This is a genomic window from Rhizobium sp. NFR07, from assembly GCF_900111905.1.
In the GTDB taxonomy this organism is placed as follows: Bacteria; Pseudomonadota; Alphaproteobacteria; order Rhizobiales; family Rhizobiaceae; genus Neorhizobium.
Window position 1 is genome coordinate 164244 of sequence record NZ_FOKM01000003.1, and the last position, 112822, is coordinate 277065.

At 61.9% G+C, this 112822-nt stretch carries 111 protein-coding genes, 2 tRNA genes and 2 pseudogenes (2 of these 115 only partly in view); 57 read left to right on the forward strand and 58 right to left on the reverse strand.

From position 1 onward, the window contains the following. The 5 genes from BM216_RS07720 to BM216_RS07740 form a co-directional block, all read right to left on the reverse strand. A protein-coding gene (locus BM216_RS07720; protein WP_092997478.1) for an NAD(P)H-quinone oxidoreductase crosses the window boundary here: on the reverse strand, positions 1 to 496 show its 5' end (the start). It extends 518 nt beyond the left edge of the window; 496 of the gene's 1014 nt are visible here — the first part of the coding sequence; its start codon is at positions 494 to 496; its stop codon lies off the left edge, out of view. Positions 497 to 573: 77 nt separating this feature from the next. Further along, the gene (locus BM216_RS07725) at positions 574 to 2379 is read right to left on the reverse strand and encodes a GGDEF domain-containing protein (protein ID WP_092997481.1); all 1806 of its coding nucleotides are present in this window, start codon (positions 2377 to 2379) and stop codon (positions 574 to 576) included. 170 nt (positions 2380 to 2549) lie between these two features. Then, positions 2550 to 3101 (reverse strand): HdeD family acid-resistance protein, encoded by a 552-nt coding sequence (locus tag BM216_RS07730; RefSeq protein WP_092997484.1) that lies wholly within the window; start codon positions 3099 to 3101, stop codon positions 2550 to 2552. Positions 3102 to 3239: 138 nt separating this feature from the next. After that, positions 3240 to 3548, reverse strand: a complete 309-nt coding sequence (locus tag BM216_RS07735) for a HigA family addiction module antitoxin (RefSeq protein WP_092997487.1) — start codon at positions 3546 to 3548, stop codon at positions 3240 to 3242. Positions 3549 to 3555: 7 nt separating this feature from the next. Continuing rightward, entirely contained in the window at positions 3556 to 3852 is a 297-nt protein-coding gene (locus BM216_RS07740) for a type II toxin-antitoxin system RelE/ParE family toxin (protein WP_092997490.1), read from the reverse strand. 157 nt (positions 3853 to 4009) lie between these two features. On the opposite strand from BM216_RS07740, the gene betC reads away from it, so the two are divergent. The 3 genes from betC (at position 4010) to betA (ending at position 8921) form a co-directional block, all read left to right on the forward strand. Then, complete coding sequence (gene betC / locus BM216_RS07745; protein WP_092997493.1) at positions 4010 to 5527, forward strand: choline-sulfatase; 1518 nt, start codon at positions 4010 to 4012, stop codon at positions 5525 to 5527. Positions 5528 to 5552: 25 nt separating this feature from the next. After that, positions 5553 to 7016 carry a betaine-aldehyde dehydrogenase gene (gene betB / locus BM216_RS07750; RefSeq protein WP_092997496.1) on the forward strand — a complete coding sequence of 488 codons (1464 nt, stop codon included), beginning with the start codon at positions 5553 to 5555 and terminating at the stop codon, positions 7014 to 7016. A 252-nt stretch (positions 7017 to 7268) separates the two neighbouring features. Beyond that, entirely contained in the window at positions 7269 to 8921 is a 1653-nt protein-coding gene (gene betA, locus BM216_RS07755; protein WP_092997499.1) for a choline dehydrogenase, read from the forward strand. On the opposite strand, the gene BM216_RS07760 is transcribed toward betA, so the two are convergent. The 4 genes from BM216_RS07760 to BM216_RS07775 all read right to left on the reverse strand — a co-directional run bounded on the left by BM216_RS07760 (position 8922) and on the right by BM216_RS07775 (position 10450). Continuing rightward, complete coding sequence (locus BM216_RS07760) at positions 8922 to 9221, reverse strand: type II toxin-antitoxin system RelE/ParE family toxin (protein ID WP_092997502.1); 300 nt, start codon at positions 9219 to 9221, stop codon at positions 8922 to 8924. Next, positions 9218 to 9502, reverse strand: a complete 285-nt coding sequence (locus tag BM216_RS07765; RefSeq protein WP_092997504.1) for a YlcI/YnfO family protein — start codon at positions 9500 to 9502, stop codon at positions 9218 to 9220. Before BM216_RS07765 ends, BM216_RS07760 begins: the two co-directional genes overlap by 4 nt. A 62-nt stretch (positions 9503 to 9564) precedes the next feature. After that, complete coding sequence (locus BM216_RS07770) at positions 9565 to 10035, reverse strand: DUF6644 family protein (RefSeq protein ID WP_092998462.1); 471 nt, start codon at positions 10033 to 10035, stop codon at positions 9565 to 9567. Positions 10036 to 10057: 22 nt separating this feature from the next. Further along, positions 10058 to 10450 (reverse strand): DUF6152 family protein, encoded by a 393-nt coding sequence (locus BM216_RS07775; RefSeq protein ID WP_177230734.1) that lies wholly within the window; start codon positions 10448 to 10450, stop codon positions 10058 to 10060. Positions 10451 to 10722: 272 nt separating this feature from the next. Here BM216_RS07775 and BM216_RS07780 point away from each other — a divergent pair, with 272 nt between their 5' ends. After that, positions 10723 to 12063 carry a chloride channel protein gene (locus tag BM216_RS07780; protein ID WP_092997507.1) on the forward strand — a complete coding sequence of 447 codons (1341 nt, stop codon included), beginning with the start codon at positions 10723 to 10725 and terminating at the stop codon, positions 12061 to 12063. A gap of 14 nt (positions 12064 to 12077) precedes the next feature. Here the strand turns inward: BM216_RS07780 and BM216_RS07785 are convergent, their stop codons facing one another. The 8 genes from BM216_RS07785 to BM216_RS07820 form a co-directional block, all read right to left on the reverse strand. Further along, positions 12078 to 13013, reverse strand: coding sequence for an alpha/beta hydrolase (locus tag BM216_RS07785; protein ID WP_092998466.1), 936 nt, complete (start codon positions 13011 to 13013; stop codon positions 12078 to 12080). Positions 13014 to 13130: 117 nt separating this feature from the next. Continuing rightward, positions 13131 to 14168, reverse strand: a complete 1038-nt coding sequence (locus BM216_RS07790) for a sulfate/molybdate ABC transporter ATP-binding protein (protein WP_092997510.1) — start codon at positions 14166 to 14168, stop codon at positions 13131 to 13133. Between the two features lie 15 nt (positions 14169 to 14183). Further along, the gene (cysW, locus tag BM216_RS07795; RefSeq protein WP_092997513.1) at positions 14184 to 15044 is read right to left on the reverse strand and encodes a sulfate ABC transporter permease subunit CysW; all 861 of its coding nucleotides are present in this window, start codon (positions 15042 to 15044) and stop codon (positions 14184 to 14186) included. Further along, entirely contained in the window at positions 15037 to 15894 is an 858-nt protein-coding gene (gene cysT, locus BM216_RS07800; protein ID WP_092997516.1) for a sulfate ABC transporter permease subunit CysT, read from the reverse strand. Before cysT ends, cysW begins: the two co-directional genes overlap by 8 nt. A 12-nt stretch (positions 15895 to 15906) precedes the next feature. Next, positions 15907 to 16929, reverse strand: coding sequence for a sulfate ABC transporter substrate-binding protein (locus tag BM216_RS07805; protein ID WP_092997519.1), 1023 nt, complete (start codon positions 16927 to 16929; stop codon positions 15907 to 15909). A gap of 184 nt (positions 16930 to 17113) precedes the next feature. Next, positions 17114 to 17650, reverse strand: a complete 537-nt coding sequence (locus tag BM216_RS07810; RefSeq protein ID WP_244530117.1) for a GNAT family N-acetyltransferase — start codon at positions 17648 to 17650, stop codon at positions 17114 to 17116. 99 nt (positions 17651 to 17749) lie between these two features. Further along, entirely contained in the window at positions 17750 to 18397 is a 648-nt protein-coding gene (locus tag BM216_RS07815) for a DUF938 domain-containing protein (protein WP_092997522.1), read from the reverse strand. A gap of 149 nt (positions 18398 to 18546) precedes the next feature. Then, complete coding sequence (locus BM216_RS07820) at positions 18547 to 19005, reverse strand: RrF2 family transcriptional regulator (RefSeq protein WP_092997525.1); 459 nt, start codon at positions 19003 to 19005, stop codon at positions 18547 to 18549. A gap of 363 nt (positions 19006 to 19368) precedes the next feature. Between BM216_RS07820 and BM216_RS07825 the strand changes: the two genes are divergently transcribed. The 3 genes from BM216_RS07825 to cysN are packed head-to-tail and all read left to right on the forward strand — an operon-like array spanning position 19369 to position 22695. After that, a complete protein-coding gene (locus tag BM216_RS07825; protein WP_092997528.1) occupies positions 19369 to 20166 on the forward strand; it encodes a phosphoadenylyl-sulfate reductase in 798 nt (265 codons plus the stop codon). A gap of 50 nt (positions 20167 to 20216) precedes the next feature. After that, positions 20217 to 21170, forward strand: coding sequence for a sulfate adenylyltransferase subunit CysD (gene cysD / locus BM216_RS07830; RefSeq protein WP_092997531.1), 954 nt, complete (start codon positions 20217 to 20219; stop codon positions 21168 to 21170). Between the two features lies 1 nt (position 21171). Then, positions 21172 to 22695: a sulfate adenylyltransferase subunit CysN gene (cysN, locus tag BM216_RS07835; RefSeq protein WP_092997534.1), complete on the forward strand. Its 1524-nt coding sequence runs from the start codon at positions 21172 to 21174 to the stop codon at positions 22693 to 22695. Between the two features lie 72 nt (positions 22696 to 22767). Here cysN and BM216_RS07840 read toward each other — a convergent pair whose 3' ends face one another. Further along, on the reverse strand, positions 22768 to 23763 hold the full coding sequence (locus BM216_RS07840) for a KpsF/GutQ family sugar-phosphate isomerase (protein WP_092997537.1): 996 nt from the start codon (positions 23761 to 23763) through the stop codon (positions 22768 to 22770). A gap of 222 nt (positions 23764 to 23985) precedes the next feature. On the opposite strand from BM216_RS07840, the gene BM216_RS07845 reads away from it, so the two are divergent. Then, positions 23986 to 24756 carry an ABC transporter permease gene (locus BM216_RS07845; protein WP_244530118.1) on the forward strand — a complete coding sequence of 257 codons (771 nt, stop codon included), beginning with the start codon at positions 23986 to 23988 and terminating at the stop codon, positions 24754 to 24756. A 130-nt stretch (positions 24757 to 24886) separates the two neighbouring features. Here BM216_RS07845 and BM216_RS07850 read toward each other — a convergent pair. Next, positions 24887 to 24963 (reverse strand) — tRNA-Pro (locus BM216_RS07850). Between the two features lie 234 nt (positions 24964 to 25197). Between BM216_RS07850 and BM216_RS07855 the strand changes: the two genes are divergently transcribed. The 4 genes from BM216_RS07855 (at position 25198) to BM216_RS07870 (ending at position 28493) form a co-directional block, all read left to right on the forward strand. Continuing rightward, a complete protein-coding gene (locus BM216_RS07855; RefSeq protein ID WP_092997543.1) occupies positions 25198 to 25554 on the forward strand; it encodes a hypothetical protein in 357 nt (118 codons plus the stop codon). A gap of 178 nt (positions 25555 to 25732) precedes the next feature. Further along, positions 25733 to 26503 (forward strand): ABC transporter permease, encoded by a 771-nt coding sequence (locus tag BM216_RS07860; RefSeq protein ID WP_092997546.1) that lies wholly within the window; start codon positions 25733 to 25735, stop codon positions 26501 to 26503. Next, positions 26500 to 27162, forward strand: coding sequence for an ABC transporter ATP-binding protein (locus BM216_RS07865; protein ID WP_092997549.1), 663 nt, complete (start codon positions 26500 to 26502; stop codon positions 27160 to 27162). The genes BM216_RS07860 and BM216_RS07865 overlap by 4 nt, the downstream gene beginning before the upstream one ends. A 62-nt stretch (positions 27163 to 27224) precedes the next feature. Beyond that, on the forward strand, positions 27225 to 28493 hold the full coding sequence (locus BM216_RS07870; RefSeq protein WP_143102751.1) for a KpsE/RkpR family capsule polysaccharide export protein: 1269 nt from the start codon (positions 27225 to 27227) through the stop codon (positions 28491 to 28493). Between the two features lie 177 nt (positions 28494 to 28670). On the opposite strand, the gene BM216_RS07875 is transcribed toward BM216_RS07870, so the two are convergent. Continuing rightward, positions 28671 to 28745 (reverse strand) — tRNA-Gln (locus BM216_RS07875). Positions 28746 to 29049: 304 nt separating this feature from the next. On the opposite strand from BM216_RS07875, the gene BM216_RS07880 reads away from it, so the two are divergent. Continuing rightward, entirely contained in the window at positions 29050 to 29961 is a 912-nt protein-coding gene (locus BM216_RS07880) for an MBL fold metallo-hydrolase (RefSeq protein WP_092997555.1), read from the forward strand. Between the two features lie 5 nt (positions 29962 to 29966). Here the strand turns inward: BM216_RS07880 and BM216_RS07885 are convergent, their stop codons facing one another. Continuing rightward, positions 29967 to 30860 (reverse strand): DUF1499 domain-containing protein, encoded by an 894-nt coding sequence (locus BM216_RS07885; RefSeq protein ID WP_092997558.1) that lies wholly within the window; start codon positions 30858 to 30860, stop codon positions 29967 to 29969. 252 nt (positions 30861 to 31112) lie between these two features. On the opposite strand from BM216_RS07885, the gene BM216_RS07890 reads away from it, so the two are divergent. Next, a complete protein-coding gene (locus BM216_RS07890) occupies positions 31113 to 31379 on the forward strand; it encodes a hypothetical protein (protein ID WP_092997561.1) in 267 nt (88 codons plus the stop codon). A 73-nt stretch (positions 31380 to 31452) separates the two neighbouring features. Here the strand turns inward: BM216_RS07890 and ppdK are convergent, their stop codons facing one another. From ppdK to BM216_RS07910, 4 genes are all read right to left on the reverse strand, one after another. Beyond that, positions 31453 to 34125 (reverse strand): pyruvate, phosphate dikinase, encoded by a 2673-nt coding sequence (gene ppdK, locus BM216_RS07895; RefSeq protein WP_092998470.1) that lies wholly within the window; start codon positions 34123 to 34125, stop codon positions 31453 to 31455. A 361-nt stretch (positions 34126 to 34486) separates the two neighbouring features. Then, positions 34487 to 37948 carry a chromosome segregation protein SMC gene (gene smc, locus BM216_RS07900; protein WP_092997564.1) on the reverse strand — a complete coding sequence of 1154 codons (3462 nt, stop codon included), beginning with the start codon at positions 37946 to 37948 and terminating at the stop codon, positions 34487 to 34489. Positions 37949 to 37984: 36 nt separating this feature from the next. Then, positions 37985 to 38686, reverse strand: a complete 702-nt coding sequence (locus BM216_RS07905; RefSeq protein ID WP_092997567.1) for a DsbA family protein — start codon at positions 38684 to 38686, stop codon at positions 37985 to 37987. Between the two features lie 325 nt (positions 38687 to 39011). Beyond that, positions 39012 to 39533 (reverse strand): DUF721 domain-containing protein, encoded by a 522-nt coding sequence (locus tag BM216_RS07910; protein ID WP_092998472.1) that lies wholly within the window; start codon positions 39531 to 39533, stop codon positions 39012 to 39014. A 93-nt stretch (positions 39534 to 39626) separates the two neighbouring features. On the opposite strand from BM216_RS07910, the gene mutY reads away from it, so the two are divergent. Next, a complete protein-coding gene (gene mutY / locus BM216_RS07915; RefSeq protein WP_092997570.1) occupies positions 39627 to 40718 on the forward strand; it encodes an A/G-specific adenine glycosylase in 1092 nt (363 codons plus the stop codon). A gap of 14 nt (positions 40719 to 40732) precedes the next feature. Further along, entirely contained in the window at positions 40733 to 41347 is a 615-nt protein-coding gene (locus BM216_RS07920; protein WP_092997573.1) for an HAD family hydrolase, read from the forward strand. Between the two features lie 12 nt (positions 41348 to 41359). On the opposite strand, the gene BM216_RS07925 is transcribed toward BM216_RS07920, so the two are convergent. Continuing rightward, positions 41360 to 42127 carry a LexA family transcriptional regulator gene (locus BM216_RS07925; RefSeq protein ID WP_092997576.1) on the reverse strand — a complete coding sequence of 256 codons (768 nt, stop codon included), beginning with the start codon at positions 42125 to 42127 and terminating at the stop codon, positions 41360 to 41362. Between the two features lie 241 nt (positions 42128 to 42368). Here BM216_RS07925 and BM216_RS07930 point away from each other — a divergent pair, with 241 nt between their 5' ends. Both BM216_RS07930 and BM216_RS07935 read left to right on the forward strand, forming a co-directional pair. Continuing rightward, entirely contained in the window at positions 42369 to 42665 is a 297-nt protein-coding gene (locus BM216_RS07930) for a hypothetical protein (protein WP_092997579.1), read from the forward strand. 26 nt (positions 42666 to 42691) lie between these two features. Further along, positions 42692 to 42913, forward strand: coding sequence for a hypothetical protein (locus BM216_RS07935; RefSeq protein WP_143102752.1), 222 nt, complete (start codon positions 42692 to 42694; stop codon positions 42911 to 42913). 150 nt (positions 42914 to 43063) lie between these two features. Here the strand turns inward: BM216_RS07935 and BM216_RS07940 are convergent, their stop codons facing one another. From BM216_RS07940 to BM216_RS07950, 3 genes are all read right to left on the reverse strand, one after another. Then, positions 43064 to 44194, reverse strand: a complete 1131-nt coding sequence (locus BM216_RS07940) for a site-specific DNA-methyltransferase (protein WP_092997585.1) — start codon at positions 44192 to 44194, stop codon at positions 43064 to 43066. A 143-nt stretch (positions 44195 to 44337) separates the two neighbouring features. Beyond that, the gene (locus tag BM216_RS07945) at positions 44338 to 45369 is read right to left on the reverse strand and encodes a DUF1214 domain-containing protein (protein ID WP_092997588.1); all 1032 of its coding nucleotides are present in this window, start codon (positions 45367 to 45369) and stop codon (positions 44338 to 44340) included. Between the two features lie 10 nt (positions 45370 to 45379). Continuing rightward, the gene (locus BM216_RS07950) at positions 45380 to 46786 is read right to left on the reverse strand and encodes a DUF1214 domain-containing protein (RefSeq protein ID WP_092997591.1); all 1407 of its coding nucleotides are present in this window, start codon (positions 46784 to 46786) and stop codon (positions 45380 to 45382) included. A gap of 245 nt (positions 46787 to 47031) precedes the next feature. Between BM216_RS07950 and BM216_RS07955 the strand changes: the two genes are divergently transcribed. The 3 genes from BM216_RS07955 to BM216_RS07965 all read left to right on the forward strand — a co-directional run bounded on the left by BM216_RS07955 (position 47032) and on the right by BM216_RS07965 (position 49915). After that, positions 47032 to 48075 carry a DUF1963 domain-containing protein gene (locus BM216_RS07955; protein ID WP_177230735.1) on the forward strand — a complete coding sequence of 348 codons (1044 nt, stop codon included), beginning with the start codon at positions 47032 to 47034 and terminating at the stop codon, positions 48073 to 48075. A gap of 68 nt (positions 48076 to 48143) precedes the next feature. Beyond that, positions 48144 to 49052, forward strand: coding sequence for a LysR family transcriptional regulator (locus BM216_RS07960; RefSeq protein ID WP_092997597.1), 909 nt, complete (start codon positions 48144 to 48146; stop codon positions 49050 to 49052). Between the two features lie 113 nt (positions 49053 to 49165). Then, complete coding sequence (locus BM216_RS07965; RefSeq protein ID WP_092997600.1) at positions 49166 to 49915, forward strand: SDR family oxidoreductase; 750 nt, start codon at positions 49166 to 49168, stop codon at positions 49913 to 49915. An 89-nt stretch (positions 49916 to 50004) separates the two neighbouring features. On the opposite strand, the gene BM216_RS07970 is transcribed toward BM216_RS07965, so the two are convergent. Beyond that, positions 50005 to 50340: an EthD domain-containing protein gene (locus BM216_RS07970; protein ID WP_092997603.1), complete on the reverse strand. Its 336-nt coding sequence runs from the start codon at positions 50338 to 50340 to the stop codon at positions 50005 to 50007. A 109-nt stretch (positions 50341 to 50449) separates the two neighbouring features. Between BM216_RS07970 and BM216_RS07975 the strand changes: the two genes are divergently transcribed. Continuing rightward, positions 50450 to 51361, forward strand: coding sequence for an AraC family transcriptional regulator (locus BM216_RS07975; RefSeq protein WP_244530119.1), 912 nt, complete (start codon positions 50450 to 50452; stop codon positions 51359 to 51361). Between the two features lie 109 nt (positions 51362 to 51470). Then, positions 51471 to 53111, forward strand: coding sequence for a Na+/H+ antiporter (locus BM216_RS07980; protein ID WP_092997606.1), 1641 nt, complete (start codon positions 51471 to 51473; stop codon positions 53109 to 53111). A 6-nt stretch (positions 53112 to 53117) separates the two neighbouring features. Here the strand turns inward: BM216_RS07980 and BM216_RS07985 are convergent, their stop codons facing one another. Next, the gene (locus BM216_RS07985) at positions 53118 to 53465 is read right to left on the reverse strand and encodes an antibiotic biosynthesis monooxygenase family protein (protein ID WP_092997609.1); all 348 of its coding nucleotides are present in this window, start codon (positions 53463 to 53465) and stop codon (positions 53118 to 53120) included. Beyond that, positions 53462 to 53815 carry an NIPSNAP family protein gene (locus BM216_RS07990; protein ID WP_092997612.1) on the reverse strand — a complete coding sequence of 118 codons (354 nt, stop codon included), beginning with the start codon at positions 53813 to 53815 and terminating at the stop codon, positions 53462 to 53464. Before BM216_RS07990 ends, BM216_RS07985 begins: the two co-directional genes overlap by 4 nt. A gap of 104 nt (positions 53816 to 53919) precedes the next feature. Here BM216_RS07990 and BM216_RS07995 point away from each other — a divergent pair, with 104 nt between their 5' ends. After that, positions 53920 to 54612 carry an ArsR/SmtB family transcription factor gene (locus tag BM216_RS07995; RefSeq protein WP_092997615.1) on the forward strand — a complete coding sequence of 231 codons (693 nt, stop codon included), beginning with the start codon at positions 53920 to 53922 and terminating at the stop codon, positions 54610 to 54612. 100 nt (positions 54613 to 54712) lie between these two features. Beyond that, on the forward strand, positions 54713 to 55402 hold the full coding sequence (locus BM216_RS08000) for an HAD family hydrolase (protein ID WP_092997617.1): 690 nt from the start codon (positions 54713 to 54715) through the stop codon (positions 55400 to 55402). Between the two features lie 66 nt (positions 55403 to 55468). Here BM216_RS08000 and BM216_RS08005 read toward each other — a convergent pair whose 3' ends face one another. Together BM216_RS08005 and BM216_RS08010 are read right to left on the reverse strand one after the other, a co-directional pair. Continuing rightward, positions 55469 to 56533 carry a hypothetical protein gene (locus BM216_RS08005; protein WP_092997620.1) on the reverse strand — a complete coding sequence of 355 codons (1065 nt, stop codon included), beginning with the start codon at positions 56531 to 56533 and terminating at the stop codon, positions 55469 to 55471. Between the two features lie 34 nt (positions 56534 to 56567). After that, the gene (locus BM216_RS08010; protein ID WP_177230736.1) at positions 56568 to 57092 is read right to left on the reverse strand and encodes a PilZ domain-containing protein; all 525 of its coding nucleotides are present in this window, start codon (positions 57090 to 57092) and stop codon (positions 56568 to 56570) included. A gap of 164 nt (positions 57093 to 57256) precedes the next feature. On the opposite strand from BM216_RS08010, the gene thrC reads away from it, so the two are divergent. From thrC to BM216_RS08030, 4 genes and pseudogenes are all read left to right on the forward strand, one after another. Then, positions 57257 to 58651: a threonine synthase gene (thrC, locus tag BM216_RS08015; RefSeq protein WP_092997626.1), complete on the forward strand. Its 1395-nt coding sequence runs from the start codon at positions 57257 to 57259 to the stop codon at positions 58649 to 58651. Positions 58652 to 58675: 24 nt separating this feature from the next. Next, entirely contained in the window at positions 58676 to 59971 is a 1296-nt protein-coding gene (locus BM216_RS08020; protein ID WP_092997629.1) for a M16 family metallopeptidase, read from the forward strand. Positions 59972 to 60001: 30 nt separating this feature from the next. Beyond that, positions 60002 to 60613, forward strand: a complete 612-nt coding sequence (locus tag BM216_RS08025; protein WP_092997632.1) for a GNAT family N-acetyltransferase — start codon at positions 60002 to 60004, stop codon at positions 60611 to 60613. An 80-nt stretch (positions 60614 to 60693) separates the two neighbouring features. Beyond that, positions 60694 to 63516 (forward strand): annotated as a pseudogene (locus BM216_RS08030) (EAL domain-containing protein); the annotation flags it as partial. Positions 63517 to 63673: 157 nt separating this feature from the next. Here the strand turns inward: BM216_RS08030 and BM216_RS08035 are convergent. The 3 genes from BM216_RS08035 to BM216_RS08045 all read right to left on the reverse strand — a co-directional run bounded on the left by BM216_RS08035 (position 63674) and on the right by BM216_RS08045 (position 65722). Further along, positions 63674 to 64735: a zinc-binding metallopeptidase family protein gene (locus BM216_RS08035; protein ID WP_092997638.1), complete on the reverse strand. Its 1062-nt coding sequence runs from the start codon at positions 64733 to 64735 to the stop codon at positions 63674 to 63676. A gap of 98 nt (positions 64736 to 64833) precedes the next feature. Next, positions 64834 to 65025 carry a CsbD family protein gene (locus BM216_RS08040; RefSeq protein ID WP_092997641.1) on the reverse strand — a complete coding sequence of 64 codons (192 nt, stop codon included), beginning with the start codon at positions 65023 to 65025 and terminating at the stop codon, positions 64834 to 64836. 91 nt (positions 65026 to 65116) lie between these two features. After that, positions 65117 to 65722: a YqgE/AlgH family protein gene (locus tag BM216_RS08045; RefSeq protein WP_092997645.1), complete on the reverse strand. Its 606-nt coding sequence runs from the start codon at positions 65720 to 65722 to the stop codon at positions 65117 to 65119. Between the two features lie 167 nt (positions 65723 to 65889). On the opposite strand from BM216_RS08045, the gene BM216_RS08050 reads away from it, so the two are divergent. Next, positions 65890 to 66738, forward strand: coding sequence for a protein-disulfide reductase DsbD domain-containing protein (locus BM216_RS08050; protein WP_092997648.1), 849 nt, complete (start codon positions 65890 to 65892; stop codon positions 66736 to 66738). Positions 66739 to 66813: 75 nt separating this feature from the next. After that, on the forward strand, positions 66814 to 67299 hold the full coding sequence (locus BM216_RS08055) for a peroxiredoxin (protein WP_092997651.1): 486 nt from the start codon (positions 66814 to 66816) through the stop codon (positions 67297 to 67299). Positions 67300 to 67363: 64 nt separating this feature from the next. Here BM216_RS08055 and BM216_RS08060 read toward each other — a convergent pair whose 3' ends face one another. After that, positions 67364 to 67672 carry a Dabb family protein gene (locus BM216_RS08060; RefSeq protein ID WP_092997654.1) on the reverse strand — a complete coding sequence of 103 codons (309 nt, stop codon included), beginning with the start codon at positions 67670 to 67672 and terminating at the stop codon, positions 67364 to 67366. A 219-nt stretch (positions 67673 to 67891) separates the two neighbouring features. On the opposite strand from BM216_RS08060, the gene BM216_RS08065 reads away from it, so the two are divergent. Further along, a complete protein-coding gene (locus BM216_RS08065) occupies positions 67892 to 68968 on the forward strand; it encodes an NAD(P)-dependent alcohol dehydrogenase (protein WP_092997657.1) in 1077 nt (358 codons plus the stop codon). Between the two features lie 74 nt (positions 68969 to 69042). Here the strand turns inward: BM216_RS08065 and rnhA are convergent, their stop codons facing one another. The 11 genes from rnhA to coxB all read right to left on the reverse strand — a co-directional run bounded on the left by rnhA (position 69043) and on the right by coxB (position 78416). Beyond that, a complete protein-coding gene (gene rnhA / locus BM216_RS08070) occupies positions 69043 to 69510 on the reverse strand; it encodes a ribonuclease HI (RefSeq protein WP_092997660.1) in 468 nt (155 codons plus the stop codon). Then, on the reverse strand, positions 69507 to 70487 hold the full coding sequence (locus BM216_RS08075) for a homoserine kinase (RefSeq protein ID WP_092997663.1): 981 nt from the start codon (positions 70485 to 70487) through the stop codon (positions 69507 to 69509). The genes rnhA and BM216_RS08075 overlap by 4 nt, the downstream gene beginning before the upstream one ends. Positions 70488 to 70565: 78 nt before the next feature. Then, entirely contained in the window at positions 70566 to 71591 is a 1026-nt protein-coding gene (ispH, locus tag BM216_RS08080; RefSeq protein ID WP_092997666.1) for a 4-hydroxy-3-methylbut-2-enyl diphosphate reductase, read from the reverse strand. Positions 71592 to 71669: 78 nt separating this feature from the next. Next, the gene (locus BM216_RS08085) at positions 71670 to 72437 is read right to left on the reverse strand and encodes an SURF1 family protein (protein ID WP_092997669.1); all 768 of its coding nucleotides are present in this window, start codon (positions 72435 to 72437) and stop codon (positions 71670 to 71672) included. Next, on the reverse strand, positions 72434 to 72928 hold the full coding sequence (locus BM216_RS08090; RefSeq protein WP_092997672.1) for a L,D-transpeptidase family protein: 495 nt from the start codon (positions 72926 to 72928) through the stop codon (positions 72434 to 72436). The genes BM216_RS08085 and BM216_RS08090 overlap by 4 nt, the downstream gene beginning before the upstream one ends. 105 nt (positions 72929 to 73033) lie before the next feature. Beyond that, positions 73034 to 73912: a cytochrome c oxidase subunit 3 gene (locus BM216_RS08095; RefSeq protein WP_092997675.1), complete on the reverse strand. Its 879-nt coding sequence runs from the start codon at positions 73910 to 73912 to the stop codon at positions 73034 to 73036. A 59-nt stretch (positions 73913 to 73971) separates the two neighbouring features. Next, entirely contained in the window at positions 73972 to 74592 is a 621-nt protein-coding gene (locus BM216_RS08100) for a cytochrome c oxidase assembly protein (protein WP_092997678.1), read from the reverse strand. Positions 74593 to 74633: 41 nt separating this feature from the next. Continuing rightward, complete coding sequence (locus BM216_RS34000) at positions 74634 to 74774, reverse strand: hypothetical protein (RefSeq protein ID WP_162939422.1); 141 nt, start codon at positions 74772 to 74774, stop codon at positions 74634 to 74636. Then, on the reverse strand, positions 74771 to 75727 hold the full coding sequence (cyoE, locus tag BM216_RS08110; RefSeq protein WP_092997681.1) for a heme o synthase: 957 nt from the start codon (positions 75725 to 75727) through the stop codon (positions 74771 to 74773). The genes BM216_RS34000 and cyoE overlap by 4 nt, the downstream gene beginning before the upstream one ends. A 58-nt stretch (positions 75728 to 75785) precedes the next feature. Further along, positions 75786 to 77486 (reverse strand): cytochrome c oxidase subunit I, encoded by a 1701-nt coding sequence (gene ctaD / locus BM216_RS08115; RefSeq protein WP_092997684.1) that lies wholly within the window; start codon positions 77484 to 77486, stop codon positions 75786 to 75788. 15 nt (positions 77487 to 77501) lie between these two features. Further along, on the reverse strand, positions 77502 to 78416 hold the full coding sequence (gene coxB, locus BM216_RS08120; protein WP_092997688.1) for a cytochrome c oxidase subunit II: 915 nt from the start codon (positions 78414 to 78416) through the stop codon (positions 77502 to 77504). A 382-nt stretch (positions 78417 to 78798) separates the two neighbouring features. Between coxB and BM216_RS08125 the strand changes: the two genes are divergently transcribed. The 7 genes from BM216_RS08125 to BM216_RS08155 all read left to right on the forward strand — a co-directional run bounded on the left by BM216_RS08125 (position 78799) and on the right by BM216_RS08155 (position 84522). Beyond that, entirely contained in the window at positions 78799 to 79431 is a 633-nt protein-coding gene (locus BM216_RS08125) for an invasion associated locus B family protein (protein WP_244530120.1), read from the forward strand. A 28-nt stretch (positions 79432 to 79459) separates the two neighbouring features. After that, positions 79460 to 79975: a YcxB family protein gene (locus tag BM216_RS08130; RefSeq protein WP_092997691.1), complete on the forward strand. Its 516-nt coding sequence runs from the start codon at positions 79460 to 79462 to the stop codon at positions 79973 to 79975. A gap of 98 nt (positions 79976 to 80073) precedes the next feature. Then, positions 80074 to 81489 (forward strand): metalloprotease TldD, encoded by a 1416-nt coding sequence (gene tldD / locus BM216_RS08135; RefSeq protein ID WP_092997694.1) that lies wholly within the window; start codon positions 80074 to 80076, stop codon positions 81487 to 81489. A 7-nt stretch (positions 81490 to 81496) separates the two neighbouring features. After that, positions 81497 to 81991 carry a GNAT family N-acetyltransferase gene (locus BM216_RS08140; protein WP_092997697.1) on the forward strand — a complete coding sequence of 165 codons (495 nt, stop codon included), beginning with the start codon at positions 81497 to 81499 and terminating at the stop codon, positions 81989 to 81991. A gap of 3 nt (positions 81992 to 81994) precedes the next feature. Continuing rightward, on the forward strand, positions 81995 to 82420 hold the full coding sequence (locus tag BM216_RS08145; RefSeq protein ID WP_092997700.1) for a bleomycin resistance protein: 426 nt from the start codon (positions 81995 to 81997) through the stop codon (positions 82418 to 82420). 185 nt (positions 82421 to 82605) lie between these two features. Further along, a complete protein-coding gene (locus BM216_RS08150) occupies positions 82606 to 83397 on the forward strand; it encodes a sulfite exporter TauE/SafE family protein (protein ID WP_092997702.1) in 792 nt (263 codons plus the stop codon). Between the two features lie 72 nt (positions 83398 to 83469). Further along, entirely contained in the window at positions 83470 to 84522 is a 1053-nt protein-coding gene (locus BM216_RS08155) for a polysaccharide deacetylase family protein (protein ID WP_092997705.1), read from the forward strand. Positions 84523 to 84527: 5 nt separating this feature from the next. Here BM216_RS08155 and pdxH read toward each other — a convergent pair whose 3' ends face one another. Next, complete coding sequence (gene pdxH / locus BM216_RS08160) at positions 84528 to 85148, reverse strand: pyridoxamine 5'-phosphate oxidase (RefSeq protein ID WP_092997708.1); 621 nt, start codon at positions 85146 to 85148, stop codon at positions 84528 to 84530. Between the two features lie 64 nt (positions 85149 to 85212). On the opposite strand from pdxH, the gene BM216_RS08165 reads away from it, so the two are divergent. The 4 genes from BM216_RS08165 (at position 85213) to BM216_RS08180 (ending at position 88750) form a co-directional block, all read left to right on the forward strand. Then, positions 85213 to 85668, forward strand: coding sequence for an RT0821/Lpp0805 family surface protein (locus BM216_RS08165; RefSeq protein ID WP_244530121.1), 456 nt, complete (start codon positions 85213 to 85215; stop codon positions 85666 to 85668). Between the two features lie 301 nt (positions 85669 to 85969). Further along, positions 85970 to 87082: a DnaJ C-terminal domain-containing protein gene (locus tag BM216_RS08170; protein WP_092998480.1), complete on the forward strand. Its 1113-nt coding sequence runs from the start codon at positions 85970 to 85972 to the stop codon at positions 87080 to 87082. Between the two features lie 246 nt (positions 87083 to 87328). Further along, positions 87329 to 88147, forward strand: a complete 819-nt coding sequence (fabI, locus tag BM216_RS08175; RefSeq protein WP_092997714.1) for an enoyl-ACP reductase FabI — start codon at positions 87329 to 87331, stop codon at positions 88145 to 88147. Between the two features lie 15 nt (positions 88148 to 88162). After that, positions 88163 to 88750: a histidine phosphatase family protein gene (locus BM216_RS08180; RefSeq protein ID WP_092997717.1), complete on the forward strand. Its 588-nt coding sequence runs from the start codon at positions 88163 to 88165 to the stop codon at positions 88748 to 88750. A 6-nt stretch (positions 88751 to 88756) separates the two neighbouring features. On the opposite strand, the gene BM216_RS08185 is transcribed toward BM216_RS08180, so the two are convergent. Further along, positions 88757 to 89020, reverse strand: a complete 264-nt coding sequence (locus BM216_RS08185; RefSeq protein ID WP_092997720.1) for a DUF1344 domain-containing protein — start codon at positions 89018 to 89020, stop codon at positions 88757 to 88759. A 447-nt stretch (positions 89021 to 89467) separates the two neighbouring features. Then, positions 89468 to 90529: an NAD(P)H-dependent flavin oxidoreductase gene (locus tag BM216_RS08190; RefSeq protein WP_092997723.1), complete on the reverse strand. Its 1062-nt coding sequence runs from the start codon at positions 90527 to 90529 to the stop codon at positions 89468 to 89470. Positions 90530 to 90785: 256 nt separating this feature from the next. Here BM216_RS08190 and aroC point away from each other — a divergent pair, with 256 nt between their 5' ends. The 7 genes and pseudogenes from aroC to glgB all read left to right on the forward strand — a co-directional run bounded on the left by aroC (position 90786) and on the right by glgB (position 103036). After that, on the forward strand, positions 90786 to 91883 hold the full coding sequence (aroC, locus tag BM216_RS08195) for a chorismate synthase (RefSeq protein WP_092997726.1): 1098 nt from the start codon (positions 90786 to 90788) through the stop codon (positions 91881 to 91883). Between the two features lie 11 nt (positions 91884 to 91894). Beyond that, positions 91895 to 92995: a 3,4-dihydroxy-2-butanone-4-phosphate synthase gene (ribB, locus tag BM216_RS08200; RefSeq protein WP_092998482.1), complete on the forward strand. Its 1101-nt coding sequence runs from the start codon at positions 91895 to 91897 to the stop codon at positions 92993 to 92995. A gap of 226 nt (positions 92996 to 93221) precedes the next feature. Next, positions 93222 to 93506: a DUF3175 domain-containing protein gene (locus tag BM216_RS08205; RefSeq protein WP_092998484.1), complete on the forward strand. Its 285-nt coding sequence runs from the start codon at positions 93222 to 93224 to the stop codon at positions 93504 to 93506. 61 nt (positions 93507 to 93567) lie between these two features. Beyond that, positions 93568 to 94086, forward strand: a pseudogene (locus BM216_RS08210) (cupin). Positions 94087 to 94250: 164 nt separating this feature from the next. Then, positions 94251 to 97505 carry a maltotransferase domain-containing protein gene (locus tag BM216_RS08215; RefSeq protein ID WP_092997729.1) on the forward strand — a complete coding sequence of 1085 codons (3255 nt, stop codon included), beginning with the start codon at positions 94251 to 94253 and terminating at the stop codon, positions 97503 to 97505. Between the two features lie 24 nt (positions 97506 to 97529). After that, positions 97530 to 100832: a maltose alpha-D-glucosyltransferase gene (treS, locus tag BM216_RS08220; protein ID WP_092998486.1), complete on the forward strand. Its 3303-nt coding sequence runs from the start codon at positions 97530 to 97532 to the stop codon at positions 100830 to 100832. Continuing rightward, a complete protein-coding gene (gene glgB, locus BM216_RS08225) occupies positions 100829 to 103036 on the forward strand; it encodes a 1,4-alpha-glucan branching protein GlgB (protein WP_092997732.1) in 2208 nt (735 codons plus the stop codon). The genes treS and glgB overlap by 4 nt, the downstream gene beginning before the upstream one ends. Here glgB and BM216_RS08230 read toward each other — a convergent pair whose 3' ends face one another. Further along, complete coding sequence (locus BM216_RS08230; RefSeq protein ID WP_092997735.1) at positions 103037 to 104230, reverse strand: winged helix-turn-helix domain-containing protein; 1194 nt, start codon at positions 104228 to 104230, stop codon at positions 103037 to 103039. Between the two features lie 109 nt (positions 104231 to 104339). Here BM216_RS08230 and BM216_RS08235 point away from each other — a divergent pair, with 109 nt between their 5' ends. The 3 genes from BM216_RS08235 to BM216_RS08245 are packed head-to-tail and all read left to right on the forward strand — an operon-like array spanning position 104340 to position 106225. Further along, a complete protein-coding gene (locus tag BM216_RS08235) occupies positions 104340 to 105026 on the forward strand; it encodes an energy-coupling factor ABC transporter ATP-binding protein (protein WP_092997738.1) in 687 nt (228 codons plus the stop codon). Further along, the gene (locus BM216_RS08240; protein WP_092997741.1) at positions 105026 to 105631 is read left to right on the forward strand and encodes an energy-coupling factor transporter transmembrane component T family protein; all 606 of its coding nucleotides are present in this window, start codon (positions 105026 to 105028) and stop codon (positions 105629 to 105631) included. Before BM216_RS08235 ends, BM216_RS08240 begins: the two co-directional genes overlap by 1 nt. A gap of 30 nt (positions 105632 to 105661) precedes the next feature. After that, positions 105662 to 106225 (forward strand): biotin transporter BioY, encoded by a 564-nt coding sequence (locus tag BM216_RS08245; protein WP_092997744.1) that lies wholly within the window; start codon positions 105662 to 105664, stop codon positions 106223 to 106225. A 10-nt stretch (positions 106226 to 106235) separates the two neighbouring features. Here the strand turns inward: BM216_RS08245 and BM216_RS08250 are convergent, their stop codons facing one another. Beyond that, complete coding sequence (locus tag BM216_RS08250) at positions 106236 to 106634, reverse strand: acyl-CoA thioesterase (protein WP_177230737.1); 399 nt, start codon at positions 106632 to 106634, stop codon at positions 106236 to 106238. A 141-nt stretch (positions 106635 to 106775) separates the two neighbouring features. Here BM216_RS08250 and BM216_RS08255 point away from each other — a divergent pair, with 141 nt between their 5' ends. The 3 genes from BM216_RS08255 to BM216_RS08265 all read left to right on the forward strand — a co-directional run bounded on the left by BM216_RS08255 (position 106776) and on the right by BM216_RS08265 (position 109252). Further along, positions 106776 to 107708, forward strand: a complete 933-nt coding sequence (locus BM216_RS08255) for a histone deacetylase family protein (RefSeq protein ID WP_092997752.1) — start codon at positions 106776 to 106778, stop codon at positions 107706 to 107708. A 5-nt stretch (positions 107709 to 107713) separates the two neighbouring features. Continuing rightward, positions 107714 to 107980, forward strand: a complete 267-nt coding sequence (locus BM216_RS08260; protein WP_092998488.1) for an exodeoxyribonuclease VII small subunit — start codon at positions 107714 to 107716, stop codon at positions 107978 to 107980. A gap of 204 nt (positions 107981 to 108184) precedes the next feature. Next, positions 108185 to 109252 (forward strand): hypothetical protein, encoded by a 1068-nt coding sequence (locus tag BM216_RS08265; protein WP_143102754.1) that lies wholly within the window; start codon positions 108185 to 108187, stop codon positions 109250 to 109252. A gap of 15 nt (positions 109253 to 109267) precedes the next feature. Here the strand turns inward: BM216_RS08265 and BM216_RS08270 are convergent, their stop codons facing one another. Then, positions 109268 to 109618 (reverse strand): HVO_A0114 family putative DNA-binding protein, encoded by a 351-nt coding sequence (locus tag BM216_RS08270; protein WP_092997758.1) that lies wholly within the window; start codon positions 109616 to 109618, stop codon positions 109268 to 109270. Then, positions 109615 to 109905: a toxin-antitoxin system TumE family protein gene (locus BM216_RS08275; protein WP_177230738.1), complete on the reverse strand. Its 291-nt coding sequence runs from the start codon at positions 109903 to 109905 to the stop codon at positions 109615 to 109617. Before BM216_RS08275 ends, BM216_RS08270 begins: the two co-directional genes overlap by 4 nt. A 289-nt stretch (positions 109906 to 110194) precedes the next feature. On the opposite strand from BM216_RS08275, the gene dxs reads away from it, so the two are divergent. Further along, a complete protein-coding gene (gene dxs, locus BM216_RS08280) occupies positions 110195 to 112114 on the forward strand; it encodes a 1-deoxy-D-xylulose-5-phosphate synthase (RefSeq protein ID WP_092998490.1) in 1920 nt (639 codons plus the stop codon). Between the two features lie 12 nt (positions 112115 to 112126). Here the strand turns inward: dxs and BM216_RS08285 are convergent, their stop codons facing one another. Both BM216_RS08285 and BM216_RS08290 read right to left on the reverse strand, forming a co-directional pair. Continuing rightward, positions 112127 to 112711, reverse strand: a complete 585-nt coding sequence (locus BM216_RS08285; RefSeq protein ID WP_092997764.1) for a YceI family protein — start codon at positions 112709 to 112711, stop codon at positions 112127 to 112129. A gap of 1 nt (position 112712) precedes the next feature. Next, positions 112713 to 112822, reverse strand: the 3' end of a protein-coding gene (locus tag BM216_RS08290; RefSeq protein WP_092997767.1) for a cytochrome b. It continues 475 nt past the right edge of the window; 110 of the gene's 585 nt are visible here — the last part of the coding sequence; its start codon lies beyond the right edge, outside the window; its stop codon occupies positions 112713 to 112715.

Here is a 112822-nt window from a genome sequence, read left to right on the forward strand (position 1 = left end):
TCGTGCCGATGCCGCTCGAACCGCCGTGGATCAGGACGCTCTCGCCATCCGTCAGGCCGGCCATCTGGAAGAGATTGGCCCATACGGTGAAGAAAGTTTCCGGCAGGGCCGCGGCCTTGACCGCATCGTATCCCTTGGGCCAGGGCAGCGCCTGACCGACCGGAATTACGCAATATTCCGCATAACCGCCGCCATTCGCAAGCCCGCAAACCTTTTCGCCGATGGCAAACTCGGACACGCCTTCGCCGAGCGCCACGACCTCTCCGGCGATCTCAAGCCCGAGGATCGGGCTCGCGTCCTTCGGAGGCGGATAGCTGCCCTGGCGCTGGGCGACATCCGGTCTGTTGACGCCCGATGCCTCGACCTTCACCAGAATCTCGCCCGCGCGCGCCTGCGGCAACGGGCCCTTTGCGAGCTTCATCACCTCGGGTGCGCCGAAGGATGGCAGGTCGACATATCGCATCTCGGCGGGAAGCGACGCGGGGGAAAGAGGCATGGGGAACTCCTGTCAGCGTGAAGCCACTGACTTAGGTCAGACCGCTTATTTTAGAAAGGCGGTGTTCAGCCACAAGGTCATTTTGTCTCGCCGAAGACGGAGAAGACAAGCCCGCCTTCACTTTCCTTGGCGCTCGCCTTTACCGCGGCGATCTCGACGCTGATCCGCCCGATATCGTCCAGCAGCAGGTCCTTGGGAAGCTCGAGGACGCCGATGGAACAGCGCAGCAGCGGGAAGTCCCGTTCACGGCCGGAACGGTCGTGGCCGCGGATCTTGCCGGCGGCCCGCTCTTCCTCGGAATAGAGTTCGATCGCGTCGTCGTGGAAATCGCCGAGCAGGCGCCCGAGAATTTCCTCCATCTCTTCCCGTTTCCAATCCCTGATGCCGATGAAGAAATCATCGCCGCCGATATGGCCGAGGAAATGTTCCTCGGAGAAGAAATAACGCTTCATCAGTGCAGCAAAGAGCGAGATGGCATGGTCGCCCTTCTGGAAGCCGTAATGGTCGTTGAAGGGTTTGAAGTTGTCGAAGTCGCAATAGCAGAAGAAGCGGGACTGGTCGTCGTCGCGGCCGGCTTCCTGCATGAAGTCGCGCACGGCGCGGTTGCCCGGCAGGCTGGTCAGCGGGTTCTGGTCCTGGGCGATCTTCAGCTGCTTTTCGTTGACAACCTTGATGAGCGACGCGGCGGAGACGACGCCGGCATAACGCATGTTTTCCGTCAGGATGACGCAGGCGCTGTTTTCCATATTGGCGAATAGGCTCATCAGCTCTTCCGCCTCGGCATCCAGACCGATGATCGGCGCGCGCTCGACGAAATGGGCGATCGAGCGCTCATAGACCTTGTTCTTCAACAGGTCGCGGCCGAAGGGCTGATAGATGAATTCCTTCAGGTGATATTCGTTGATCACGCCGCGCGGCTCGCCATTGGCATTCAGCACCGGGAAGAAGGCCTGGCGCGGGTTGCGGCGGAAGAGTTCGAAGACGGAGTCGATGGCGTCATTCTCGAACACCGTCGGCAGCTTCTCGATCTGCTTGCGGATGAGGATCTCGTCGAGCGACTGGCTGGAGCGACGCGTCCGGCCGATATCGGCGAGGTGGTGGAAGGAATGCTGCAGTTCCGAGGTGAAGGTCGTTGGCCGGGCGACGAAATAGCCCTGGACCAGGTCGACGCCATATTCGCGACAGGCGAGGAAATCCGCTTCGGTCTCGATACCCTCGGCGATCACGCGGATGCCGAGAACATGGGCGATGTTGACGATGCTCTTGACCAGATGGCGCTTGCGTGGGCTCGCCTCGATATTGGAGACGAAATGCCGGTCGATCTTGAGATAGTCAACCGGATAGTCGCAGAGCAGCTTCATCTCGCCATGGCCGACGCCGAAATCGTCGATGGCGAGCTTGAAGCCCGCCTTGCGCATTTCCATCACCAGATCGGCGAATTCCGGCACGCTGGTATTGTCGAAGCGCTCGGAGAATTCGAAACAGACGGAAGACGGCGCGATATGGGCGGCACGCAGATGGTGCAGCACCCGCTCCAGGAACTCATGGCCCTGCGGGATCAGCCGGACGTCGAGATTGAGAAACAGCGTGGCGGAGGAATAATCCGGCAGGGTCGCGAACTTGGCGAGCGCGCGGCCCGACATCATCTGCTCGAGTGCCAGAAGCTGACCGGCGTTTTCAGCCTCGTCCAGCAGCTCCGGGGGGGATGAAAAGCCGATCCGCTCATGGCCGCGCAGCAGGGATTCATACCCGAAGACGGTTCCCGTCGCGACCTCGACGATGGGCTGGAAGGCATTTTCCAGCACCAGCTTGCCAAGCGTGACCAGCTGATCGCCTGCATAACGCCGGACCACGTCCGGTTCGAGAACGGCAGCAGACGACATCCGCAATACTCCAAGGCATAGGGTGGCGGAAAGCCCCCATAAAGATGTGGGGAAACTCACCCACAACCCGTCAACAATCCGTTGCTCGTCTATGAAGATCGCATGAAGGTTTTATGACGGTCACCCGTCTTATGTTTAATATGAAATGAATTAGCCTTGGCCCATCAATATCACGCCTGACGGGCAGCGAGTGCCAGCGCCACCATTGCCCAGCCCTGGATCATCAGGTCCACCGCCAGGAAGGCGCCGAGCACGAGCAGGCTGTTGACCGGCCATCCGAGGGCGATGATCAGGCCTGCGAGAGCCGTGATGACGCCGCCGGCAATGATCCAGCCAGATCCACGATGCGGACGCATGCGCACACCAACCCAGATGCGGAAAATGCCTGCCACCATGAGCGCTATCGCCATAAGGAGCGTCAGGACGACCGCGGTCAAAGCCGGGTTCCAAAACGCGAGAAAACCCGCGACCGTATAAAGGATGCCGCTCAGCACCCAGGTCAGCGTATGCTCCCAGCCTTTGACCTGGAAGGCGTGGACGAGATAGGCGATGCCACCAATCAGCATCAGCATGCCGATGTAGAAGACCGAGGCGACGGTGGCGGCGAACAGATTGGCGAAGGCTATGAAACCGAAGGCGATCAGCAGAATGCCGAGCGCGAGAAACCAGCCCCATTTATCCCGCAGCGCCGAAACCGGGGGCGTATCCAGACCGAGAACCATGACACTTCCTCCTAGAGCATGAACCAGAGAAGACGAACGAGACTATCCCACCCAAGTGCAGGGGGCTTGGACGCTTCGAATATCGCGGATCGGATTTGGCGCGACCTTGACCGGCGTCAATGGCGCCTCAATAACCACCTAGGCCGCATCATTGATCGGGCGCGCCCTCTCGATCCGTTCCAACTCCTTGGGATCATGCATTGCGGCCCAGAGATCTGAGCGGCGCTGGATGTTAAGCCAGAAGTCGGGGCTGTTTCCGAACACCCGCGCCAGAATGAGCGCTGTCGGCACGGTTACCGTCCGGCGGTCGTTGCAGAGCTCGTTGACATGCTTGCGGGGCACGCCCATCGCCTCGGCGAGAGCCGCCTGCGTCAAGGCCATCGGCTCCATGAATTCCTCGACCAATATCTCACCAATACCCGCCGGCCTGCGCTTCGTCATCAACATGCTGCACCTATCTGTAGCTGTGGTCGTCGAGATAAATATCCCTCGCCTCACCCTTTGAGCCATCCCAAAGAAAAATCAGGCGCCACTGCCTGTTCACGCGGATCGAGCAAAATCCATCAAGCGATCCACGCAGCTTTTCCAGATGATTGCTCGGCGGGACAAGCAAGTCCTGATCGGTCATCGCGTCGTCGATCATCTGAAGCTTACGGAAAAGCCGGTCCTCTATATCGGCCGGTATATTCCTGTGCCGGACGTCCCGCACGAAGAAGTCATGAAGCCATTGATCCCGGAAGCCGACAATCATGAAATCTCCACTGATGCCCCAATGTACCACCTAGTGTTACGTCGAGCAAGCGCGCGCTTTTGGAACAGCGCTGTTCGCAATCACCGCTTGATCCAGAGCGCGATCAAAAATAACTCGATAGAACGCCAATCATGCCATCAGAGAGTCGATCGCGATCATGTCCCGCCCGAATATCCTCATCATCATGGTCGACCAGTTGAACGGCACGCTGTTTCCGGACGGTCCGGCAGACTGGCTGCATGCGCCGAATCTGAAGGCGCTGGCGGCGCGCTCTGCGCGATTCCGCAATAACTACACGTCCTCGCCGCTTTGCGCGCCGGCCCGCGCCTCGTTCATGGCCGGGCAATTGCCGAGCCGCACGCAGGTCTACGACAATGCCGCCGAATATGTCTCTTCGATCCCGACCTATGCGCATCACCTGCGCCGCGCCGGTTATTACACGGCGCTTTCCGGCAAGATGCATTTCGTCGGGCCGGACCAGATGCACGGGTTCGAGGAGCGGCTGACGACCGATATCTATCCGGCAGATTTCGGCTGGACGCCGGATTATCGCAAGCCGGGCGAACGGATCGACTGGTGGTATCACAACATGGGTTCGGTGACCGGCGCGGGCGTTGCCGAGATTTCCAACCAGATGGAATATGACGACGAAGTCGCCTTCCTCGCCAACCAGAAGCTCTATCATCTGTCACGCGAAAACGATGACGCCGACCGTCGCCCCTGGGCGCTGACCGTGTCCTTCACCCATCCGCACGACCCTTACGTGGCGCGGAAGAAATTCTGGGATCTCTATAACGACTGCGAACACCTGATGCCGGAGGTCGGCATGCTGGATGAACAGGACCCGCATTCAAAACGCATTCTCGGCTCCTGCGACTATGCGAGTTTCGCGATCAACGACGAGCATATCCGCCGGGCGCGCCAGGGCTATTTCGCCAATATCTCCTATATCGACGAGAAGGTCGGCGAGCTGGTCGACACCCTCACCCGCACAAGGATGCTGGACAGCACCGTCATCCTGTTCTGCTCCGACCACGGCGATATGCTGGGCGAGCGCGGCCTGTGGTTCAAGATGAACTTCTTCGAAGGTTCGGCGCGCGTGCCGCTGATGATCGCCGGCCCCGGCGTCTCCCCCGCCCTGCATGAGGCGCCGGTCTCCAATCTCGATGTCACGCCGACGCTCTGCGATCTCGCCGGCATCTCGATGGCCGAAATCGCGCCCTGGACGGATGGCGAGAGCCTGAAGCCGGTGATCGACGGCGCCGAGCGCACCTCTCCCGTTTTGATGGAATATGCGGCGGAGGCCTCCTATGCGCCGCTCGTCGGCATCCGCATCGGCAAATGGAAATACATCCACTGCATGCTCGACCCGGACCAGCTGTTCGACCTGGAGGCCGACCCGCAGGAGCTGACGAACCTTGCCGGCGATCCGGACTTCGCCGACGTGGTGGCGATGTTCCGCAAACAGCGCGAGGAGCGCTGGGACATGAGCGCCTTTGACGCTGCCGTGCGCGAAAGCCAGGCGCGGCGCTGGGTCGTTTACGAAGCACTTCGAAACGGCGCTTACTACCCGTGGGACCACCAGCCCTTGCAACGCGCCTCAGAGCGCTACATGCGCAACCACATGAACCTCGACAATCTTGAAGAATCCAAGCGCTACCCTCGGGGCGAATGACGCGCGGGGAATGCGGAGAATGAGAATGAAAGCACAGCCGAAAGCCAGCCACTTTATCGACGGCGAATATGTGGAAGACACCGCAGGCACCGTTATCGAGAGTCTTTACCCCGCCACCGGCGAGGTGATCGCAAGGCTGCATGCGGCAACGCCTGCGATCGTCGAACAGGCAATCGCAGCGGCGAAACGCGCCCAGCCGGAATGGGCGGCGATGAGCCCGACGGCCCGCGGCCGCATCCTGAAACGCGCCGCCGAGATCATGCGCGAGCGCAACCGCGCTCTTTCCGAACTTGAGACGCTCGATACGGGCAAGCCGATCCAGGAAACGATCGTTGCCGACCCGACCTCGGGGGCCGACAGTTTCGAATTTTTCGGCGGCGTGATCGCGGCCGGCATGAACGGGCAGTATATCCCGCTCGGCGGCGATTTCGCCTATACGAAGCGGGTGCCGCTCGGCGTCTGCGTCGGCATCGGCGCCTGGAACTATCCGCAGCAGATCGCCTGCTGGAAGGGCGCTCCGGCGCTCGCCGCCGGCAATGCCATGGTGTTCAAGCCATCGGAAAACACGCCGCTCGGCGCCTTGAAGATCGCCGAGATCCTGATCGAGGCCGGGTTGCCCAAGGGCCTGTTCAACGTCATCCAGGGCGACCGGGCGACGGGGCCGCTTCTCGTCAACCATCCCGATGTCGCCAAGGTGTCGCTCACCGGCTCGGTGCCGACCGGCCGCAAGGTGGCGGCGGCGGCGGCCGGCAGCCTCAAGCATGTGACGATGGAGCTCGGCGGGAAATCGCCGCTGATCGTGTTCGACGATGCCGATATCGACTCGGCCATCGGCGGGGCCATGCTCGGCAATTTCTATTCCACTGGCCAGGTCTGCTCCAACGGTACGCGCGTCTTCGTGCAGAGGAAGGTCAAGGATCAGTTCCTGTCGCGCCTTAAACAGCGGACGGAAAAGATCGTCATCGGCGAACCGATGAACGAAGCAACCCAGATGGGGCCGCTGATCTCCTTCGACCAGCGCCAGAAGGTGATGAGTTATATCGACAAGGGCAAGACCGAGGGTGCAATGCTTCTGACCGGCGGCGGCATCCCGAACGATGTCACCGGCGAAGGTTATTACATCCAGCCGACCGTGTTTGCCGACGTGACCGACGAGATGACCATTGCGCGCGAGGAAATCTTCGGGCCTGTCATGTGCGTGCTCGATTTCGACGACGAGGACGAGGTGATCGCGCGGGCCAATGCCACCGAGTTCGGCCTGTCAGCCGGCGTCTTCACCGCCGATCTTTCGCGCGGGCACCGGGTGGTGGACCAGCTCGAGGCCGGGACGCTGTGGATCAACACCTACAATCTCTGCCCGGTAGAAATTCCCTTCGGCGGATCGAAGCAGTCAGGCTTCGGGCGGGAGAATTCGCTGGCCGCGCTGGAGCATTATTCGGAGCTGAAGACGGTCTATGTCGGCATGGGCAAGGTCGAGGCGCCGTATTGATGATGTCTCAGGCCACGGAGCAAGCTCGCCCCCCTCTGGCCTGCCGGCCATCTCCCCCACAGGTGGGGAGAATAGCTGGGCGCACCCACTCGACCCAGCCGCGAACCTTTACCGACAGATCATCCTTGACCAACATTGATGGGCACGAAGATCGCGCCGCCTGTGATCTCCCCCCTTGTGGGGGAGATGGCCGGCAGGCCAGAGGGGGGCCGACGCGGGATGCCTCCAATAAAACGCTTGGAGCCATTTGACATGCAGCAGGCAGATTTCGTCATCATCGGTTCCGGTTCGGCGGGTTCGGCCATGGCCTATCGCCTGTCGGAAGACGGCAAGCATTCGGTGATCGTCATCGAGGCCGGCGGATCGGACTATGGACCGTTCATCCAGATGCCGGGTGCGCTCGCATGGCCGATGAGCATGAAACGCTACAACTGGGGTTATCTTTCCGAACCGGAGCCGAACCTCGACAATCGCCGCATCACCGCACCGCGCGGCAAGGTTCTGGGCGGCTCGTCCTCGATCAACGGCCTCGTCTATGTGCGCGGCCATGCCGAGGACTACGCCCGCTGGGAGGATCTGGGGGCCACCGGCTGGTCCTATGCGGATGTGCTGCCCTATTTCAAGCGGATGGAAACGTCGCATGGCGGTGAAGCCGGCTGGCGCGGCACCGAGGGGCCGCTGCACGTGCAGCGCGGGCCTGTGACCAATCCACTGTTTCACGCCTTCATCCAGGCCGGCAGCCAGGCCGGCTTCGAGACGACCGAGGATTACAACGGCTCGAAGCAGGAAGGCTTCGGGTTAATGGAGCAGACGATCTATCAGGGCCGCCGCTGGTCCGCGGCCAACGCCTATCTGAGGCCCGCGATGAAGCGGCCGAATGTCGAAATCGTCCATGCCTTCGCCGAGAGGGTCGTCATCGAGAACGGCCGCGCCACGGGCGTCGAGATCGTTCGGCGCGGCGTGCCCGAAGTGATCAAGGCGAACCGCGAGGTGATCGTCGCGGCATCCTCCTTCAATTCGCCGAAGCTTTTGATGCTGTCGGGCATCGGCCCGGCGGATCATCTGAAATCGATGGGCATAGAGGTGAAGGCGGACCGGCCGGGCGTCGGCGCCAATCTTCAGGATCACCTGGAATTTTATTTCCAGCAGGTCTCGACCAAGCCTGTCTCGCTTTATTCCTGGCTGCCCTGGTTCTGGCAGGGTGTCGCCGGCGCGCAGTGGATGATGTGGAAGGGTGGGCTCGGCGCCTCCAACCAGTTCGAAGCCTGTGCCTTCCTGCGTTCCGAGGCAGGATTGAAGCAGCCGGACATCCAGTATCACTTCCTGCCGGTCGCAATTTCCTATGACGGAAAGGCGGCCGCCAAGAGCCACGGGTTCCAGGCGCATGTCGGCTACAACCTTTCAAAATCCCGCGGAAACGTGACCCTGCGTTCGGCGGATCCGAAGGACGAGCCGGTGATCCGCTTTAACTACATGAGCCATGAGGAAGACTGGATCAAATTCCGCCATTGCGTCCGGCTGACCCGAGAAATCTTTTCGCAGAAGGCCTTTGACGATTATCGCGGGCCGGAAATCCAGCCGGGCGAGAGCGTGCAGAGCGACGAAGAAATCGATGCCTTTCTGCGCCAACATCTGGAAAGCGCCTATCATCCCTGCGGCACCTGCCGCATGGGCCGAACCGATGATCCATTGGCGGTGGTCGATCCGGAATGCCGGGTGATCGGGGTCGAGGGCCTGCGGGTGGCGGATTCATCGATTTTCCCGCACGTGACCTACGGTAACCTCAACGGCCCGTCGATCATGACCGGCGAGAAGGCGGCGGATCATATTCTCGGCAGAACGCCGCTGCCGCGCAGCAACCAGGAGCCCTGGGTCAATCCGCGGGCGGCAGTGAGCGATCGGTAATCAGTAGTAGTCGTCTTCGCGCTGGTGGCGGATGGCGAGGATGGTGACCGTATGGTCGCTATTTATATCGTATAGGATGACGTAACCGGATGATCCGAAAGGGATTAGGAGTTCTCGCGCGAGAGCATCATCTTCGATTGCCTTTCGGCCCACGAATGGGAAATCCTCAAGAACGCGCATGGTTTTGAAAACGGCTTCGTAACAACGTTCCGCCAAGTCGATATCGAGTTCAGCGAGGTAGCTGTAATACCTCTCGAAATCGTCAAAGAATTGCCTGGAGTAGCGAAGCGTTCGCGTCATTTCTCTTTCGCAGCCCGCGCCTCAGCAAGCTTTCTTCGCATCATATCCAGCACGTCCTCCGAAGAGTAATAAAAGCCCGTGCGCTCTATCTCTTCCCGCGCGGCCAAACCGCGGGCGATAAACTCGGCTTGTGATTTTCTGATATGGACCTGTCGGCGCAGCGAGTCCTCGACGAGGCCAGAGAGCGTCTCGCCTTCCTTGAGCACGCTTTCGGCTGCAGCGCGCAGTTCCGGCTCGACGCGCAGCGAGGGGATTGTCGCGGTCTTGGCGGCAGTTTTCATGACGACACCTCATGCGTTGCAATTGCGATGCATGATGCGCTTGTCGACGGATATTGGCAAGGCTAGATAAAGCCGATCCAGCGTCCCGCCACGACCGCCGCAATCCAGATCACAATCGACAAGGCAGCGGATATACGCAGCCCCGATGTGGTCGAAGCGCCGGCCAGAACGGCCTTCCATCCCGCGCTTCGATGCACGGCGACGGCATTGGCGAGCCCCAATGCGATCAAGCCGAGTTTCCAGAGGAAGGCGGGGTTCGTCGCATATTCCGTCGGGCGGACGGAGAAGAGACAGAGGCCGGTGATGATGGCGAGGCTGAGCCCGATCCCGGCAAGGCGGGACAGATAGGGCGCGATGACAGGCAACGGGATCGGCCTGGCCATACCGAGCAGCCGCAAATCCAGCGCCAGAATGGCACCGAACAACATGCCGAGGCTAAGGATATGGGCCGCGTTGACCAGCAGGTATGCGGTCGATGACGTGATGAGGAAACGCGCCACCGGGGTGGCGGCCAGTGGCTCCAACCATCCCATGAACAAATCCATCACCGGCGTCTCAGTTCGTCTTTATCCTTTCCGGATACATGTCGAAATTTTTGCCCGCGACAGTGATGCGGACGGCCTTCATCAGTTTCTCGTTCTCGTCCTGCGACCTGTTGCCGAGCACGGTGATCGCATCGCCCACCTTGGCCGAACCTTCGGCGAAGCCGGAGCGCTCGGTCTGGCGCGGGTTGCCGAGATCGATCTGCCAGACCGTGCCTTCGGACATGACGGTCAGCGATGGATGCGGCGGCGCGAACGAGATGGACTGGATCGTGCCCTCCAGCGTGGTCTGCTCGCCTTCCGTCCAGGCCCAGCCGTGATGGGCGATTGCGGCGCCGGCGATCGCGGCGGACAGGGCAATGGCTGTGAAAACAGTAGCAATCGGGCGCGTTGTCATAAATGTCATGGCTGCTCTCCTTTTCGCGTCTATCGACATGAAGTGGGACAGTGTGGCCGCGTGGCGAGTGGCCTCACCGGTTGTTGAAGGGCGGTTATCGCAGACGACCAATCATTCCGCGTTCATTATCGTCCCCCGACCTCCTTCCCGACCACGGTGAGTCCCATCGAGGCGGGCCGGCAGTTCCGGATTTCCGCCATCCTGACCTTGCAAGCCCCGGCACAGACGCTTAAGCAAACCCGCATACGCGATCCTCCGACCAACTGCCGTTCACGTCCCCCATGTCCTCCGCCTTCCGCCGTTCCAAGATGTTCCGCCGTTCCCGCGTCATGCGCGGCTCCTGGTCGGTGTGGAAACCGCGGATCGTGTTCTGGATCGGGGCGCTGATGATCGGCGTCGTCAGCGTCGGTTTTGCCTGGGCGGCAGATGCGGCCCACGGGCTGTTCACGGCGATGACGGCGGCTGGGCCGTATAACTTCCTCATTCCGCTTCTCCTGACACCGGCAGGCTTCGCGCTCTGTGCCTGGCTTGCCATCACCGCTTTTCCCAATGCGCAGGGCAGCGGCATTCCGCAGGCGATCGCGGCACGGCATCTGCGGCATGAGGATGACCGCAAGCTGCTGCTGTCACTGAAGATTGCGGCCGGAAAGATCGTGCTGACCGTCATCGGGCTGTTCTGCGGCGCTTCGATCGGCCGCGAGGGACCGACGGTGCAGGTGGGCGCCTCGATCATGCTGGCAGCCGCCCGGTTCGGCGGCATGGCGCAGGCGCGCGGGCTAATCCTCGCAGGGTCCGCCGCCGGCATTGCCGCCGCCTTCAACACGCCGCTTGCCGGCATCGTGTTTGCCATCGAAGAGATGAGCCGCACCTACGAGGCGCGCGCCAACGGACTGGTGCTGACCGCCGTCATCCTGTCCGGTCTCGCGGCGCTTGGGCTCGTCGGCAGCTATACCTATTTCGGCGAAACTTCGGTCATGGCGACAAGTCGGCTCGACTGGCTGATGGTCGCGCTTTGCGGTGTCGGCGGCGGTGCGCTCGGTGCAGGGTTCAGCGCCTGTGCCATCCGCCTTTCGCGCCGGATCCGCCGCTGGGCGCAGCCAAACGCGATGAGACGGATGACAGCACTTGCGACGGGCTGCGGACTGTTTGTTGCGGTGGTCGGCATCATCTCCGGCGGCGAGACCTTCGGCACCGGCTACGAACAGGCCCGCGCCATGCTGGAGGGCGATGCCGCTTCGCCGTTGTTCTTCATCGAAAAATTCGCAAGCACGCTCGCCTCGATGGTCTCGGGCATTCCGGGCGGCATCTTCGCGCCGTCGCTCTCGGTCGGCGTTGGGATGGGCGCCACGATCGGTTCGCTTGTCGGCGCCAGCGTCGCCCTGTCCGCTCTGCTCGGCATGGCAGGTTATTTCGCCGGCGTCGTTCAGGCGCCCATGACGGCCTTCGTCATCATCATCGAAATGACCGGCAATCATGAAGCCGTCATCCCGGTCATGGCGGCCTCGATGCTGGGCTATATCACGTCGCGCATGCTGTCGCCGGAACCGCTCTACCACGCCTTGTCGCGGCCGTTCATCGCTGCTGGATTGCGCGCAAGGCGAGCGGAGAGCCGACCGGGCTGAGCGATACCATCGGCTCAGTCCCTTGCGACATCCTCGTTCTTGTCCCACTGGCCGTCGATAAAGCGCAGCGCGTCGATGATGGTCAGCTTCCAGACCGACCAGACGTGATCGCCATCCGTGATGCGCAGCTCGGAGGGACGGCCGCCGGCCTGCAGGGTTTCGTGCAAGGCAACCGCGCCCCGCCAGAGGAAGAAACCGTCGTCATCGCCGCAGGTGATGAAGGTCGCCGGCAGGTCCGTCTGTTCGGCGATATGCTGGGCCACCAGCGTGAAGATGTTCTTTTCGTTGAACAGCCGGGCATCGAAGGGCGTGCCGAAGGCGCCGGAGAAATGGTCACCTGTCGAGGGCAGCACGACGCCGCTCGTCACCGTCGCGCGGTCGACACGGTGGAAGAAGGCGCTGTCCTCGATCAGCTTCAGGTCGGCCGGGGTCTTGTCGAGATCGGAGGCCGGGACATTCTGCCAGATGGCGCCGGACATGCTTGCCACCGCGCCATAGAGATCCCCATAGGCATAGGCGAGATGCAGGGCGCCGAAGCCGCCCATGGACAGGCCAGCAATCGCCCTGCCCTCGCGATCCTTGCGAACGGTCATGGTGTTCTCGATCTCGTGGCGCAGATCGGCGGTAATGGCGGTTTCGTAATCGCCGGGGCCGTCGACCGCGGCGGAATCCACGTACCAGCTGTTTGTCACGCCGGGCATGACGACGACGAGCGGACGGATGGTCTTTTCCGCGATCAGCCTGTCCAGCGTCGCCTGGATATCTCCAAGGTCACGCCAGCTGTTCTGGTTGCCATCGTGGCCGTGCAGGAGATAGAGCACCGGCCAGCCGCCCTGAGGCGCCTCGCCATCAGGTTTATAGACGTTGACGGGGAATTCGGCGCCCAGCGCGCCGCTGCGAAAACTCGCATCGGAGATCGTGCCGGCATCAGCCGACGTCGCCAAGCCCATGATGGCGACAACAGGCAAGGCGAGTTTTGAAAGCAGCGACATATCCAGCCCCATCCTTCGGACAGGGCTGGAACGTCGTTTCGAATGCGCCGGTTCCCACGTCGATGCGAGCGTGCGCTACTTGGTAAAGATTTTCCAGCGGGTAGGACGGAAGCGGGCTTCCGAACCGAGCTCGATCGGCGCGTGCAAGGGCACCTCGATTTCGACGTGATAGGGGTCGTGGCCATTGTTGGCGATGTCGATCTCGGCGATGCGGGTGCCGGCGAGACGGCGGGATGCCGTGACCTTGCCAAACAGCGCGTCCCTCTCTTCCGTCAGCACCACGTCTTCCGGGCGGAAGAACAGGTCGCCCGCCGTGTCCGCCTGACCCGATACGCCGATCGGTTCACCCTGAAACAGGACGGTGCCGTCCTTCACCTCGACTGGAAGATGCGAGGATTCGCCGATGAAGGAGAAGACGAAGGGTGATTGCGGGCGGTCATAAACATCGTCGGCAGACCCGACCTGCTCGATCTTGCCCTGGCTCATGACCACGACACGGTCGGCAAGTTCCAGCGCCTCTTCCTGGTCGTGGGTGACGAAGACGGTCGTGTGGCCGGTGCGATCATGGAACTCGCGCAGCCAGCGGCGCAGTTCCTTCCTCACCTTCGCATCGAGCGCGCCAAACGGCTCGTCGAGCAACAGGATGCGCGGCTCGATCGCCATGGCGCGGGCGAGCGCGACGCGCTGGCGCTGGCCGCCGGAGAGCTGGTTCGGATAGCGGTTTTCCAGCCCCGAGAGCTGCACCATGTCGAGCAAGTCGGAGACGCGTTTCCTGATCTCGGCCTTCGCCGGACGGCTGGCGGAGGGACGGACCTTGAGGCCGAAGCCGATATTCTCGGCCACTGTCATGTGGCGGAACAGGGCGTAATGCTGGAACACGAAGCCGACATTGCGCTCCTGCACCGAGTGATGCGAAGCGTCCTCCTCGCCGAAGAAGATCTGGCCGGCGGTCGGGAAATCCAGCCCGGCGATGAGGCGCAGCAGCGTCGTCTTGCCGGAGCCGGAGGGGCCGAGCAGCGCGATCAGTTCGCCCGACGCGATGTCGAGCGAGACATCGTTCAGCGCGGCGAAGCGGTCGAATTCCTTGCGGATGGTGTTGATGCGAACTTCCATGCGGGCTTTTGCCTTTTAATGTCTGCCGCCGGCTGCGCCGGCACCGAACCGAAGTTCGAGAAAGGTTTTCAATGCGAGCGTGACGAGGGCGAGCAGTGCCAGAAGCGAGGCCACCGCAAAGGCCGCAACCATGTTGTACTCATTATAGAGTATCTCGACATGAAGCGGCATGGTGTTGGTAAGCCCCCGGATGCGGCCTGAGACGACCGAGACGGCGCCGAACTCGCCCATGGCGCGGGCGTTACAGAGCAGCACACCATAGAGCAGGCCCCACTTTATATTGGGCAGCGTCACGTACCAGAAGGTCTGCCAGCCGGATGCGCCGAGCGACAGCGCTGCCTCCTCGTCGCCCGTGCCCTGGTCCTGCATCAGCGGGATAAGCTCGCGCGCGACAAAGGGGAAGGTCACGAAGACGGTGGCGAGCACGATGCCCGGCACGGCGAAGAGGATCTCGATGCCATAGCTCTTCAGGAACGGCCCAAGCAGACTGCCGGAGCCGAACAGCAGCACGTAGACGAGACCCGAGATGACTGGCGAGATGGAGAATGGCAGGTCGATCAGGGTGATGAGGAATGCCTTGCCCTTGAACTCGAACTTGGCGATGGCCCAGGAAGCAGCCAGACCGAAGATCAGGTTGAGCGGCACGGCGATGGCCGCCACCAGCAAGGTCAGCTGGATGGCCGCCCAGGCATCCGGCTCCAGCAAAGCTTCCTCATAGGTCACCCAACCCTCGCGAAACGCTTCGAAAAAGACGGAGACGAGAGGCAAGAAGAGGAAGAAGGCGAGGAAGACGAGCGAGACCGCGACGAGGAGCAGCTTGGTCGTGAAGCTTTCGTCGGCAGGGTTGCGGAAGGAGATGCGGCGGTTCTCAGACATTCCCGTACCTCCTGCGGCTCCAGGCCTGGATGAGGTTGATCACCAGCAGCATGGCAAATGAGATCAGCAGCATGATCGTCGCAATCGCGGTGGCTCCGGCATAGTTGAACTCTTCCAGCCGGATGACTATCAGGAGGGGCGCGATCTCCGAGACGTAAGGGATATTGCCTGCGATGAAGATGACCGAGCCGTATTCGCCGACGCCGCGGGCGAAGGCGAGCGCGAAGCCGGTGAGGATCGCAGGCGTCAGGCCGGGCAGCAGGACCTTGAAGATGGTCTGGAAGCGGTTGGCGCCCAGCGTCGCTGCCGCCTCCTCCACTTCCTTGTCGATCTCCTCCATGATCGGCTGCACGGTGCGCACCACGAAAGGCAGGCCGATGAAGATGAGGGCGATGACGATGCCGATCGGGGTAAACGCGATGCGGAAGGGCATGAAGATGGAGCCGATCCAGCCGTTCGGCGCGTAGAGCGAAGCAAAGGCGATGCCGGCCACTGCCGTCGGCAGGGCAAACGGCAGGTCGACCATGGCATCGATCAGGCGACGGCCGGGAAAGCGGTAGCGGGTGAGCACCCAGGCGAGCAGCGTGCCGAAGACGACGTTGACGAGGGCTGCGATGAAGGCCGTGCCAAACGAAACGTAGAGCGCCCGAAGCGTCCGTTCATCGGAAAGGATGGAGAAGAAGCCCGACCAGCCGAGTTCGGCCGTTCGCCAGAGCAACCCGGCGATGGGGATGAGGATGATCAGCGACAGGTAGGCGAGCGAAAAGCCGAGCGTCAACCCGAAACCCGGGATGATGCTCGGCTGTTTTACCCGCCACCGTGCCGGAGTGGCAGCGGTGGTAATGGTCATTCGGTTTCCGACTTACTTGCCCGGCTTGTAGATCTGGTCGAAAATGCCGCCGTCGCCAAAGTGTTCCGGCTGCGCCTTCTTCCAGCCACCGAAAATGGGATCGTCGATGGTGACGAGCTTGATGTCCGGCAGCGCCTTCAGGAGATCCGGCTCGACGACGTCACGCTTCGAAGGACGATAGAAATGCTTGGCCGCAATGTTCTGTCCCTCGTCGGAATATAGGTACTGGAGATAGGCTTCGGCCACCTTGCGGGTACCCTTGGCGTCAACCGTCGCATCGACGACGGCGACCGGCGGTTCTGCCAGGATGGAGATCGGCGGAACGACGATGTCGAAGGCATCCTTGCCGAACTCCTCGCCAGCCAGATAAGCCTCGTTTTCCCATGCAAGCAGAACGTCACCGATCTGGCGCTGCGCGAACGTCACCGTCGAGCCGCGGGCGCCGGTATCGAGAACCGGAGCGCGCTTGTAGAGATCGGCGATGTAAGCCTTGATCTTGTCCTGGTCGCCCTTGAACTCTTCATTGGCCCAGGCCCAGGCGGCGAGATAGTTCCAGCGGGCGCCACCGGAGGTTTTCGGGTTCGGGGTTACGATCTGCACGTCGCCCTTCACCAGATCGCCCCAGTTATGGATGCCCTTCGGATTGCCCTTGCGGACGAGGAAGACGATCGTGGACGTGTAGGGCGAAGAGTTGTTCGGCAGGCGGGAACGCCAGTCCTCCTTGATCTTGCCGGTCTTCTGGATTGCGTTGATATCGCTTTCCAGCGCCAGGGTGACGACATCGGCTTCGAGACCATCAATCACCGAGCGCGCCTGGGCGCCGGAACCGCCATGCGACTGGCGGATGGTGACGTCCTCACCGCTTTCGGCCTTCCAGTGCTTGGCAAAGGCGGCGTTGAAATCCTTGTAGAGCTCGCGGGTCGGATCGTAGGACACGTTGAGGAGCTGGCTGTCGGCAAAGGCCGGCGCGAAGACGCCGGTGGTCAGCGAAAGGCTGAGCGCGACAATGCCCAATCTCCGGAAAAAGTTCTGCATGAGGATCCCTCCTGTGGTCTCGGGCTAAACTCTATCGGTCAGGTCGTCTTAGTCAATTCGCGGCGAAAAGAAGGCAAAACTGTTTCTCTTTGACGGGTTTGCTGGGCAAAGAATGCGTTCCGTGAAGGTGATAAGGCAGAACGGCAGACACGGGAAAAGCCGCTCAGGCGAAATGGCAATCCGGCTATCCTGCCTCCCTTGACGCCCGATCCGGTGCATCAAAGCGGCGGCTCAGAAACACTTCGGTATGCCTCACCGACTCGGGCACATCCCGAAAAGGCGGGCACAGCTCCAGACCAAAGGCGCGATAGAGCGCTACGGCATCGGTCATGTAGATCGTGGTATGGGCCAGAAGCCTGCGTCTGCGGCGAAACCCGATATCCGCCATCACCGACTGCATCAAAGCACGGCCTATGCCCCTCCTGCGCAAGGCGGGCGCGACGAAAAATCTATGCAATTCGTCCGAGAGATCATCGAAGGGCGAGAAGGCAAGGCATCCTGCCGGGGAGCCCGCCCATGTCGCAAGGAACAGACCGGCGCCATCCCGCAGGTAGCGAGCGGCTAGGCTCGTCGCGGTCTCGCCGTGATAGAGATCCATGACGATATCTGGATCGACGCCATAGGCCTGAACCATCGCCATGTCCCATTCGGCGAGCTCCTTGCACAAAGCGGACGCCGCCTCGAAATCCTCCGGAGATTTCGCGATGGACACGGAGAGCATACCTCATCCTCGGTTGCGCATAAGCACATTAGCACAACCGCATCAGCATCAACAGGCATGGGTCGAGCCCGAGGCGGCATCCTTGGAAGCCCGGCAGCCTCAGCGATACAAAGCCACGAAGAGGTTGTTGGCTGGCATCGAAACGATCTGCTCGCGCTTGAAGCCAAAATCGTGGGCAAGTGCGATCACGTCGTCAACGCGGCGCACGCCCCATTCCGGGTTTCGCTCCCTCAGCGACGCATCGAAGGCGATGTTGCTTGGCGCAGTCTCCACGCCTGCCTGCTCGAACGGGCCGTAGACGAAGAGCGGCTGGCTGGGCTTGAGCAACCTGGCGCTTCCCGCGATCAGACCCTCAGTCGACGACCAGGGGCTGATATGGACCATGTTGATGCAGAGCACCGCATCGACCGTCTCTATCGGCCAAGCGGAGGCGCCTGCATCGATGCTCAGCGGCGCCAGAAGGTTCGACAGGCCGGCATGCTCCCGCCATGCCTCGATCGAGGCCAGCGCATGGGGATCGGGGTCACTCGGTTGCCAGTTCAGGTGCGGGAACAGGCCGGCGAAATAAACGGCATGCTCGCCGCTTCCGCTTGCCAGTTCCAGAACGACGCCGTTACGCGGCAAAAGATCGTCCAGCACCGCGGCGATGGCCTCGCGATTGCGCTGGACGGCCGGCGCGAATTTGCGCCCTTCTCCCTCGGCCTCGGACGCAAGCCAGGGCTGAGCTGCTGCAGTTTCGGATGACATGGTCGGATCCTCTCGATCGCAGGGCGGCGTCCAATTCAACCGCTGAGAGCGATTACCTACGGCTTTGCTAATATCGGGGGATTTCATAAACCCACCGCTATTGTTACATCTGCAATTCCCGAGCGGTATCCATGCGCGGATCCGCAGCCCTAGGCTGTCAGCAACTCGCGGACCTTGGCGGGATTCTGCTCGCCGGCGCCTTCGATCGCGTCGGCGATCGTGGTGTTGAACAGCACGTCGCGGGTAGCATCTGCCACGCGGGCAAAGACGTGGCGGATTTCGCAGAGGTGTTCCCCGTCGCAATCGTCGCATTTGCGGTAAGCGGTCTGGGAGAGGCAGGGAAGCGGTGCGATGGGTCCGTCGACCAGACGCAGAACTTCGCCGAAGGTGATCGCATCCGCAGGCTTCAGGAGCAGATATCCGCCCTGCTTGCCGCGCCGGCTCACGACGATGCCGGAGCGCTTGAGGTCGAGCAGGATCTGTTCCAAAAACTTCTTCGGAATGCTCTGCTGGACCGCGATCTCCGAAATCAGCATCGGCTCGTCCTGGTCGGCCTGCGCAAGGGCGGCGAGCGCCCTCAACGCATATTTCGCTCTCTGGGATATCATCACGCAACCATCAACAGCAGCGCCGCCGCGAGGCCGATTTGAGGTCCCCACGCCGTCGCTCAATCATCGAATTCCACGGACATCCACAAGCTTCGAACGGGCTTGGCGGGTGTTCGTTCGCAAGCGGCAATCCCGCATTGCAAAAATCTACCTCCGGCATAGCTCAAACAGCCTGAAAATACAAACCAATGCGGGCACTTGAGCCCGCAAAAACAGTCACATTTGGTTAAGGCGTCAGGTTTTCTGTGTGCGCCGCGCTTTCTAGAGATATTTGCTCCCCAGCGCGACCCGAAGAAACGCCTGTTTCTCGCAATCTCCTTCCCACGTGGCGATAATCCAGCAATTGCTGATGAAAGAAGAAACATGACATCGCATGAAGTGATTGAGCGTAACGCGTATGCCAAGGGTGCAGAAACCCAGGCAGCAGACCTCGACCGTCGGCTGGGCGATCTCGATCTCGCAGGCCGTCTTTCCGCTGCCGCCGAATTCGGCCACGCGGTCTTCACGACATCGCTGGGCATAGAGGACCAGGTGATCACCGCCTCAATCGGCGCCCATCGCCTGCCGATCGAGGTGTCGACGCTGGAGACCGGGCGTCTGTTCAAGGAAACCGTCGACCTGATTTCGGAAACGGAAGATCGCTACGACATTTCGATCCGCCGCTTCCGGCCCGAGCAGGATGATATCGACGCCTATGCGGCAAGGTATGGCCTGAACGGCTTCTACGACAGCGTTGAAGCCCGCCATGCCTGCTGTCATGTCAGGAAGCTCGCGCCGCTCGCCAAGGCGTTGAGCGGAGCGCAAGTGTGGATCACCGGCCTTCGCCGCGGCCAGTCCGGCAATCGCGCAACCACGCCCTTTGCCGAATACGATGCCGAGAGAAATCTCATCAAGGTCAATCCGCTCGCCGATTGGGACATCGACACCATCAACGCCCATGTGGCGGCGGAAGAGATCCCGATCAATCCGCTGCATGCCCGTGGCTATCCCTCGATCGGCTGCGAGCCCTGTACCCGCGCCATCAAGCCCGGCGAACCCGAACGCGCCGGCCGATGGTGGTGGGAAAACGACGAGAAGCGCGAATGCGGCCTGCATGTGCCGGAAACAGCGTCTCAGCCGATATCGGCCTCAGCACCCTTGGCGAGTTCCATCGCCCGCTAGGCTCCGCCTCTTCACTCTTTGTGTGTAACGTCCGACTACCGGAGACCGAAATGTCCCTGTCCGTACAGGAAACGGAAATCAAGAACCCGCCCGTTTCCCGCCCGCCGCTCGATCCGCATCTCAAGGCTCTCGAAAACGAAGCGATCCACATCTTCCGCGAGGTCGCCGCCGAGTTTGAAAATCCGGTCATGCTCTATTCGATCGGCAAGGATTCTTCCGTCCTTCTGCATCTCGCCCGCAAGGCCTTCCATCCGGGTCGCGTCCCCTTCCCGCTTCTGCATGTCGACACGACCTGGAAGTTCAAGGAGATGATCGAGTTCCGCGACCGCATCGCCGAGGAATACGACCTCGACCTCGTGGTGCATACGAACAAGCGCGGCAAGGAAGAAAACATCACGCCGTTTACCCGCGGCTCGGCCTTCTACACCGACGTGATGAAGACCGAAGCGCTGAAACAGGCGCTTGATGCCGGCGGCTATGACGCTGCCTTCGGCGGCGCCCGACGCGACGAGGAAGCCTCGCGTGCCAAGGAGCGCATCTATTCCTTCCGCACGCCTGACCACAAATGGGATCCGCGCAACCAGCGGCCGGAACTGTGGAACATCTATAACGGCATGATCAAGAAGGGCGAGAGCGTACGCGCCTTCCCGCTGTCGAACTGGACCGAAGTCGACATCTGGCGCTACATCCAGGCCGAAGACATTCCACTCGTGCCGCTCTACTACGCCGCCGAACGCCCCTATGTGGAGCGCGACGGCATGATGATCCTGGCGGAAGATCCGCGGCTGGAACTACTGCCCGGTGAAGAGATCAAGCACGGTTCGATCCGTTTCCGCACGCTCGGCTGCTTTCCGCTGACCGGTGCGATCCGTTCGACCGCCTCGAACCTCGAGGAAGTGATCGCCGAACTGGAAATCGCCACCGTCTCCGAACGCCAGGGCCGCGCCATCGACCGCGACCAGTCCGGCTCCATGGAAAAGAAGAAGCGCGAGGGATATTTCTGAGATGAGCGCCACAGCAACCGCGACCAACGCCTCGCCGGCCACTTCGGCCAATGTCATCCCTTTCGCGGAATCGGCCGCTCGCGTCTCCTCCCGCGACACGAGGCCGCTCAGGCTGATCACCTGCGGCTCCGTCGACGACGGCAAGTCGACGCTGATCGGCCGGCTGCTTTGGGATACCAAGGCCGTCAAGGAAGACCAAGCGGCGACGCTTGCCCGCGACAGCGGCAGCCAGAACGACCTCGGCCTGCCCGACTTCGCCCTGCTGCTCGACGGCCTACAGGCAGAACGCGAACAGGGCATCACGATCGACGTAGCCTATCGTTATTTCTCGACGGATCGTCGTTCGTTCATCGTCGCCGACACGCCCGGCCACGAGCAATATACCCGCAACATGGTGACGGGAGCCTCGACCGCCGACCTCGCCATCCTGCTGGCCGATGCACGCGCCGGCCTGCTCGAACAGACGCGCCGCCATGCGACGATCGCGGCCCTGATGGGCATCAAGCAGTTCGTGCTGGCGGTCAACAAGATCGACCTGATCGACTACGACAAGGCCGTGTTCGAAAAGATTGCCGCCGAGTTCCGCGAATTCGCGCTGGCGCTCGGCGTGCGCCAGATCACCGCCATTCCGATGTCGGCGCTGAAGGGCGAAAATGTCGTTCTTGCCGGCGGCCAGGCCATGCCCTGGTATGACGGCCCGACACTGATCGAGGCGCTGGAACTGGCGACGACCCGTTCGACCCAGGCCGGCGGCTTCCGCCTGCCGGTGCAGCGCGTCGTGCGCCCGGGCGAGAGCTTCCGCGGTTACCAGGGTACGGTTGCCGGTGGTTCGATCAAGCCGGGTGACAGCATTGCGATCCTCCCTTCCGGCACGGTCGCGAACGTCAAGCAGATCGTCACCTTCGACCTGGTGCGAAACGCGGCCGTCGCCGGTGACGCGATCACTTTGGTCCTGGATCGCCAGGTGGACGTCGCCCGCGGCGACGTCATCGTTTCGATCGACAACCAGCCGATGACCGGTACCGCCTTCGATGCGCAGATCGTGGCCCTGCAGCCCGGCGGCATCGAACCCGGCAAGCGCTACTGGCTGAAGAGCGGTTCGCGCCGCCAGCGCGTTGTCGTGGAGCCCCTCTCCCAGCTCGATCTCCAGACCGGCCAGTGGAAGCCGCATGCCTCGGCTTTCGGAATGAATGCGATCGGCAAGGCGCATCTCGCCTTCGAGGAACAGGCGGTCTTCGACACCTACGAGCAGAACCGTTCGACCGGTGCCTTCATCCTGATCGACCCGGATTCGCTGAACACCGTCGCAGGCGGCATGATCACGGCCAAGCGCGCCGAACTCGGCGGCATCCATCGCGACCGCGACGGTGACCGCCAGCGGGTGGTGCTGTCACTGCCGGCAGATCTTGCCGAACAGCTGATGACCAGCGAGCTGTTTGCGAGCCGCCGCGACGAGGCAGATATCCGTCGCATGACGGCGAGCGAGGCAGCCGAGATCTTCAAGGACGTCGGCAGCGGCATCTGATTTCTGAAGGAGGATGGCGGTGGCCTGCAGCAATGCGGGCCACCGTACTGCTATCGATCAGGCGGTGGGTTGTCAGACGACGCCGACGCGAAGCAGGTCGTGGAAATGGATGATGCCGATTGGGCGACGGTCTTCGTCTACGACAAGCAGTGCTGCGATGCTATGCTTGTTGAGCAGAGCCATTGCCGCCGTCGCCAGGGAATCCTTGGCGATCGTCTTCGGGTTCTTCGTCATGGCGTCGTCGACGAGCATCACGCCGAGATTGCCGTCGAGATGACGGGCAAGGTCGCCATCCGTCAGCACGCCGCAGAGACGCCCGTCCTCATCCAGCACGCCGACGCAGCCAAAACGCTTGGCCGAGAGTTCGTGGATGGCGTCCGGCATCGACGCGCCCTTGCGCACGAGCGGCAGACGATCCCCGGTATGCATCAGATCGCTGACGTGGGAGAGCATCGCACCCAGCTTGCCGCCGGGATGGTAGACGCGGAAATCGGTTGCGGAGAAGCCGCGTGCCTCGAGCAGGGCGACCGCCAGCGCATCACCCAAAGCGAGCTGCATCAGCGTCGAAGTGGTCGGCGCCAGTCCATGCGGACAGGCCTCCTGGGCCTTCGGGAGCAGCAGGACGATATCGGCCTCGCGGGCCAGAGTGGACACCTCTCCAGAGGTCATCGCGATCAGCGGAATGGAGAAGCGGCGGGTGAAGGAAACGATGCCCTGCAGCTCGGCCGTCTCGCCGCCCCAGGAGAGCGCCAGCACGACGTCGCCGGCGGTGATCATACCGAGATCACCATGATTGGCCTCGACCGGATGGACGAAGAAGGCCGGCGTGCCCGTCGATGCAAGGCTTGCAGCGATCTTGCGACCGATATGGCCGCTCTTGCCGATACCGGTGACGATGACACGGCCATCTATACCGCCGATCATTTCGGCCGCACTGCGGAACGCTTCACCCAGTCCCTCACGCAGAGAACCTTCGAGCGCATCGAGCCCCTGTTTCCCGAAAGAAATCGTCCGCAACGCGGAATCGATCACGTCATGTTCTACTAGTTGAAGGGCTCGCTTGATCATCGAGACGTCTTATCCCCTTTGCACGCTCAAGTACACGCCTTTCGCATCCGGCGCGGTTGCGGACAACAGCCAAAAGTGCGCGAAGGCAGGTTGTGTGCAGCTTTCTGGCATCCGCCGCCCGTGGCGAGGAAACGCGATGTCACCAATCCAACATATACATATTCAAACCCTCACCCACCGTGCTATGCAGCCGCAACGAGCAAGAAGGCAACGAGACCGGTCGTGGACATTTTGAGATCGCATATGCGGGTGGTTTTCGCATTCATCGTGCGCGAAATCGCCTCCCGTTACGGACGAAGCCCGGGTGGCTATCTCTGGGCCATCGTCGAGCCGGTCGCCTATGTCGGGATGATGAGCGTTCTCTTCGGCGCGCTGGCACGGGCACCCGCAATGGGGACATCGTTTCCGCTCTTCTTCGCCACCGGTTTCATCGCCTACAGCATGTATAACGGCATGGTCGTCTATCTGTCGTCGTCGATCTCCGCCAACAAGAACCTGCTGCAATATCCGCTAGTCGCGCCGATTGACCCATTCGTCGGTCGGGCACTCCTGCAAGGCCTGACCTCGGTCGTGGTTGCCGCTGTCATACTCTGGGGCGCATGGCTGACCGAGCCGCATCCACCGGCAATCAACTGGGCGGCGCTGATAGAGGCGACCTTCTTCGCATGGACACTGGCAGCAGGGGTTGCGTTGACGAATATCGTCCTTTTCGAGCGCCTGAAAATCTACGAGAAGATCTTCGGTATCATCACCAGGCCACTGTTTCTGCTTTCGGGCGTTTTTTATGTCCCGAGCCAGATGCCGCATCCATTCCAGGACATTCTCCTCGCCAATCCGATCGCGCAGATCATCGTCCTGTTTCGCGAAGGCTTTTACGGCGCCAACGTGACCGACGGGTTCGACATGAGCTATCTTTTCTGGTGGGCTCTGGCTGCGGTCTTCGCGGGCGTCTTCACGTTTACCATGTGGCCGGTCGGACGCCTGCGGACCTGATCAGCGGAGGATGTTTTCCGGCCAATGACGGCAACGGGTGCCGACGGCGCAGGACCACCGATCGCATCGGCAAGACGAACCCGGCACAATCCCCAAAAGAAAAAAGCCCGCATATGCGGGCTTTTTCGACTGGTCGGAGTGGCAAGATTCGAACTTGCGACCCCCACGTCCCGAACGTGGTGCGCTACCAGACTGCGCTACACTCCGTGACCAGCGGCGCCTCTATAGATCAGCCGTACTTGTCGCACAAGCTCCCATTTTGAAAAAAATGCGACAGCCGCCCCGATCCTCGGAAAGACGGCCTGCAATGCGTTGCAAAAAAGCGGCGCATCGAAGATTTGATGCCCGGCAGCTCAGCAAGATCGTGACGCGCCGGCAAAATCTGCTAGCTCAGGACGGAATACTTCCGCTGCAAAACCATAGATCAGGATATCAACGATCATGCGCCAACGCCTCATCGCCGCGACCGCTCTCATCGCCTTCACGCTTACCGGCTGCACCACGGTCAGCGTTGCCGCAAACCCGATCAGCAAGACCTGGGTCGGCCGCTCGGCGGGCGAATTCTTCGCCACGTACAATCCGCCGCTCAGTGACACCGACAGCGGCTCCTCGACAATCTATAACTGGCGCGGCGGCTACAAGCGAATCAAGCAGCAGAGCGGGCGGACCGCCAGCGTCAGCTGCTCGGCAAAGCTTACGGTCTCCGACAGCTACGTGATCCGCGATATCACCATCACCTCGGACCGTCCGGGCGCCAATGGCCCGAGCTATTGCGAAGAGCTTCTGGCAGGCAAATGATTGTACGAGGCCGGGCCGATCCCGCTTCGAGACGATCGGCCCGTATCATCCCCGGTCCTGCCGGGACACTTCTTGGGCCAATACCAGTGCCCGCGTCGAATAAGCTGGCTTATCTCGTTCAAAAGACATAATTTCAGCGGACAGGCGCTGCCGAAGTCGAAGCAAGGTGACGACAGGATTGAACTATCTACAGACCCATAGCCGGGTAGTGTCCGCTCTGCTCATCCGCGAAATGTCGACGCGGTTCGGCAGCAAGCCGGGTGGTTACCTATGGGCGCTGCTGGATCCGATTTCCCATGTCGCCTTCCTTTCGGTAATCTTCATGGCGATCGCCCATACGCCCCCGCTCGGGACAAGCTTTCCGCTGTTCTTCGCTACCGGCTATATCGGCTTTCAGTTCTACCAGGCGAGCGCCGGTTATCTGAATACGGCCGTCACGTCCAACCGGTCGCTCCTGACCTATCCGAACGTTGCGCCGATCGATACGGTTTCGGCACGCCATCTGTTGCAGCTGATCACCACGATCATGGTCGGGGTCTGCATCCTTTGGCCGCTCGTAGCAACGATGAGGATTCAGACCTCGATCAACTATCTTCACCTGATGGAGGCCGCGATCGTGGGAAGCACGATCGCGCTCGGGGCAGGCCTTGCCAACAACGTGCTCTTCATCAAATACCCGCTCTATGAAAAGATATTCGGCATCCTGAGCCGTCCGCTTTTCCTGATCTCGGGAATTTTCTACCTGCCCGACGCGCTGCCGCCGCTGGCCCGCGACGCGATATTGTTCAATCCGCTTGCGCATATCGTGATGCGGTTCAGGATGGGTTTCTATCCCCAATACCGGGCGATGGGATATGACGGCGAGTATGTGTGGACCGTCGCGCTCGTCATGTTGTTTATCGGCATTCTTATGTTCACCATGTTCAGGCGAGCACTGAGGGCACGATGATACGTCTGGAAAACGCAACCAAACTTGTCCGCATGAAGGGCGTCAGGAAGACGATCATCGAGAATGTGACGATGACCATTCCGCGCGGCAAGAGCGTCGGACTTCTGGGACGCAACGGAGCGGGAAAGTCCACCCTGCTGCAGATCATCGCCGGTACGCTCGACCTGGATAACGGCCGCATCGTGCGCAAGGGCAAAGTTTCGTGGCCACTCGGCTTCCAGGGCAGTTTCCAGGGCAATCTCTCCGGGGAGCAGAATGTCCGCTTCGTCGCCAGAATCTACGGGGTAGATACCCAGGAGCTTGTAGATTATGTTGCGGAATTCGCTGAACTGGGCGTGTTCTTTCAGGCGCCGGTTCGTACTTACTCCTCGGGGATGAAAGCCAGGCTTGCCTTCGGTGTCAGCATGGGCGTGAAGTTCGACTACTATCTGGTTGACGAAATCACCGCCGTCGGCGACACCAACTTCAAGCGCAAATCGCAGCAGGTCTTTAAGGAACGGTTAAGCGATTCTGATGTGGTAATGGTCTCACATAGTCCATCAACCCTTCGAGACTATTGTCAGACCGGGATCGTGCTGGAAGACGGGAAATTGACTTACTATGATGATCTTGAAGAGGCGATTGCCGCCCATGAAGGCAATCTGAGAGGGCGCCAGTGACGGAACTTGCATCAAGAACGAATACGGGCGACCTTCCTGATCATCGCGTGGCTCAGGAAGCCATGACGGAACCGCCTCCGCGCAACCTGCGCCTCCTTCAGGCGCTGCTCGACACCCCGACGATCAAGCCTGTCGTCGAGCGTGTCACACCGCCGGAATCAGCACCGTCGACCGAGGCCGCAAAGAGCAAGCGCGGTTTCATCAGCAAGCTGAAACTCAGGCATGCGATCATAGGCATCGGATTCGTCGCGCTTGTCGCCATTCCGACCGCCGTCACCACAGCATACATGGCTTTCGTTGCTTCTGACCAGTATCACAGTTCGGTCTCGTTCTCGGTGCGCAGCATCGATTCGATGCAGGCGACGGATCTGCTCGGGATGTTTTCGCAATCGTCCGCGGGAAGCACCGTCTCTGATTCCTACGTGCTGCTCGACTTCATCCTGAGCGAGCGGATGGTTCAGCTGGTCGACGAGGCGTTCGGCCTTGACCGCATCTATGCGCCGCGCGGCACGGATTACTATTTCGGCCTGAAATCGGGGCTCCCGATCGAAGACCGGCTCACCTACTGGCAGAGCATGGTCGATATCAGCTTTGACCATAGCTCGGGCATCATGACCCTGGAGATCAAGGCTTTCGAACCGGAGACGGCGCAGAAAGTGGCTAGCTTCGTCGTCGCGCAGAGCGAAAAGCTGATCAACGAACTGTCGGTGATCGCGCGCAACGAGACGCTGAAAGTAGCCCAGACCGAGGTTTCCAACGCGGAAGGACGCCTGTACCAGACCCGTGCGGCCGTGAGATCCTATCGCGACCAATCGCAGGAAGCGGATCCGGTCGAGGGCGCAAAGCTTGCAGCTCAGCTGGTGGCATCGCTGGAGCAGCAGTTGGTCGAGTTGCGGACCGGCCTTTCCACCGCGCTTACCCAGATGGGTGAAAATACACCGCGTGTGCGGGTGATGCGCTCGCAGATCGCCAGCCTCGAGAAGCAGCTCGAACGCGAACGCCAACGGTTCGGCAGTGGTTCGGCCAGCAAGCAGGGACGCAGCGCCAATCAATTCGGCGACGTCGCGGGCCGCATCCAGCAATACGAGAACCTCCAGACGCAGAACGAATTCGCCGAGCGCGCCTATACGTCCGCACTGGCGGCCCTGGAAAAGGCGCGCGTCGATGCCGCTGCAAAGCAGCGCTATCTGGCCGTGTTCATCAAGCCGACACTGTCCGAATTCGCCCAATATCCGCACCGCATCATGGACACGCTTCTGGTCCTGCTCGGATCGCTGCTGATCTGGGGCGTGCTCGTGATGGGCTATTACAACATTCGCGACAGAAACTGATTTACAGGCCTACGGGCTGACCGATCGCAATGAATGAGGGCGTGGCGGCGATGGCGGCCACGCCCTCTGCTTTTCCGGGCCGATGCCATGCACAAGCACGCAAAAGGCTGCCCTTGCGTTCGGCAAGATCGACGTTGCCACGTCCTGATGGAATAGATGCGCTGGGTGAGAAAGTTGTGGCTGGGGCGCCAGGATTCGAACCTGGGAATGCCGGTACCAAAAACCGGTGCCTTACCGCTTGGCGACGCCCCAATGCGAAGGCGGCAAATCGATTGCAAGCCGCCCGGCAGGCGCCTGATCTAGCAAAGCTTTGGCGCCCTCTCAACGGCTAACTTCATTTCGCTTTCCATTTTCCGAAAGTGTTTTTGCGCAATTGGCTTCGGAACCTGTGCCTGGCCGGCCTTCTCACCGCAATCCTGCCTCCGCTCCGGCGACAATGGGCTTCCAAGGGGTGGGCGGCAGGAGCAAAACGTCGTAATGGCGGGAGACAATGCATGCCGCTTGAATTTGCAGCAGGCACTATCGGAAACCAAGGCATCGAGCGGGCCTGATCGACATGGCAGACGACATTGACTTCGACACGGCGTTCCTGCCGTCCTATGGCGTGGCAGTGCCCGTCGCCTCCGGCGTCCAGCGGCTGACGGTCAACAACCCCTCCCCGTTCACTTTCCACGGTACGAATAGCTATATCGTCGGCGGATCCTCGGTCGCCGTCATCGATCCCGGCCCGGATGACGACGCACATTTCGAGGCATTGATGCGGGCGCTTGATGGCCGCACAGTCAGCCACATCTTCGTCAGCCATACCCATCGGGATCACTCGCCGCTTGCAAGGAGATTGAAGGCCGAGACCGGTGCTCTGACTGTCGCGGAGGGACCGCATCGCGCCTCCCGCCCCGTGCACGAGGGAGAGGTCAATCCCTTCGCCGAAAGCGCCGATACGGATTTCCGGCCGGACATCGCACTTGCCGATGGCGCTGCGATCGAAGGCGATGGCTGGACGCTGTCGGCTATCCATACGCCGGGACATACCGCCAACCATTCCGCCTTCTCGCTCGATGGTACGGGCATCCTGTTTTCCGCCGATCACGTCATGGCCTGGGCGACCACGATCGTTGCCCCGCCTGATGGCTCGATGGCGGATTTCATGCGGTCCATCGACAAGCTGCTCATGCGCGATGACCGCATCTTCCTGCCGGGCCATGGCGGGCCGGTGCGCGAGCCTGCATCATTCCTGCGCGGCCTGCGCACCCACCGCCGCATGAGGGAGCGTGCGGTGATGGAACGCATCATCGCGGGAGACCGGACAATCCCCGACATGGTCAAGGCGATCTACGTGAAGACCGATCCGAAACTGCACGGTGCGGCGGCGCTCTCGGTCCTCGCGCATCTGGAAGACCTGATCGAGAAGGGACGCGTGGTCAGCGACGGCGCACCCTCGCTCGCAGGCAGCTACAGCCCTGCCTGAGGGGATCAGCCGCCGGCGAGCCCCAGCAGTTCGGTATCCAGCCGGTCGAGAAAATCCTCGGCAATCTCTTCGCCGAAGCCGAGGTCGTGCGGCCCGTAGCGAGAGACGACACGGATATCGACGGACGTGGTCTCGGCATCCTCCCGGAGACGAATGACGACGTCGAAGCGCAGGCCGGCAATCAACGTGCGGGTCTCACCCTGCAGGAGCACATCGCCGACATTGCCGAAATCCGCATCCAGCGAGGGTTCTGGCCTTGGCATGGGAACCGGGGCGACATCGGGCACCGGGGCCTGGTCATCCTTCGCGCCGGCACGTTCGGACAGATCCGGCTCGACGAGGGCGAGGCCCTGATTGCGGCGGATGGAAATCCGTGCCGACACCGCCGCCTTGCGTACGCCCTCGTAGACCCGGTCGAGCGCGCCCTCGTATCGGCGGCCGGTCAGGCCGGAATAGGCGGAGAGCTGGACGCGACGCTCGCCCGCGCTGACAGCTGCCGGGCGCGGCAGCCATTGCTGGGGCGCATGCGGCTCGGCGATGAAGCTCGGAGGATCGCCAATGTCGGTGGAGATATCGTAGAGCGGCGGCAGCGTGTAATACTGGAGAGCGCCATAGGCGACGGTGCCGATCGGCAGTGCCGCGTAGATGAGGCCCTTGGTCGCCGCAACGCCGCCTTCTGCCCCCACCTGCCAAAGACGCGCAAGGCCGATCAGCGAGAACGGCAAGGAGGCCGCGGCGATCGCCGCGGACAGAAACAGCAGCGCCAGAAAATCCGGCTCCCTCAGCGGGCCGAAGCGATGAGCAAGCACGACGATGGCAAATAGCAGGAAGGCCGACAGAGCGAGGCGCCGGCCGAGATAGGCGGAATGGGAAACGGGCCGGACGAAGCGGACTGTCATGGAGGCGGCGCAACCTTAATGCTCGAACACTGTCTGTAAGCCGCGCCCGGCGACACTACAGCAAAGTCATCCTCATCTTGTACGGCAGGTAGAGTTGAATTGGAATCCCGAAGCATGATTGCAGGGGCCAATTCATCCATCAAAGCATGTCGAATTTTTCATTACAAATCCAACCAAGGCCAAGCATTTTCACGCCCGGCGCCCTAGATAAGAAGAGTGCGGTTCCGCGCGCGACTTGACGGAGTTCGAACGATGCGTCCCCAACGCTTTCTCATCCCTTCCCTTCTGCTTGTGCTCCTCGCTTCCTGCCAGACAATGACACCGGAGGAGCGGCGAGCGGCGGATCAGCAGACCTGCGCCAGCTATGGCTTCAAGGCGCGGACGGATGGGATGGCACGCTGCCAGCTGGACCTTGAGCTTGATCGCCGGGCACGGCTGCGTTCGCTTTCGGCCTATGACGATCCATTTTACTGGCACGGCCCGGCCTTCGTCGGGCGGCATGGCTTTTACCGGTATTGAACGACACTATTCGATCCTGGTCCCTTCGGGGCTGGCCGCCTATCGGTCGTATCATAGCAATGCCAAGATGATCTCAACCGCGCCGTTTGTCGATCGCTGCCTGGGCCGCGGCCAACCGGGCGACCGGCACGCGGAAGGGTGAACAGGAGACATAGTCGAGATCGGCATTCTCGCAGAAGCGGATGGAAGCCGGGTCGCCGCCGTGTTCGCCGCAAATGCCGAGCTTGAGATCCGGCTTGGTCCGACGCCCGCGCTCCGCCGCCATCTGGATAAGCTCGCCGACGCCGTCGAAATCGAGCGACACGAAGGGGTCGTGCTCGATGATGCCCTTGCGCTGATAGGTCGGAATGAAGGTCGCGGCATCATCGCGGGAAATGCCGAATGTGGTCTGCGTCAGGTCGTTGGTGCCGAAGGAGAAGAAGTCCGCCGTTTCCGCGATGACATGGGCGCGGATTGCGGCACGCGGCAGTTCGATCATCGTGCCCGCTAGATACGCGATGGATCGGCCGGTTTCCCTGGACACTTCGGCAGCGACCGCGTCGATCACGCCCTTCACGTAATCGAGCTCTGCGCGCAGGCCGACCAGGGGAACGAGGATTTCCAGTTCGACCGGCTCACCCGTTACGCCGGCGGCCTCGGTCGCGGCCTCGAAGATGGCACGCGCCTGCATCTCGGCAATCTCGGGGTAGGAAATCGCCAGTCGGCAGCCGCGGTGGCCGAGCATCGGGTTGAACTCGTGGATCGCGTCGATGCGCCGGGCGAGGAAGGCGGGCGGCATGCCCATGGCACGCGCCACGTCCTCGATCTCCGCCTCGGTCTTGGGCAGGAATTCGTGCAATGGCGGATCGAGAAGACGGATCGTGACCGGCAGGCCGTGCATGATCGAGAAGATCTCAGTGAAATCCGACCTTTGCATCGGCAGAAGCTTTGCGAGAGCAACGCGGCGTGCCGGCTCGTCTTCAGCCAGGATCATCTCGCGCATGATGTGGATGCGCTCGCCCTCGAAGAACATGTGCTCGGTTCGGCAGAGCCCGATGCCCTCTGCGCCGAAGGAACGCGCGGAACGGGCGTCCTGCGGGGTATCGGCATTTGTCCTGACCGACATGCGGCGTGCCTTGTCAGCCCATGCCATCAGCTTGCCGAAATCGCCGGAGAGTTCCGGCTGCAGCATGGCGACACGGCCCTTCAGCACTTGGCCGGAAGAGCCGTCGATAGTCACGACATCTCCCTTCCTCAGCGTGACACCGCCGATGCCGATCAGAAGCTCGTTGCGCAGGTCAACGCGCATGGAGCCGGCGCCGACGACGCACGGGATGCCCATGCCACGGGCGACGACTGCGGCGTGGCTTGTCATGCCGCCGCGGGTGGTCAGGATCGCCTCGGCAGCGTGCATGCCATGGATGTCCTCCGGGCTCGTCTCGATACGCACGAGAATGACGCGGCGGCCCTCGGTCTCGGCCTCCACCGCCTGTTCGGCGGTAAAGACGATCTCGCCGGTGGCAGCACCCGGCGAGGCGGGCAGGCCAGAGCCCAGTATGTGTCGTTCCACCTTGGGATCGATGGTCGGATGCAGAAGCTGGTCCAGCGATGACGGCTCGATGCGGCAGACCGCCTCCTCTTCGGAGATGACCCCTTCGGCGACGAGATCCGCGGCGATCTTCATTGCGGCCTTTGTCGTGCGCTTGCCGGTGCGCGTCTGCAGCATCCACAGCTGTCCGCGCTCGACGGTAAATTCCACGTCCTGAAGGTCGCGGTAATGGGTCTCCAGCCTTTCGCAGGTCGCCCGGAACTCGGCAAAGGCTGCCGGCATCAGCTTTTCCATCGACGGCCTGTCGGAGCCGGAGGCCAGACGCCCCTCCTCCGTGATGGATTGCGGCGTGCGCATGCCGGCGACGACATCCTCCCCCTGAGCGTTGACCAGGAACTCGCCATAGAGCGCCTTTTCCCCGGTCGAAGGGTTGCGGGTAAACGCCACCCCTGTCGCCGATGTGGAACCGAGATTGCCGAAGACCATGGCCTGAACATTGACGGCCGTGCCCCAACTGTCAGGGATGCGATGCAGCGTGCGATAGGTCTTGGCCCGGGCATTGTGCCAGCTCGAAAACACCGCCGCGATCGCCTTCCACAACTGCACGTCGGGATCCTGCGGAAAGCTCTCGCCGAGCTCTTCTTCGATCAACTGCTTGTAGAGATGGACGACATGCTGCCACTCCACCGCCGAGAGATCGGTGTCATGCTCGTGGCCCAGGGAGCCTTTCTGATCTTCGAGGATTTCCTCGAAGATCTCGTGATCGAGCCCCATGACGACATCGGCATACATCTGGATGAAGCGGCGGTAGCTGTCCCAGGCGAAACGGGCATCGCCCGAATCATGGCCAAGCGCCTGCACCGTCGTGTCGTTGAGGCCGAGATTGAGAACGGTATCCATCATGCCCGGCATGGAGGCCCGGGCGCCGGAACGGACGGACAGAAGCAGGGGACGCTCGCCGCCGCCGAAGACACGGCCGGTCCTGGCCTCGATCGTCTTGATGCCGGCCAGAACCTGGCTCTTCAGTTCGTCACAGAGCTTTTTTCCGTTGTCGAAGAAATCGTGGCAGGCGTCGCAGATGATCGTCAGGCCGGGAGGAACCGGCAGGCCGAGGCTTGCCATTTCCGCGAGATGGGCGCCCTTGCCCCCGAGCAGGGCGGTATCCGCAGCACGGCCATCCGCCTCGCCTCCTCCAAACAGATAAACCCATTTCGTCATGCCTGCCTCCCCGCGCATCTTTCCCCCGCATTTGCAGATTTTGCAATAGGTTAGGAATCCAACAGGGCAGGATTATGTTGCAGCGCAACATAACAACAGAGCGACGATGGAGGAGGAGGAAAATAAAAAGGCTTTGCGGGGCCGGATCACACTCGGCCCCGCAAAGCCTTCCGCACGGGACAGGAAACCCGCGCGGGGGGTTGCATCCGTCAGGATGGCTTTCGCACAGAAGTGCGCCCCAGCCCCCAACGAATTCGCTAATTCATGTACTCATATACCGCATTTCGCGCATCACCCATATAGGTGAATTGACGTATTTATGATGACAATAAATCGATTTATTTGCGATGATGATTTTATGTCAGCTTGCTTCGCGCAGAAGCTCGGCGGTCTGCAGGTCGACAGACACCAATTGCGACACGCCCTGTTCCGCCATCGTCACGCCGAACAAGCGGTTCATCCGCGCCATGGTGATCGGATTGTGGGTGATGATGATGAAGCGCGTCTCGGTCGAGGCGGCCATCTCGTCCATCAGGTTGCAGTAGCGCTCGACATTGTGGTCGTCGAGCGGTGCATCCACCTCGTCCAGCACGCAGATCGGCGCCGGGTTGGTGAGGAAGACGGCGAAAATCAGCGCCATGGCAGTCAGCGCCTGCTCGCCACCCGACAATAGCGTCATGGTCTGCGGCTTCTTGCCAGGCGGGCGGGCGAGGATTTCGAGACCGGCTTCCAGCGGATCGTCCGATTCTATCAGCTGCAGCTCCGCCGTGCCGCCACCGAAGAGATGGGTAAAGAGGCGCTGGAACTGTGCGTTGACGACGTCGAACGCGGCGATCAGGCGTTCGCGGCCTTCCTTGTTCAGGTTCTGGATCGCACCGCGCAGCTTGCGGATCGCGTCGACCACGTCGTCACGCTCGCGGGTCAGGGTGCCTAGCTTTTCGGCCAGTTCCTGCTGCTCTTCATCGGCGCGCAGGTTGACGGCACCGAGGCGCTCGCGCTCCATCTTCAGGCGGTCGACCTCGCGCTCGATGGCGCGGATATCCGGCACCGGCTGGCCGGGCTGCAGGCCGGCAAGGCGCAGCACTTCCGGTGGCGAAACATTAAGGGCTTCGCGGATGCGCAGCTCGCTCTCGTGACGCTTCTCGGCGGCAGAAACGAGGCGCTCCTCGGCACGACCGCGCTTTTCGCGGACGTCGGCCAGTTCGGACAAGGCGGTTGCGGCGCGCTGGTCTGCCTCGCGCTGGCGGGTTTCGGCAAGTGCCAGCTCGTCGGAAGCCTTGCGGCGGGCTTCCTCGGCCTTCTGCAGTTCAGATAACAGGCTGCGGCGGCGATCATCAACCTCTTCGGGCGCGGCCTCCAGTTCGACGATCTCGTCGCGCGCTTCTTCCTCGCGCTCACGCAGGCTTTCGATATGGGCGGCGGCGCTATCGGCGCGCGCCTTCCAGGACGAACGCTCCTGGGCGATTGCTGCTATACGGCGCTTGCGGGCTTCCAGTTCGCGGCTCAGGCCCTCGTAGCGGGCGCGGGCTTCGGCCAGACGGCCGCGATCAGTGGCGACCACGGCCTGCTGGTCGCGCAGGCTGTTGTCCAGCTCAGAAATATCCGGTGCGTTTTCCAGCTCGATACGGGCATTCTCGCCCTGCGCATCGACATCCTCGATCTGCGACTCGACCTGATGCAGCGCTTCGGTCACGACATCGCGGCGGCGCATCAGATCGCCCGAAGCGCGTTCGGCAGCCGCCAGCGCCTCGCGGGCATCGGCCACCTGACGGGTCGCGAGCCTCACCCGATCGCGTGCATCGCCGAGCGCACGTTCGCTGGTGGCGATTTCGGCGACGGCATCGGCGAGCAGGCTTTCACATTCGGAAAGAATGTCGCGGGCCTCGTCGATCTCGGCTTCGAGTTCGGAGAGGCGGTTCTTCTGCGACAGGCGAAGGGCGGCGGCACCCGGCGCTTCGGAGCCGGTCACATGGCCATCCCAGCGATAGACTGCGCCATCCTTCGTCACCAGCCTCTGGCCGGGTTTGAGCGACGCCATCAGGGTGCGGGCCTGTTCAGCCGATGCGATGCCGATCTGAGCCAGACGGCGGGCGAGTTCCGGCGGGGCGGTGACGCGGGCGACAAGCAGTTCGACGCCGTCGGGCAGGCGCGGATCGGCCGAGGCATCGCCATTGACCGACCAGAATTTCGACGCGGACGCATCGACCGGGCTTTCCAGATCGTCGCCAAGGGCGGCGCCGAGGGCGGCCTCATAACCGCGCTCGACATGGATCATTTCAGCGACGGGCACATGGTCGCCCGACGTGGCGCCAGCGGCGAGCATTTTCGAAATGGTGCGGGCTTCGGTTTCCAGCCCGTTCAGCGCCGTCTTGGCATCTTCGACCGGCCGGCGGGCGGAGACTTCCGCGGCACGGGTCGTGGCCAGGGCTGCCTCGGCTTCCTCCGCCAAAGCTGTGGCATCTTCCAGCGCGATTTCGGCAGCTTCGACAAGCTCGGCCTTCTCGGCCGGATCGTCCAATGACGACAGGCGCTCGGTGACTGCATCGAGTTCGGCTGCCGCATCCTGCCGCTGGCGGTCGAGACGCTGACGGCGCTCGTCGAGATCGCGGATCAGGCGTTCCAGCTGGTTGCGGCCGGCAGCGGCTTCCGCCCGCTCGCCGGTGATTGCAGCCAGACGCTGCTCGCTTTCGGCCAGTGCGATACCGGTCGCCTCGAAGGCATCGCGCAGATCGGCGCTTTCTGCACCGCTATCGGCCAGCATGTCGTTGAGTTCGGCCTCTTCCTCGTCGAGCTTGTCGAGGAAGGCGGTGTTGTCGGCGGCGAGTTGTTCCTCGCGGCGGATATCCTCGCCGAGTTGCGCCAGACGGCGGGTCAGCTCATCGCGGCGCTTCAGCAGGCGGCCTGCCTCTTCCTCCAGCTGGCTACGGGCGATCTGCAGGCGCTGGAGAGCGGCACCGGCCTTCGCCTCCTCCTCGCGCAGCTCGGGCAGCTTGAGACTGGCGACCGCCTGGTCCTTGGCGGCCTCCATCTGCGCCTGCGCCTTTTCGGCGACGACATTGGTGATCTGGTTGAGCGCGGTCTGCGCTTCGAGTTCCGCCTGTTCGGCCTCGACCCAGCGAATATGGAGCAGCATCGCCTCGCGTGCACGGATATCGGCCGACAGCGACTTGAAGCGATTGGCCTGGCGGGCCTGGCGTTTCAGGCTCTCGATCTGGCTTTCCAGCTGGACGACGACATCTTCCAGCCGTTCCAGATTGGTTTCGGCGGCGCGCAGGCGAAGTTCGGCCTCGTGGCGGCGCGAATGCAGGCCGGAAATGCCGGCCGCCTCTTCCAAGAGCTGGCGACGGGCCTGCGGCTTGGCATTGATCAGCTCGCCGATCCGCCCCTGCCCCACCATCGACGGCGAACGAGCGCCGGTCGAAGCATCGGCAAAGAGGAGCTGGACGTCCTTGGCCCGGCTTTCCTTGCCGTTGATGCGGTAGACGGAGCCATTCTCGCGCTCGATGCGGCGGGTGACCTGGATCTCGTCGGCATCGTTGAAGGCGGCGGGCGCGGTGCGGTCGAAATTGTCGAGATAGAGCCCGACTTCGGCGGTGTTGCGCGCCGGGCGGTTTCCGGAACCGGAAAAGATCACGTCGTCCATGCCGGACGCGCGCATGTTCTTGTAGGAGTTTTCGCCCATCACCCAGCGCAGGGCTTCGACAAGGTTCGACTTGCCGCAGCCGTTCGGCCCGACCACACCGGTCAGGCCGCGCTCGATGAAGAATTCCGTCGGTTCGACGAAGGATTTGAACCCGACGAGGCGCAGCTTGTTGAACTTCATGCCGCGCCCCTCACGCTCTCAGATGAGAGCGCGTTATCAGATGCTGTCGAAAAGCGCCGACATGGATTCAACCGACATGTCCCCAGAATACTTCTTCCCGTTGATCAGGAAGGTCGGGGTGGAGTTGACGCCGAATTCGTCGGCGCCACGCTTCACCACCTCATTGATTTCATCGAGAAGCTTCTGGTTCGTCAAGCAGGCCTCGAAAGTCTGCTGTGAGTAACCTGCAATCCGGACGGTCTGGAGAAGAGCCTTGCGGACATCCTTGTCCGCCGGAGCAGCCCAGGCGCGCTGCTGCTTGAACAGAAGCGAGACCATGGCGAAATACTGTTCCGAGGTTGCCGGCTCGGTCGGGTTCTGCGGGTTCGAGCGCGCCAGCATGAAGGCGGCGGTCGCGACCGGATCGAACGGGAACTCGCGGATGATGAAGCGGACCTTGCCGCTATCGACATACTTGGTCTTGATCGGTTCGAAGGTCGTGGTGTGGAAATGGGCGCAATGCGGGCAGGTCATCGACATGTATTCGATGACGGTGATCGGCGCGTCTTCCTTGCCGAGGAACATGTCTGGCAGGGTGCCGGGCTTCAGCGCGGCCGCCATGTCCACGTCACCCTGGGAGTCCGGCATTTCCTGCGCAAAGGCGTCGGAGATGCCGAGCGGGAGCGCGAGGCTGATGGCGGTGACGGCTGCGCCACCGAGAAGTGCGCGCCGGGTCATGGTCAGGTCGTTCAGAAGCATGGAACATCCTTGCAGGATCGAGAAATCTGTCAGATTGGAACTCCGTATCCCGGCGTTCCTTTCGCGGCAAGTTGCCGTTAAGTAACTTACTTCAAAGAATTGTGACGAAACGGCGGTTTTAGAGGGCATCGGATCCCCTCACTTGCGATTTCTAACACTTAGCCTTCGGCTAAGATGTTGAAATCGCTTTCTCTCCCACAAAGGGGAGAGATACAGTGCCGCACCCTCTGCCCCCTACCTCTCCCCTTGTGGGAGAGGTTACAAAATCATGATCTTAGCTTCAGCTAACTCATAGATTTTGTTGGTGAGGGGATGTACCCCATCCTCAGATCTTCCGCTTCTGCTGCAGCACTGCCGTGCCCAGTCGCTCGACCGCCTTGCGCAGTGCCTCGCTTTCGATCCCTTCCATCATCTCGTTCAGCCTGCGCGCCGGTTCGCCCTTCAACGGGCGCGGCGTGCGGGAATGCTTCATCTGCGGCGAGACCGGTTTCTGGACGATGCGGATCTGGCGGACGGCAGGAAAACCGAAGAACGAGTTGATGCGGCCGATCAGTTCGCCCTGCGCATGGGTGAGGAAAAGAGCACGCGCGCCCTCGCAGGCGATCGTCAGCACGCCCGGCGTGTAGCCGTCCTCACGGTAACCGTCGTTGCGCGCCCAGGTGATCTTTTCCGGCCGCGTACAATCGGCAAATTCCTCGCCGGCGATTTCGTCCCAGGAGCCGAGCAGCGCCGTGGAAATGCCGGCGCGCTTCGCCAGAACCGGATCTATGATGCCGTTGGCGATCTCGGCGATCTGGTTTGCGCCCTTGCGGACGAAGGGTTTGGTTTTCTTGACGGGGTAATTCATCGCTGGATAACCGGTCTCTTGCGACTTGGCCGTCCTTGATGCCGGCGCATTCATCTTCCAAGTATAGGGCATTCTTCCCCATGACGGCAAACGATGCTCGAAACGTTATCCCCGACACCCACGCTGACCCACGCCGAAAAGCTGCTCGCCTGGTATGATCGCCACCATCGCGAGCTGCCCTGGCGCGTCAGCCCATCCGCGGCGCGCGCCGGAAAACGCGCCGAGCCATATCATGTCTGGCTGTCGGAAGTGATGCTGCAGCAGACGACTGTCGGGGCGGTGAAGCCGTATTTCGCCAAGTTTCTCGGTCGCTGGCCGAGCGTGAAGGATCTCGCGGCCGCACCTTCCGAGGATGTCATGGCGGCCTGGGCGGGGCTCGGCTATTACGCCCGCGCCCGCAACCTGAAGAAATGCGCCGAGGCCGTCGCCGCAGATCATGACGGCATCTTCCCCGATACGGAGGAGGGCCTGCGCGCCCTGCCCGGTATCGGCGACTATACGTCGGCGGCCGTCGCCGCGATCGCCTTCAACCGGCCGTCGGCGGTGATGGACGGCAATGTCGAGCGGGTGATCTCGCGGCTCTTTGCCATCGATGCGCCCCTACCAAGCTCCAAGCCCGAGATGAAGGCGAAGGTGCGCCAGCTGACGCCGACGGACAGGCCGGGCGACTTTGCCCAGGCGATGATGGATCTCGGCGCGACGATCTGCACGCCGAAGCGCCCTGCCTGCGCGCTCTGTCCCTTCCGCGAAGACTGTCTGGCGCTTGCCGAGCACGACCCGGAGCGTTTCCCCGTGAAGGCGGCGAAGAAGGAAAAGCCGGTGCGTGTCGGCGCGGCCTTCGTCGCGGTGACCGAGGATGGCGAAATCCTGCTGCGGCGGCGCGTCGAGACCGGTCTGCTCGGCGGCATGACCGAAGTGCCGACGACGGCCTGGACGGCGCGGATCGACGGCGGCACCGGAAACGAGCATGCACCATTCGACGCCGACTGGCAGCCCTGTGGCGCGATCACCCATGTCTTCACCCATTTCGAACTCAGACTTTCCGTCTATCGGACCCAAGTCGGATCTGGCAACGCGCCGCAAGGCTGGTGGGTGCCGGTCGAGGAACTCGACGCCCAAGCCTTGCCGACTGTCATGAAAAAGGTAATCAGTCAGGCTATTCCGACCGCTTTCGCAAAACACTGACCGCAGGATTTATCATGGCTGCCAAGATCGACCACATCGTCTTCGACATCGGCAAGGTTCTGATCCATTACGACCCGAACCTGCCCTTCAGCCGCATCATTCCCGATGCCGAAGAGCGCCAATGGTTCTTCCAGAATGTCTGCACGCACGAATGGAATCTGGAACAGGACCGCGGGCGCAAGTGGGAAGATGCCGAGGCGCTGTTGATTGCGCAGTATCCGGATCGCGAAGAGCATATCCGCGCCTTCCGCAAATACTGGCCCGAAATGGTGCCGCATGCCTATGACGGCTCGGTCGAGATCATGCTTGGCCTCATCGACAAGGGCCATGACGTGACGATGCTGACCAATTTCGCCTCCGACACATTCGTCGAGGCGCGCCGCATCTTCCCGTTCCTCAATAAGACGCGTGGTGTGACCGTTTCCGGCGAAATCGGCCTGATCAAGCCGGATGTCGCCATCTACGAACGGCATGCAAAGGATTTCGGCCTGACGCCGGAAAACGCTATTTTCATCGACGACACGATGGTCAATGTCGAAGGCGCCCGGGCGGCGGGTTGGCAGGCGGTGCAGTTCACCGACCCGGAAACGCTGAGGAAAGATCTCGTCGCCCACGGCGTGGCGATCTGATCCTAGAGCCTTTCAGCAGGCGACGGCCGCGCTGCGGACGCGGCCGACGACGTCGAGGTCCGACAATGCCCCGGGGTCGATGCTTTGCGGCGGGTAGGTGGTGCCGTTGTCGGCCAGCAGCTGCAGCCCGCCGCCGACCAGACGCTGCACGCGGCGGATGACGAGATTGCCTTCCACCTTGATGGCGTAAATCCCGCCATCGGCCAAGCCACGATCATCGGTATCGACGAAGACCGGCGCCTGATCGGCGATCGTCGGCACCATGCTGTCGCCTTCGGCAACCAGCGTGGTGACGGTGTCGGGATGCAGGCCGAGGCGCTTCCAGTAGTCCTCCAGGGTCCTTGCCGCCGCGGATGACGGCCTGACCTCGTCATAACCGTGCAGATAGGGCTGAGGCGGGTTGTCCATCAGGCCCGGCGGCATGAGAGAGGAAACGTGGTCTCGCAGACCCGCCGCCTGCGACAGCTCAATGCGGATAGCCTCCCCGTCCAGGAACCACTCTCCCCCCAGATAGGAGGCGGAGACCCCTGCCCGGTCGGCCATGAGCTCAAGCGTCCTGAGTTTAGGGTCCTTCTTCCCATGGCGATAGTTGTCGAGCGTGTTGTCCGCCACACCCGCCACATCGGCTGCCTTGGCCCTGCCACCCAATATCTCGGACAGGATGACGGCCTTGACGGCGGTGCTGCGACGCAGCGGGTCCAGCCCCTCCCAACTGCGGGCGAAGCGTGCCAGGGCGAGTTCGATCTTGCCTGCAATTTCTCTCTTTAGGGGAATTCGCATGGCGACACATCTCTTAGGTAGAAGAACATTTACAAGTGAACTTAATTGGACTATCGTTCATTCGGTTTCACTTAAAGCAAATTTGAAAACTTATCCCACTGCCACGACAATCAATCTCAGGTGGCCGGCATATATTGGCGCACAATAGGCCCGCCCTCGGCGAAAGTACATACAGATCAGGCCGCTGCGATCCGCGAGTGCCTGAACCGCCCTGCTTCCCTTAAAACCCCGTCGGATCTTCATGCCTTACCCCGAGAAGCCAAAACACGTCTTCGAAGCCGACGGCGACGCGTTTTCGGAGCGCTTTTCGTTCGTCATTGACGAAGGATTCACCAAGGACGTCGAGGTGACGAGAAACGGTCGCGGCATCACTGTAGACATCGAGGTTACCGACAGGGCCGTGATCGACACGACCCGGGAAACATTCGAGGCCGACGGCCCGGTCAGGATCAGCGTGACGGACAGTGGACTATACATGACCACATCATGCGCCTTGTTGGCCGGTCGTGTACGCCTTCGGCGGACTCGCTTCTTTTAAGCAAATCAGTATATAAATCTATGCTGATGGTAATCGACAAAGAGACAAAGGCTTCGGCAGCCCCGAAAGCCGAGAAGCCCGGCACTTCCGAGGCGCAATCTGATGCTCCGACCGGGCCTGACGATATCGACGTCGACAGCGACGCCTATGATGGCGAAGAAGGCCGTTCGCTTCTTTTCACCTATGTCATGATCGCATTCTTCATCGGGCTCGGCGCCATCGGCTGGGCGATCTCCGCGATATTCTAACCGCACTTCGGGAGTGACCGGCGCGTCAAAAGACAATGGCGCCCGGGGTCAGCCTCCCCGGGCGCCAGTTATCCTCATCCGGGACTAGAGGTACAAAACCGGACGAGGAATTCAGCAATCCGTCACAAGTTTAAGCCTCGGGCTGGTGGTTCAGTCGAGCTTGGCCAGATCGTTGCGGATGACGACGCGCAGTTCATCAATGGGACGCATTCCCTGGCCGTCGTCGAAGTGCCAGAAGGTCCATCCGTTGCAGGCATCGAGCCCCTGCACTTTCGCGCCGAGACGATGGATCGAACCGGCGTCGCCGCCGGCAGCAAGTGTTCCGTCCGCGCGGATGATGGCGCTCCAGCGGCGCTTGTGATCCGTCAGGACCTGACCGGGACGCAGGAGACCCGCCTCGATCAGCGTGTTGAAGGCAACGCGCGGCTCGGCCTTCTTGCCGGTCATGACCGTCAGTTCCGCCTTGCCGAGCGGTTCGACCGCCTCGATGCGGGCAGACGCCGCATCGATGTAATCCTGTTCGCGCTCGATGCCGACGAAGTTGCGGCCGAGACGTTTTGCGACGGCACCGGTGGTACCGGAGCCGAAGAACGGGTCGAGAATGACGTCGCCCGGCTTGGTGGAAGCCATGATGACGCGGGCGAGAAGTGCTTCCGGCTTCTGGGTCGGGTGGACCTTCTTGCCGTCCTCGCCCTTCAGGCGCTCACCGCCCGAGCAGATCGGGAACAGCCAGTCGGAACGCATCTGCACGTCGTCGTTGGAGGCCTTCAGCGCATCGTAATTGAACGTATAGCCCTTAGCCTTGGCGTCGCGGCTTGCCCAGATCATCGTCTCATGGGCGTTCTGGAAACGGCGGCCCTTGAAGTTCGGCATCGGGTTGACCTTGCGCCAGACGACGTCGTTGAGGAGCCAGAAATTCAGGTCCTGCATGATCGCGCCGACGCGGAAGATGTTGTGGTAGGAACCGATCACCCAGATCGTGCCATTCGGCTTCAGCACGCGGCGGCAGGCGAGCAGCCAGGCGCGGGTGAAGGCGTCATAGGCCTGGAAGGAGGCGAACTGGTCCCAGTCGTTGTCGACGGCATCGACCAGAGACTGATCGGGGCGGTGAAGCGTGCCGCCGAGCTGCAGGTTATACGGCGGATCGGCGAAGATCGCATCGACGGAATGATCCGGCAGAGCCTCGAGCGCTGCGACGCAATCACCCTTGATGATAGAGTTTACCCAAGAACCCGGACGGACCTGATGCTTCAGATCGGCCAGCGGAAGAACTGCTGCCATGTGACACTCGCTACGCTGAACACAAACGAATTTAATGACTGTTATGGTTACTCAATCTGGTTACCAAAAGCTGAAGCGGGAACATCATTTCGGGAAAAAGTTCCAGAAGCTGAGTCAGATTAGCAACCCTGCGGCGAGAAGGCTCAGTTCAAAGGCTCAGGCTGAGGAAATTTCCAGCTTCCGTCGAGGATGCTCGGCTGCGGTTGGTACAGCCTCACCGTATAATTCCAGCCCGCCTCTATCGGCAGGCAGTTCGGCACCTTGCCATCGCAGCCGCCGAACTGGATGTCTACCGATCCGTCGGGCCCCTTATCGGCAGTGATGTTGTTGACCGAATAGGCGTTGAATTCGTTGGGAACGAAATAGCCTTTCTCGTTATAGCGGCTCACCGACCAGAAGCCGTCCACGGGCACATCTGCCGGAACATGCAGGCTGTAGAGGGTGTCGCCGTCGTTCTTTTCGGGCGTGACGCCGAGATAGGTGGCTTCGGCATCGGGATTGCCGCCCCAGCCGGCGGCGGCGCCGATCAGGTGATGGACGGGGTCGACCTCGCTCTCATTTCCGAATGCCTTGCTGAAGCCATCCACGGTGGCGCCGAGCGCCAGCAGCGCGTTGCGCACGGCGTCCTGGCTTGCCTTGTCCCACATCGGCAGTTCCAGCCTGCCCGGTCCGCCGGGTTGATCGGCCCTGATCGCATCCTGCAGCCTTTGCACCTCCTCGGCATCGCCGGTCTTGCCGGGATCGACCAGCGTGCGCACCGCGGCGAGCACATAACGCGTGCCGACGCCGTCACGGGTCAGGGTATGGCTGCCGGCGCCATGAAAGAGATCCGTGACATAATGATCCTGGTTCAAGATCATCAGCGACATGAAGCGCTTGCCAGCGTCGGGCATGGTGATCGTGACCGGACCTGCATCCAAATCGAATACGGCGCTGGAATAGAGCGTATCGCGATTGCCGCGTACTACCGTCTGCTTGGCCACGTCGAAGGGCTCGCGCCGGTGGAAGAACTTTCCAAGCCCGGCCTCGTTGGCCGATACGGTCATGTACATATCCGTCTCGGCCCGCACGAAATTGTCCGGTGTCACCCTGATGGCATCGGCCGCGAGCGCCACGCCGCCGACGAGCGGCAAAAGCAGTATGGCGACGGTGGGCGTCCTTTTCTTCGCAATCATTGCCCTGTCCTCAGAGTGGTTCGACATCCGGCAGTCTCCAAGCCTTGTCGAAGAGCCTTTTTGTCGGCCCGTAGAGCCGGAACATCAGCTCGAACCGGCGGCCCGCAACCGTCGGAATCCAGTTCGTTTCCAATCCTGAGGGCGCACTCGGCCCGAAATAGAGATCGACCGATCCATCACTGTTCTTCCGGACCTCGGCCGCGTTGGATGCACGGCTTACGCGATCGACGCCCTTCACCAGCGCATGCGTCTCGCGATCGTAGACGGTGACCGACCAGTATTGCTCCACCGGCACGTCGGCCGGCACATGCAGCCTGTAGCTGCGGCCACCGTCATAATCGTTGCCGGCCTTGTCCTTGATATTGATGAGATAGAACTGCCCGACGCCCAGCCGCTTGATCGCGATATAGGCGTAAGTGTAACCCACACCGCGCGCGTCGACCGTGTAATGATCCGGGTCGGCATAGGTTGTCGCCTGCCCTTCGATACCCTCCGGCAAGGCCGGCATCGTCCAGTGCGTGCCTTCGAAAAAGACGGGGAAACCGGCATCAAAGAGCGCGGCACTCCAGGCCTTCGCATCAGCCATGCCCACCTGCAGAGCATCCTCCATGGCGGCATCCGGCGCGAAAGGCTTGCCCTTCTCGATGCCGATAGATCGGAGCTGATCGATCATTACCCGATCGCGCTCAAGCCACGGTTCGCTCTGGACCACCCGGTCGAGCAACGAGAAGAAGCTGAGGTCGTATCTTATCGTCGAGTCGAAATCGGCGTCTTTGACATCCCTGAACACAGTCTCGGGCGGCGCATCGATTTTCGACGATGGGTAGAATTTCACGCGCTTGCCATAGGCGATCGACTTCTCGACATCGGCAGCGGCATGGCTCTTGAGGTTCGAGCGCAGCAGAAAATAGCCGGTATACGTATCGGAGGCGAGACGTTCGAAACCGGCAGGCATCCTGCCGTCATATCCCGGCGGCGTGATGACAAACCGGATGCCGGCTCCCTTGTCGACTCCGAGCAGGCCGGCATCCTCCAGCGAGGTCTGCCACAGGGTGACGAAATTGGCGTTGAGCGAACCGCCCTCGCCGGCCGGCGGGATTTCGACCACCATCGGGCCACTTGCCCGCGTATCGTAAAAGCCCATGAAATAGAGGGTATCTGGGTTGGGCGTCAGCGTCTGGTTATGCCAGTCGAGCGGCCGTCCCCAATAGATGATCTCGCCGACCTTGCCGCCTGCCGCGATCATCTGGTCATACATCAGCAGCATATTTACCGCGGGCATGCCCCAGATCACCGCCTGCGTCGCCCGGCTGCGGACAAGGCGGGCCTCGATCTCCTGCGGAGCGGCGGGCTGCTGCGCCGCCGCGCTGAGGGCGGACATGATGGTCAGGGCCAATGCAGTCGCCAAACGCAGCATGCCTCACCTCCCCGCACGGCAGCCGAACCTGCCTGGAGACAAAATTTACCGCCTGCGAGACCCGGGCGGGAAGTACGCAACAGTAAATCCGGTCCAGGCGATCGCGTAAACGACCGCGCAATGAGCCGCGAGGCTGCCGCATTTGCCCCTGCCCCGACAAAAGCATGCGAGCTCGACACCTGCCCCTTGCCACGGGATTGCTGAAGCTTAGTTCCCGCAGTGAAACGGGACGGGATGGGCGAAGTATGTTTGATATGCCGGCGGAAGCGCGTCAGGTGATCGAGGAGCGTTTTGCTCCGGATGCCGTGGAAATGGTTTTCGGGGCGTTGCGGCCGGTCATCATCTTCTCGGAGACGGATGATGGACGCACCGGCGGCAGCCGCATCGGTGGCACGCCGGATCTGCCCGAGGGCACGGACTGGCCACGGCGGCCCGTTCCCGAGAATATCGACGAGATCGCCAAGCGCTCCGGCGAGCCCTACGACAAGGAACTGCGGCAGCACCTAGCCGCCAATCTGCCCTATGCCTTCTTCGCGCAGATCGACCTGAAGGAGGCGGCGGGCCTCGGCGAACTGGCGAAGGACCTGCCCAACGAAGGGCGTCTCCTGTTCTTCTACGATACGATTGGCGGCCCTTACGACAATGCAGCGCAATCGGGGCGGGTGATCTGGGATCGGAGCCCGGTGGGGGAAATTGCCAGCGCCCCGATGCCGAACGATCTCGCCGCTGCAGCAGCGGCCTACCGCAAGATGATCGATGAGACCAACAAACAATACGGACTGGAATCGCCGGGCCGGGAGCCCGGAACACCAGAGCCGGGAACATCCTACGGCGGCCCGTCCCGGCCGATGGCGCTCAAGGCTGCGCTGCAATTGCCGGCCTATTCTAGTCTCGAGTTCCAGGCGTCCGGCAGGCTGGAAAAGACCTACTCCGCCGACCGTGCCGTGATCGGCAGCGAACAGGCGTTCAGCCAGGCCTATAGCGAGCTGTCGGGAGAATATTACCCGCAGAACCAGTTGCTCGGTGCTCCGGTTCCCGTGCAGGACGACCCGCGCTACAACGCCGTCGGCGGCGGCGAGGATGATACGCAGTTTCCCGCCGGTGACGACCCGACGAAGAAAGAGGATGTCATCCCGAAGGAAGCCGAAGACTGGCGGCTTCTTCTGCAGATAGAGATGACCGACTGGATGCAGGACAGCACCGAAGGCACAGTCTATTTCCTGATCCGCAAGGACGATCTCGAAAACCGCGCCTTCGATCGCGTCGTCGCCGTCTACCAGCAGACCTGAGACAGGCCGATGCGCCGTTGAGCTTTGGCGGCAATCATGGCAACCATATTCCCAAAAGGAATGGCGCCATGGATCGTTTCTCGTCTCTGCAACTGTTCGTGCGCGTCGTCGAGCGCGGCAGCTTTACCCATGTGGCGCGCGAACTCGCCATCGGGCAGCCGGCGGTGAGCAAGCAGGTCGCCGCGCTCGAAGCCCGTCTCGGCACACCATTGCTCAGCCGCTCGTCGCGCGGGTTGACGCCCACGGCCGCGGGCCAGGAGCTTTACGACACCGCCAGCCGCATTCTCGCCGATCTCGCGGAGGCCGAGGCCCGCATCAGCAAGACAACGTTGAGCCCGGCCGGCGTGGTGCGGCTTGCGACGCCGCCGGCACTTGGCCGCATGTATATCATCCCACGGCTGCCCGATTTCTTTGAGCGTTATCCGGACGTTTCGATCGATTTCGTCTCCTCCGAACGCCGCGTCGACATCGTGCGCGAAGGCATCGACATCGCCATGCGCGTCGGCCCGCTGGCGGATTCGACTCTCGTCGCCCGCAAGATCGGCGACCTGCAGATGGCGGTTGCGGCATCACCCGCCTATCTCGCCCGGCACGGCACGCCCTCCGCACCGACGGACCTCCGATCTCACAACCTCATCGTCGGCCAGACGCAGGGCGCGACGCAGCCGTGGAAATTCTCAGGCCAGGATGGCGCCCTCCTCCTGGAGCCGGAGGGCAATATCCGCTCGAACGACGTGGAGGACCAGCGGGCAGCGATGCTCGCCGGGCTCGGCATCGGTTATGCCGGGCGCGCTATGCTGGAGGCGGATATCCGCGCCGGCAGCCTCGTCCCGATCCTTCAGGACCATGCTCCCGCCCCCTCCCCGATCCACGCGATCAGTGCGAGCGGCCGAAGGATGCCGCAGCGGTTTCGCGTCGTCATAGACTTCCTTGCCGAGATATGCGCAGCGGAACCATCGCTGCGGATCGCGCAATAATCATTCCCCGCAGGAATAGATCCTAGTCCCGCCGCCGATCTACGGTCGCGACGAGCCGCCCATTAGATGCCCTCCATTGCTGCAGATGCAGCTCATCACGGAAGGATATCGCAATGGGCAAGTTGGGCGGAAAGATCGCAGTCGTCACCGGCGGCAGCATGGGCATGGGTCTGGTGACGGCGAAGCTGTTTGCGCGCGAAGGCGCGCAGGTCATCGTCACCGGACGCGACCAGGCGTCGATCGAAGCGGCGGCACGGGAAATCGGCAACGGCGCGGAAGGCATCAGGAGCGACATCTCGAAACTCGCGGATCTCGATGCACTGCGCGACCATATCAGGGAACGTTACGGCCGCCTCGACATCCTGTTCGCCAATGCCGGCGGTGCGCGGCCGCGTCTTTTCGAGGAGGTGGCGGACGAGGATTTCGATCATACGGTCGATATCAATTTCAAGGGCACGTTCTTCACGGTGCAGAAGCTGATTTCGCTGATGGGGCCCGGCGGATCGATCATCCTCAACACGTCGATCCAAGGTGTGCGAGGCACGCCCGGCATGTCGGTCTATTCGGCGACAAAGGCGGCGCTGCGCTCGCTGGCACGGTCGCTGACTGCCGAATACGGTTCCAAGGGCATCCGCACCAATGCGCTGGCGCCCGGCTATATCGACACGGGCGTGATGCTGCGGACCGGCTTCACCGACGAGCAGATCGACGCGATGACGACGCAGGCAACGCTCCACACCCCGCTCGGGCGAATGGGCACCAGCGAGGAGATCGCCAAGACGGCGCTGTTCTTCGCCTCCGACGCATCGGAATTCATCACCGGTGTGGAACTAACCGTCGACGGCGGCTGGGCGCAGATCTAGGAAACACGAGGCCGCCGACGGGCGGCCTCCTTTCTCACGGAAAAGCATCCAGACGGTGCGCCATGCACTCGGCGGCGACGAATTCAGCCCTACGGCACAACGACGGTCTCTTCCGCGATCATCCTACGGACCGAAGAGAGGTCGATGAAATTGACATGATCGGGATCGACCTTCGTGCGAAAATTTTCCGAGAAGAACAGGGCATCCATATCCTCCGCAGTGTCGAACCATGCTTCGACCAGCGCATCATAGCTCGGCTCCGGCCAGTTGGGCGCGTCCACCGGAAACGAGACGACGAAACGCCGGATGAGTTTTGCCTCCGGGATGGCGAAGAGAAGCGGCGCATGCACGTCGCGTCGATAGGCCTTGAACGCCTCGATGCTCATTCCTTCTTGCCGTTTGAAGGTAATCGTCATTTTCACCATAGTGCCTGTCCTTTCTCTCGGTTCTCCTGAAGCCGTGCAGAGGCAAGTAGCGTTTCGGCGCAGGACGATCTATGTTCGAATATCCCTCATACTTTCGTGATTGTCCCCGATGCCGATAGATCCGCTTTCCGATGTCCTGTCGATCATCAAGCCGAGGACCTATGTTGCCGGCGGTTTCAACATGGGCGGCGACTGGTCGGTCAGGTTCAACAGCCACGACGGCATCAAATGCTTCGCCGTCGTGTCGGGAAGCTGCTGGCTCACAGTCGATGGGGAAAGAGAGCCGGTACGGCTGGAGGAAGGGGACTGCGTCCTGCTGCCGAACGGCCGGCATTTCACCATGGCGAGGGATCCCGCGTTCAATCCCATCCCCATCGGCGACGTGCCGGAAGCCGACTGGCGCGGCGGGATCGCCACGGTGAATGGCGGCGGTGACGCCATGATACTCGGCGGGCATTTCGCCTTTTCAGGCCCGCATACCGAGATGCTGCTGGGCGCCATGCCCTCGATCCTCAGGCTGAGGGGCGACAGCGACAAGGTGGATCTGCGGTGGGCGCTGGAGCGTATGCGGCATGAATTGAGCGAGGGCCAGCCGGGCGGCATCATGGTGGTCGAGCATCTTGCGCATCTTCTGCTCGTGCAGGCTCTGAGACTTTACCTGTCCCGCGGCCTCGGGCGGACCACGGGCTTCCTGTTCGCCCTGAGCGATCCGAAGATCGCCGCGGCCGTCGGGGCCATTCACGCAAGCCCCGGCGAGCGCTGGACCTTGCCGATGCTCGCCGGCCGGGCTGGCATGTCACGCTCGAAATTTGCCCTGCGGTTCAAGACGATCGCCGGTTCTTCGCCGATCGAATACCTGACGCGCTGGCGGATGCTTCTGGCCTGCGACCGCCTGCTGAGACGAAGCGAGCCGATTTCGGTGATCGCCCTGTCGCTGGGCTACCAGTCGGAAGCCGCTTTCAGCACCGCATTCAAACGCGTGATCGGCTGCCCGCCCAGACGATATGCCGATCAGGCGTGATGCGCGATGAACGATCGCGATCGGCGCCGATCCCCGACCTCACCCTTGCCTCATCCGCCTGCCTTTCCTATTCAGGGACCATATTGCGGATGAGAAAGGTCACTGGTCGATGGACAGCATCACGATAGCACTCGCCCTGCTTCTGGCCGTCATCCTGAGCGGTACGATCTCCCGGCTGTCGCCCTTCGCCATTCCGCTGCCGCTGATCCAGATCGCCTTCGGGGCGCTGATCGCGGTCGCCACCGGCGGCGGGGTGGAACTCGAACCGGACATCTTCTTCCTGCTGTTTCTGCCACCGCTGCTCTTTCTCGATGGCTGGCGCATTCCAAAGGAGGGGTTGTTCCGCGACAAGGGCGTGATCCTGGAACTGGCACTCGGCCTTGTTATCTTCACCGTGCTCGGCGTCGGCCTGCTCATTCACTGGCTGATCCCGGCCATGCCGCTCGCCGTCGCCTTCGCGCTCGCGGCCATCGTTTCGCCGACGGATCCGATCGCGGTTTCGGCGATCGCTGCGCGCGTGCCGATCCCGCACCGGCTGATGCATATTCTCGAAGGGGAATCGCTGCTGAACGACGCCTCCGGCCTCGTCTGCATGCGCTTTGCCGTGGCGGCGGCACTGACCGGCACCTTCTCGCTGGTCGATGCTGTCGGCAGTTTTCTCTGGCTGGCGATCGGTGGCATCGCCATCGGGTTTGCCGTCGTGTGGGTCGCCATGAAGGCGAAGGAATATGTCTCCCGCAAGCTCGGCGAGGATACCGGCTCGCAGATCCTGCTCAGCCTGCTTCTGCCCTTCGGCGCCTATCTGGCGGCCGAACACCTGCATTGCTCGGGCATTCTCGCCGCCGTCGCGGCCGGTGTCACGATGAGCTACATGGAGCTGCGCGGCAAGGCGCTGGCAAAGACCCGCGTCGGTCAGGGCGCGGTGTGGGACACGGTACAGTTCGCGCTGAACGGCATGATCTTCGTGCTGTTCGGTGAGCAATTGCCGCGGATCGTTTCCGGTGCTGCACGTATCGTCACGGAGACCGGCCATCTGCATCCGATCTGGCTGCTCATCTATGTGCTGACCATCTATGTGGCGCTGGTGCTCCTGCGTTTCGGCTGGGTTTGGGTGTCGCTGCGCTTCACCATGTATCGCGCCGCCAGGCTCGGCCGGCAGATCCAGACGCCGCCGGTGCGGCTGCTTGTCGCCGCCTCGCTCGCCGGCGTGCGCGGGGCGATCACCCTTGCCGGTATCCTGACGCTGCCGCTGTTCATGAATGACGGCACGACGCCCTTCCCCGCCCGCGATCTGGCGATCTTTCTCGCCGCCGGCGTGATAGTCGTGTCGCTGATCGTGGCAAGCGTCGGCCTTCCCGCGGTGCTGAAGGATCTGGAGCTGCCGCCGCAGCCCGACCACCACCAGCAGGAGGACGAGGCGCGCATCGCCGCCGCCAAGGCTGCCATCCGCATGATCGACGAGATGACCAACAAGATGAGCGAGGGCCGCACCGATGCCGACCGCTATTCGGATGTCGGCACGCGGCTGATGGAATTCTATCGTCACCGGATCGAAGGTCACGGCAAGACCGGAGAGGATGCCGAGACCGTGCGCAAGCTGGAAGAAGCCGAGCGAAGGCTGAGGCTCGCCGCGCTGAGAGCCGAACGCGACGAATATTACCGGTTGGGTCGCAAGCGCCAGCTGCCGGACGACGTCGCCCGAAAGCTGGTACGCGAGATCGACCTCATGGAAACCCGCTTCACGATCTGATGCAGATCAGGCCGCATGCACCTCGCGGCTGTCCTTCGGCGCCTCGTTACGCTCGAACATGCCGTAGTCGCGCAGGACATGGCCGATACGCAGACGGTAATCGGCGAAGATGCCGTTGCGGCCGGCCTGCTGGGCCGCGCGATGGGCCTCGACATTGCGCCAGGCCTTCACCGCCTCCTCGTCGCGCCAGAAGGAAAGTGACAGGAGCTTGCCGCGCAGGGTGAGGCTTTCGAACCGTTCGATCGAGATGAAACCGTCGATTTTTTCCAGTTCGGAGCGCAGGTCTCCGGCGAGATCGAGATAGCGGTGACGTTCGCCCATATAGGGCACGACTTCGAAGATGACGGCGATCATGGCTTTATCAACTCCTCCATTGGGGCCAGTCGGGCAGCTCCATGCGGCAGGGACATGTTCTTTAGGAAGATGCGGTCCTCCTTCAGAATGAAGCGCTCCCGTTTGGCGAATTCGTAATTCTCCCGGCCCAGCGGATCATTGGCGAGACGAGCGCGATAGGCCTCGTAGGCGGCAAGGCTCTCGATGTTATAGACGCCGTATGCGGTCGTCGTAGAGCCTTCATGCGGGCCGAAATAACCGATCAGGTCGGCGCCGTTGCGCGGGATCGACTGGCCCCAGGCGCGGGCATAATCTTCGAACTTGTCGCGTTTGAACGGATCGATCTCGTAGCGGATGAAACAGGTGATCATCGGGCGTCTCCATTGTTGTCGACCACCTTCTGCCATGTCGTCTTGCGGGGATGCTTCGATTGCGATCGAAGTATGGGCGGGAAAGACGTGCTAGGAGTTGAGGCATGAACGAAGGTCCAGACATCGCCCAGTTCGCCTCGCTGATCGGCGACCCCGTCCGCGCCAACATGCTGGCGGCGCTTACCAGCGGGCAGGCGCTGACGGCGACCGAGCTTGCCGCCGTCGGCGGCATCACGCTGCAGACGGCAAGCACGCATCTTTCCAAGCTCGAGGCCGGCGGACTGCTCGCCCAGCGCAAGCAGGGCCGGCACCGCTATTTTGCGTTGGCCGACGAGGCTGCGGCCCGGCTGATCGAGACGATGATGGGCTTTGCCGCCAGCCGAGGCCACCTGCGCTACCGCCCCGGCCCGAAAGACCCGGCACTGAGGAAGGCGCGCATCTGTTACGACCACCTCGCAGGCGATTTCGGCGTCAGGATGCTCGACAGTTTCGTCTGCCACGGCGAGATCGAAAGCGATGGGGAAAACCTGATGGTGACGGACAAGGGCCGCCGGCAGCTTCAAAAGTTCGGCATCGATCTTTCGGCACTGAAATCCAGCCGCCGGCCGCTGTGCAAATCCTGCCTCGACTGGAGCGAGCGGCGCTCGCATCTCGCCGGAACGCTTGGCAAGGCGCTGCTCTCGCATATGTTCGAAAAAGGCTGGGCGCGGCGTAGCGCGGACAGCCGGGCGGTGCTCTTTTCACCTGAGGGTGAGCGGAAATTCCTACTACAGTTCCCCCTGCCCGATGCCGCCTAACAGCATCCCGGCCCGTTCGACCCTGCCATGCGGCTTCGTCGGTTGAGCTTACGCCCTGCATCCGCTAGAAGGCCCGCTGACGGATATAAAGGGAAATTCCATGAGCGGTTTCGACCTCATCATCTTCGATTGCGACGGCGTGCTCGTCGATTCCGAAATCATCGCGGCCCAGGTCGAATCACGGCTTCTGACGGAAGCGGGCTACCCGATCAGCGTCGAGGAAATGGGCGAGCGCTTCGCCGGCCTGACCTGGAAGGACATCCTTCTGACGGTGGAAAAGGAAGCCGATATTCCGCTTTCCGCAACGCTGTTGGACAAGTCCGAAAAGCTGCTCGACGCCCGGCTGGAACGCGACGTGAAGATCATCGAGGGCGTCAAGTTCGCGCTGGCGCGGCTCACCACCCAGCGCTGCATCTGCTCCAATTCGTCGAGCCAGCGGCTCGACATGATGCTGACCAAGGTCGGCCTCAAGCCGTTCTTCTCGCCGCATATCTACTCGGCCAAGGATCTCGGCCCCGATCGCGTCAAGCCGAAGCCCGACATTTTTCTGCATGCCGCCGAACAGTTCGGCGTGCAGCCTTCGCGATGCCTGGTGATCGAGGATTCCACTCACGGCATCCACGGCGCACGCACCGCCGGCATGCGCGTCGTCGGCTTTACCGGCGCATCGCATACCTATCCGAGCCATGCCGACCGCCTAACCGATGCCGGCGCCGAGACGGTGATCTCGCGCATGCAGGACCTGCCGGGCGTGGTCGCCGCACTGTCTGAATGGGCTGGGGCGATCTGAACCGGAAGCCAGTCGCAAGCCTGAACCGGGGATATGTTGCTTCAAAGCAGCGCCTCGCCTGCAGGATCAGGCCGGATGCGGAAATGTTATCCTGCAGAGATTGATCTTGTCCTGCCCGCATACGGCGAGCAGATTTTTGGAGAGGGCGTATCGTGCCTTGTCGTGCTTCAGGTCGCCAAGACTGCGCTTCGGCGTCAGCGCCAGTTCAGACAACGGTTGCCCGCCTGAAACGTCATAGAATTGCAGCCTATTCTTCTTCGGCACCTTGACGGCATATTGGCCCGTCGCACGATTGAAGATCACGCCACCTTCGGGGCGCAGAACGGCGTCCTTGAAAGCAAAACCTGGCAGCTCGGTCTGCCCGGGTTTGTTCCGTGAAAAAAGGCTTTTCAGGCTAAAACCGCCGGAGCGTTCCACCACAGGCGTAACCATGCCGTAGCAGATGACCACGTTCGTCTGAAAGGCCGGACCGTGGTTGAGCATCGTCGCCGTACCGCCACGCGTGACGCAGAAGACATCCTCACCATCGGCACGGATACCATGGATCATCGGCGTCTCGTGCAGACTGAAGGTGCGATCGGTCCAATGTCCCTTCAGCTCAGGCTCTTCGATCTGCCGGTAGGCGCCCACCCAACGGAAAGCGTCCTGACGAAACTCGAGCCGTGCCAGATAACGTCCACCTCTCTGGTAGAAATTGTCCGAGCAAAGAGCGATTGCGGCGCCGCCGGACATGGGTTCGACATGAAGAACGCTTGGCTTACGGCGGAAGTCATCAGCAAGGACGGCGGGATCGGACGCGAAATGATCCGGATTGGCGATAGGATAGGCGGTGAAGGCGTCGTCGCGAAGGTCGGGCCATACGTTGACCTGTTTTCCCCGCAACATCGCGATCCCATTGTCGATGCGAAACCAAACGTCGGATTGCCCTTCCTTGTCGAAAGACGAACTCGCCCTCACCAGCTTCAGCGAAACGACTTCGCCCCGCTCGATATCGACAAGAGCAACACCCCAATCCTCGTCGACACCCATCTTGAGCCGCAGATGCTTCTCATCGTGGTATTCCACGCCGGTTACACGCTTGAAACGTCCGCCGAATTCGATGGTGCTGATAATTTCCGAACTGGCTTCCATCCTCGATCCCGTTTCGAAATCATCACGGAAGAAATCAGCCGCGCTTGCCCTTCTTGGCCGGGGCGTTGTCGAAGCCGAGGCGGACGCGGGTGAAGCGGGATATGCCACCCTGAGCGTTCGGGATCTGCACATCGGCCTTGTTGAAGATGAACTGGGTGCCGCCGGCGTCCACCTGGACCGGGAAGGCAACCTTCTGCGAATAGATGACGTTGTCGCCGTCGATGACTTCGACGGAGATCGGCAGCGTCACCTGACCGGCGGTGCCGACCGGCCCCTGAACGACGCGACCCTGGGCGACGACATTGATCGTCAGGGTCGTCTCGTTGGCGGTGCACTGGCGTGTCGCGTCGGCGAGCGAAGCCTGATAGACGAGCTTCTGCGGATCATCCTGGCCGCCGCGGGCATAGGAACGGTAATAGGCGTCCTGCTCCAGCATGACGACCTGCGGGCAATAGGCCTGGATGACGGCAGGAGCAGCGGGCTGGGCGCTGGCATCGGCGGGAGAAGTCAGGCCGAGGCCCGGGGAAGAGGAATTGCAGCCGGCAAGAACAGCCGCCATGGATATCGCCAGAAAACCGCGAGAGAACTTGCCAACCACGTTACTCAACCCTTTGCAGCACGTTTCGAATGGCGATGCAGACACGTCGTAATCCGGTCTTTCACCGCCGATTTCGATAGTCTATATCAGCCGCTGGAACAAAAATCGATTAGGGATTCAACGTCGTGGATTACATTTCTACCCGGGGCACCGCGCCCGCTCTCGGCTTCCGTGATGCGCTGATGGCAGGCCTTGCGAAAGACGGCGGTCTCTATGTTCCCCGCGAATGGCCGACCCTGTCGAAGAAGGAAATCCGTGCGCTGCGCGGCAAGTCCTACCAGGAAGTCGCCTTCGCCATCCTGTCGCGCTTCGTCGACGGCGAGATCGCCGACGACAAGCTGCGGGCGATGATCGACGAAGCCTGTGCCACCTTCCGCCACCCGGCCGTGGTGCCGCTGGTGCAGGTCGGCCCGAACGATTTCATCCTCGAACTCTTCCACGGCACGACGCTCGCTTTCAAGGATGTGGCGATGCAGCTGCTCGCCCGTCTGATGGACCATGTTCTGGCCGAGCGTGGCGAACGCGCGACCATCGTCGGCGCCACCTCGGGCGACACGGGCGGGGCTGCGATCGATGCCTTTGCCGGCCGTGAGCGCACCGACATCTTCATTCTCTTCCCGCATGGCAAGGTATCGCCGGTGCAGCAGCGCCAGATGACCTCGTCGACCGCATCGAACGTGCATGCTGTCGCCATCAAGGGCAATTTCGACGACTGCCAGAACCTCGTCAAAGAGATGTTCAACGACGCAGCCTTCCGCGACAAGGTAAAGCTTTCGGGCGTCAACTCGATCAACTGGGCACGCATCATGGCGCAGGTGGTCTATTACTTCACCGCTGCCTTGTCCCTCGGCGGGCCGGACCGGAAAATCTCCTTTACCGTGCCGACCGGCAATTTCGGTGATATCTTCGCCGGTTATGTCGCCAAGAAGATGGGCCTGCCGATCGACCGCCTCGTCATCGCCACCAATGACAACGACATCCTGGCGCGCACTCTGAAAACCGGCCGCTACGAGATGAAGGGCGTCAAGGCGACGACCTCGCCGTCGATGGACATCCAGATCTCGTCGAATTTCGAGCGGCTGCTGTTCGAAGCCTATGGTCGTGACGCCGCTGCCGTGCGCCGTTCGATGGACGGATTGAAACAGTCCGGCGCGTTCGAAATTCCGGAAACGCCGTTGAAGGCGATCAAGCGCGAATTCCGCGCCGGCCGCGCTACCGAAAAGCAGGTGGCGCAGACTATCCGCGAGATGCTGTCGGCCACCGGCTACCTTCTCGATCCGCATACGGCGACCGGCGTTTTCGTCGCGCGGAAGAACGCGAAACCGGCAAGCCCGATGGTGACGCTTTCGACCGCGCATCCGGCCAAATTCCCCGCTGCGGTAGAATCCGCTTGCGGAATTGATCCCGCCCTCCCATCATGGCTTGCTGATCTGATGCAAAGGGAGGAGCGCTTCGATATCCTGGAATCCGAGCTCAAGGCCGTCGAGACTTTCATCGCCAGCCACGCCCGGGCCAAGTGACGCCAGCGCCGGAAAGACCTACGTATGAATGTTGAAATTACCCGGCTTCCCTCCGGTCTCACCGTCGTTACCGAAACCATGCCGCATCTGGAGAGCGTCGCGCTCGGTGTGTGGATCAAGTCGGGATCGCGCAACGAGACCGAGGCGGAGCATGGCATCGCCCATCTTCTCGAACATATGGCCTTCAAGGGCACCAAGCGACGCAGCGCGCGCGACATCGCCGAGCAAATCGAGGATGTCGGCGGCGAGCTGAACGCCGCGACCTCAACGGAGACCACCTCCTATTATGCCCGCGTGCTGAAGGACCATGTGCCGCTCGCCGTGGACATTCTCGCCGACATCCTGACGGAATCGGTCTTCGACAAGGAAGAGCTGCGCCGCGAGAAGCAGGTCATCCTGCAGGAAATCAACGCCGCCAACGACACGCCGGACGATATCGTCTTCGACCATTTCTCGTCGGTCGCCTATCGCGACCAGACGATCGGGCGGCCGATCCTCGGCACGCCGGAACGGGTGAAAAGCTTCACGCCGTCGCAGATCCGCGGCTATCTCTCGCGCAACTACACGACAGACCGCATGTTCGTGGTCGCCGCCGGCGCGGTCGATCACCAGTCCTTCTGCAAACAGGTCGAGGAGCGTTTCGCCGGCCTGCCGCAGACGGCAAGCGCCCCGCCGGTCTCCGAAGTCGCCCGCTATACTGGCGGCGACATCCGCGAAGAACGCGATCTGATGGATACCCAGGTCCTGCTCGGTTTCGAGGGCAAGGCCTATCACATGCGTGACTTCTACTGTTCGCAGATCCTCGCCAACATTCTCGGCGGCGGCATGTCGTCCCGTCTGTTCCAGGAGGTGCGCGAGCATCGCGGCCTCTGCTATTCGGTCTATGCCTTCCATTGGGGCTTTTCCGATACCGGCATCTTCGGCGTGCATGCCGCGACCGGCGGCGACGAGCTGCCGACGCTGATTCCAGTCATCATCGACGAATTGCACAAGTCGTCCGAGACCATCCATCAGGTGGAAATCGACCGCGCCCGGGCGCAGATCCGCGCCCAGCTTCTGATGGGCCAGGAAAGCCCCGCGGCACGCGCCGGCCAGATCGCAAGGCAGATGCTGCTCTACGGTCGCTCGATCCCGAACGAGGAGATGATGGAACGGCTGGAAGGCATTACCACCCAGCGCCTGACCGACCTCGCCGGCCGGCTGTTCTTCGATACGACGCCGACACTCTCTGCGGTCGGTCCGATCGAGAAGCTTGCGCCGATGACCGAGATCTCGGCGGCACTCTCCGCCCCCATCGTCAAGACCAAGGCGGCCGGTTAAACCCGGCCGGCCTCCCGGAGCGCGCGCAGGATGGGCAGATCGGTGTTTCGGTTCTTGTCCCGGCATCCGGAAACACCGGAGCTTCTCGGGCCGGAACATGTTCTGCGGCTACCGCATCAATCCGACTACAGGCAGTGGTTCAAGCTGCGTTCGGAAAGCCGTTCCTTCCTGCAGCCGTGGGAGCCGACCTGGCGCGGCGATGAGCTGACTGAAGCCGCCTTCCGTGCCCGCGTGCTGCGCGGCGGCCAGGAATATGCCTCGGGGCTTGCCGTGCCGATGCTGCTCTTTCGCCGCGACGACATGGTGCTGCTTGGCGGCCTCACCATCGGCTACATTCGCCGGGGTGCGGCACAAAGCTGCATGATCGGATATTGGATGGGCGAAAAACACGCGGGCCAAGGCCATATGTTGGCCGCATTGAGGGTGGCAATCCCCTATATCCAAGGCGGACTTCAGTTGCACCGGATCGAGGCAGCCTGTATTCCGGAGAACTGGAAAAGCATCCGGCTCTTAGAAAAAGCCGGCTTCGAGCGGGAAGGTCTTTTGCGAAAATATCTCAAAATCAATGGTGAGTGGCGTGACCACGTGATGTTTTCCCGGTTGCCGGAAGACGGCGAATTCGGGAAAATGCTCAAGCCATGACCGAAGATTTGCGTATTGCGTACCGGGCCTTCGGCCTCAAATTCCTGTTGGTTGCCATTCTCGCGTTTCTGACGTTCGGGCTCGCCGGGGCGCGTGCCGCCGAACCGGTAAAGATTTCCCGCGACGACACCGCGCTCGACCTGACCGCCACCACCGACATCTACGCCAACCAGGGCGAGGCCTTTCAGGTTTCCACCGCAGCCGGCGCCGACGGCATTCGCCGACGTATCGAGGTGCGCTCGAGTTCGCCCAGCCACCAGGGCGACTGGGCGGTCTTTGCGCTCTCCAACGTCTCCGAGGAACAGCTGGAGCGCGTCATCGTCGCCCCGCATTTCCGCCTCGTCGATTCCAAGGTCTTCTGGCCGGATCTCGGCTCGCAGCGCATCATCGCAATTACGCCGTCGGAAGGCTTTTCGCTCGACCGTGTGCCGAGCCCCGATGCCGACGTCTTCCGCATCACGCTCAATCCCGGCTCGACGATCACTTTCGTGGCGGAGCTTGCCACCCCTTCCCTGCCGCAGATCTATCTGTGGCAGCCGGATGCCTACAAGGACACGGTCAACGCGTTCACGCTCTATCGCGGTATCGTGCTCGGCATTGCCGGCCTGCTCGCGGTGTTCCTCACCATTCTCTTCGTCGTCAAGGGCACCTCGATGCTGCCGGCGGCAGCGGCTCTCGCCTGGGCGGTGCTCGCCTATATCTGCGTCGACTTCGGCTTCGTCGACAAGCTGATCACCATAACTTCCAGCGACCAGCGCATATGGCGCGCGGGCGCGGAAGTGGCGCTCGCCTCCTCGCTCGTCATCTTCCTCTTCACCTATCTCAACCTCAACCGCTGGCACGTGCATCTCGGCTATGCGACGCTTGCCTGGGTGGTCGGACTGGTGCTTCTCGGTGGTGTCGCGATCTACGATCCGTCCGTCGCTTCCGGTATCGCGCGGCTTTCCTTCGCGCTCACCGGCACGGTCGGCATCCTGCTGATCATCTATCTCGGCTTCAACCGCTACGACCGCGCCATCCTGCTCGTGCCCACCTGGACACTGATCTTGGTCTGGCTGTTCGGCGGTTGGCTGACGGTGACGGGCCAGCTCGACAACGACATCATCCAGCCGGCGCTCGGCGGCGGTCTCGTGCTGATCGTGCTCCTGATCGGCTTCACCGTCATGCAGCACGCCTTTGCCGGTGGCGCCTATCAGCAGGGCCTGTTCTCCGATCTCGAACGCCAGTCACTGGCGCTGACCGGCAGCGGCGACACCGTGTGGGACTGGGACGTCGCCCGTGACCGCGTCGTCACGACGCCGGATATTTCCGGCCGCCTCGGCCTCGAGCCCGGTGCCATGCACGGTCCGGTGCGCAATTGGGTGCCGCGTCTTCACCCCGACGATCGCGACCGTTTCCGCGCCACGCTCGACGTGCTGCTCGAACATCGCCGCGGCCGCCTGCATCACGAATTCCGCATCCGCGCCGAGGACGGCCATTTTCACTGGCTGCAGATCCGCGCCCGGCCGGTGCTCGGCTCCAATGGCGAGATCATCCGCTGCGTCGGCACGATCATCGACGTCACCGAGCAGAAGAATTCCGTCGAACGATTGCTGCAGGATGCGCTGCACGACAATCTGACCGGCCTGCCGAATCGCCAGGTCTTTCTCGACCGCCTGCAAGGCGTGCTGACGATCGCATCCGGCGGCGACAGCGTGCGGCCGACAGTGATGGCGATCGATATCGACCGCTACAAGCAGGTGAACGACAGTCTCGGCATCGCGGCCGGCGACAACATGCTGATCGCGCTGACGCGGCGCCTGCGCCGCCTGCTGAAGCCGCAGGATACGCTGGCGCGGCTTGCCGGCGACCAGTTCGGCCTGATCCTCGTGTCCGAGCGCGACCCGGCCAAGATCGCCGATTTCGCCGATGCGGTGTCGAAGGCGATCATGGTGCCGATAAACTATGCCAACCGCGAGATCGTGCTGACCGCCTCGATCGGACTTGCCTCCTGGGTGGACCAGCAGGAAAGTGCGGCCGGGCTTCTGGCGGATGCGGAACTTGCCATGTACCGGGCCAAGCGCGGCGGCGGCAACAAGGTGGAGCCTTTCCGGCCGATCTTCCGCTCCTCCGGAACCGACCGCCTGCAGATCGAGACCGACCTGCGCCGTGCACTCGAACGCAAGGAAGTCTCGCTTGCCTACCAGCCGATCATTTCGCTGAAGGATGGCGAGATCGCCGGTTTCGAGGCGCTGATGCGCTGGGAACATCCCAAGCGCGGCACGATCCCGCCGTCGGAATTCATTCCGATCGCGGAAATGTCGGATCTGATCGGCCCGCTCGGCGTGTTCGCCATGGAAAAAGCTGCTGCGGATCTCGTGTCCTGGCAGGAGCAGACCGGCGAACTGCCGATTTTCGTCTCGGTCAACCTGTCGAGCGCGCAGTTGCTGAATGCCGACCTCTACAACGACGTCCGTTCGCTGATCTCCAAGACCCATGTCAATCCGGCGCAGTTGAAGCTGGAACTGACCGAGTCGATGATGATGGAGAATCCAGAACAGGCGCGGCTTGTTCTGGCAAAGCTCAAGGAAACTGGCCTGAGCCTCGCGCTCGACGATTTCGGCACCGGCTATTCGTCGCTCGCCTATCTGACGCAATTCCCCTTCGACATGATCAAGCTCGACAAATCGATCGTCGGCGACAATAGCGACCGCGGCTCGGTGCTGCTTCGCTCGGTCATCGCCATGGCGCGGGCATTGGAAATGGTGGTCGTGGCGGAAGGCATCCAGACGGATGACGACGCAATGGACCTCGCCAAGATGGGCTGCCATTACGGCCAGAGCTACCTCTTCGGCCCGCCCGCTGCTGGCGACGCGATCCTGCGGCTGCTGAAAGAGCGGTTTCCGCTGACGAAGAGAGCTTGAGGGCCACGTCCTGCTCTCCCCCCTTGTGGGGGAGATGTCATCGGAGATGACAGAGGGGGGTGGCGCGGCAAACTCAACGGGCGTGGAATATGCGGATCTACCCCCCTCTGCCCTGCCGGGCATCTCCCCCGCAAGGGGGGGGAGATTGGCTAGGCCGCTACCGCCGTCGCACCAGATCATGCACGAACTGCAGCTTCGCGGTCACCGCCGGCGTCAGGATGAACGGATAGAGATCCGGCACGCCCATCGAACGGTGGATGCTGTTGAGCGCCAGACTGAACGGCACCCAGGCCGAGACGAGCTGTTCGGCGCTATCCGCCTTGTAGGGATTGAAATCCACCTCGGCCGACAATTCCTCGTGGCGGCGCGGCTCGATCGACATGCCGTAGGAGCGCGCCGTCTCCAGCGTATCGACGATATGGACATAGTGGGCGAAGCTCTCGGCGAAATCCTCCCAAGGATGGGAACTGGCATAGGTCGAGATGAAGAATTCCTGCCAGTTCGGCGGCGGGCCCTCTTCATAGTTGCGGCTTAGCGCCTCGCCGTAATCGACCGTCTCATCTCCGAAGACCGTGCGGAATTCGTCGAGTCGCCCGCCATCGCGCACCATCTTGTCCCAGATATAGTGACCGGTCTCGTGACGGAAGTGACCGAGCATGGTGCGATAGGGTTCGTTCATCGACACACGGATCTGCTCGCGGGTGGCATCGTCGGCTTCGGCGGCGCGGATGGCGATTAGCCCGTTTTCGTGGCCGGTCATCGCCGCCTTTACCGTGCCATCCGGTTGGACCTCGTCAACGAGGAAATCGAAGACGAGACCACCCACCGGATCTTCGTCGCGGTTGATCCGCGGCAGGTTCCATTTCAGCATCGAATAGAAGAGATGGCGCTGCGCCTGGCTTATATGCCGCCACTGTTTCAGCCCCTCTTCCGTCGAGGCATCGGGCACCAGCCGGTTATGCCGGCAGGCGGGGCAGAAAGCGTTCGGATCATCCGCCATCACAGTCCAGTTGCAGATGTCCAGGCCGGCGTTCTCGCAAAGCTTCACCTGGTGATCAGGCTTGCCGAACAAATGCCAGGTCACGCCATCTTCGGCTATCTCGAGCGTCTGTATGGATAGCATTTCCGGCACGAAGGCGAGTCGATAACCGCAGTTGACGCAAGTCCGGTTGGCGAAGAAGACAGTCTGGCCGCAGTGATCGCAATCGAAAAGGCGCATGGTGATCCGCTCAAAAAGGGGTTGTGGGGCACATAAAAGAAAACCTGCCCCGGCCGGAGCCGAAACAGGTTTCCCGTTCGATTGGAGAGTCGAACTAATTAAGCGCGGTCAACGATATCCTTCGCGGCATCCTTGACCTTGCCCTTGGCCTGCTGAGCATGGCCCTTCGCCTCCTGGGCATTACCCTTGGCCTTCAGCTTCGGGTTGTCGGTCATGTCACCTGCGGCCTGCTTGACCTTGCCGGCCATTTCGTTGCCCTTACCGGATACCTTATCGCTGGTGCTACCCATCGGTGTTTCTCCTTATCTCGTGGCGCTGTGAGCGCGCCTTGCGGAGTAAAAACGACGATGGCGACAGTTCGTTCCAAACTAATGAAATAACTTAGGCATGACCGGCATCGGTCGAGAGCATTTCCGGGCTCACTCCCATCAGTGCCAGCGCCTGCTCATACTTGGAATCGACACAAGGATCAAAGATGATTTCGTCATGGGCATTGCAGTTGAGCCAGCCGTTGTTGCTGATCTCCGCTTCCAGCTGGCCGGCCGCCCAGCCGGCATAGCCGAGCAGCATGGTGGCCCTCGCCGGCCCCTTGCCCTCGGCGATCGCCCGCAGAATGTCGAGCGTCGCGGTGAGCGAGATATCGTCGCTGACGGGAATTGAAGATTCGCTGGAAAAGTCGTCGGAGTGCAGGACGAAGCCCCGCCCGGGTTCCACGGGCCCGCCGGACAGGACCGGGAAGTGACGCGTCGCATCCGGCAGCATGAAGGCTTCAGGCTGTTCGAGAAGCTTCAGGTGCAGGAGAACATCGCTGAACGAAAGCTCCTGCAGGCGGTTGATGATGAAACCCATCGCGCCGGCAGAGGAATGGGCGCATATGTAAACGACACTGCGAGCGAAATTGCCATCCTGGACGCCGGGCATGGCGATCAGGAACTGCCCATCCAGAAAACCGCGTTCGCTCTTGTCCGTCAGTGCCGAGTATCCCAATCCTGCCTCCAGTCGGTGTGCTGTCAAAGCCCAGTCCAGTGGTGCGGACCGTAGCAAGCGGTCATTCAGAGCAACATGGGGCAGTCCTCAATATCATTCAACCGAAAATGATCGCTTTTCGTCAGACGTGGCTGGCAGGCTTGAAAGCGCTGGGTTAAATCCAGTGCATGAAGACGATTGCCCCCACCTTCCGCAATCCCTTGTTTGCGGCCACAGCATTTGCACTCCTCCCCTTCCTTGCGCCGGCGCTTCCGGCACAGGCCGAGACGACCGACTGGGCAGGCAATGAAGGCGGACGCATGCGGATCGTGGCGCTCGCCCCGGATACGCGCGGCATCGTGCGCGGCGCGCTGCAGATCGAACCCAAGGCCGGGTGGATCACCTATTGGCGGGAACCGGGCGATGCCGGCATTCCGCCGCATATCAACTTCCCGTCATCTTCCGACGTGACGCTTCAACGGATGTCCTATCCGGTGCCGAAGCGCTTCGACAACGGCGAACTGCGCGACATCGGTTATGACGGTCCGGTGGCGTTTCCCTTCGAGTTGAAGATCAAGGATCCGTCCAAGCCGGCCAACCTGACCGCTTCCACGTTCATCGGCCTCTGCCGCAATATCTGCATTCCTTTCCAGGCCGAGTTTTCCCTGTCGCTGAAACAGGAGGGCGGTAATTCGTTCTCAGAGGCGATGATCATCAACGACGCCGAGGGCAAGCTGCCGGAATCCCCATCCGATGATTTCGCGGTGACCCATTACACGCTCTCGGCCGATGGCGATCAGCTGCGGCTGCGTCTGCGGCTTCCCAAGGATGCCGCCAAAAAACCCAAGGTCATCGTCACCGGGCCGGAAGGCCATGTGCTGTTCGGCGACGACGAAGGCAAGCGCGACGGCGACGACTATGCGGTGGAGCTGCCGGTCGGCAAGCTGCCGAAGGGCTATGAGATGAAAGGAAAGCGCTGGGGCATTCTCGTGCTGGCTGGCAGCCGCGCGATGGAGACTTCGCTCGCCTTCGAGTGAACCTGCGATCGACCTTGTCTTGGCTTTCACCGGCCCTATAGTGCTGGCATTGCATTTGAAACGCGAGACAAGACAATGACCATTGCAGTGGGCGACAAGCTTCCCGAAGCCAAGTTCAAGGAAAAGACCGCCGACGGCCCGGTCGAGATCACGACGGGTGAACTCTTCGGCGGCAAGAAGGTCGTACTGTTTGCCGTGCCCGGCGCGTTCACGCCCACCTGCTCGCTCAACCACCTGCCTGGTTATGTCGAGAACCGTGATGCGCTTCTGGCGCGCGGCGTCGACGACATTGCCGTGGTGGCCGTCAACGACTGGCATGTGATGGGTGCCTGGGCGCAGCAGTCCGGCGCCATGGGCAAGATCCATTTCCTCGCCGATTTCGATGCGTCCTTCACCAAGGCGATGGGCCTCGAGGCCGACCTTTCCGCCGGCGGGCTCGGCCTGCGCTCCAAGCGGTATTCCATGCTGGTCGAGGACGGCGTGGTGAAGTCGCTCAATGTCGAGGAAAGCCCCGGCCAGGCCACCGTCTCCGGCGCCGCCGCGATGCTGGAACAGCTCTGAATTCCATTCAGACTATTGTGAAAAGGGCGCCCTAAATGGCGCCCTTTTCATTGCTGCCTTGCGATCAGGCCGCCATGTCGTAGACGATCAGCCCGGACAATCCGCCATCCGCCGCCGCGACAAGGCGCTCGGCGACTGCAATGTGATCCGGCGCCGTGAGGTAGGCGTCCCGGGCTTCCGGGCTCTCGAAGGTCACGACGAAACCGTCGAGAAAGCCGCCATTCAATCCTTCGAGGGAAACATTCGGCCCGGCCTTCAGATCGATAATGCCGGGAACGACGTTCCGCAGGGTCGCGATCGCGCCGTAGAGCTCCTGCTTTTCGGCCGCCTGAAGCGCCGATTTGAAGCGGATGAATACAAAGTGGAGAATCATGCGAGGTCTTCCCTTATCGCGTCCCGAATTTGCCTCACAATAGGCAGCCACGCCCTACTGGCAAGCACCTCCGTATAGGGCGGCATACGCAGCCAACATGACAAAACACAATTATGACGCGAGCATTTCATTGATCTGCGTCATATTACAATCTTCACGTCTATCTATGGTGCCGCAAGACTGCTCAGCCCACGAAGGGATAATTGAGAGGAATTGCACATGGCACAGAAAATGAAAGCCGCGATTTTCGTCGACAAGGGCCGCATCGTGCTCGACGAAAAGCCGATCCCCGACATCGGTCCGCTCGACGCGCTGATCCGGATCACCACCACGACGATCTGCGGCACGGACGTGCATATCCTGAAGGGCGAATATCCCGTCGAGAAGGGGCTGACCATCGGGCACGAGCCGGTCGGCATCATCGAGAAGCTCGGTTCGGGCGCGACGGGCCTGAAGGAAGGGCAGCGGGTGATCGCCGGCGCCATCACCCCGTCCGGCTGGAGCCATGCGTGCCTGTGCGGCTGCGGCGCGCAGGACGGGGCCGGCACCAAGCATGGCTGGAAGGCAATGGGCGGCTGGCGCTTCGGCAACACGATCGACGGCGCGCAGGCCGAATATCTGCGCGTCCCCGATGCCATGGCCAATCTTGCGCCGATCGACGACGGGGTCAGTGACGAACAGGTGCTGATGTGCCCGGACATCATGTCGACCGGCCTTTCGGGCGCGGAAACCGGACAGATCAAGATCGGCGATTGCGTCGCGGTCTTTGCGCAGGGGCCGATCGGGCTTTGCGCAACGGCCGGCGCGAAACTGATCGGTGCCACGAAGATCATCGCCGTCGACACCGTGCCGACCCGGCTGGAGATGGCCAGACGCATGGGCGCCGATATCGTGGTGGACTACAAACAGGAAAACCCGGTCGATGCGATCATGCGGATCACCGACGGCCGGGGCGTCGATGTGGCGATCGAGGCACTCGGCACTCAATCCACCTTCGAGTCGGCGCTTCGGGTGCTGCGCCCCGGCGGCATATTGTCCAGCCTCGGGGTCTATTCCACCGACCTGACGATTCCGCTCGATGCGTTTTCCGCCGGTCTCGGCGACAAGTCGATCCGCTCGACCTTGTGCCCCGGCGGCAAGGAGAGGATGCGACGCATGCAGGAGGTCATCTCGTCCGGCCGCGTCGATCTCTCCGGGCTCGTCACCCACCGGTTCAAGCTCGACGACATCGAGGCGGCCTACGATCTCTTCGCCAACCAGCGCGATGGCGTGCTGAAGGTGGCGATCACGCCGTAAGGTGGCGCGGGTAAAAATGGAATGGTCGCTTTCGACCAGGCGGACCATAGCCGTGCGCCGATCGGATCGGCGCTTCACTTCACCAGAAGCGACCTGCCCAGATTCGGCTTCTTGAACGGCGCCATGCCGAGGCGGGCCAGTTCGTCGGCCCGCTCGTTTTCCGGATGACCGGCATGGCCTTTGACCCAGTGCCACTTGACCTTGTGACGCTGGTTGGCGGCACCGAGCTGCTGCCAGAGTTCACCATTCTTGACCGGCTTCTTGTCGGCGGTCTTCCAGCCGTTCTTCTTCCAGCCGAAGATCCACTTCGAGATACCGTCCATCACATATTTGCTGTCTGTGTGGAGATCGACCTCGCAAGGGCTCTTCAGCGCGTTCAGCGCGGAGATCGCCGCCATCAGCTCCATGCGGTTGTTGGTCGTTTCCGCCTCGCCGCCGTTCAGCTCCTTGGTGGTCTCACCGTAGCGCAGGATGGCGCCCCAGCCGCCGGGGCCGGGATTACCGGAGCAGGCGCCGTCGGTGAAGATCTCGACATGCTTCATGGTGTGGCCACCTCGATATTGGGGGCATATTCGGCCGTCGTGGAAACCTGCCGATGGAAGCGCAGCTTGCGCAGATATTCGAGCGGATCCTTCTTCACCACAAGCGCGCCTTCCGGCGTCGTCAGCCAGTCATAGAGGCGGGTGAGGAAGAAGCGCAGCGCCGAGCCGCGCGACAGGACCGGAAGCGCATCGCGTTCCGCCGCCGAGAGCGGGCGGACGGAGCAATAGCCTTCAAGCAGCGCCGAACCCTTGGTGACGTTATAGGAACCGTCCTTCTCGAAGCACCAGGCGTTGAGGCAGATCGACACGTCATAGGCGAGCAGGTCGTTGCAGGCAAAATAGAAATCGATCAGGCCCGACAGCTTGTCGCCGAGGAAGAAGACGTTGTCCTGGAAGAGATCGGCATGGATGACACCGGCCGGCAGGTCCTTCGGCCAATGCGCTTCGAGATAGGAGAGTTCGGCGGAAATCTCGTCCTCAAGTCCCTTCTCCACCTCGTCGGCGCGCTCGGCCGACTTGTCCCACAGGACCTTCCAGCCTTCGAGCGACAGGGCATTCGGCCGCCTGATCTCGAAACCTTCACCGGCGAGATGCATCTCGGCCAGCGCCCGGCCCACTTCGCGGCAGTGCTTCGCCTCGGGCTTGCGTAGCCACATTCCTTCGAGGAAGGAAATCAGTGCCGCCGGGCGGCCGGACAGTTCGCCCAGCAGCTCGCCATCCCGGCGCGGCAGTGGCAGCGGGCAGGACAGGCCGCGTTCCGAAAGATGCTGCATCAGGCCGAGAAAGAAGGGCAGATCCGACTTTTCCACCCGCTTCTCGTAGAGCGTCAGGATCAGCGGATCCTTCGTCGTGTGCAGCAGGAAATTGGAATTCTCGACGCCCTCGGCGATGCCCTTGTAGGAGGTCAGCTCGCCGACATCATATTCGGCGAGAAAGCGATTGAGGTCGATTTCGGTAATGTCGGTGTAAACGGCCAAGATGTCCCCGCTCTGATTCTCGCCGGATTGCAGTATCGGGACACTTCCTAGCGGCTCTACTGGCCCTTCGCTAGGGGCTTATCCGACTGTCGCCGGACGCTCGCCATTCACCCAAGCCATGTCTTCGACCGTCAGCGGCACGCTGCGAAGTTCGCGATTGACGAGGAAGTTTTCGGTTTCCTCGGCGGTGATCGCAAGCTCGATCTCCGCTGAGAAACGCTGCTTGAAGGCCTCGATGATCTCGTCGACGATGACTTCCGGGGCGGATGCACCGGCAGACAGGCCGAGCGTGCCGATATTGCCGATCTCATCCCAATTCAGCTCGGAGGCGCGCTGCACCAGCAGCGAGCGCTTGGCCCCTGCCCTCAGTGCCACTTCGACGAGGCGCTTGGAATTGGACGAATTGGGAGCGCCGACGACGATGAAGAGATCGCAGCCGGGGGCGGCTTCCTTCACCGCTTCCTGGCGGTTGGTGGTTGCATAGCAGATCGAGTCGGCTGCCGGCGCCGTCAGGTTCGGGAAGCGTTCCTGCAGCTTGGCGATGACGCCGGCCGTATCGTCGACCGAGAGCGTCGTCTGGGTAACGTAGCCGAGGTTGTCGGGGTCTTCAGGCATATAGGCTTCGGCATCGGCGATCGTATCGACGAGCGAGACCGTGCCGGGCGGCAGCTGGCCCATCGTGCCGATGACTTCCGGATGGCCGGCATGGCCGATCAGCACGACATGGCGGCCGAGGCGCTGGTGACGCATCGCCTGCTTGTGTACCTTGGATACCAGCGGGCAGGTTGCGTCGAGATAGAAGAGGTTCCGCGCCTGGGCGTCTTCCGGCACGGATTTCGGCACGCCATGGGCGGAAAAGACAACCGGCTGCTCGCGATGCTCGGCGGGGATCTCGTGCAGTTCCTCGACGAAGACGGCGCCCTTGGCTTCCAGACCTTCCACGACATAACGGTTATGGACGATCTCGTGGCGGACATAGACCGGCGCGCCGTATTGCTTCAACGCCAAAACGACGATCTGGATCGCCCGGTCGACGCCGGCGCAGAAACCGCGCGGACCGCAAAGCCTGATCGTGAGAGCCGGTTTGGTGACCTGGATATTCATTCCGCGTCCGATGTTCGTGGTGCGTTTGCTGTGCCTCATATAGGCGAGCCAATTAAGGCGCGCCAACAGAAAATGTCGTTACCGCCCGCCGCCGTCCGGCATATCGGGCGATCTGCGGCTGCGCCACCACATGCCGAAGACGACGGCGAGGAGTGCCACGGCCAGCCCGTACCAGGTCACGGCATATTGGAGATGGTTGTTCGGCAGGTCGAACTGCGTCACCCCGCCCTTCGGCCAGCCGCCGGGATTGGTGACGGCCGCATCCGCATCGACGAACATCGGGATGACATTGGAAAGCCCCGCGTTGGAAGCCATGGCATCGAGATCCTTCCAGTAGAAGATGTTCTTCGCCAGATCATTTTCCGGCACGATCATCGATGGCTTTTCGGCCAGCTTCGAGCGCGCATAGCCGGTGATCGCCTGCTCGCCCGTCACCTCGCCGGCAGCCCTCGTCGACGGCTCCTTCATCTCATAGGGCACGAAGCCGCGATTGATTAAGATCATGCGGCCGTCCGTAAGCGCCATCGGGGTGTAGATGTAAAAACCGGTGCGCCCCTCGAACGTGGCGAAGAAATGCCGTTCCTTCGTGTGGTCGAACGTGCCGGAAAGCGACACGCGGCGATATTCGACATCCTCGCCGGCCGCGAGCGCCTTTTCGACCTCCGCCAGCGGAACGGGTTCGGCCGAACGACGCGCGGCGATATCGGCCAGCAGCCCTTCCTTCCAGTAGAGCCGTTCCACCTGCCAGGTGCCGAGCACAAGCAGGAGCGCGAGCGAGGCGATGACGAGGATGGCGGTCAGGATGATGCGTGGGCTGCCGCGTGTTGTCTTCGTCACTACCGTCATGGCCTGATCTCGATCGGCGTGCCGTTTTCGACGAGTGCCCAGATCTCGTCCATCTCCGCATTGGTGACGGCGATGCAGCCATTGGTCCAGTCGAACCGCTGGGTGACCGGCGAAAACCAGCCGAAATGGTTTCGCTGGCCGTGAATCATGATCATGCCGCCGGGATCCTCGCCGGCGTTGCGGGCGCGCTCCGTATCGGCCTCATTCGGATAGGAGACATGGATGGAGCGATGGTAGCCGCTCTTGCCGTTGCGCCAATCGAGAACGTACCTGCCCTCGGGCGTGCGTTCGTCGCCTTCCGTTTCCTTGTGCCCGACGGGCGAGCCGCCAAGCGCGATGGAATAGCTCTTGATCACGGCATCTCCGTTCATGATCTGCATCCGCCGCTCGCTTTTCATCACCAATACATGGGTGACTGCTTGCGCCGCCGCTCCGCCTGCCGGCCAGACGAGCATCAATGCCAGGGCAAGCCATCGAACAGACCATCGCATGCGTCAAATTTCTCCATCGCGGCCGAAGCTGCAGTGATCGATCGCGAACAAAAAAGGCGGGCGCATGTCCGCGTCCGCCTTCGATGGGATGAAGGACTTCGCCCGTTACAAATGCGCCAGCGGCGCGCCCCATCCACCCCAGATGTAGATGGAGAAGAACAGGAAGAGCCAGACCACGTCGACGAAGTGCCAGTACCAGGCGGCGGCCTCGAAGCCGAAATGGCGTTCCGGGGTGAAGCCGCCATTGATGGCACGCAGCAGGCAGACGATCAGGAAGATCGTGCCGATCAGCACGTGGAAGCCGTGGAAGCCGGTAGCCATGAAGAAGGTCGCGCCATAGATCGAGTTGGCAAACTCGAACGGGGCGTGCATGTATTCATAGGCTTGGACGAAGGAGAAGAGCACGCCGAGCGCCACCGTCAGCGCCAGCCCGGTAACAAGGCCCTTGCGGTCGTTATGGAGCAGCGCGTGGTGAGCCCAGGTGACGCAGGTACCGGACAGAAGCAGGATGATCGTGTTGTAGAGCGGCAGGTGCCAGGGATCGAGAACCTCGATGCCCTTCGGCGGCCATTGCCCGCCCATCGCTTCGACGCGGGAGGCCTGGATCGCCTCGCCCGGATAGAGGCTGGCGTCGAAGAAGGCCCAGAACCAAGCGACGAAGAACATCACCTCCGAGGCAATGAACATGATCATGCCGTAGCGCAAATGCAGCGAAACGACCCGAGTGTGGTGGCCTTCACTGCCTTCCTTGATCGTGTCCGACCACCAGCCGATCATCACATAGACGATGATGGCGAGACCAATGAAGAAGATCCACGGCGTCGCCCAATTGAGGCCGAACATGTGGAACTCGCTGCCCTTGAGGTAGCGCATGTAACCGACACCGCCAAAAGTGATGACGAAGGCGCCGATTGAGGCCAGCAGCGGCCAGGGGCTCGGATCGATGATGTGGTAGTCGTGATGTTTCTGATGCGCATCGGCCATGTCAGAATCCCCGGTGAATGCCTCTCCACCGCCTGAAGTCATCCCCAGGCGGGCTCCTCTCAAAGCTTGGTTTCAGGCCCTTCCTCATCCTTCCTGACGGCGGCGACGGGTTTCGTCGGCTCGCTCGGATAGAAGGAATAGGAAAGTGTGATCGTCCTGATATTTTTCGTTTCCTCCGCCTTCACGATCTCCGGATCGACGAAGAAGATGACGGGCATGGAAACGCTTTCGCCCGGCTGCAGCGTCTGCTCGGTGAAGCAGAAACACTGGACCTTGTTGAAATAGGCGCCGGCTTCCATCGGCGTGACGTTGAAGACCGCAGTACCGGTCGTCGCGACCGGCGAGCGGTTGGTGGCGGTGAATTCCACCTGCACAGTCTCGCCGATCTTCGGCTTGACGGACTTGGCCGGCTTGAACTCCCAGTTCAGGCCGCTCGAGACATTGGCGTCGAAAGTGACCTGCATGGTGCGGTCGAGAACGGTGGTCGAATATTGCTCGACGCGCTGGGTCGTGCCGTTATAGCCGGTGACCTGGCAGAAGAGGCGGTAGAGCGGGACGGACGCATAGGCGGCGCCGACCATGCAGGTGACGAAGACCGCGCAGCCGGCAAAGATCGAGGCGTTGCTGACACGCTTCGCCTGCGCCCTGCCCGGCCTTCCGCTTTGAACCTCGCCTGTCATGTCGCTCCTCCCCAGCTCCATTTGGCCCTGTTTCTCTCAGCCTAGTTCCAGAACCCGCCGACCTTTACCAGCGTGATCACGTAGAAAAGGACGCATAGCCCCGCGAGAACAAGGCCGAGCGCCACATTGCGGTTTCGCCGTGACTTCTTCTGCGCCTCGCTGAGCTTGATGGTGTCGATCAAAGCAGGCCTCCGACGAACCGGACGATATCGCCTGCGACGTGATCGAACAGCAGGCCCGAGAAGATCGCGAAGAGATAGAAGATCGAATAGAAGAACATCTTCCTCGCCGGCACCATCTTCTCGTCGCCATCGGGCATGCGCAGAACAAGGACGGAATAGAAGATGAAGATGGCGCTGAGGATGCCGGCGAAGATGCCGTAACCGATGCTGGCGAGACCGGTGAAGCTCGGCGCGACGGCCACGGCCATGGTCAGCAGCGTGTAGACAAACATCTGCCGCTTGGTGGACCGCTCGCCGACGACATTCGGCATCATCGGAATGCCGACGGAGCCGTAGTCGCGCATCTTGAACAGTGCCAGCGCCCAGAAATGCGGCGGGGTCCAGAGGAATGTGATCATGAACAGGATGACGCTATCGAGCGACACGCCGCCGGTGACGCAGGCCCAGCCAAGCATGGGCGGGAAAGCGCCGGCAGCGCCGCCGATGACGATGTTCTGCGGCGTCGAGCGCTTCAGCCACATCGTGTAGATGACGGCGTAGAAGAAAATGGTGAAGGCGAGCAGGCCTGCGGCGAACCAGTTGACCGCGAGACCGAGGATCGCGACCGAGAAAGCCGAGAGCGTCAGGCCGAAGGCGAGCGCTTCCTTGGGCAGGATGCGGCCGGCCGGGATCGGGCGCTTGGCGGTGCGGGTCATGACCGCGTCGATATCGGCGTCGTACCACATGTTGAGCGCGCCGGACGCACCGGCGCCGACGGCGATACAGAGGATCGAGATGACGGCGAGAACCGGGTTCAAATGGCCCGGCGCCAGAACGAGGCCGGCAAGGGCCGTGAAGACGACCAACGACATGACCCGCGGCTTCAAAAGCGCGAAGAAATCACGCGCATTCGCCTCGGAAAGGAGCTTTCCTTCCTCGTTGCCAATGACGTGGGTGGGGTCGATGACAGTCATTTCACTTCAAATCCTGATGGTCTCCCGGGCACCGCGTCGGCACCCGGGTTAGAAAGTCTTACTTGATGCGGGGAAGCTGTTCCCACTGGTGATAGGGCGGCGGAGAAGACAGCTGCCATTCCAGCGTCGTCGCACCATCGCCCCACGGGTTATCACCGGCAACCCGCTTCTTGGCGAAGGCTTCCCATACGCCAAACAGGAAGATCAGTACACCCACGAAGGAAATGTAGGAGCCGACCGAGGAAACGTAGTTCCAGCCGGCAAACGCATCCGGATAGTCGATATAGCGACGCGGCATGCCGGCGAGGCCGAGGAAATGCTGCGGGAAGAACACCAGGTTGACGCCGATGAACATGACCCAGAAGTGCAGCTTGCCGATCGCCTCGTTGTACATGTAGCCGAACATTTTCGGGAACCAGTAGTACCAGGCGGCGAAGATGGCGAAGACGGCGCCGAGCGACAGCACGTAGTGGAAATGGGCCACGACGTAATAGGTGTCATGCAGCGAACGGTCGAGACCGGCATTCGCCAGCTGCACACCCGTCACACCGCCGACGGTGAACAGGAAGATGAAGCCGATCGCCCAGACCATCGGCGTCGCAAAGGTGATCGAACCGCCCCACATCGTCGCGATCCAGGAGAAGATCTTGATGCCGGTCGGCACCGCGATGACCATCGTGGCGAAGACGAAGTAGCGCTGCGCATCGAGCGACAGGCCGACCGTGTACATGTGGTGGGCCCAGACGATGAAGCCGACGGCGCCGATCGCCACCATCGCATAGGCCATGCCGAGATAACCGAAGATCGGCTTGCGCGAGAAGGTCGAGACGATGTGGCTGATGATGCCGAAGCCGGGCAGGATCAGGATGTAGACTTCCGGGTGACCGAAGAACCAGAACAGGTGCTGGTAGAGTATCGGGTCACCGCCGCCTTCCGGCGAGAAGAAGGTCGTGCCGAAATTGCGGTCTGTCAGCGCCATGGTGATGGCACCGGCGAGAACCGGCAGCGAGAGCAGCAGCAGGAAGGCAGTGACAAGGACGGCCCAGGCAAAGAGCGGCATCTTGTGCAGCGTCATGCCAGGAGCGCGCATGTTGAGAATGGTGGTGATGAAGTTGATCGCGCCAAGGATGGACGACGCACCGGCGACGTGCAGCGAGAAGATCGCGAGATCCACCGCAGGCCCCGGATGGCCGGAGGTCGAAAGCGGCGGATACATGGTCCAGCCGCCACCCGCGCCATAGGCACCGGCCGGGCCTTCGACGAACATCGACAGCACGAGCAGCAGGAAGGCCGGCACGATCAGCCAGAAGGAGATGTTGTTCAGACGCGGGAAAGCCATGTCCGGCGCGCCGATCATGATCGGCACCATCCAGTTGGCGAAACCGCCGATCATCGCCGGCATGACCATGAAGAAGATCATGATCAGTGCGTGCGCCGTCGTGAACACGTTGAACATGTGCTTGCCGCCGTCGATCGCGGCGTCACCTTCGAAGCCGTAGACGATGGAAGCCAGGCCGTGGAAGATCTGGATGCCGGGTTCCTGCAGCTCCATGCGCATGGCGACAGAGAGAAGGCCGCCGATAATGCCCGCCATGATCGCGAAGATCAGGTAGAGCGTGCCGATATCCTTGTGGTTCGTCGAAAACAACCAGCGGGCGGCAAAGCCCGGCTTGTGATGATGATGGTCGCCATGGGCGTGGGCATCGTCATGCGCGGAACGGGCGTGAGAATGATCGTCGTGGTGGGTCGTGTCAGCCATTGTCCTCGCCTCCCCTTACTTCACATCGTTTGCAGCAACATCGACGTCGCTTGCAGTTTTTGTACCAGCATCGGCAAGAAGCGCCTTGTACGCTCCCGGCAGATCGTTGGCAGCGGCGGCGAGCCAGGCGGTGTATTTCTCGTCAGAGACGACTCGGATGGCGATCGGCATGAAGGCATGGTCCTTGCCGCAAAGCTCGGAGCACTGGCCGTAATAGAGGCCTTCGCGCTCGGCGCGGAACCAGGTTTCGTTCAGGCGGCCCGGGACAGCGTCGATCTTGACGCCGAAGGCGGGCATTGCGAAGGCGTGGATAACGTCGGTCGGCGCGGCGGTCACGAGCATGCGCACGGTCTTGTTGACCGGGATGATCATTTCGTTGTCGACGGCGAGAAGGCGCGGATAGACCGCGACATCTTCCTTGCCGGCGGCGGCGCGGTCGCCTTCCTTCAGCATGTAGCTGTCGAAGGCGACGGGGGTCTCACCGGAGCCTTCATATTCGTAGTTCCACTGCCACTGGGTGGCGGTGGCCTTCACCGTCATGTCGCTTTCCGGAATTTCCAGCTGCGCATTCAGAAGATTGAAGGACGGGATCGCGAGCAGGAAAAGGATCAGCACCGGCGCGATCGTCCAGATGACCTCGATCACGCTATTATGACTGGTGCGGGACGGGACCGGGTTCTTGTCGGCGCGGAACTTGACCGCGACCACGACGAGAAGCGCCAGGACGAAGAGCGTGACGGGCACGATGAACCAGAGCGAATAATGCTCGAACCAGCGAATCTGGTGCATGATTCCGGTTGCCGGTTCCTGTAGATCCAGCTGCCAGGGATGCGGTTGATCCGCGTATGCCACCGAAGTACCCGCCAGCCCCGCAAGCGAGGTGGCGAGCAGACAGATGGAGCCCATCATCACTGCACTAGCCCTGTTCATCACAAACTTTCTCCCCATGCGCCTGATCCAGATCAAATCGTACGCAAGCCTCCAAGCTATAAGCTTGGTTCAACCATAGTTTGCCTATGTCCGCAATGTCTCGCGGCAAATGCGCCTGCGGCATTTGTACGCGCAAATCCGGACATCGATTCGCGGATCCAATTCCTCCAGAATCAGGCGTCTCTCCCTCCAGAGCGACGCCTGCGAGGCAAGGATAAGCCCTTCGTGCCGCAAAATTCCACCAGAATTTGAATTGTGACCGGCTCTGCGGCTTGAACAGGGTCCCATTTTCGCCGTACTCCGCTGTGAAGTCGGCGGCGAGACTTTAAAGTCGCGCCCGTCGCGACAAGAATAGCTGCATTGATTCGCACCAGAGGTACTTATGGGTCGTCGCTCCTTGATCATCGCAAGCATTATCGCCTTGGTCTCGGCGACTGCTTCTCCGGCATTGGCCCAGCAACAGGGCGCGCGTCCGACGCCGCAGACGGCACCGCAGCCGCAGCTGCAGGCTCCTGCCGAAGGTGCGGCTCCGAAGGGACCGCAGGTTCAGGCACCGTCGGCCACCACGCCCGGCGCGCCGCAGCCCGGCAATGTCAAGGAAAGCCACGGCGCCTGGTCGATCATCTGCGACCGCCCGGCGGGTGCTACCGCCGAACAGTGCGCGCTGATGCAGAACGTCATCGCCGAGGACCGGCCGGAAGTCGGCCTTTCCGTCGTCGTGCTGAAGACCGCCGACCGCAAGGCGAAGATCCTGCGCATCCTGGCGCCGCTCGGCGTGCTGTTGAAGGACGGCATGGAGCTCTATGTCGACAACAACAATATCGGCCGCGCCTATTTCACCCGCTGCTTCTCCGAGGGCTGCTATGTCGAGGTGGAAATCGACGACGAGCTGATGCGCATCCTGCGCGCCGGCAAGAACGCCGTCTTCGCCCTGCGCGAATCCACCGACCAGGACCGCGTCGGCATTCCGGTAGAACTGAACGGCTTCGGCCCAGGCTACGACGCGCTTCCCTGACGTGACGCAATCCGCACCCGAGAACAACATGCCCGTGGAGCTCGAAGGCAGCCACAGCTTCACGGTCCGCTATGATGACGACATCATGCGCGACGCGGTTTGCGCCTTCGTCTGGCGCCGCGCGGTGATCGAACAGAAGATGATGTGGATCGTGTCGGGGCTGATGGCGGTCTCCTCGATCTATTTTCTGTTCTGGGGCGGAGCGGGCTGGATGGCCGGCGCGACGCTGGTACTCGGCCTGCTGCCGCTGGTTTTCGTCGCGATCATGTGGCGCGCCCACAAGGCGAACACCTTCGGTCGATACAGGCGCATGGGCGATCCGAAGGCGGAAATCACCATCGACGCGAGCGGGATCGACATCGTTTCCGAGCTCGGCAGCGGCAAGATCGCCTGGCGTAACGTGACCGAGGTCTGGGAACGACCAAGGGCATTCATGATCTTCAGCGGCGATGGGCAGTTCAACACGCTGCCGCGCGAAACCATGCCGGACGTAGCCCAGGCCTATCTGCGCGCAAGGCCAGTTCAGGAGCCGGTCCAAGGATAGGGTTGCTTCGGCCCAGCACCGCACCTACATCGGATCACAAAGGCGGCTTGCCGCAACAGCCTGTCAGGCAGAGACAGGTCCCGCCCAAGGAGCATTCCATGAATACCGATCTCTTGAGCCTGTTCGATACCGACGAGGCAAAGCTTCGCTCGATCGTCGCCGAAGCCCTGTCGGGCTCCGATGACGGCGAGCTCTTTATCGAACATGCACAGGCGGAATCGCTCAGCTTCGACAATGGTCGCCTCAAGGGCGGATCGTTCAACACCGACCAGGGTTTTGGCCTGCGCTCGGTTGCCGGTGAAGCGGTCGGCTATGCTCATGCCGGTGAACTGAGCGCGGCGGCTTTGTCGCGCGCGTCGGAAGCGGTTCGCGCCGTCACCGCCGGCTATTCCGGCTCCTATGCCGCTGCTCCCCAGCGTACCAACAAGAAATATTACGGCGACGAGAACCCGATCGGGCAGCCGAGCTTCGAGGCCAAGGCCAAGCTGCTCGCCGAAATCGACGCCTATCTGCGCGACAAGGACCCGAAGGTGCGGCAGGTGACGGCCTCTATCGCTGCCAGCTGGCAGGTAGTCGACATCCTGCGCGCCGACTGCCACCGGGTGCAGGACATAAGGCCGATGACGCGAATCAACATTTCCGTCGTCGCCGGTGACGGCGACCGGCAGGAAAGCGGCACATTCGGCACCGGCGGTCGCATCGGCTTCGGCGAATTCGTCGCCGACGGCAACTGGCAGGTCGGTGCCGACGAGGCGCTGCGTCAGGCACTGGTCAATCTCGACGCGATCGAAGCGCCCGCCGGCACGATGGACGTCGTGCTCGGCTCCGGCTGGCCCGGCGTTATGCTGCACGAGGCCGTCGGGCACGGGCTGGAAGGCGATTTCAACCGCAAGAAGACTTCGGCCTTTGCCGGACTGCTCGGCGAAATGGTTGCTGCCCCCGGCGTCACCGTCGTCGACGACGGCACGATCGACAACCGCCGGGGCTCGATCACCGTCGATGACGAGGGCACGCCGTCCGCCTATAACGTTCTGATCGAGAACGGCCGGCTCGTCGGCTATATGCAGGATCGTCAGAACGCCCGACTGATGGGCATGCAGCCCACCGGCAACGGGCGCCGCCAGGGCTACAGTTCCGTGCCTATGCCGCGCATGACCAACACCTACATGCTGGGCGGCGACAAGAGCCCGGAAGAGATCATCGCGTCCGTGAAGAAGGGCGTCTATGCGGTCTCCTTCGGCGGCGGTCAGGTGGACATCACGTCGGGCAAGTTCGTCTTCGGCTGCACCGAAGCCTATCTGATCGAGAACGGCAAGATCGGCCCCGCCATCAAGGGCGCGATGCTGATCGGCAACGGACCGGATGCTATGAAGCGCGTCTCGATGGTCGGCAACGACATGAAGCTCGATACCGGCATCGGCAATTGCGGCAAGGCCGGCCAATGGGTGCCGGTCGGCGTCGGCCAGCCGCATCTGAGAATGGACCAGGTCACCGTCGGCGGCACCAAGGCGTGACGTAAGGATGAGCGATATCCTCATCCGCCCTTTCGAGCCTGGCGACGAGCCGGGCATAACCGATGTAATCCTGCCGATCCAGCGGGAGGAATTTGGTATCGCGATCACCGCCCAAGACCAGCCGGACCTCACCGATATTGCCGGCTTCTACCAGACGGGCAAAGGCGAGTTCTGGGTCGCGGTGAAGGACGGCCGGATCGTCGGTACGATCTCGCTCAAGGATATCGGCAATAACGAGGCGGCGCTGCGCAAGATGTTCGTTGCCGCCGATGTCCGCGGCACTGAATATGGAGTGGCGGCACGGTTGCTGGAGACGCTGCTGGCTCATGCCTCTCATGTCGGCCTGACGGCGATTCTCCTCGGCACGACAGACAAGTTTCTCGCCGCCCATCGCTTCTACGAGAAAAACGGGTTTTCCGAGGTTACGCCTGCCGAGTTGCCCTTGAGCTTTCCGCGTATGGCCGTGGACAGCAAATTCTACCGTCTGGCACTGGCGGCTTAAGTAATGGAGAACGCCCTCGTTCCGGAACTCTCCGTCACCGACTGGCAAAAGAGCCGTGATTTCTATTGCGACCTCATCGGGTTCTCGGTCCTCTATGACCGTCCCGAGGAAGGGTTCGTCTTCCTAACGCTCGGCCGGGCACAGATCATGCTGGACCAGATTGGCATCGGCCGGGACTTCCATGGCAGCGATGCCGCTCCCGCCTACCCCTTCGGGCGGGGAATGAACCTGCAGATCATGGTTCCGGCTCTCGCTCCCATTCTTGAGCGTTTGGAAGACGCGAAAATTCCGCTCCATTTACCTTTGGAAGAAAAGTGGTACCGCCGGGGCGGCATTGAGGTCGGCAACCGGCAGTTCATCGTGGCCGATCCCGACGGATATCTGCTGAGGCTATTCGAGGATCTGGGCGAGCGGCCGCTCACAGGATGAAGAAGCCGGCCTGGATCCTGCTGTTCATCAGGATGGGCCCTCCGACTCGCGAGATCAAAGGCCTGAAATCAGCCGGCCGCCGCCGATCCGACTGCAGGACCAGGGGCGGTCGTGGCAGCGCTTGACATCCCTTACGAAATCTCGGCACTTGCTGCCGATCTTCCCCTCACCGCCATCCTGCCGTCATGACCGCCCCCGACCCATTCTCCGCCTTCCTCGCCACGTGGCTTCCAGGCGATTCCGTGGGCGAACTTGCCTTCGTTGTGTTTGCGGCGATGATTGCCGGGTTAGCGCGTGGGTTTTCCGGCTTTGGCGGTGCGCTGATCTTCGTGCCGCTCGCGGGATCGGCGACAAGCCCGCAGCTGGCGTCGGCGCTGCTTCTCGTCATTGATGGTATCATGACGCTCGGCATGGTGCCGGAAGGATGGCGCAAGGCGAACCGCCGCGACGTCTTCACCATGCTGGCCGGAGCCACAGTCGGCGTGCCTGCAGGAGCCACGGCACTTTCGCTGCTTCCCTCCGTTACCCTGCGCTGGATCATCTCCGTCGTCGTGCTCTGCCTGCTTGTCTTCCTCATGTCCGGCTGGCGTTATCACGGCCGACCGAAGACGTGGCTGACGGTAGGCGTCGGCGCCATCGCCGGTCTTTTCGGTGGTGCTGCACAAATGTCCGGTCCGCCAATCGTCGCCTATTGGCTGGGCGGGGCGATCGAGCCCAAGATCGTGCGTGCCAATCTCATTCTCTATTTCGCGCTGGCGACGGTTCTTTCCGCCACATCCTACGTCATCGGCGGTCTGCTGCCGCTCGAAGTCTTCCTCGTCGCGCTGATCGCCGGGCCGAGTTACGGCATCGGCCTTTCCGTCGGCTCGCGCATGTTCGGCATTGCCAGCGAGGAGACGTTCCGGCGCATCTGCTTCACGCTTATTGCCGCCGCCGCGATCATAGGCCTGCCGCTGCTAGACGGCATCAGGCCCTGAGGGCCGGATTCAGCAAGGCTTAACGGGTCGGAGTCTAGCCTTCCGCATCGGGGAAACGGTTATCTGACGATCATGAAAGACAGAGCGAAGGCGATCTGGCGCCGCAATGTGAAGCGCTGGCTGATCGGCGCCGGGCTTGAAGCCTCGGCGGTCGCAACCTCGGCCGGGCTTGCGAAAGACGCCCGCGGCTTTGGCGCGATCTTCACCCTGCATCACGTGCGGCCGGAAACGCAGCCCATCATCGGGCCGAACCGGCATCTCGAGATCACACCTGAATTTCTCGACGCTGCCATCGTCGAGCTGAAGGCGCTGGGCTACGAATTCATTCCGCTCTCCGACGTGCCGGCGAGATTGGCCGCGCCATCAGGGACGCCCTTTGCGGCCTTCACGCTCGACGACGGCTACCGCAACAATGCCGACCACGCTCTGCCCGTCTTTGCGCGGCATGACGTGCCCTTCACCGTCTTCGTCGCACAGGGCCTGGCCGAGCATACCCAGCCGCTCTGGTGGGAAATCATGGGCAGGCTGCTGCGGCAGCAAAGAGAGGTCAGCTTCGATTTCGGCCAAGGCGAGGAAAAACTAGAGCTGAAGACCACCGTGCAGAAGCTCGACACATTCTTCCGCTTCGCCAGCTATGTCTGGAGCGGCGACGAGCGGGAGACGGTCGGCACGCTCTGCCGCCTGGCGGAACGCTACGGCATCGATCCACTCGGCATGACCCGCGAGCTGGTGATGGGACCGGAAGAGCTTAGGCAGTTCGCAGCCCATCCGCTTGTTTCGCTCGGCGCCCATACCGTGACGCACCGCAAGCTCGCCCGTCTGAGCGCCGACGAGGCCGCCGGCGAAATGGGCCGCTCCGCCGAATGGCTGGGACAGCTCACCGGCACGCGGCCGACAATGATCGCCTATCCCTATGGCAGCAAGGAAGCGGTCGGGCCGCGGGAATTTGCCGCCGCCCGCGATCTCGGCTTTGCGATCGGGGTCACGACCCAGCCCGGCACGCTGACCAAGGCGGACCTGTCGCGGCCGACGGCCCTGCCCCGCATTTCGCTCAACGGCTATTACCAGAAGCGACGCTATGTCTCCGCGCTCGCCTCGGGCATTCCCTTCTCGCTGAAACGCTGAGAAGGTTACGGATACATCCGCACCTTTTCCCAGGCGCCGGCCGGATCCTTGCGGCGGAACTCGATCCGGTCATGAAGGCGGAACTGGCGATCGTGCCAGAATTCGATCGATACGGGTTTGATTCGGAAACCCGACCAGTGCGCCGGCCGCGGAATTTCGCCGATCGCGTAGCGTGCGGTGTATTCGGCGACCGATTTTTCCAGCGCGAACCTGCTTTCCAGCGGACGCGACTGTTTCGACGCCCAGGCACCGATGCGGCTGCCGCGCGGGCGCGAAGCGTAATAGGCGTCGGCTTCCGCGTCGCTCACCACCTCGACCTCGCCGCGCAGACGGACCTGGCGGCGCAGCGACTTCCAGTGGAAAACCATGGCGGCCTTCTTCTGGCCGAGGATCTCCTGGCCTTTCTGACTTTCGAAATTCGTGTAGAACACGAAGCCGTGTTCGTCGAAGCCCTTGAGCAGAACCATCCGGACATTCGGCAGGCCATGCTCGTCGACCGTCGCAAGCGCTACAGCGTTGGGATCATTGGGCTCGGAGGCCTCGGCATCCTTCAACCACTGGCCGAACAATTCGAACGGCTGCGATTCTTCCGTGAAGTCACGTGTTGTTAACTCACTTGAAGACATATTGACTTAATTACTCCCAATCTGATCGAACATGCCCGAGACCGTTCGCCGGACAGGACACAAGGTGACAGTGATAGCAAAGTGGATTGACCTGACAAAGAGGTGGCGTGCGGAAACAAGAACCGCGCTCTGCATCGCCTGCCTGGCCCTGCCACTTGCGGGCTGCACCAGCATGGATCTGTTCGGCGGTTCGGAAAAGGTCGATCGCTCTATCGCCACCGGCACCGTGCCGGCGCGCAACCAGTCGGAGACCAGCCTTTCCGACGAGACCACGGTTCGCAACGCCGTCAGCTCCGCGGATCTTGCCAAGATGGGCGCAAGCTCGCTTCCCTGGGCCAACACCGCAACCGGCAGCGCCGGCGTTGTCGAGGCGATCCGCGAGGACCACGACCAGGGTCGCACCTGCCGCGCCTTCCGCACCACCCGCCATTCCTACGAAGGGATCGCCATCTTTGCAGGCCAGACCTGCATGACCGGCAGCGGCGACTGGATGCTGACCGCCTTCGACAAGCAGGGCTGAGCCTCCGGTTTCCGTTTCAATCGGGCGCTTGACGCCCGCTTTCGGCCGTCCGCCACACTGTCGCCATCGGCGTTAACCCACGCTTGCGGCCATTTAATCGATTCTTTGCCATGTCGCAGGGCTCTCCCGCCTGCGTAACCACTGATTCAGCACTGCGCCCATACGTTGCTTTCCAAGTAAAAACGGAGAGCTGCGCAGCCGCATGAAGGCGCTGCCGCGCTCCGAAAAGTTGTTTTGGAGGAAGGACGGGTCCGGGATTTTTCCGAGCCGTCCCAGTGTCAGCGTAACCGGTGGTCTCACAATGCGTGATCCCTATTCTATTCTCGGCGTCAAGCGCAGCGCGGATGCGGACGAAATCAAGGCGGCGTGGCGCTCGAAGGCGAAGAGCATCCACCCCGACCACAATCGTGACGACCCCGGCGCAACGGACCGTTTCACCGAGGTCGGCCAGGCCTATGATCTGTTGAAGGATCCCGAGCGCCGCCAGCGCTATGACATGGCCGCCGATATGCATCAGACGATCGCGCAGCAGCGCGAGGCCGCCGAACGCGCCAAGGCGGCACGCGCCAACGCCGAAAAGGTGATGGAAGAACTGGCCAGGGCCCAGGCCGCCCGTGCTCAGGCCAATGCCAAGGCCGGCAAGGCCAAGCAGCAGGCGAACGACAAGGCCGGCGAAAAGCCGGACGAGAGCCCCGAGGAAACCATCGAGCGGATCTTCGGCGGCAGCCCGGAAGCCCGCGAGCGCGCCAAGGAACATGCGGAAGCGGCAGCCGAGCAGCAACGCGCCGACGATGGCCAGACCAAGGGCGAGGAGCATGTCGACCAGCGTCCGCCTCTGCCGCTGATGGCTGTCGAGCTGATCAGCAGCCTGGTCAACCGCATTCGCGGCACGGCACCGCCACCGGAAAAGGCGCCCGACTTCTCCGTCGAGGCAAAGGTGACGATATCGGACCTTTTGGCGCAGAAGCCGATCGGCCTCAGCCTTGCCGACGAACGCGAAGTGCGCGTGCCGATCGAGCCGGGCGCGACCGACGGACAGGTCGTGCGGATCAAGGGCCAGGGCCTCAAGGTGCCAGGCATGAAACAGGGCGACCTGCTGGTTTCGCTCAGGCTCGCGCGCGGCGAAAAATTCCAGGTGCAGGGTTACGACCTGCACACAATGCTGCCGATCTCGCTGCAGGACGCGGTCCTTGGCGGCGAGGCACGCGTGGAAACGCCTGCAGGCCCACGCTCGATCAGCATTCCGAGCTGGTCCGGTTCGGATCAGACGATCAAGATCGACGGTCTGGGCCTGTTCGACGATGCGGGCGGTCGGGGCAACCTCGTCGTTGAACTGAGGGTCGTGCTCTGGGACAAGCCGGACGCCAAGGTGACCGACCTGATGCGCCACATGCGCGACGGCCTGTTTCTTTAGGAAAAGCGGTGATGCGCACCCGATCGTGCCAGCCTCAAGTGGCAGGACATGATTTGGCTGCTGAGCATAGGAAGCAGGCTTTATCCACAATGATGAAGCTTGCTTGACGGATTCCACTGCCGCGCACCCATTGTTACATTTCCTAACAGGAGATGATCTGCAGCCAGCTTGAACCCCGGTTCCGCCTATGCCATAGGCAGCATTCAAGTTTTGGCGGTTTCCCGCCCGTTCATTCAGGGGACAAGTATGGTTCAGGCATCTGGCCTCATGGCAGGCAAGCGCGGGCTCATCATGGGCGTCGCGAACAATCGCTCCATCGCATGGGGCATTGCCAAGGCCATCGTCGAACACGGCGGAGAAGTGGCGTTCACCTATCAGGGCGATGCACTGAAGAAGCGCGTCGAGCCGCTCGCAGCCGAACTCGGCGCCTTCATGGCCGGCCACTGTGACGTCGGCGACGAAGCCACGATCGACGAAGTCTTCGGCAATATCGAGAAGCACTGGGGCAAGATCGACTTCATCGTCCACGCCATCGGCTTTTCTGACAAAGACGAGCTGACCGGACGTTATGTCGATACGTCCGCCGACAACTTCGCCAAAACGATGCAGATCTCGGTCTATTCCTTCACCTCGGTTGCCCGTCGCGCCGAGAAGCTGATGACCGATGGCGGTTCGATGCTGACGCTGACCTATTACGGTGCAGAGAAGGTCATGCCGAACTACAACGTCATGGGCGTTGCCAAGGCAGCCCTCGAAGCCAGCGTCAAGTACCTGGCCGTTGACCTCGGCCCGAAGAACATCCGCGTCAACGCGATTTCTGCCGGCCCGATCAAGACGCTTGCCGCGTCCGGCATCGGCGACTTCCGCTACATCCTCAAGTGGAACGAGTATAACGCACCGCTGCGTCGTACCGTCACGATCGAGGAAGTAGGCGATGTCGGCCTCTATCTCCTGTCGGACCTGTCGCGTTCGGTCACCGGCGAAACCCACCATGCGGACAGCGGCTACCATGTCGTCGGCATGAAGGCCGTCGACGCGCCGGATATCTCCGTCATCAAGGACTGACCCGGAAAGGTTGCCGTGCTCATCTATGTGATCCGCCACGGCCAGACGGACTGGAATGCCGAAGGCCGGCTTCAGGGCCAGAAGGACATCCCCATCAATGCGCTCGGCCAGGCGCAGGCGACCCGGAACGGCGAAGCCCTGCGCGAGATCATCGGGGCTGCCGACGGATATGATTTCGTCGCCAGCCCGCTTGGCCGCACGCGCGAAACGATGGAGCGGATCAGAACTGCCATGGGGCTGGACCCCAAGGCATACCGGCTCGACGACCGGCTGAAGGAACTCTCCTTCGGCGACTGGGAAGGCTTTACCACCGCTGAAATCAAGGCAACCGATCGCGAGCGAATTCGCGAACGGTCACGGCAGAAATGGGGTTTCATCCCGCCGGGCGAAGACGCCGAGAGCTACGAGATCCTGTCCTGGCGCGTCGGGGCATGGCTTTCCTCCGTCAACCAGCCCACCGTCTGCGTCAGCCATGGCGGCGTCGTGCGCTCGCTTTTCCGCATTGTCGGGAATGTCGATGAGGACGAAGCGTCCAACATGCCGATCCATCAGGACCGGATCGTCAGGATCGATACCGGGACGAACCAGATCGGCTGGATTTAAGACGCCTTAGCTCTGGACGATTTCGAGGTCGTCCACCATCCGGCTGTCATCGACCATGGTGTAGAAAACCAGCACTTTAACGCCGGCCTTCAATCCTTCGAAATTGAATTCCTCAGGAACCTTGTAGGTCTTGCCGTCATCGAGCGTCAGACTCAGCGCATTGACGTCGACCGCCTTGATCGTCGCCTCAATGTCCGCACTCTGCGCCCAGGAATTGAGCGGGGAGAAGATGCTGGCAGTGGCCAGCAGGGTGGCGATGAGGATACGCATTGTTAGAGGCCTTTGACGAGGTCCGGTGATGTTTCGTTTCGATGCAAAATTAGCCTGCCGAATGTGGCGGAATTTGCTCGCGATCATGGCAATTTACGTGCAATTTTATACGTTTATATTAACAAAGTTTATCTTGTTTCTCCGCATGGCTCCCGGCATTCGACCGCCGCAAGTCGATTCCAAGCAAAAATCTGCAAACTGAACGCAAACACAACGATCATGTATTTCGATCGCCGCATTTCCGGCGAAGAAAAACAGTATATCCCCTGTCACAACCGTTAACACGGGCCATATTTTCAGTTCTTCGTCGCCGGTTTTCGAAATTGCACTTTACAATGGGTAAAAGGCGCCGGCACGAACGGCTCCCGCTCGAAAACTCATCGCAGGAGAGCGGTGGAAATATGACTGCGGCTTCCCCCTTTGCAGGGAGAGCCTTCTTCCATAGCCTCACGCCCATTCGACAGGCGTCAGCCTCCCGACCAGTTGTGATGCTGTGATCGGTCCGTACGGCCGAATGCCCTGCCCTGCCCATACCGGTGCCAGATCGCTGGAGCCGGACTGGGCCGCGTCCCTGACCAGCGGCGCGATCAGATTCATCGCCAGGGGAAAATTCGCGACCTCGTTTTCATGCATCCCGAGTTCCCGGGTGAAACGATTGGCGACGACACGCGCCGGCCGACCGGAAAACGCGGAGGTCATGACCGTATCCTCGCCCGTGGACTGCTGGAGCGCCCTCAGGTAGCCGGGCCGCATCGATGCTTCCGTGCAGCACAGGAAAGCGGTTCCGACCTGCACAGCCTCCGCGCCCAGGGCGAGTGCCGCCCTGACCCCGCGTATGTCGCCGATCCCGCCCGCCGCCACGACCGGCAGGCGGATCGCGTCGACGATCTGAGGCACGAGCGTGAACGTGCCACGCTGCCGGCTCTCGCTGCCGGCCAGGAAATGGCCGCGATGGCCGCCGGCTTCCATGCCCTGCGCGATAACCACGTCACAACCGTGCGCTTCCAGCCAGACAGCCTCCGTCACCGTCGTGGCCGATGCCATGACAAGCGCCCCTGCCTTTTTGACCCGCATCAGGAGGTCGGCATCCGGCAGCCCGAAATGAAACGACACGACCCTGGGGCGGATCCGTTCGACGGCTGAACATTGCGCCTCACCGAAACCTTCCACCGGGGAAGTCGGCAACGCTATATCTTCCGCGTCGAGTTGCAGCTCTTCGAAATAAGGCTGCAGCCTTTGCCGCCACGCGCGCTCGGCAACCGCGTCGCGAACCGGCGCGGCATGGCTGAAGAAATTGATGCCGAAGGGGCGATTGGTCCGCGAACGGATGGCTCCATTGTCGCGCTCGATCTCCTCCATGGAATGAGGGGCCGCCGCGACGATGCCGAGCCCGCCTGCTTCGCAGACGGCGATCACCATGTCCGGAAACGCAAATCCGGCCATGGGTGCTTGGATGACCGGCGAGGCCATGCCCAGAACCGAAAGTAGCTGCCCGCGCTCGATCGCCATGATTGCTCCTTTAAGCCGGCCATGCCGAGACACCGTATCTCGACCAGAACGCGAAAATCCTGTCCCGCTTCTGTTTCACATCCGTGCCGCAAGCCACCTGACGCGTTACCGCTGCAACTTCAGACTTGGTGCGAGCGTAGGGAGATGACGGCGCGTCTGCGCCGACCGAGACAAAAGGCTTTCCACTTGGCTAGGTTTTCTAATAAGACAGGGCCGCTTTGAGGCGGGAACGGATCCCGCCCTTCGGCGGGGTATCATGTCGCAAAATACGTTCGGTCATCTTTTCCGTGTCACGACCTGGGGCGAAAGCCACGGTCCAGCCCTCGGCTGCGTCGTCGACGGCTGCCCTCCCGGGCTTCGCTTCACGCTTGCCGAAATCCAGGCCTGGATGGACAAGCGCAAGCCCGGCCAATCGCGCTTCGTCACGCAGCGCCGCGAAGACGATATCGCCAAGGTTCTGTCCGGCGTGATGCTGGACGAGGACGGTGAGACGATGATCTCGACCGGCACGCCGATTTCCATGCTGATCGAAAATACCGACCAGCGTTCCAAGGATTACGGCGAGATTGCCCGCCGCTACCGCCCCGGCCATGCCGATTATACCTATGACCTGAAATACGGCATCCGCGACTATCGCGGCGGCGGGCGTTCGTCCGCGCGCGAGACGGCGGCGCGCGTTGCCGCCGGCGCGCTTGCCCGCAAGGTCGTGCCCGGCGTCACCGTGCGCGGTGCGCTGGTGCAGATCGGCAAGCACAAGATCAACCGCGCCAACTGGGACTGGGCGCAAGTCGACCAGAACCCGTTCTTCTGCCCGGACCCGGAAATGGTGCCGGTCTGGGAAGAGTATCTCGACGGCATCCGCAAGGCGGGCTCGTCGATCGGCGCCGTCGTCGAGGTGATTGCCGAAGGCGTGCCGGCCGGCCTCGGCGCCCCCATCTATTCCAAGCTCGACCAGGACATCGCCTCTCTGCTGATGTCGATCAATGCCGTGAAGGGCGTAGAGATCGGCGAGGGCTTTGCATCGGCGGAACTCACCGGCGAGGAGAATGCCGACGAGATGCGCATGGGCAATAACGGCCAGCCGATCTTCCTCTCCAACCACGCGGGCGGGATCCTCGGCGGTATTTCGACCGGCCAGCCGCTCGTTGCGCGCTTCGCCATCAAGCCGACCTCGTCCATTCTCACCGAACGCCAGTCGATCGATGCCGATGGCCACAATGTCGATGTGCGCACCAAGGGCCGCCACGACCCCTGCGTCGGCATTCGCGCCGTGCCGATCGGCGAAGCCATGATCGCCTGCGCGATCGCCGACCATTATCTGCGGGATCGCGGGCAGACGGGTAAAACACGCTAAGGATGTTCAGCATGGCCTATGATCAGAAGCGCGTCGTCGACGCCATAAGAGCCTTCGAGGCCGGCGAGATCGTCGTCGTCACCGATGATGACGACCGCGAGAACGAGGGCGACCTGATCGTTGCCGCCGTCCATTGCACGCCGGAAAAGATGGCCTTCATCGTGCGCCACACATCCGGCATCGTCTGCGCGCCCATGCCGCGCGAGGAAGCCAAGCGCCTGAACCTCAACGCCATGGTGGCGGAGAACGACAGCGCGCACACGACGGCGTTTACCGTCAGCGTCGACTTCAAGCACGGCACGACGACCGGCATTTCCGCCGACGACCGCAACCTGACCGTCCGCAACCTTGCCAATCCGAATGTCGGCGCGGCGGATTTCGTCCGTCCCGGCCACATCTTTCCGCTGATTTCCCGCGAGGGCGGCGTGCTGATGCGTTCCGGCCATACGGAAGCGGCAACCGACCTCTGCAAGCTTGCCAACCTGCCGCTGATCGGCGTCATCTCCGAACTCGTCAACGACGACGGGACGGTGATGCGCGGCCAGCAGGTCGCCGATTTCGCAGTCAAGCACCAGCTGAAGCAGCTCTCCGTCGCCGATCTGATCGCATACCGGCAGCGCAAGGAAACTCTGATCGAGCTTAAGTCCTCGTTCAACGTCACGACCCCGGTCGGCCCGGCAAAGGCACATGCCTATTCGCTGCCCTGGGACCCGATGCAGCATGTGGCGGTGATCTTCGGCGACATCCGCGACGGCGTCGACATTCCGGTCCGCCTGCACCTGGAAAATGTCGCACAGGACGTGTTCGGCACGACCCGTTCCGTCGAGCGCTACATGGACATGATCGAGAAGGAAGGCCGCGGCGTCATCATCTATCTGCGCGAAGGTTCTGTCGGCGTCGGCCAGACGGATACCGGCCGCAAGGTGCGCGCGGGGCAGGAAAGCCACGCAGAAGCACAGGCTCGTGAAAGCGAATGGCTGGAAATCGGCCTCGGCGCGCAGATCCTGAAGGATCTCGGCGTCTCCTCGATCAAGCTGCTGACCCGCAGCGAGCGCCACTATGTCGGCCTCGAAGGTTTCGGCATCAAGATCGCCGAGACGGTGATCTGCTGATCCTGTAATTCACGCGGCCGCCAAGACCCATCCTCAAATCGTCGCCTGCAGTCAGGCGGCGATTTTTCGTTTGTGGCGGCAGTCATGCCCACGCCTCGACATCAGCCCTTGATGAGGCAGGCTGCCAATCTTCCTCACGGAATCGACTGATCTTGTGCCTCCCAATCGGGAACTCCGACCCCCGATAATGGTTTGCTTCCCGACGAACCTTGAGGAAGGCAAGCCGATGGCTTCGAAGAGATGGTCCCAGGATGTGACCAAGCACAGTGACGCGATGGATCTGGAGGACGGGGTCTTCAGGCAACGCAGCGCCAGGAAGATCGCAGCGTCCCTCAAGCGCTCCGCAGAGGCAAGCCACAGGCGCAAGGCGTCGCCTTTCCAGTCAGCCATGTCGATGCTGAATTTCTACATCAACCGCGCCGGAGATCAGCTCTCGAAATCGCGCCGCGCGACGCTGGAAAAGGCCAAGGACGAATTGCGGAAGGATTTCGGCCGTGAACCGAAGCATTAAGATCACGCCGCCCTCCCTCGATCCGGCGACGCCCGCCGTCGATACGACCATCGAGACCATCATGTTCGAGGCGAGCGAATGGGTGCCCAATCACCCGCATCTGCCGGTACTCTTCTATCGCAACGCCATTGCCGTCGAGGGCGAGATGGCACCGAAATTCGAAGTGGCGTTCGGCGAGAACGGTTGGGAAGGAACGTGGCGCAACGGCGTGTTCGACTACCAGCATTATCACACCGGCGCCCACGAGGTTCTGGGTATCGCAGGCGGCAAGGCTTTGTTGCTGATCGGTGGTCCCGGTGGCGCCGAACTCAGCGTCCATGCGGGCGATTGCCTCGTCCTACCGGCAGGTACCGGGCACATGCGTCTCGATGCCAGCCGTGACTTCCTTGTGGTCGGTGCCTATCCGCCCGGCCAGCATGCTGACATATGAACGGGTCCGGCGAGCGAAGAGCAGTTGGCCATGATCGCCGGACTTCCACTTCCGGCCACCGATCCACTGCAGGGTCGAGACGGTGCACTGCTGCGTCACTGGCATCGACGGCCAGCAACGCCTGAGCCTCACTTAAAAAGACAGGCCTAAAGCAACTACGGATTGCTTTTCCGCATCAATGATTTCGCGGCCACGCATATCCCCGCGCATCTATACGGCTGCGTGATCGGAACAATTTTATCGGAACCCCTCAGCCTTTCCTGCCGTTAGATCGGGAAGTCTTCGTCCCCGCAAGACACGGCAAGGAAGAACCGATGAACACGCGCCCGCAGTTTACCGCCTCCACGTCGCTTGCGGATCTTCCGCCACAGATCTATTATGTCCATCCACTCGCCCTGCACGGAAAAGATGCATGGGAGGAGGTCTTCGCCCATGCGCAGGATCTCGGCTTCGGCACAATTCTCTCAGCACCACTTTTCGAACGCGGCACCGGCGCCAGCATCTTCACGACCCGCAATTTCGATCGGCTGGATCCGGCGCTCGGACTTGGCGACGATCCGATGAAGGCGATTGCCGAACTCACGGAGATGGCGCGTGGGTATGAGCTTAAATTCATGCTCGATCTCGTCATCGATCAGGTCGCGGTCGACCGGGAGCATGCCCCGCCGGTCGCCGCCGACCCACGCCTGAAGCCGCAGTTGAACGGCGCGCGGAAAATCGACTTTATGACCGAGGCGAGGCATATCGAAGGCTGGCGGCAGCGGCTTGCATCGCTGGTGGAAACCGGCGTCGCCGGCTTCCGCTGCGTTGGTATCGGACGCGTCGCACCCGAAGCATGGTACGACCTGATCACCGCCACACGCCGGAGGAAACCGGACACGATTTTCGTCGCCTGGACGCCGGGCAGCGCGTTTGCCGACCGCAAGGCGCTGAAGGGCAGTGGCATGGACGGCAGCTTCTCGTCGCTCGCCTGGTGGGACATGGAAGAGCGCTGGATCATGGACGAGTACCAGATCCAGCGGGACCTCGGTTATCAGATCGCCTTTCCCGAAGCGCCGTTCGGCAAGCGTATCGCCCATGGCACCGATGGCTGCGAGGTGCTGAAGCGCAAGGCGGTGCGGGCGCTGAAACTCGCCTCCACCTTCACCAGCGGGCTGATGATCCCGATGGGGTTCGAATATGGCGTGTCGCTGCCGCTCGATCCGCTGAATGGTGATGGCGCCGGACTGCGCGGGCTGAGAGACCAGGGGTCGTACGACCTCTCCGCCGATATTCGTGAGATCAACGGCGCAACCAACAAGACGGCCGCGGGTTTCGCGCGCCGCCCGCTAAAACTCGTTTCCGCCAGCCAGGGTCCCGTCGTTGGCCTGTTCCAGACGGATCAGGAGGACAGCAGAGCGTCGGAAAAGATGCGCGTCGTGCTTCTGAACCGCGACTTGCGGAAAGTGGCTCCGGCGCCGTTCAATTTGCTGCGCGAGGCCGCCTCCCCCTTTCTGCCGCTGCTGGCGCCAGAGAACGAGACGGAAGTGTTCGACGCCAGACTTAAGCTCAAGCCGGGGGAGATCCGCGTCTTCGAGGGCTATGTTTCGGAGCCGATCGTCGATGCCGTGCCGGTCCCCAGCGCCAGCGAGGCCGCAGCGACACCACGGCTAGCAATCGAGAAAATCACGCCGGCCGTCGACGAGGGCCGCTTCGTGGTCAAGCGTGTGGTCGGCGAGGTACTGAAGGTCGAGGCCGATATCTTCGGTGACGGGCATGATCCGCTCGCCGCCGCGCTGCTCTACCGCTGCGCAGACGATAAGGACTGGCAGGAAGTGCCGATGCAGCTCGTCCTGAACGACCGCTGGCAGGCGGAGTTTCCGCTGAAGCGCATGGGCCGGCACGAATTTGTGGTCGAGGGCTGGAAGAATCCGTTCCAGATCTTCCGCTACGAATTCACCAAGAAGCACGAGGCGGGCCTCGATCTCAGGCTGGAGATCCAAGAGGGCATCAATCTGGTGCTAGACGCGCTCGACCATGCCTCGGGCGAGATCAAGCCGAAGCTGCAGAAGCTCTTCGATCGTTTGACCGCCGAGCAGGACAAGCAGCGCATCGAGACGCTGCTTTTGGCCGACACGAACGAGCTGATGGTGAAGGCCGACCGCCGGCCGCACCGGGTGCGTTCGCAGGTCATTCCCGTCGATGCGGAGCGGACGGCGGCCAGTTTCGCCAGCTGGTACCAGGTCTTTCCGCGCTCGCAGAGCGGTGATCCGAACCGCCACGGCACGTTCGACGATGTGATCGGTCGCCTGCCTGCGATCCGCGAGATGGGCTTCGATGTCCTGTATTTTCCGCCGATACATCCGATCGGCAAGACCAACCGCAAGGGCAAGAACAACACGCTGACGCCCGGCCCCAACGATCCCGGCAGTCCTTATGCGATCGGCTCGCCGGAAGGCGGACATGACGAGATCCATCCGGAGCTCGGCACATTCGCGGATTTCCGCAGGCTGGTGGATGCGGCTGAGGAGCATGGGCTGGAGATCGCGCTCGATCTCGCCATCCAGGCCTCGCCCGACCACCCGTGGCTCAAATCCCATCCCGGCTGGTTCGACTGGCGGCCGGACGGGACGATCCGCTATGCAGAAAACCCGCCGAAGAAATACGAGGATATCGTCAACGTCGATTTCTACGCCTGCGAGGCCGTGCCTTCGCTATGGATCGAGCTGCGGGACGTGGTGCAGAAATGGGTCGATAACGGCGTCAAACTGTTCCGGGTCGACAATCCGCACACCAAGCCTTTTCCATTCTGGGAATGGCTGATTGCGGATATCCGCGGGCGCCATCCCGACGTGGTCTTCCTGTCGGAAGCCTTTACCAAGCCGAAGGTCATGTACCGGCTGGCCAAGGTCGGTTTCTCGCAGTCCTATACCTATTTCACCTGGCGCAATGCCAAGTGGGAACTCGAGCAGTATATGCGCGAGATCACCACCGAAGAGCCGAAGGAATTCTTCCGGCCGCATTTCTTCGTCAACACCCACGACATCAACCCGGACTTCCTGCAGAACGCGCCGCGTCCCGCCTATCTGATCCGTGCCGCGCTTGCTGCGACGCTGTCGGGGCTCTGGGGCGTCTATAACGGTTTTGAACTCTGCGAAGGTCGACCGGATGCCAAGCGCAAGGAATATGCGGATTCGGAGAAATACGAGATCCGCGCCTGGGACTATGATCGCCCCGGCAACATCAAGGGCGAGATCGCGCTTTTGAACCGTATTCGCCGCGAGAACCCGGCGCTGCATTCCCATCTCGGCCTGCAGCTGCTGACTGCATGGAACGAAAACATCATGTTCTTCGAGAAGGCGAGCGCGGGGCGCGAGAACGTGCTCCTGATCGCGGTCAATCTCGATCCCCACAACGCGCAGGAAGCGGATGTCGAGATTCCGCTCTGGTCGTGGAACCTTCCGGACCACGGCGCACTTGATCTCGAAGACCTGATTGCAGGCAACCGGTTCACCTGGACAGGAAAGATCCAGCGCCTGCGGCTCGATCCGCAGGCAGGACTGCCGTTTGCGATCTGGCGCGTGCGATAAAGGGAGGAATGCGCCGTGGACTTCATGACCAACAGCCTGACGGATCAACTGGGCCAGCAACAGTCACAGGGTGACGATCCGCTGTGGTACAAGGATGCGATTATCTACCAGTTGCATGTGAAGTCGTTTCACGATGCAAACGGCGACGGGATCGGCGACTTCAAGGGCCTGCACGAGAAGCTCGATCATATCGCCTCGCTCGGCGCCAATGCGATCTGGCTCCTGCCCTTCTTCCCCTCGCCGCGACGCGATGACGGCTATGACATCGCCGACTACGGCAATGTCAGCCCCGACTACGGCACGATGGAGGAGTTCCGCGCCTTCGTGGATGCAGCTCACGAGCGCGGGATCCGGGTTATCATCGAGCTCGTCATCAACCACACGTCTGACCAGCATCCCTGGTTCCAGCGCGCCCGCCATGCGCCGCCCGGTTCGCCGGAGCGGGATTTCTACGTCTGGTCCGACACCGACCAGAAATTCCCCGAAACCCGCATCATCTTCCTCGATACGGAAAAGTCGAACTGGACCTGGGATCCGGTGGCCGGCGCCTATTACTGGCATCGTTTCTATTCGCACCAGCCGGACCTCAACTTCGACAATCCACAGGTGCTAGACGAGCTGCTGCAGGTCATGCGCTTCTGGGCCGATACCGGCATCGACGGGTTCCGGCTCGACGCGATCCCCTATCTGATCGAGCGTGAAGGCACCAACAATGAGAACCTGCCGGAAACCCACGTGATCCTGAAAAAAATCAGGGCAGCGCTCGACCTCAGCCATCCTGGCAAGATGCTTCTGGCAGAAGCGAACCAATGGCCGGAGGATACGAGCGAATATTTTGGCGACGGCGACGAATGCAACATGGCGTTTCACTTTCCGCTGATGCCGCGCATGTACATGGCGATCGCCAAGGAAGACCGTTTCCCTATCACGGACATCATGCGCCAGACACCGGAAATTCCGGAAAATAGCCAGTGGGCGATCTTCCTTCGCAACCACGACGAGCTGACGCTGGAAATGGTGACCGACGAGGAACGCGACTACCTGTGGAACACATATGCCGCCGATCGGCGCGCGCGCATCAATCTCGGTATCCGCCGACGCCTTGCGCCGCTGATGGAGCGCGACCGCCGCCGCATCGAACTGATGAACGCGCTGCTTCTCTCGATGCCCGGCACGCCCGTTCTCTATTACGGCGACGAGATCGGCATGGGCGACAACATCTACCTTGGAGACCGTGACGGCGTGCGCACGCCGATGCAGTGGTCACCGGACCGCAATGGCGGCTTCTCCAAGGCCGATCCTGCCCGGCTGGTGCTGCCGCCAGTGATGGACCCGCTCTATGGCTATGAGGCGGTCAATGTCGAGGCTCAGGGAGCGGATGCCCATTCGCTCCTGAACTGGACCCGGCGCATGCTGGCGCTGCGCAACCGGCACCCCGCCTTCGGCCGCGGCTCGCTGCGGTTCCTGACACCCGGCAACCGCAAGATCATGGCCTATCTGCGTGAATATGACGGCGAGACCATCCTCTGCGTCGCCAATCTCTCGCGCCTGCCCCAGGCCGTCGAACTCGATCTGTCGCAGTTTGAAGGCTCTGTGCCGATCGAGCTGACCGGCATGTCGCCCTTCCCGCCGATCGGCCAGCTGACCTATCTGCTGACGCTGCCTCCCTATGGCTTCTTCTGGTTCCAGCTGTCGCATGAATCCGATGGCCCGAGCTGGCGCAAGGCACCGCCCGAGCAGGTGCAGGACATGGTGACGATGGTGGTTCGTCGCGACCTGCAGGAACTGATCGACCAGCCGAAGCTGGCGGACACGATGTCGAAGGAAGTGCTGCCTGGCTATCTGACCATGCGGCGCTGGTTCGGCTCCAAGGGCCAGATCCTCAACCATGCCTCGCTGATCTCGGCAACGCCGCTACCCTTCGCCAACAACATCCTGCTCGGCGAGCTGGAGGCGGATGTGGCCGGACGGATGGACAGCTACCTGCTGCCGCTGGCCGTCTCCTGGGACGACAGTCTGCCGACGGCGCTGGCCCAGCAGCTCGCCATGGCGCGGCTGCGACAGGGACGGCGCGTCGGTTTCCTGACCGACGGCTTTGCCCATGAAGGGTTTGCGCGGGCGATCCTGCGCGGATTGTCGGAACGGGCGGTGATTACCGGTCGGACGGGTGCGCTGGAATTCATCGGCACCGATCATCTCGACAAGCTGGAGATTACCGACGACCTGCCGGTGCACTGGCTGTCGGCCGAACAGTCCAACAGCTCGCTGATTGTTGGCGATGTCGCCATGGTGAAGTTGATCAGGCACATCTTCCCCGGCATCCACCCGGAAGTGGAAATGACCCGGCATCTGACCAAGGTAGGTTACAGGAACACGGCGCAGCTGCTCGGCGAAGTAGCGCGCACTGGGCCGGATGGCACCCGCCACACGCTGATCATCGTGCAGAAGGCGATCCGCAATCAAGGCGATGCCTGGAACTGGATGCTCGGCAACCTGCGCCGCTCGATCGACGAGATCGTCGTCACTGGGCTGGAGGACGATGCGGCAGACGATCACTTCAAGCCGCTTGTCGATTTCGCCGCCACGATCGGTACGCGTCTCGGCGAATTGCATGTGGCACTCGCCGAAAACACCGATGACGAAGCCTTCAAGCCCGAATGGGGGACGAAGGAAGACGTTGCGGCGGCGCGACGGGCCGTGGCCGACCAGATCAGCCAGAGCCTGACCGTTCTGGAAGGCACAGTGGGCGGTCTCGAAGGCGAGCTTGCCGAGATCGCCAAATCGCTGATTGCCCGGCGCGACGAACTGACCGAACTTGCCGGACGCCTGACCGAGGCCACCGGCGGCACGCTGAAGACGCGCCATCATGGCGATTTCCATCTCGGCCAGATCCTGGTTGCCGAAAGCGACGCCTATATCATCGACTTCGAGGGAGAACCGACGCGGACGCTTGTCGAAAGGCGGGCAAAGACCAATCCTCTGCGCGACGTCGCAGGGCTGCTGAGGTCGCTGAGCTATCTTGCGGCCGCAGCCGACATGGACCGGGAGGTGGTGAGCGAGGTGGACGACATCCGTCATCGCAAGCTGATCACCCGCTTCATCGAACTGGCCGAGCCGGCCTTCCTCGGCGCCTATTTCACGGCTGTCGAAAAGTCCGACGCACTGATGCAGTCGAACGAGAACCGCGACCGGGTGCTCGACCTCTTCCTGCTCGAAAAGGCTGCCTATGAGGTGGCTTACGAAGTCCGTAGCCGGCCGCACTGGCTACCCCTACCGCTTGCCGGCTTCTCGGCGATCGCCTCACGACTATTGGAGACTGACCGATGAGATATGAGCGTGCAGACCTGATGACCGGCATGGTTCAGGAGGGGCTGCAGGCCCTAGTCGACGGCCGCCACGGCGATCCATTCTCCATTCTGGGTCGCCACCAGTATGGCGACCTGACCGTCGTCCGCGTGCTGCTGCCGGGCGCGCTCTCCGTCTCGGTGATCGAGAGCGAGACCGGTCGAGTGATGGCGGAGCTGGAATCGATCCATGACGCTGGCATTTTCGCGGGCCTCGTCTCCAGCCCGGCGCCCTATCGTCTGCGCATCGAATGGCCGGATGCGATGCAGGAGACGGAAGATCCGTACTCCTTTCAACCGCTGCTCGGCGATCTCGACCTGCATCTGATCAGCCAGGGCACCCATTACGAACTCGGCCGTACGCTCGGCGCCATCCCGACGGATGTCGACGGCGTCGAGGGCGTGCGTTTCTCCGTCTGGGCGCCGAACGCGCGCCGGGTTTCGGTCGTCGGCGATTTCAACGCCTGGGACGGACGGCGCAACCCGATGCGGCTTCGCCCGCAGGCGGGCATATGGGAGCTGTTCATTCCCCGCCTTACCCATGGCGAGCGCTACAAGTTCGAACTGCTAGATGCCTACGGTAATCTTCTCCCACAGCGCGCAGATCCGGTGGCGCGCTCTTCTGAGGCAGCGCCTTCGACCGCGTCCATCGTCGCCTCGTCGAAACCCTTCCGCTGGAACGATGCCGACTGGATGGAGCGTCAGGCACGGGATCGCAGCCGCGAAGGCGCGATGTCGGTTTATGAGGTGCATCTCGGTTCCTGGATTCGTATTTCCGAGGAGGACAACCGCTCGCTCGACTGGGTGGAGCTCAGCCAGCGGCTGATCCCCTATGCGCAGAACCTCGGATTTACCCATATCGAAATGCTGCCGATCATGGAGCATCCCTTCGGCGGCTCCTGGGGCTACCAGCCACTCGGCCTGTTCGCGCCGACCGGGCGCTACGGCACGCCGGAGGATTTCGCCTATTTCGTTGATCGCTGCCACCAAGCGGGGATCGGCGTCATTCTGGACTGGGTGCCGGCGCATTTCCCGACAGATGTCTGGGGTCTCGCCCGCTTCGATGGTACGGCGCTGTACGAGCATGCCGATCCGCGTGAAGGCTTCCACAAGGACTGGAACACGCTGATCTACAATCTCGGCCGCAACGAGGTGAAAGGGTTTATCATCGCCTCGGCGCTCGAATGGCTGCAGCATTTCCATATCGATGCCCTGCGCGTCGACGCTGTCGCTTCCATGCTTTACCGCGACTACAGCCGCAACGAGGGCGAATGGATCCCCAACCAGTATGGCGGTCGGGAAAACCTGGAGTCGGTCGAATTCTTCAAGCACCTGAACAGCATCATCCACGACCGCTGCCCGCATGCCTTCACCGTGGCGGAAGAATCGACCGCCTGGCCGGGCGTGACCAAGAAGCCGGAAGACGGCGGCCTCGGCTTCGACTTCAAGTGGAACATGGGCTGGATGCACGACACGCTGCATTACATCTCGGAGGATCCGGTCTACCGCAAATACCAGCATGGCGGCATGACCTTCGGGATGATCTATGCCTATTCCGAGCGCTTCATGCTGCCGATATCCCATGACGAAGTGGTGCACGGCAAAGGCTCGCTGCTCGGCAAGATGCCGGGCGACGCGTGGCAGAAACTTGCAAATCTGCGCGCCTATTACGGCTTCATGTGGGGACATCCCGGCAAGAAGCTGTTGTTCATGGGCTCAGAAATCGGCCAGGAGACCGAATGGAACCATGACGGCTCCGTCACCTGGGACCTGCTCGACCGGCCGGAACATGCCGGCATGCAGTTCCTGATCCGCGATCTCAACCGGATCTATGCCGCCGAACCGGCGCTGCAGTTCAGCGACCTCTACCCGGAAGGCTTCCAATGGGCAGTCGCCGACGACGCGGAAAACTCCGTCTATGGCATGCTGCGGTCGTCGCAGGACCGGTCGACCCATGTCCTTGTCATGTCGAACATGACACCCGTGCCGCGCTACGGCTACCGAGTCGGCGTGCCGGATGAAGGTCGCTGGGAAGTGGTGCTGAACACGGACGCGTCGATCTATGGCGGGTCGAATTTCGGCCAGATGGATGCCTGGGCGCAACGCTCGCCGGAGCATGGCAAGCCGTTCTCGATCGCGCTGGACCTCCCGGCGCTGTCTACGGTGTTCCTGCGGTGGCGGGGGTAGTCACTCCCCTCGCCATCCCGGCTGATAGACCACGGCATCGACGCCCGCGAAGCGGGCCACGCGCTGCAATTCCGCGTCGAGCTTTTCCAACCTGCCGGCGGATGCCCGCACGCCCTTTTCCAGCCAGAGCCGCTTAACGTCGAGCAGGCCCGCCTTGCGGTCGGCCTTCATGTCGATGCGGCCGATCATTCGGTCGCCTTCTAGCAGCGGGAAAACATAATAGCCGTATTGCCGCTTCGGTTCGGGCACGAAGACTTCGATACGGTAGAAGAAGTTGAACAGGCGCTCGGCCCGGTCGCGGTTGCGCAGGAGCGGATCGAAGGGGCTCAATACGCGGACGCGTGCCGGTGGTTCGGGAATGTCGCCGAGATTGGCGGGGAAGCCAAGAAAGGCGAAGGAGGCTCGCGGCCGGCTGCCGTCGGCCGTTTCGATCAGCACTTCCGTTAATTCATCCCGGTGGCTCGCCACCCAGGCCTTTGCTTCCTCCGGCGTGACGATGTCCCAGAAGGCGGCAAGTTCACCTGATGTCGCGAAACCGAGTTTCGTCATGGCGCTGCGGCAGGCCCAGTCGACGAATTCTTCGTGTTCCACTTCCGGTTCATGATGATGGGATGCGATGACGCGTTCCGTGAGATCATAGATCTTCTGGAAATTCACCCGCCCGGCGATCGCAAGCTTGCCCGTGTGCCAGTAATATTCGAGCGCCGTCTTGTTCGGATGCCAGTTCCACCAACCGCCGGACTTGTGATCCTCCACCTTCATGTCACGGGACATGATGGCGCCGTTCTCGGCGATATGCCGGAACGTATCGTCGAAGGCGGAATCAAAACCCTCGCCATGCCACTTGCGCCAGCGCTCCGCCAGAATGGGTTCGCGGCGACGGAAGCGGTGCTTCCAGTAACGGAAGAGGCGCGAAGGAATGATGGACGCGTCATGCGTCCAGTGTTCGAAAAGCTCACCGTCCTTTTCCAGAAGTGCCGTCAGGTGTTCCCGCCGATACGTCTGGTTGCGGGAAAACAGGATCATGTGATGGGCCCGTTCCACCGTGGCGATACTGTCGACCTGGACGAAGCCGAGATCGTCGATCAGCTGCAGGAGGTCGGCCTTGGGCAACGCACGCCCCGGCGGCTGCGACAACTGCTGCCGTTCGAGGAAGATGCGCCGGGCCTGATCATTCGAGATGAGAATCGCCATGGGGTGAAGAGTATGGTGCCCTTACAACCTTTTCAACGTTCTTGTTTGGTTCCGAATTTCCTTCCCGCTCCGAGCGGTCTATAGACGCTGCGATAATTGAGGGCACCGCTTGGACATTCGTTTCGACAAGGTCGAGGTTCGTTTCGAAGGCCGCACGGTCATTCATCCTTTGACCGTAACGCTGACCGAGCGGCGTATCGGCATCATCGGCCTGAACGGTTCCGGCAAGACCACGTTCGCGCGGATGATCAACGGTCTCGTCAAGCCGTCCGCCGGCCGGGTGACGGTCAACGGCTTCGATACGGTGTCGGCCGAGAACGATGCACGACAGCAGAGCGGCTTCATCTTCCAGAACCCGCAGAACCAGATCATCCTGCCGATCCTGCGCGAAGATATCGCACTCGGACTGAAGTCGCGGAAACTGCCGAAGGCCAATGTGGCGGCTGCGGTAAACGCCGTGCTCGATCGCTTCGAGATCGGTCATCTTGCCGATCGACGGGCGCATGAACTCTCCGGTGGCGAACTGCAGCTTGCCGCACTCGCCTCCGTGCTGGTGACCGAGCCTAAAATCCTTGTGATGGATGAGCCGACCAACCAGCTTGACCTGAGGAACCGCAATCTTGTCGAGCGCACGATCCAGACGCTGCCGGAAGATGTCATCGTCATCAGCCACGACCTGGATCTCATCACCGGCTTCGATCGAGTGCTGATGTTCCGCGAGGGGCGGATCGAAGCCGACGGCGCACCCGGCGAGGTGATCGGCCGGTATCGCGCCCTCAACGGAGCGGAAGCATGATGCGCTCGCTGCATGTCGATGGCGACAGCTTTCTCCATCGGCTTCAGCCGGGCGTGAAGCTCACGGCGCTGGCGATCGTCAGCCTCTGCCTGTTCACGATCCAGACCCCCGCAGTGCTCGCCATCGCAGCCATCATCGGCCTCGCCGGGCACTGCATGCTGCGAATCAGCCCGCGGCAGATCTGGCTTCGATTGCGTCCGTTTGCGCTGATCGTTGTCGTGGTTGCGCTGTTTACTGCCATTCTGAACAGCCCCGGTGAAGGCCTGACCGCATTTTTTCGGCTAGCAGCCTTGGCGCTTTTTGCCAGCCTCGTCACCGCGACGACCACGACCGGTGATTTCATCGACGTCATCACCAGAGCCGCCTTGCCGCTGGAACGGATCGGGTTGGTCAGAGCGCAGGATGTCGGACTTTCGATCGGGCTCGTCATCCGCTTCGTGCCGGAAATCGTCAGCCGCTACGAAGCGATCCGCGACGCGCACCACGCGCGTGGGTTGAAATTGAACCCGATCTCTGTTGCCGTTCCACTGATCATCACGACGCTTCGAAGCGCCGACGAAATCGCATCCGCCATTGACGCCCGCGGCATCCGCCGCCAGAAGTGACAGAGGCTCAGCCTTAAGGGATCGGAAACCATGTCTACACGCGACCTCGTTCTGTCAGCGCTCTTTGCCGCCATCATCGTGGCTCTCGGCCTGGTTCCGCCGATCATGCTGGGCTTCATTCCGGTGCCCATCACGGCACAGTCCCTCGGCGTCATGCTGGCCGGCGTCGTGCTCGGCGCCAAGCGCGGCATGATTTCCGTGCTTCTCGTCCTCGTGCTGGCCGCCATCGGCCTTCCGGTTCTGTCCGGCGGCCGCGGCGGTCTTGCCGTCTTCATGGCACCGACCACCGGCTACCTGATCGGCTGGGTATTTACCGCGCTGATTACCGGCTATCTTTCTCAGGTGATGGTCGGTCGCGACCAGTCGGGCCTCGTACAGACGGTCAACTTCTTCATCGCCGCGCTCTGCGGCGGCGTGGTCGTCCTTTACGGCTTCGGCATCGTCTATCTGGCGCTCGTTACCGGCATGGGCTTCACCCAGGCTTTTCTCGGCTCGATGGCATTCATCCCCGGAGACGTCATCAAGGCGCTGATCGCGGCTCTCGCCGGCCGCGCCGTGATGGTCGGCTATCCGCTTCTGCCGCAGCGGGCTTGAGCAAGAACACCTAGTCGAGGAACTTGTAGAGCCAGTCGCGAAGGTCTTCCGGGAGCGAGATCGACGCACCGGTCTCCGCGTCGACCGCGACCCAGACGATCTCGACCTCTGCCACGGAGTCCGCACCGCGGGTCATGCGCACCAGAAAGCCGGCGGACTTGCCGCCGATCTTGCTGACGCCGACATGCATGTGAACGGCATCGCCCATCTGCAGCGGGATGTGGAATGTGCCGGCGACCTTGCCGATGGTGAAGCGCGGATCACTATCCTGCGATTTGCGGCGGCGCCAGAAATCGGCGACCGCCTCTTCCGCCCTGTCGATATAGACCGAGCGGAACATCTGCCCGTTCCTGTCCACATCGCGAAATGCGACGCGAAATTCCGATACCTTGATCGTGTCCTTGACCACGTTTCCCCCTGATCGATCGTCCCCCGACACCGCTTCTTTCCCGGCCGAAGGCATCGCAGGCAAGAGTGGCGCTTGAAAAGATAACGCATATGCGCCATGTCGTCAGCTATCCCGATGATAGGCCACAGGACGGGCACGCGTATGACAACCCGCCTCTACGAGCACAAGATCTTCCTCGAGCACAACACACCGGAAGGCCATCCCGAACGGGCCGACCGGCTGCGTTCGCTGGCGATCGCGCTCGAACATCCGAACTTCGAAAAACTCGATCGCAAGCAGGCGCCCCAGGCCAATGAAGACGCTGTGCTGCTTGCCCATCCGGAAGAGCATCTGCGCTGGGTGATGAGCCGTATTCCGGAAGAGGACGAGATCCGGCAGATCGAGTCCGACACCTATACGAGCCCGAAGAGCCTGCAGGCGGCGCTGACCGGCATCGGCGGAGCGATGGCCGCCGTCGACGACGTGCTCACCGGCAAGGTCGACAACGCCTTCGTCGCAGCCCGACCGCCGGGCCACCACGCGGAAAAATCGAAGGCGATGGGCTTCTGTCTGTTCAACAATGCCGCGATCGCTGCGCGCCATGCCCAGCAGGTTTATGGCGTCGAGCGTGTCGCGATCGTCGACTGGGACGTGCATCACGGCAACGGCACCCAGGACATCTTCTGGGACGATCCGTCCGTGCTGTTCTGTTCGACCCACCAGATGCCGCTTTATCCCGGCACCGGCGCCAAGGACGAGACGGGCGCGAAGAACACCATCGTCAACGCGCCGCTTTCGCCCAACGACGGCAGCGAGCATTTTCGCGAAGCGTTCAAGGACAGGGTGCTGCCGCGCCTCCAGGATTTCCGACCGGATTTCATCATCATCTCCGCCGGCTTCGACGCCCATCACCGCGATCCGCTGGCGCAGATCAATCTCGTCGGCGACGATTTCGACTGGGCAACGGGCCGGCTCATGGAAATTGCTGGGAAATACGCCAACAACCGGGTCGTCAGCCTGCTCGAGGGCGGCTATGATCTGGAAGGGCTGGCGGAATCCGCCGGCATGCATATCTGCAGACTGATGAAGGGATGAAGGACATGACCGAAACCGCACGGGAGCCGGATGGGCAGATCGATGTGAGCGGCTATTCCTTCGAAAAGGCCGTGGCGGAGCTGGAAAGCATTGTCGCCCGACTGGAACGTGGCGACGTGGCGCTCGACGAATCCATCGCGATCTACGAGCGCGGCGAAGCGCTGAAGAAGCATTGCGAGAAGCTTTTGACCGCCGCCGAAAACCGCATCGAGAAGATCCGTCTCGACCGCGCCGGCAAGCCCCAGGGCATCGAACCGCTCGACGCCGAATAACATCTTCGGCGCGTATCATCGGTCTGCGCCGGAAAGGGCCAGACCGCTCAAATGCCAAGAATTATCTTGAATTGCGGTTCATCCGTTTGTCTTAGTTGTCGGATTAGCGTTAGCTAACCAAGGATTCGATAACGAACCTGGTTCTCGAGACATGGCGGGATTATGGGTCAGATACGCCCTTTGGCAGAAACGGACATCCCGGCAGTGGCCGCCCTTTTTCAAAGGGCGTTCCGGCGGACGGACAGGGCGGCATCCGATGCCCTCGTCGAATGCCTCCACCGCCTCTACGTAGACCATCCGCTCAGCCATGAAAGCCTTCCCTGTTTCGTGCATGAAAGCACGATCGGCATTTCCGGCTTCGTCGGACGCCACCGCCTGCCGATGAGGCTGGCGGACCGCGAGGTGAACGGCGCGCTGTTCAGCACGATCATGGCCGACCATCGCGCCGGCGACCCGCTGATCGGGCCGAAACTTCTGAAAGCAGCCCTCACCGGTCCGCAGGATTTTTCCTTTACCGAGACGGCGAGTGACGTGTCGCTTGCCATGGGCCAACGGCTCGGGAGCAGTGGTCTTGCCTCCTACAGCCTGAACTGGATCCGGATTATCCGGCCGGCGCAGTGGCTCGCCGACCGTGCTGCACGGCGCTACCGCGCGCTCGGCCTCCTGAAAGGCCTGGCCGGAGCGGGCGACGACATGCTGCGAAGGCGCATTCGTCCCGACAGGCAGAGATGGCTTGGCTATGCCCGGAAGAAGGCGGGCAAGGCAGCAACGGTGCAGGAGATCGATCACGACGCGTTCGCGGCATTGTTCATAGAACTGTCGGACCGGTTCACGCTTCGGCCGCGCTGGGACGCGCCGCAGCTATCGACGCTGACCATGGAAGCGATCCTCAAGCAGGATTTCGGGCCTGCCTTCCTGGCTTCCGTTTCGGATCACCGCGGCAAGCCGATCGGCTGCTTCTTCTATCATCTGAGGCTACGTTCGACCGCACGCGTGCTCCAGCTTGTCGCCGCTCCCGGCGGCGAAGGCGCCGTCATCGATGCGCTGATCGCCCATGCCGCCGACCGCGGCGCCGCCGCCGTCATCGGCCGAACAGAGCCATACCTGATGGAAGCAATGCTCGGCCGCCGCATCGGCTTCACCAACACGGCCTCAAGCATGATCAACACCCGCGACGGCGAGATCAGGGCCGCGGTCGATACCGGCGCCGCCATGCTTAACGGCCTTGTTGGCGAACAGTGGAGCCGGCTGATCGGCAACCATTTCGACTAGATTCAGCCGGATAGTCTACAAAGCGATGATCGTGCGGATTTCGTCGTAGTCTGCATGAAGGCCGGTCTCGTTCTGCTCGATCAGTCCTGCCCGACCCAGGATTTCGACATCCTCGTGGACACGGCGATAATCCCTTCCAAGCGAGCGCGCCAGAGCCGCCACGCTCACCTGTGGATTGGCGTGAAGGTACCGCAATAGTTCCAGCCGCTTGGCGGTCATCGTGCTGGAAAACGCATCCCAGGCGACGAAGGTCAGATGTTCCTGCCCGGCCACATCGCCCTGCTCCGCGCGATGCCAAGCATCCGCCACCCGCTCGGCAACCTCATCGAAAGAGCCACCGATATGCAACTCGATATCCTTGCTCATATCCGTTCTCCTCTCAAAGTCTCGACATCAGACCGGAAGTCGGCAAGCAATTGCTCGATCGACCGGAAACGATAGAGTTCTTCACGATCGCCATAATGGCGATGATCTCCCTTGCCACGCTCATTGTCGTAACAGATCAGTCTCTCGCCTGGCCGGCCATAGAACAACGAATATTTCAGAAAATGCCCGGACGGCGGTACGCTTTCAGCAAGACGCCAGATCCGGATTTCCAGGATGGCACCGTCGCTGTAGAGAATGCGCTCGCGGACAACCAACTCGGCCTTCATCCGGAAAATATGTCATTGAGCGCCATATGGCGTCAAGCGACATATGCGGAACGGTTGTTAAACGTTGGGAATCTGCGATAGCGTGCCTCACCGGCCGTTTCGCCATCTTGCCGGGTGACGAAGAGGAGTTCGTTCCCCTGCCCGCTCCGCAGGTAGCGCCTCCCTGACCCCTTGCCCGACAGCTAAAATCGATTAGAAACCGTCTCTCATAAAACTTGAAAAAGCCTGTTTCCTGCTCATGTTGTGCGGTAACGTGCTTTTAGAAAACAAGAAGAGAAAGCCAGCCTCCGTGACATCCCTCCCCGAGACGCCGCTGCTCGACACCGTCAAGCTTCCCCAAGATCTGCGCAAGGTCGAAGACAAGGACCTGACGCAGCTCGCCCGCGAAGTGCGCGACGAGATGATCGACGCGGTGTCGAAAACGGGCGGACATCTCGGCGCCGGTCTAGGCGTGGTGGAACTTACCATCGCTATCCACAAGGTTTTCAACACACCGGACGACCGGCTGATCTTCGATGTCGGCCACCAGTGTTATCCGCACAAGATCCTGACCGGTCGGCGCGAACGCATCCGCACGCTGCGCCAGGAAGACGGTCTCTCAGGCTTCACCCGCCGGGCGGAAAGCGAATACGACCCCTTCGGCGCGGCGCATTCCTCGACCTCGATCTCGGCCGGCCTCGGCATGGCCGTCGGTTCGGATCTCGACGGTTCCAAGCGCAACGTCATTGCCGTCATCGGCGACGGCGCGATGTCGGCCGGCATGGCCTATGAGGCGCTCAACAATGCCGGCGCGCTCGATGCGCGGCTCATCGTCATCCTCAACGACAACGACATGTCGATCGCCCCGCCGACGGGCGCGATGAGCGCCTATCTGGCGCGACTTGCCTCCGGCCGGACCTATATGGGCTTCCGCGAGATGGGCAAGAAATTGACCGGTTATCTCGGCAAGAATATCGACCGTGCGATCACCCGCGCCGTCGAACATGCCCGCGGGTACGTCACTGGCGGCACGATGTTCGAGGAAATGGGCTTCTACCATATCGGCCCGATCGACGGTCACTCCTTCGAGCATCTCCTACCGGTGCTGCGCAATGTGCGCGACAACGCCCAGGGGCCGGTGCTGATCCATGTCGTCACCCAGAAGGGCAAGGGCTATCCCCCTGCAGAAGCCGCAGCTGACAAGTATCACGGCGTCAACAAGTTCGACGTCATTACCGGCGCGCAGGCGAAAGCCAAGCCGAACGCCCCCTCCTACACGAGCGTGTTCGGCGATGCGCTGGTGCAGGAAGCCGGCTTCGACGAGAAGATCGTCGGCATCACGGCCGCCATGCCCAACGGCACCGGCCTCGACAAGCTGCAGCTCGCCTTTCCGAACCGCACCTTCGATGTCGGCATTGCCGAACAGCATGCGGTGACCTTTGCGGCCGGGCTTGCGACCGAAGGCTTCAAGCCGTTCTGCGCGCTCTATTCCACCTTCCTGCAGCGCGGATACGACCAGGTCGTGCATGATGTCGCGATCCAGGGCCTGCCGGTTCGTTTCCCGATCGACCGTGCCGGCTTCGTCGGCGCCGACGGGCCGACCCATGCCGGTTCGTTCGACACGACCTTCCTCGCCGCCCTGCCGGGCATGGTGGTGATGGCAGCCTCCGACGAGGCGGAGCTTAAGCACATGGTCCGCACTGCCGCCGCCTATGACGACGGCCCGATCTCCTTCCGCTACCCGCGCGGCGAAGGTGTCGGCGTCGAATTGCCTGAGCGCGGCGAAATCCTGCAGATCGGCAAGGGCCGCATCGTCAAGGAAGGCTCCAAGGTAGCACTCCTCTCCTTCGGCACGCGCCTGAAGGACTGTCTGACGGCTGCGGAAGATCTGGAAGCTGCCGGCCTGTCGACGACAGTTGCCGACGCCCGATTTGCCAAACCGCTCGACCACGACCTGATCCGCCAGCTTGCCCGCCACCACGAGGTGCTGATCACCATCGAGGAAGGCGCGGTCGGCGGCTTCGGCAGCCATGTGCTGCAGTTCCTCTCCACCGAAGGCCTGCTCGACCACGGGCTGAAGGTCCGCTCGCTGGCTCTGCCGGATATCTGGATGGAACAGGCATCACCCGACGTCATGTATGCCAAGGCAGGCCTCGACCGCGCCGGCATCGTCAAGACGGTGTTCGGAGCACTCGGCAAGACCGTGATCGGCGTGGGTGCTGCTGGCTGATCGCGCGCAAACTCAGTTGCGCTGCCCCTCGATCATCATGTCGAACTGCACGACGTTAGAATAGATCGGCGTTCCGACATCCATCGCGTAGCGAGAGCGCAGGATCCTGCCGCTGACGTTGAAGGCGATCTTTCCGCCGTTCCAGGAGGTCAGCTTCACGTCGAAAACTTCCGGCCCGCTATGGCCCTTGGCGGTCAGCGTGCCGGAAATGCGGGCAGTGTCGGTGCCGGTCTTCTGGACGCTGCTGGAGCGGAACGAGATCGTCTCAAATTCGCTCGAATCGAAAACGGCGGGCGAGCGCAGGAAATTGTCGATGCGACCCTGGCCGGTACTGACGCTTTGCGGCTTGAGCTCGAAGCTGACGACCGAATGGGACAGGTCGCCCGACTTCAGGTTGAACGTGCCGGCGAACTGCCCGAACCGGCCCCTGATGCCACCGCCGCCGATCTGGTCGACGGCAAAGCCGATCGTGGACGCTCCGGTGATCCTGTAGCGGCCCGCAACCTCGGCCAGATCAGGGGCCGCGCCTGCTGTTCTGCCGGGCTGAGGTGCCGACAGCGCAAGAAGAGCGGCAATCAGAACTGTCCTGTAGGTCATGTCAGTATCCTCCGATGGTCGTCTTGGCCGCGCGTTTGCGCGTGCCGAGCATGCGCGTCAGCACGTCGTCGCGACGACGGTAGTGGTGATAGAGCGCAGCTGCCGAATGGA

Excerpts from the sequence above, each read along its gene's own strand:
- cysD (WP_092997531.1), top strand. The coding sequence starts at position 20,217 with ATGTCCCTGTCCGTACAGGAAACGGAAATCAAGAACCCGCCCGTTTCC.
- BM216_RS07760 (WP_092997502.1), bottom strand. The coding sequence starts at position 9,221 with ATGACGCGAACGCTTCGCTACTCCAGGCAATTCTTTGACGATTTCGAG.
- BM216_RS07925 (WP_092997576.1), bottom strand. The coding sequence starts at position 42,127 with ATGCGAATTCCCCTAAAGAGAGAAATTGCAGGCAAGATCGAACTCGCC.
- BM216_RS08020 (WP_092997629.1), top strand. The coding sequence starts at position 58,676 with ATGAATGTTGAAATTACCCGGCTTCCCTCCGGTCTCACCGTCGTTACC.
- betA (WP_092997499.1), top strand. The coding sequence starts at position 7,269 with ATGCAGCAGGCAGATTTCGTCATCATCGGTTCCGGTTCGGCGGGTTCG.
- BM216_RS08035 (WP_092997638.1), bottom strand. The coding sequence starts at position 64,735 with ATGCGCCTTTTCGATTGCGATCACTGCGGCCAGACTGTCTTCTTCGCC.
- BM216_RS08000 (WP_092997617.1), top strand. The coding sequence starts at position 54,713 with ATGAGCGGTTTCGACCTCATCATCTTCGATTGCGACGGCGTGCTCGTC.
- BM216_RS08275 (WP_177230738.1), bottom strand. The coding sequence starts at position 109,905 with ATGAAGGCCGAGTTGGTTGTCCGCGAGCGCATTCTCTACAGCGACGGT.
- BM216_RS08170 (WP_092998480.1), top strand. The coding sequence starts at position 85,970 with ATGCGTGATCCCTATTCTATTCTCGGCGTCAAGCGCAGCGCGGATGCG.
- BM216_RS07870 (WP_143102751.1), top strand. The coding sequence starts at position 27,225 with ATGACGGAACCGCCTCCGCGCAACCTGCGCCTCCTTCAGGCGCTGCTC.
- cysW (WP_092997513.1), bottom strand. The coding sequence starts at position 15,044 with ATGTCTGAGAACCGCCGCATCTCCTTCCGCAACCCTGCCGACGAAAGC.
- coxB (WP_092997688.1), bottom strand. The coding sequence starts at position 78,416 with ATGAACAGGGCTAGTGCAGTGATGATGGGCTCCATCTGTCTGCTCGCC.
- aroC (WP_092997726.1), top strand. The coding sequence starts at position 90,786 with ATGTCGCAAAATACGTTCGGTCATCTTTTCCGTGTCACGACCTGGGGC.
- BM216_RS08060 (WP_092997654.1), bottom strand. The coding sequence starts at position 67,672 with ATGATTCTCCACTTTGTATTCATCCGCTTCAAATCGGCGCTTCAGGCG.
- ppdK (WP_092998470.1), bottom strand. The coding sequence starts at position 34,125 with ATGACGAAATGGGTTTATCTGTTTGGAGGAGGCGAGGCGGATGGCCGT.
- BM216_RS08145 (WP_092997700.1), top strand. The coding sequence starts at position 81,995 with ATGGAGAACGCCCTCGTTCCGGAACTCTCCGTCACCGACTGGCAAAAG.
- BM216_RS08065 (WP_092997657.1), top strand. The coding sequence starts at position 67,892 with ATGGCACAGAAAATGAAAGCCGCGATTTTCGTCGACAAGGGCCGCATC.
- smc (WP_092997564.1), bottom strand. The coding sequence starts at position 37,948 with ATGAAGTTCAACAAGCTGCGCCTCGTCGGGTTCAAATCCTTCGTCGAA.
- BM216_RS07975 (WP_244530119.1), top strand. The coding sequence starts at position 50,450 with ATGCCGATAGATCCGCTTTCCGATGTCCTGTCGATCATCAAGCCGAGG.
- BM216_RS07810 (WP_244530117.1), bottom strand. The coding sequence starts at position 17,650 with ATGCTCTCCGTGTCCATCGCGAAATCTCCGGAGGATTTCGAGGCGGCG.
- BM216_RS08185 (WP_092997720.1), bottom strand. The coding sequence starts at position 89,020 with ATGCGTATCCTCATCGCCACCCTGCTGGCCACTGCCAGCATCTTCTCC.
- BM216_RS08095 (WP_092997675.1), bottom strand. The coding sequence starts at position 73,912 with ATGGCCGATGCGCATCAGAAACATCACGACTACCACATCATCGATCCG.
- BM216_RS07985 (WP_092997609.1), bottom strand. The coding sequence starts at position 53,465 with ATGATCGCCGTCATCTTCGAAGTCGTGCCCTATATGGGCGAACGTCAC.
- BM216_RS08025 (WP_092997632.1), top strand. The coding sequence starts at position 60,002 with ATGGGCAGATCGGTGTTTCGGTTCTTGTCCCGGCATCCGGAAACACCG.
- BM216_RS07920 (WP_092997573.1), top strand. The coding sequence starts at position 40,733 with ATGGCTGCCAAGATCGACCACATCGTCTTCGACATCGGCAAGGTTCTG.
- BM216_RS07965 (WP_092997600.1), top strand. The coding sequence starts at position 49,166 with ATGGGCAAGTTGGGCGGAAAGATCGCAGTCGTCACCGGCGGCAGCATG.
- BM216_RS07865 (WP_092997549.1), top strand. The coding sequence starts at position 26,500 with ATGATACGTCTGGAAAACGCAACCAAACTTGTCCGCATGAAGGGCGTC.
- BM216_RS08205 (WP_092998484.1), top strand. The coding sequence starts at position 93,222 with ATGGCTTCGAAGAGATGGTCCCAGGATGTGACCAAGCACAGTGACGCG.
- BM216_RS07960 (WP_092997597.1), top strand. The coding sequence starts at position 48,144 with ATGGATCGTTTCTCGTCTCTGCAACTGTTCGTGCGCGTCGTCGAGCGC.
- BM216_RS08255 (WP_092997752.1), top strand. The coding sequence starts at position 106,776 with ATGACAACCCGCCTCTACGAGCACAAGATCTTCCTCGAGCACAACACA.
- betB (WP_092997496.1), top strand. The coding sequence starts at position 5,553 with ATGAAAGCACAGCCGAAAGCCAGCCACTTTATCGACGGCGAATATGTG.
- BM216_RS08150 (WP_092997702.1), top strand. The coding sequence starts at position 82,606 with ATGACCGCCCCCGACCCATTCTCCGCCTTCCTCGCCACGTGGCTTCCA.
- BM216_RS07885 (WP_092997558.1), bottom strand. The coding sequence starts at position 30,860 with ATGACAGTCCGCTTCGTCCGGCCCGTTTCCCATTCCGCCTATCTCGGC.
- BM216_RS07725 (WP_092997481.1), bottom strand. The coding sequence starts at position 2,379 with ATGTCGTCTGCTGCCGTTCTCGAACCGGACGTGGTCCGGCGTTATGCA.
- BM216_RS08240 (WP_092997741.1), top strand. The coding sequence starts at position 105,026 with ATGCGCTCGCTGCATGTCGATGGCGACAGCTTTCTCCATCGGCTTCAG.
- BM216_RS07815 (WP_092997522.1), bottom strand. The coding sequence starts at position 18,397 with ATGTCATCCGAAACTGCAGCAGCTCAGCCCTGGCTTGCGTCCGAGGCC.
- BM216_RS07990 (WP_092997612.1), bottom strand. The coding sequence starts at position 53,815 with ATGATCACCTGTTTCATCCGCTACGAGATCGATCCGTTCAAACGCGAC.
- BM216_RS07970 (WP_092997603.1), bottom strand. The coding sequence starts at position 50,340 with ATGGTGAAAATGACGATTACCTTCAAACGGCAAGAAGGAATGAGCATC.
- BM216_RS07740 (WP_092997490.1), bottom strand. The coding sequence starts at position 3,852 with ATGATTGTCGGCTTCCGGGATCAATGGCTTCATGACTTCTTCGTGCGG.
- cyoE (WP_092997681.1), bottom strand. The coding sequence starts at position 75,727 with ATGACTGTCATCGACCCCACCCACGTCATTGGCAACGAGGAAGGAAAG.
- BM216_RS08010 (WP_177230736.1), bottom strand. The coding sequence starts at position 57,092 with ATGGCGGCTGTTCTTGCCGGCTGCAATTCCTCTTCCCCGGGCCTCGGC.
- rnhA (WP_092997660.1), bottom strand. The coding sequence starts at position 69,510 with ATGAAGCATGTCGAGATCTTCACCGACGGCGCCTGCTCCGGTAATCCC.
- BM216_RS07950 (WP_092997591.1), bottom strand. The coding sequence starts at position 46,786 with ATGCTGCGTTTGGCGACTGCATTGGCCCTGACCATCATGTCCGCCCTC.
- BM216_RS08140 (WP_092997697.1), top strand. The coding sequence starts at position 81,497 with ATGAGCGATATCCTCATCCGCCCTTTCGAGCCTGGCGACGAGCCGGGC.
- ribB (WP_092998482.1), top strand. The coding sequence starts at position 91,895 with ATGGCCTATGATCAGAAGCGCGTCGTCGACGCCATAAGAGCCTTCGAG.
- cysT (WP_092997516.1), bottom strand. The coding sequence starts at position 15,894 with ATGACCATTACCACCGCTGCCACTCCGGCACGGTGGCGGGTAAAACAG.
- BM216_RS08125 (WP_244530120.1), top strand. The coding sequence starts at position 78,799 with ATGGGTCGTCGCTCCTTGATCATCGCAAGCATTATCGCCTTGGTCTCG.
- BM216_RS08090 (WP_092997672.1), bottom strand. The coding sequence starts at position 72,928 with ATGCGATGGTCTGTTCGATGGCTTGCCCTGGCATTGATGCTCGTCTGG.
- BM216_RS07790 (WP_092997510.1), bottom strand. The coding sequence starts at position 14,168 with ATGGAAGTTCGCATCAACACCATCCGCAAGGAATTCGACCGCTTCGCC.
- BM216_RS07770 (WP_092998462.1), bottom strand. The coding sequence starts at position 10,035 with ATGGGATGGTTGGAGCCACTGGCCGCCACCCCGGTGGCGCGTTTCCTC.
- BM216_RS07765 (WP_092997504.1), bottom strand. The coding sequence starts at position 9,502 with ATGAAAACTGCCGCCAAGACCGCGACAATCCCCTCGCTGCGCGTCGAG.
- BM216_RS08055 (WP_092997651.1), top strand. The coding sequence starts at position 66,814 with ATGACCATTGCAGTGGGCGACAAGCTTCCCGAAGCCAAGTTCAAGGAA.
- BM216_RS08245 (WP_092997744.1), top strand. The coding sequence starts at position 105,662 with ATGTCTACACGCGACCTCGTTCTGTCAGCGCTCTTTGCCGCCATCATC.
- BM216_RS07995 (WP_092997615.1), top strand. The coding sequence starts at position 53,920 with ATGAACGAAGGTCCAGACATCGCCCAGTTCGCCTCGCTGATCGGCGAC.
- BM216_RS07805 (WP_092997519.1), bottom strand. The coding sequence starts at position 16,929 with ATGCAGAACTTTTTCCGGAGATTGGGCATTGTCGCGCTCAGCCTTTCG.
- BM216_RS07880 (WP_092997555.1), top strand. The coding sequence starts at position 29,050 with ATGGCAGACGACATTGACTTCGACACGGCGTTCCTGCCGTCCTATGGC.
- BM216_RS08005 (WP_092997620.1), bottom strand. The coding sequence starts at position 56,533 with ATGGAAGCCAGTTCGGAAATTATCAGCACCATCGAATTCGGCGGACGT.
- BM216_RS07785 (WP_092998466.1), bottom strand. The coding sequence starts at position 13,013 with ATGGGCTTGGCGACGTCGGCTGATGCCGGCACGATCTCCGATGCGAGT.
- betC (WP_092997493.1), top strand. The coding sequence starts at position 4,010 with ATGTCCCGCCCGAATATCCTCATCATCATGGTCGACCAGTTGAACGGC.
- ispH (WP_092997666.1), bottom strand. The coding sequence starts at position 71,591 with ATGAATATCCAGGTCACCAAACCGGCTCTCACGATCAGGCTTTGCGGT.
- BM216_RS08100 (WP_092997678.1), bottom strand. The coding sequence starts at position 74,592 with ATGACAGGCGAGGTTCAAAGCGGAAGGCCGGGCAGGGCGCAGGCGAAG.
- cysN (WP_092997534.1), top strand. The coding sequence starts at position 21,172 with ATGAGCGCCACAGCAACCGCGACCAACGCCTCGCCGGCCACTTCGGCC.
- BM216_RS07905 (WP_092997567.1), bottom strand. The coding sequence starts at position 38,686 with ATGCTTCTGAACGACCTGACCATGACCCGGCGCGCACTTCTCGGTGGC.
- glgB (WP_092997732.1), top strand. The coding sequence starts at position 100,829 with ATGAGATATGAGCGTGCAGACCTGATGACCGGCATGGTTCAGGAGGGG.
- BM216_RS08285 (WP_092997764.1), bottom strand. The coding sequence starts at position 112,711 with ATGACCTACAGGACAGTTCTGATTGCCGCTCTTCTTGCGCTGTCGGCA.
- pdxH (WP_092997708.1), bottom strand. The coding sequence starts at position 85,148 with ATGTCTTCAAGTGAGTTAACAACACGTGACTTCACGGAAGAATCGCAG.
- BM216_RS08230 (WP_092997735.1), bottom strand. The coding sequence starts at position 104,230 with ATGGCGATTCTCATCTCGAATGATCAGGCCCGGCGCATCTTCCTCGAA.
- mutY (WP_092997570.1), top strand. The coding sequence starts at position 39,627 with ATGCTCGAAACGTTATCCCCGACACCCACGCTGACCCACGCCGAAAAG.
- BM216_RS07855 (WP_092997543.1), top strand. The coding sequence starts at position 25,198 with ATGCGCCAACGCCTCATCGCCGCGACCGCTCTCATCGCCTTCACGCTT.
- BM216_RS07775 (WP_177230734.1), bottom strand. The coding sequence starts at position 10,450 with ATGACATTTATGACAACGCGCCCGATTGCTACTGTTTTCACAGCCATT.
- BM216_RS07735 (WP_092997487.1), bottom strand. The coding sequence starts at position 3,548 with ATGTTGATGACGAAGCGCAGGCCGGCGGGTATTGGTGAGATATTGGTC.
- BM216_RS08040 (WP_092997641.1), bottom strand. The coding sequence starts at position 65,025 with ATGGGTAGCACCAGCGATAAGGTATCCGGTAAGGGCAACGAAATGGCC.
- BM216_RS08130 (WP_092997691.1), top strand. The coding sequence starts at position 79,460 with ATGCCCGTGGAGCTCGAAGGCAGCCACAGCTTCACGGTCCGCTATGAT.
- BM216_RS07935 (WP_143102752.1), top strand. The coding sequence starts at position 42,692 with ATGGTAATCGACAAAGAGACAAAGGCTTCGGCAGCCCCGAAAGCCGAG.
- fabI (WP_092997714.1), top strand. The coding sequence starts at position 87,329 with ATGGTTCAGGCATCTGGCCTCATGGCAGGCAAGCGCGGGCTCATCATG.
- BM216_RS07730 (WP_092997484.1), bottom strand. The coding sequence starts at position 3,101 with ATGGTTCTCGGTCTGGATACGCCCCCGGTTTCGGCGCTGCGGGATAAA.
- BM216_RS08215 (WP_092997729.1), top strand. The coding sequence starts at position 94,251 with ATGAACACGCGCCCGCAGTTTACCGCCTCCACGTCGCTTGCGGATCTT.
- BM216_RS07840 (WP_092997537.1), bottom strand. The coding sequence starts at position 23,763 with ATGATCAAGCGAGCCCTTCAACTAGTAGAACATGACGTGATCGATTCC.
- treS (WP_092998486.1), top strand. The coding sequence starts at position 97,530 with ATGACCAACAGCCTGACGGATCAACTGGGCCAGCAACAGTCACAGGGT.
- BM216_RS07780 (WP_092997507.1), top strand. The coding sequence starts at position 10,723 with ATGTCCTCCGCCTTCCGCCGTTCCAAGATGTTCCGCCGTTCCCGCGTC.
- BM216_RS08085 (WP_092997669.1), bottom strand. The coding sequence starts at position 72,437 with ATGACGGTAGTGACGAAGACAACACGCGGCAGCCCACGCATCATCCTG.
- BM216_RS07890 (WP_092997561.1), top strand. The coding sequence starts at position 31,113 with ATGCGTCCCCAACGCTTTCTCATCCCTTCCCTTCTGCTTGTGCTCCTC.
- BM216_RS07945 (WP_092997588.1), bottom strand. The coding sequence starts at position 45,369 with ATGATTGCGAAGAAAAGGACGCCCACCGTCGCCATACTGCTTTTGCCG.
- BM216_RS07910 (WP_092998472.1), bottom strand. The coding sequence starts at position 39,533 with ATGAATTACCCCGTCAAGAAAACCAAACCCTTCGTCCGCAAGGGCGCA.
- BM216_RS07955 (WP_177230735.1), top strand. The coding sequence starts at position 47,032 with ATGTTTGATATGCCGGCGGAAGCGCGTCAGGTGATCGAGGAGCGTTTT.
- BM216_RS08190 (WP_092997723.1), bottom strand. The coding sequence starts at position 90,529 with ATGGCGATCGAGCGCGGGCAGCTACTTTCGGTTCTGGGCATGGCCTCG.
- BM216_RS08260 (WP_092998488.1), top strand. The coding sequence starts at position 107,714 with ATGACCGAAACCGCACGGGAGCCGGATGGGCAGATCGATGTGAGCGGC.
- ctaD (WP_092997684.1), bottom strand. The coding sequence starts at position 77,486 with ATGGCTGACACGACCCACCACGACGATCATTCTCACGCCCGTTCCGCG.
- BM216_RS08155 (WP_092997705.1), top strand. The coding sequence starts at position 83,470 with ATGAAAGACAGAGCGAAGGCGATCTGGCGCCGCAATGTGAAGCGCTGG.
- BM216_RS07930 (WP_092997579.1), top strand. The coding sequence starts at position 42,369 with ATGCCTTACCCCGAGAAGCCAAAACACGTCTTCGAAGCCGACGGCGAC.
- BM216_RS07940 (WP_092997585.1), bottom strand. The coding sequence starts at position 44,194 with ATGGCAGCAGTTCTTCCGCTGGCCGATCTGAAGCATCAGGTCCGTCCG.
- BM216_RS08050 (WP_092997648.1), top strand. The coding sequence starts at position 65,890 with ATGAAGACGATTGCCCCCACCTTCCGCAATCCCTTGTTTGCGGCCACA.
- tldD (WP_092997694.1), top strand. The coding sequence starts at position 80,074 with ATGAATACCGATCTCTTGAGCCTGTTCGATACCGACGAGGCAAAGCTT.
- BM216_RS07980 (WP_092997606.1), top strand. The coding sequence starts at position 51,471 with ATGGACAGCATCACGATAGCACTCGCCCTGCTTCTGGCCGTCATCCTG.
- BM216_RS07825 (WP_092997528.1), top strand. The coding sequence starts at position 19,369 with ATGACATCGCATGAAGTGATTGAGCGTAACGCGTATGCCAAGGGTGCA.
- BM216_RS08270 (WP_092997758.1), bottom strand. The coding sequence starts at position 109,618 with ATGAGCAAGGATATCGAGTTGCATATCGGTGGCTCTTTCGATGAGGTT.
- BM216_RS07820 (WP_092997525.1), bottom strand. The coding sequence starts at position 19,005 with ATGATATCCCAGAGAGCGAAATATGCGTTGAGGGCGCTCGCCGCCCTT.